The sequence below is a fragment of the Azospirillum largimobile genome (assembly GCF_977007025.2).
Genome location: NZ_CDRMUA020000001.1, coordinates 112,496 through 224,498 on the forward strand (window position 1 = coordinate 112,496; position 112,003 = coordinate 224,498).

The 112,003-nt window shown below is 68.0% G+C and carries 99 protein-coding genes and 5 tRNA genes (2 of these 104 cut by a window edge); 46 read left to right on the forward strand and 58 right to left on the reverse strand.

Annotated features, from left to right (window positions below):
• Window positions 1-428, reverse strand: the 5' end (the start) of a protein-coding gene (locus tag ACWPKK_RS00515) for a mitochondrial fission ELM1 family protein (protein ID WP_324869710.1). 550 nt of this gene lie to the left of the window's left edge; only the first 428 of its 978 coding nucleotides appear in the window; it begins with the start codon at window positions 426-428; its stop codon lies beyond the left edge, outside the window.
• A gap of 153 nt (window positions 429-581) precedes the next feature.
• Between ACWPKK_RS00515 and ACWPKK_RS00520 the strand changes: the two genes are divergently transcribed.
• Window positions 582-1,151 (forward strand): Lrp/AsnC family transcriptional regulator, encoded by a 570-nt coding sequence (locus ACWPKK_RS00520; RefSeq protein WP_324869711.1) that lies wholly within the window; start codon window positions 582-584, stop codon window positions 1,149-1,151.
• A gap of 23 nt (window positions 1,152-1,174) precedes the next feature.
• On the opposite strand, the gene chrA is transcribed toward ACWPKK_RS00520, so the two are convergent.
• Window positions 1,175-2,515, reverse strand: coding sequence for a chromate efflux transporter (gene chrA / locus ACWPKK_RS00525; RefSeq protein WP_452000366.1), 1,341 nt, complete (start codon window positions 2,513-2,515; stop codon window positions 1,175-1,177).
• Window positions 2,516-2,685: 170 nt separating this feature from the next.
• Here chrA and ACWPKK_RS00530 point away from each other — a divergent pair, with 170 nt between their 5' ends.
• Window positions 2,686-3,615: a dienelactone hydrolase family protein gene (locus ACWPKK_RS00530; protein WP_452000368.1), complete on the forward strand. Its 930-nt coding sequence runs from the start codon at window positions 2,686-2,688 to the stop codon at window positions 3,613-3,615.
• 178 nt (window positions 3,616-3,793) lie between these two features.
• Here ACWPKK_RS00530 and greA read toward each other — a convergent pair whose 3' ends face one another.
• Both greA and carB read right to left on the reverse strand, forming a co-directional pair.
• Window positions 3,794-4,267: a transcription elongation factor GreA gene (gene greA / locus ACWPKK_RS00535; RefSeq protein ID WP_063633617.1), complete on the reverse strand. Its 474-nt coding sequence runs from the start codon at window positions 4,265-4,267 to the stop codon at window positions 3,794-3,796.
• A gap of 96 nt (window positions 4,268-4,363) precedes the next feature.
• Entirely contained in the window at window positions 4,364-7,612 is a 3,249-nt protein-coding gene (gene carB, locus ACWPKK_RS00540) for a carbamoyl-phosphate synthase large subunit (protein WP_452000369.1), read from the reverse strand.
• 263 nt (window positions 7,613-7,875) lie between these two features.
• Between carB and ACWPKK_RS00545 the strand changes: the two genes are divergently transcribed.
• Together ACWPKK_RS00545 and ACWPKK_RS00550 are read left to right on the forward strand one after the other, a co-directional pair.
• Window positions 7,876-8,703, forward strand: a complete 828-nt coding sequence (locus ACWPKK_RS00545) for a hypothetical protein (RefSeq protein WP_452000371.1) — start codon at window positions 7,876-7,878, stop codon at window positions 8,701-8,703.
• An 11-nt stretch (window positions 8,704-8,714) separates the two neighbouring features.
• Window positions 8,715-9,086 (forward strand): hypothetical protein, encoded by a 372-nt coding sequence (locus ACWPKK_RS00550; RefSeq protein WP_452000373.1) that lies wholly within the window; start codon window positions 8,715-8,717, stop codon window positions 9,084-9,086.
• A 207-nt stretch (window positions 9,087-9,293) separates the two neighbouring features.
• Here the strand turns inward: ACWPKK_RS00550 and ACWPKK_RS00555 are convergent, their stop codons facing one another.
• From ACWPKK_RS00555 to ACWPKK_RS00575, 5 genes are all read right to left on the reverse strand, one after another.
• Window positions 9,294-9,911 carry a NapC/NirT family cytochrome c gene (locus tag ACWPKK_RS00555; protein ID WP_310117358.1) on the reverse strand — a complete coding sequence of 206 codons (618 nt, stop codon included), beginning with the start codon at window positions 9,909-9,911 and terminating at the stop codon, window positions 9,294-9,296.
• A complete protein-coding gene (locus tag ACWPKK_RS00560; protein WP_452000375.1) occupies window positions 9,908-10,450 on the reverse strand; it encodes a nitrate reductase cytochrome c-type subunit in 543 nt (180 codons plus the stop codon). The genes ACWPKK_RS00555 and ACWPKK_RS00560 overlap by 4 nt, the downstream gene beginning before the upstream one ends.
• Before the next feature lie 14 nt (window positions 10,451-10,464).
• The gene (gene napA / locus ACWPKK_RS00565; protein ID WP_452000377.1) at window positions 10,465-12,966 is read right to left on the reverse strand and encodes a nitrate reductase catalytic subunit NapA; all 2,502 of its coding nucleotides are present in this window, start codon (window positions 12,964-12,966) and stop codon (window positions 10,465-10,467) included.
• Window positions 12,967-13,040: 74 nt separating this feature from the next.
• Window positions 13,041-13,307, reverse strand: coding sequence for a chaperone NapD (locus ACWPKK_RS00570; protein WP_452000379.1), 267 nt, complete (start codon window positions 13,305-13,307; stop codon window positions 13,041-13,043).
• Between the two features lie 10 nt (window positions 13,308-13,317).
• A complete protein-coding gene (locus tag ACWPKK_RS00575) occupies window positions 13,318-13,512 on the reverse strand; it encodes a periplasmic nitrate reductase, NapE protein (protein ID WP_014246631.1) in 195 nt (64 codons plus the stop codon).
• A 253-nt stretch (window positions 13,513-13,765) separates the two neighbouring features.
• On the opposite strand from ACWPKK_RS00575, the gene ACWPKK_RS00580 reads away from it, so the two are divergent.
• A complete protein-coding gene (locus ACWPKK_RS00580; protein WP_452000381.1) occupies window positions 13,766-14,503 on the forward strand; it encodes an MgtC/SapB family protein in 738 nt (245 codons plus the stop codon).
• Window positions 14,504-14,582: 79 nt separating this feature from the next.
• Window positions 14,583-16,736, forward strand: coding sequence for a sensor histidine kinase (locus ACWPKK_RS00585; protein ID WP_452000383.1), 2,154 nt, complete (start codon window positions 14,583-14,585; stop codon window positions 16,734-16,736).
• A 10-nt stretch (window positions 16,737-16,746) separates the two neighbouring features.
• Here the strand turns inward: ACWPKK_RS00585 and ACWPKK_RS00590 are convergent, their stop codons facing one another.
• The 5 genes from ACWPKK_RS00590 to msrA all read right to left on the reverse strand — a co-directional run bounded on the left by ACWPKK_RS00590 (window position 16,747) and on the right by msrA (window position 21,427).
• The gene (locus ACWPKK_RS00590) at window positions 16,747-17,361 is read right to left on the reverse strand and encodes a pyridoxamine 5'-phosphate oxidase family protein (RefSeq protein WP_452000385.1); all 615 of its coding nucleotides are present in this window, start codon (window positions 17,359-17,361) and stop codon (window positions 16,747-16,749) included.
• Window positions 17,358-17,858, reverse strand: coding sequence for a DinB family protein (locus tag ACWPKK_RS00595; RefSeq protein ID WP_452000386.1), 501 nt, complete (start codon window positions 17,856-17,858; stop codon window positions 17,358-17,360). The genes ACWPKK_RS00590 and ACWPKK_RS00595 overlap by 4 nt, the downstream gene beginning before the upstream one ends.
• A 250-nt stretch (window positions 17,859-18,108) precedes the next feature.
• Window positions 18,109-20,049 (reverse strand): DNA translocase FtsK, encoded by a 1,941-nt coding sequence (locus tag ACWPKK_RS00600; protein ID WP_452000388.1) that lies wholly within the window; start codon window positions 20,047-20,049, stop codon window positions 18,109-18,111.
• Window positions 20,046-20,603: a PAS domain-containing protein gene (locus ACWPKK_RS00605; RefSeq protein WP_452000389.1), complete on the reverse strand. Its 558-nt coding sequence runs from the start codon at window positions 20,601-20,603 to the stop codon at window positions 20,046-20,048. The genes ACWPKK_RS00600 and ACWPKK_RS00605 overlap by 4 nt, the downstream gene beginning before the upstream one ends.
• A 182-nt stretch (window positions 20,604-20,785) precedes the next feature.
• Complete coding sequence (gene msrA / locus ACWPKK_RS00610) at window positions 20,786-21,427, reverse strand: peptide-methionine (S)-S-oxide reductase MsrA (protein WP_452004675.1); 642 nt, start codon at window positions 21,425-21,427, stop codon at window positions 20,786-20,788.
• 166 nt (window positions 21,428-21,593) lie between these two features.
• Here msrA and ACWPKK_RS00615 point away from each other — a divergent pair, with 166 nt between their 5' ends.
• The gene (locus ACWPKK_RS00615) at window positions 21,594-22,055 is read left to right on the forward strand and encodes a hypothetical protein (RefSeq protein ID WP_452000391.1); all 462 of its coding nucleotides are present in this window, start codon (window positions 21,594-21,596) and stop codon (window positions 22,053-22,055) included.
• A gap of 13 nt (window positions 22,056-22,068) precedes the next feature.
• On the opposite strand, the gene ACWPKK_RS00620 is transcribed toward ACWPKK_RS00615, so the two are convergent.
• The 7 genes from ACWPKK_RS00620 to ACWPKK_RS00650 form a co-directional block, all read right to left on the reverse strand.
• Window positions 22,069-22,914 (reverse strand): TrmH family RNA methyltransferase, encoded by an 846-nt coding sequence (locus ACWPKK_RS00620; protein ID WP_452000393.1) that lies wholly within the window; start codon window positions 22,912-22,914, stop codon window positions 22,069-22,071.
• 33 nt (window positions 22,915-22,947) lie between these two features.
• Complete coding sequence (locus ACWPKK_RS00625; protein ID WP_324869731.1) at window positions 22,948-23,526, reverse strand: YqaA family protein; 579 nt, start codon at window positions 23,524-23,526, stop codon at window positions 22,948-22,950.
• Window positions 23,527-23,720: 194 nt separating this feature from the next.
• Window positions 23,721-24,296, reverse strand: coding sequence for a YgjV family protein (locus ACWPKK_RS00630; RefSeq protein WP_452000395.1), 576 nt, complete (start codon window positions 24,294-24,296; stop codon window positions 23,721-23,723).
• A gap of 303 nt (window positions 24,297-24,599) precedes the next feature.
• Window positions 24,600-24,983 (reverse strand): winged helix-turn-helix domain-containing protein, encoded by a 384-nt coding sequence (locus ACWPKK_RS00635; RefSeq protein ID WP_324869733.1) that lies wholly within the window; start codon window positions 24,981-24,983, stop codon window positions 24,600-24,602.
• Window positions 24,984-25,167: 184 nt separating this feature from the next.
• The gene (locus tag ACWPKK_RS00640; RefSeq protein WP_452000397.1) at window positions 25,168-26,139 is read right to left on the reverse strand and encodes a glucokinase; all 972 of its coding nucleotides are present in this window, start codon (window positions 26,137-26,139) and stop codon (window positions 25,168-25,170) included.
• Between the two features lie 38 nt (window positions 26,140-26,177).
• On the reverse strand, window positions 26,178-27,587 hold the full coding sequence (otsA, locus tag ACWPKK_RS00645; protein WP_324869735.1) for an alpha,alpha-trehalose-phosphate synthase (UDP-forming): 1,410 nt from the start codon (window positions 27,585-27,587) through the stop codon (window positions 26,178-26,180).
• Window positions 27,588-28,143: 556 nt separating this feature from the next.
• Window positions 28,144-29,106, reverse strand: coding sequence for an N-formylglutamate amidohydrolase (locus tag ACWPKK_RS00650; protein ID WP_452000398.1), 963 nt, complete (start codon window positions 29,104-29,106; stop codon window positions 28,144-28,146).
• Window positions 29,107-29,286: 180 nt separating this feature from the next.
• Between ACWPKK_RS00650 and ACWPKK_RS00655 the strand changes: the two genes are divergently transcribed.
• Window positions 29,287-29,361: transfer RNA gene (locus ACWPKK_RS00655), tRNA-Val, on the forward strand.
• Window positions 29,362-29,551: 190 nt separating this feature from the next.
• Here the strand turns inward: ACWPKK_RS00655 and ACWPKK_RS00660 are convergent.
• Together ACWPKK_RS00660 and ACWPKK_RS00665 are read right to left on the reverse strand one after the other, a co-directional pair.
• Window positions 29,552-29,627: transfer RNA gene (locus ACWPKK_RS00660), tRNA-Ala, on the reverse strand.
• A gap of 158 nt (window positions 29,628-29,785) precedes the next feature.
• A complete protein-coding gene (locus tag ACWPKK_RS00665; protein WP_324869737.1) occupies window positions 29,786-30,175 on the reverse strand; it encodes a TIGR02300 family protein in 390 nt (129 codons plus the stop codon).
• Window positions 30,176-30,569: 394 nt separating this feature from the next.
• On the opposite strand from ACWPKK_RS00665, the gene aroA reads away from it, so the two are divergent.
• The 3 genes from aroA to rpsA all read left to right on the forward strand — a co-directional run bounded on the left by aroA (window position 30,570) and on the right by rpsA (window position 34,544).
• Window positions 30,570-31,946 (forward strand): 3-phosphoshikimate 1-carboxyvinyltransferase, encoded by a 1,377-nt coding sequence (aroA, locus tag ACWPKK_RS00670; RefSeq protein ID WP_452000400.1) that lies wholly within the window; start codon window positions 30,570-30,572, stop codon window positions 31,944-31,946.
• Window positions 31,947-31,950: 4 nt separating this feature from the next.
• On the forward strand, window positions 31,951-32,649 hold the full coding sequence (gene cmk / locus ACWPKK_RS00675; RefSeq protein ID WP_452000402.1) for a (d)CMP kinase: 699 nt from the start codon (window positions 31,951-31,953) through the stop codon (window positions 32,647-32,649).
• A 188-nt stretch (window positions 32,650-32,837) separates the two neighbouring features.
• On the forward strand, window positions 32,838-34,544 hold the full coding sequence (rpsA, locus tag ACWPKK_RS00680; RefSeq protein ID WP_149228172.1) for a 30S ribosomal protein S1: 1,707 nt from the start codon (window positions 32,838-32,840) through the stop codon (window positions 34,542-34,544).
• 120 nt (window positions 34,545-34,664) lie between these two features.
• On the opposite strand, the gene ACWPKK_RS00685 is transcribed toward rpsA, so the two are convergent.
• Window positions 34,665-35,132 carry a PRC-barrel domain-containing protein gene (locus ACWPKK_RS00685; RefSeq protein WP_452000403.1) on the reverse strand — a complete coding sequence of 156 codons (468 nt, stop codon included), beginning with the start codon at window positions 35,130-35,132 and terminating at the stop codon, window positions 34,665-34,667.
• A gap of 754 nt (window positions 35,133-35,886) precedes the next feature.
• On the opposite strand from ACWPKK_RS00685, the gene ACWPKK_RS00690 reads away from it, so the two are divergent.
• From ACWPKK_RS00690 to ACWPKK_RS00715, 6 genes are all read left to right on the forward strand, one after another.
• Complete coding sequence (locus ACWPKK_RS00690) at window positions 35,887-39,627, forward strand: vitamin B12-dependent ribonucleotide reductase (RefSeq protein ID WP_452000405.1); 3,741 nt, start codon at window positions 35,887-35,889, stop codon at window positions 39,625-39,627.
• Between the two features lie 257 nt (window positions 39,628-39,884).
• Window positions 39,885-42,146, forward strand: coding sequence for a sensor domain-containing protein (locus ACWPKK_RS00695; RefSeq protein ID WP_452000407.1), 2,262 nt, complete (start codon window positions 39,885-39,887; stop codon window positions 42,144-42,146).
• A 355-nt stretch (window positions 42,147-42,501) separates the two neighbouring features.
• Complete coding sequence (gene ppdK, locus ACWPKK_RS00700; RefSeq protein ID WP_452000409.1) at window positions 42,502-45,195, forward strand: pyruvate, phosphate dikinase; 2,694 nt, start codon at window positions 42,502-42,504, stop codon at window positions 45,193-45,195.
• Window positions 45,196-45,958: 763 nt separating this feature from the next.
• Window positions 45,959-46,999 carry a helix-turn-helix domain-containing protein gene (locus tag ACWPKK_RS00705; protein ID WP_452000411.1) on the forward strand — a complete coding sequence of 347 codons (1,041 nt, stop codon included), beginning with the start codon at window positions 45,959-45,961 and terminating at the stop codon, window positions 46,997-46,999.
• Between the two features lie 136 nt (window positions 47,000-47,135).
• On the forward strand, window positions 47,136-47,795 hold the full coding sequence (locus ACWPKK_RS00710) for a peroxiredoxin (RefSeq protein WP_452000412.1): 660 nt from the start codon (window positions 47,136-47,138) through the stop codon (window positions 47,793-47,795).
• A 2-nt stretch (window positions 47,796-47,797) separates the two neighbouring features.
• On the forward strand, window positions 47,798-48,844 hold the full coding sequence (locus ACWPKK_RS00715; protein ID WP_452000413.1) for an MBL fold metallo-hydrolase: 1,047 nt from the start codon (window positions 47,798-47,800) through the stop codon (window positions 48,842-48,844).
• 179 nt (window positions 48,845-49,023) lie between these two features.
• Here ACWPKK_RS00715 and hrpB read toward each other — a convergent pair whose 3' ends face one another.
• Window positions 49,024-51,606 (reverse strand): ATP-dependent helicase HrpB, encoded by a 2,583-nt coding sequence (hrpB, locus tag ACWPKK_RS00720; RefSeq protein ID WP_452000414.1) that lies wholly within the window; start codon window positions 51,604-51,606, stop codon window positions 49,024-49,026.
• 177 nt (window positions 51,607-51,783) lie between these two features.
• Here hrpB and ACWPKK_RS00725 point away from each other — a divergent pair, with 177 nt between their 5' ends.
• Entirely contained in the window at window positions 51,784-52,257 is a 474-nt protein-coding gene (locus tag ACWPKK_RS00725) for a ferritin-like domain-containing protein (protein WP_194911447.1), read from the forward strand.
• Between the two features lie 159 nt (window positions 52,258-52,416).
• Here ACWPKK_RS00725 and ACWPKK_RS00730 read toward each other — a convergent pair whose 3' ends face one another.
• The 4 genes from ACWPKK_RS00730 to ACWPKK_RS00745 all read right to left on the reverse strand — a co-directional run bounded on the left by ACWPKK_RS00730 (window position 52,417) and on the right by ACWPKK_RS00745 (window position 55,428).
• On the reverse strand, window positions 52,417-52,629 hold the full coding sequence (locus tag ACWPKK_RS00730; protein ID WP_324871082.1) for a hypothetical protein: 213 nt from the start codon (window positions 52,627-52,629) through the stop codon (window positions 52,417-52,419).
• 55 nt (window positions 52,630-52,684) lie between these two features.
• Entirely contained in the window at window positions 52,685-53,905 is a 1,221-nt protein-coding gene (locus ACWPKK_RS00735) for a PP2C family protein-serine/threonine phosphatase (RefSeq protein ID WP_452000415.1), read from the reverse strand.
• Between the two features lie 22 nt (window positions 53,906-53,927).
• Window positions 53,928-54,233: an STAS domain-containing protein gene (locus tag ACWPKK_RS00740; protein WP_310117389.1), complete on the reverse strand. Its 306-nt coding sequence runs from the start codon at window positions 54,231-54,233 to the stop codon at window positions 53,928-53,930.
• 187 nt (window positions 54,234-54,420) lie between these two features.
• Window positions 54,421-55,428 (reverse strand): hypothetical protein, encoded by a 1,008-nt coding sequence (locus ACWPKK_RS00745; protein ID WP_452000418.1) that lies wholly within the window; start codon window positions 55,426-55,428, stop codon window positions 54,421-54,423.
• Between the two features lie 275 nt (window positions 55,429-55,703).
• On the opposite strand from ACWPKK_RS00745, the gene ACWPKK_RS00750 reads away from it, so the two are divergent.
• Window positions 55,704-56,123, forward strand: coding sequence for an HRDC domain-containing protein (locus ACWPKK_RS00750; protein ID WP_324871079.1), 420 nt, complete (start codon window positions 55,704-55,706; stop codon window positions 56,121-56,123).
• 222 nt (window positions 56,124-56,345) lie between these two features.
• A complete protein-coding gene (locus tag ACWPKK_RS00755) occupies window positions 56,346-56,555 on the forward strand; it encodes a hypothetical protein (protein WP_452000420.1) in 210 nt (69 codons plus the stop codon).
• A gap of 159 nt (window positions 56,556-56,714) precedes the next feature.
• Here ACWPKK_RS00755 and frc read toward each other — a convergent pair whose 3' ends face one another.
• Both frc and ACWPKK_RS00765 read right to left on the reverse strand, forming a co-directional pair.
• Window positions 56,715-57,965 carry a formyl-CoA transferase gene (frc, locus tag ACWPKK_RS00760; RefSeq protein ID WP_324871077.1) on the reverse strand — a complete coding sequence of 417 codons (1,251 nt, stop codon included), beginning with the start codon at window positions 57,963-57,965 and terminating at the stop codon, window positions 56,715-56,717.
• A 211-nt stretch (window positions 57,966-58,176) separates the two neighbouring features.
• Window positions 58,177-58,665 (reverse strand): PAS domain-containing protein, encoded by a 489-nt coding sequence (locus ACWPKK_RS00765; protein ID WP_452000422.1) that lies wholly within the window; start codon window positions 58,663-58,665, stop codon window positions 58,177-58,179.
• A 323-nt stretch (window positions 58,666-58,988) separates the two neighbouring features.
• Here ACWPKK_RS00765 and ACWPKK_RS00770 point away from each other — a divergent pair, with 323 nt between their 5' ends.
• Both ACWPKK_RS00770 and ACWPKK_RS00775 read left to right on the forward strand, forming a co-directional pair.
• Window positions 58,989-59,321, forward strand: a complete 333-nt coding sequence (locus tag ACWPKK_RS00770) for a hypothetical protein (RefSeq protein WP_452000424.1) — start codon at window positions 58,989-58,991, stop codon at window positions 59,319-59,321.
• Window positions 59,322-59,660, forward strand: a complete 339-nt coding sequence (locus tag ACWPKK_RS00775) for a YopT-type cysteine protease domain-containing protein (RefSeq protein ID WP_452000425.1) — start codon at window positions 59,322-59,324, stop codon at window positions 59,658-59,660.
• A 5-nt stretch (window positions 59,661-59,665) separates the two neighbouring features.
• Here the strand turns inward: ACWPKK_RS00775 and ACWPKK_RS00780 are convergent, their stop codons facing one another.
• From ACWPKK_RS00780 to mdh, 6 genes are all read right to left on the reverse strand, one after another.
• The gene (locus tag ACWPKK_RS00780) at window positions 59,666-60,391 is read right to left on the reverse strand and encodes a hypothetical protein (RefSeq protein ID WP_452000427.1); all 726 of its coding nucleotides are present in this window, start codon (window positions 60,389-60,391) and stop codon (window positions 59,666-59,668) included.
• Window positions 60,392-60,610: 219 nt separating this feature from the next.
• Window positions 60,611-61,858: a 2-oxoglutarate dehydrogenase complex dihydrolipoyllysine-residue succinyltransferase gene (gene odhB / locus ACWPKK_RS00785; RefSeq protein ID WP_452000428.1), complete on the reverse strand. Its 1,248-nt coding sequence runs from the start codon at window positions 61,856-61,858 to the stop codon at window positions 60,611-60,613.
• Between the two features lie 40 nt (window positions 61,859-61,898).
• Window positions 61,899-64,862, reverse strand: coding sequence for a 2-oxoglutarate dehydrogenase E1 component (locus ACWPKK_RS00790; protein WP_452000429.1), 2,964 nt, complete (start codon window positions 64,860-64,862; stop codon window positions 61,899-61,901).
• Between the two features lie 293 nt (window positions 64,863-65,155).
• Window positions 65,156-66,031: a succinate--CoA ligase subunit alpha gene (sucD, locus tag ACWPKK_RS00795; RefSeq protein WP_014246680.1), complete on the reverse strand. Its 876-nt coding sequence runs from the start codon at window positions 66,029-66,031 to the stop codon at window positions 65,156-65,158.
• A gap of 1 nt (window position 66,032) precedes the next feature.
• Window positions 66,033-67,229, reverse strand: coding sequence for an ADP-forming succinate--CoA ligase subunit beta (gene sucC, locus ACWPKK_RS00800; protein ID WP_452000431.1), 1,197 nt, complete (start codon window positions 67,227-67,229; stop codon window positions 66,033-66,035).
• Window positions 67,230-67,360: 131 nt separating this feature from the next.
• Window positions 67,361-68,329, reverse strand: a complete 969-nt coding sequence (gene mdh / locus ACWPKK_RS00805; protein ID WP_149228032.1) for a malate dehydrogenase — start codon at window positions 68,327-68,329, stop codon at window positions 67,361-67,363.
• Window positions 68,330-68,599: 270 nt separating this feature from the next.
• Between mdh and ACWPKK_RS00810 the strand changes: the two genes are divergently transcribed.
• Entirely contained in the window at window positions 68,600-69,094 is a 495-nt protein-coding gene (locus tag ACWPKK_RS00810) for a hypothetical protein (RefSeq protein WP_452000433.1), read from the forward strand.
• 137 nt (window positions 69,095-69,231) lie between these two features.
• Here ACWPKK_RS00810 and ACWPKK_RS00815 read toward each other — a convergent pair whose 3' ends face one another.
• Together ACWPKK_RS00815 and ACWPKK_RS00820 are read right to left on the reverse strand one after the other, a co-directional pair.
• A complete protein-coding gene (locus ACWPKK_RS00815) occupies window positions 69,232-70,518 on the reverse strand; it encodes a DUF2336 domain-containing protein (protein ID WP_452000435.1) in 1,287 nt (428 codons plus the stop codon).
• Window positions 70,519-70,956: 438 nt separating this feature from the next.
• Complete coding sequence (locus ACWPKK_RS00820) at window positions 70,957-72,525, reverse strand: lysine--tRNA ligase (protein WP_452000437.1); 1,569 nt, start codon at window positions 72,523-72,525, stop codon at window positions 70,957-70,959.
• 181 nt (window positions 72,526-72,706) lie between these two features.
• Between ACWPKK_RS00820 and ACWPKK_RS00825 the strand changes: the two genes are divergently transcribed.
• From ACWPKK_RS00825 to ACWPKK_RS00835, 3 genes are read left to right on the forward strand one after another with little or no spacing between them, the layout of a single operon-like run.
• Window positions 72,707-73,030: a DMT family transporter gene (locus ACWPKK_RS00825; RefSeq protein ID WP_452000438.1), complete on the forward strand. Its 324-nt coding sequence runs from the start codon at window positions 72,707-72,709 to the stop codon at window positions 73,028-73,030.
• 51 nt (window positions 73,031-73,081) lie between these two features.
• Window positions 73,082-73,420 (forward strand): ArsR/SmtB family transcription factor, encoded by a 339-nt coding sequence (locus tag ACWPKK_RS00830; protein ID WP_452000440.1) that lies wholly within the window; start codon window positions 73,082-73,084, stop codon window positions 73,418-73,420.
• Window positions 73,417-73,899, forward strand: a complete 483-nt coding sequence (locus tag ACWPKK_RS00835; protein WP_452000442.1) for an SRPBCC family protein — start codon at window positions 73,417-73,419, stop codon at window positions 73,897-73,899. Before ACWPKK_RS00830 ends, ACWPKK_RS00835 begins: the two co-directional genes overlap by 4 nt.
• Before the next feature lie 13 nt (window positions 73,900-73,912).
• Here ACWPKK_RS00835 and ACWPKK_RS00840 read toward each other — a convergent pair whose 3' ends face one another.
• The 3 genes from ACWPKK_RS00840 to secA all read right to left on the reverse strand — a co-directional run bounded on the left by ACWPKK_RS00840 (window position 73,913) and on the right by secA (window position 80,284).
• Window positions 73,913-76,639: an EAL domain-containing protein gene (locus ACWPKK_RS00840; RefSeq protein ID WP_452000444.1), complete on the reverse strand. Its 2,727-nt coding sequence runs from the start codon at window positions 76,637-76,639 to the stop codon at window positions 73,913-73,915.
• 233 nt (window positions 76,640-76,872) lie between these two features.
• The gene (mscL, locus tag ACWPKK_RS00845; protein WP_452000446.1) at window positions 76,873-77,325 is read right to left on the reverse strand and encodes a large conductance mechanosensitive channel protein MscL; all 453 of its coding nucleotides are present in this window, start codon (window positions 77,323-77,325) and stop codon (window positions 76,873-76,875) included.
• A 223-nt stretch (window positions 77,326-77,548) separates the two neighbouring features.
• The gene (secA, locus tag ACWPKK_RS00850) at window positions 77,549-80,284 is read right to left on the reverse strand and encodes a preprotein translocase subunit SecA (protein ID WP_452000448.1); all 2,736 of its coding nucleotides are present in this window, start codon (window positions 80,282-80,284) and stop codon (window positions 77,549-77,551) included.
• A 447-nt stretch (window positions 80,285-80,731) separates the two neighbouring features.
• Here secA and ACWPKK_RS00855 point away from each other — a divergent pair, with 447 nt between their 5' ends.
• The 5 genes from ACWPKK_RS00855 to ACWPKK_RS00875 all read left to right on the forward strand — a co-directional run bounded on the left by ACWPKK_RS00855 (window position 80,732) and on the right by ACWPKK_RS00875 (window position 86,115).
• Window positions 80,732-81,709: a peptidylprolyl isomerase gene (locus tag ACWPKK_RS00855; RefSeq protein WP_452000450.1), complete on the forward strand. Its 978-nt coding sequence runs from the start codon at window positions 80,732-80,734 to the stop codon at window positions 81,707-81,709.
• 185 nt (window positions 81,710-81,894) lie between these two features.
• Window positions 81,895-83,133: a bifunctional glutamate N-acetyltransferase/amino-acid acetyltransferase ArgJ gene (argJ, locus tag ACWPKK_RS00860; protein ID WP_452000452.1), complete on the forward strand. Its 1,239-nt coding sequence runs from the start codon at window positions 81,895-81,897 to the stop codon at window positions 83,131-83,133.
• A gap of 19 nt (window positions 83,134-83,152) precedes the next feature.
• Entirely contained in the window at window positions 83,153-83,596 is a 444-nt protein-coding gene (locus ACWPKK_RS00865) for a (deoxy)nucleoside triphosphate pyrophosphohydrolase (protein WP_452000454.1), read from the forward strand.
• Between the two features lie 412 nt (window positions 83,597-84,008).
• Window positions 84,009-85,937: a DNA helicase RecQ gene (gene recQ / locus ACWPKK_RS00870; protein ID WP_452000456.1), complete on the forward strand. Its 1,929-nt coding sequence runs from the start codon at window positions 84,009-84,011 to the stop codon at window positions 85,935-85,937.
• A gap of 103 nt (window positions 85,938-86,040) precedes the next feature.
• Window positions 86,041-86,115 (forward strand) — tRNA-Thr (locus ACWPKK_RS00875).
• 172 nt (window positions 86,116-86,287) lie between these two features.
• Here ACWPKK_RS00875 and map read toward each other — a convergent pair.
• Together map and sfsA are read right to left on the reverse strand one after the other, a co-directional pair.
• Window positions 86,288-87,097, reverse strand: coding sequence for a type I methionyl aminopeptidase (gene map, locus ACWPKK_RS00880; protein WP_109152245.1), 810 nt, complete (start codon window positions 87,095-87,097; stop codon window positions 86,288-86,290).
• Between the two features lie 56 nt (window positions 87,098-87,153).
• Window positions 87,154-87,891: a DNA/RNA nuclease SfsA gene (gene sfsA / locus ACWPKK_RS00885; protein ID WP_452004678.1), complete on the reverse strand. Its 738-nt coding sequence runs from the start codon at window positions 87,889-87,891 to the stop codon at window positions 87,154-87,156.
• 66 nt (window positions 87,892-87,957) lie between these two features.
• On the opposite strand from sfsA, the gene ACWPKK_RS00890 reads away from it, so the two are divergent.
• Window positions 87,958-88,743, forward strand: a complete 786-nt coding sequence (locus ACWPKK_RS00890) for a competence/damage-inducible protein A (protein WP_452000459.1) — start codon at window positions 87,958-87,960, stop codon at window positions 88,741-88,743.
• A gap of 106 nt (window positions 88,744-88,849) precedes the next feature.
• Window positions 88,850-89,095 carry a hypothetical protein gene (locus ACWPKK_RS00895; RefSeq protein ID WP_324868844.1) on the forward strand — a complete coding sequence of 82 codons (246 nt, stop codon included), beginning with the start codon at window positions 88,850-88,852 and terminating at the stop codon, window positions 89,093-89,095.
• Between the two features lie 64 nt (window positions 89,096-89,159).
• Here the strand turns inward: ACWPKK_RS00895 and ACWPKK_RS00900 are convergent, their stop codons facing one another.
• Window positions 89,160-89,339 (reverse strand): hypothetical protein, encoded by a 180-nt coding sequence (locus ACWPKK_RS00900; protein ID WP_014246704.1) that lies wholly within the window; start codon window positions 89,337-89,339, stop codon window positions 89,160-89,162.
• Window positions 89,340-89,594: 255 nt separating this feature from the next.
• On the opposite strand from ACWPKK_RS00900, the gene ACWPKK_RS00905 reads away from it, so the two are divergent.
• A tRNA-Leu gene (locus ACWPKK_RS00905) sits at window positions 89,595-89,679 on the forward strand.
• Between the two features lie 36 nt (window positions 89,680-89,715).
• On the opposite strand, the gene ACWPKK_RS00910 is transcribed toward ACWPKK_RS00905, so the two are convergent.
• Window positions 89,716-90,099: a rhodanese-like domain-containing protein gene (locus tag ACWPKK_RS00910; protein ID WP_452000462.1), complete on the reverse strand. Its 384-nt coding sequence runs from the start codon at window positions 90,097-90,099 to the stop codon at window positions 89,716-89,718.
• A gap of 94 nt (window positions 90,100-90,193) precedes the next feature.
• Here ACWPKK_RS00910 and ACWPKK_RS00915 point away from each other — a divergent pair, with 94 nt between their 5' ends.
• Complete coding sequence (locus ACWPKK_RS00915; RefSeq protein WP_452000464.1) at window positions 90,194-90,610, forward strand: ArsR/SmtB family transcription factor; 417 nt, start codon at window positions 90,194-90,196, stop codon at window positions 90,608-90,610.
• Window positions 90,611-90,612: 2 nt separating this feature from the next.
• On the opposite strand, the gene ACWPKK_RS00920 is transcribed toward ACWPKK_RS00915, so the two are convergent.
• Window positions 90,613-90,697: transfer RNA gene (locus ACWPKK_RS00920), tRNA-Leu, on the reverse strand.
• Between the two features lie 233 nt (window positions 90,698-90,930).
• Here ACWPKK_RS00920 and ACWPKK_RS00925 point away from each other — a divergent pair.
• On the forward strand, window positions 90,931-91,449 hold the full coding sequence (locus ACWPKK_RS00925) for a disulfide bond formation protein B (RefSeq protein WP_324868847.1): 519 nt from the start codon (window positions 90,931-90,933) through the stop codon (window positions 91,447-91,449).
• Complete coding sequence (locus ACWPKK_RS00930; RefSeq protein WP_452000466.1) at window positions 91,446-92,018, forward strand: demethoxyubiquinone hydroxylase family protein; 573 nt, start codon at window positions 91,446-91,448, stop codon at window positions 92,016-92,018. The genes ACWPKK_RS00925 and ACWPKK_RS00930 overlap by 4 nt, the downstream gene beginning before the upstream one ends.
• Before the next feature lie 61 nt (window positions 92,019-92,079).
• Here the strand turns inward: ACWPKK_RS00930 and aceB are convergent, their stop codons facing one another.
• Both aceB and pspF read right to left on the reverse strand, forming a co-directional pair.
• Window positions 92,080-93,684: a malate synthase A gene (aceB, locus tag ACWPKK_RS00935; protein WP_452000468.1), complete on the reverse strand. Its 1,605-nt coding sequence runs from the start codon at window positions 93,682-93,684 to the stop codon at window positions 92,080-92,082.
• Between the two features lie 91 nt (window positions 93,685-93,775).
• The gene (gene pspF / locus ACWPKK_RS00940; protein ID WP_452000469.1) at window positions 93,776-94,801 is read right to left on the reverse strand and encodes a phage shock protein operon transcriptional activator; all 1,026 of its coding nucleotides are present in this window, start codon (window positions 94,799-94,801) and stop codon (window positions 93,776-93,778) included.
• 178 nt (window positions 94,802-94,979) lie between these two features.
• Between pspF and ACWPKK_RS00945 the strand changes: the two genes are divergently transcribed.
• From ACWPKK_RS00945 to pspC, 4 genes are all read left to right on the forward strand, one after another.
• Window positions 94,980-95,144, forward strand: a complete 165-nt coding sequence (locus tag ACWPKK_RS00945; RefSeq protein WP_310117418.1) for a hypothetical protein — start codon at window positions 94,980-94,982, stop codon at window positions 95,142-95,144.
• Between the two features lie 28 nt (window positions 95,145-95,172).
• Complete coding sequence (pspA, locus tag ACWPKK_RS00950) at window positions 95,173-95,844, forward strand: phage shock protein PspA (RefSeq protein ID WP_014246713.1); 672 nt, start codon at window positions 95,173-95,175, stop codon at window positions 95,842-95,844.
• A gap of 75 nt (window positions 95,845-95,919) precedes the next feature.
• Window positions 95,920-96,147 carry an envelope stress response membrane protein PspB gene (gene pspB, locus ACWPKK_RS00955; protein ID WP_324868851.1) on the forward strand — a complete coding sequence of 76 codons (228 nt, stop codon included), beginning with the start codon at window positions 95,920-95,922 and terminating at the stop codon, window positions 96,145-96,147.
• A gap of 196 nt (window positions 96,148-96,343) precedes the next feature.
• Complete coding sequence (pspC, locus tag ACWPKK_RS00960) at window positions 96,344-96,745, forward strand: envelope stress response membrane protein PspC (protein ID WP_149227975.1); 402 nt, start codon at window positions 96,344-96,346, stop codon at window positions 96,743-96,745.
• Window positions 96,746-96,822: 77 nt separating this feature from the next.
• Here the strand turns inward: pspC and ACWPKK_RS00965 are convergent, their stop codons facing one another.
• Window positions 96,823-96,951 carry a hypothetical protein gene (locus ACWPKK_RS00965; RefSeq protein WP_256379242.1) on the reverse strand — a complete coding sequence of 43 codons (129 nt, stop codon included), beginning with the start codon at window positions 96,949-96,951 and terminating at the stop codon, window positions 96,823-96,825.
• A gap of 268 nt (window positions 96,952-97,219) precedes the next feature.
• Between ACWPKK_RS00965 and ACWPKK_RS00970 the strand changes: the two genes are divergently transcribed.
• Window positions 97,220-97,786 (forward strand): MAPEG family protein, encoded by a 567-nt coding sequence (locus ACWPKK_RS00970; protein ID WP_452000472.1) that lies wholly within the window; start codon window positions 97,220-97,222, stop codon window positions 97,784-97,786.
• Here the strand turns inward: ACWPKK_RS00970 and ACWPKK_RS00975 are convergent.
• A complete protein-coding gene (locus tag ACWPKK_RS00975; RefSeq protein ID WP_452000474.1) occupies window positions 97,725-98,675 on the reverse strand; it encodes a glycosyltransferase family 2 protein in 951 nt (316 codons plus the stop codon). The two genes, ACWPKK_RS00970 and ACWPKK_RS00975, sit on opposite strands and share 62 nt — an antisense overlap.
• A complete protein-coding gene (locus tag ACWPKK_RS00980; RefSeq protein WP_452000476.1) occupies window positions 98,672-100,081 on the reverse strand; it encodes an O-antigen polymerase in 1,410 nt (469 codons plus the stop codon). Before ACWPKK_RS00980 ends, ACWPKK_RS00975 begins: the two co-directional genes overlap by 4 nt.
• A gap of 256 nt (window positions 100,082-100,337) precedes the next feature.
• Between ACWPKK_RS00980 and ACWPKK_RS00985 the strand changes: the two genes are divergently transcribed.
• Window positions 100,338-102,305: a right-handed parallel beta-helix repeat-containing protein gene (locus ACWPKK_RS00985; RefSeq protein ID WP_452000478.1), complete on the forward strand. Its 1,968-nt coding sequence runs from the start codon at window positions 100,338-100,340 to the stop codon at window positions 102,303-102,305.
• 243 nt (window positions 102,306-102,548) lie between these two features.
• Here ACWPKK_RS00985 and ACWPKK_RS00990 read toward each other — a convergent pair whose 3' ends face one another.
• From ACWPKK_RS00990 to hemC, 4 genes are all read right to left on the reverse strand, one after another.
• A complete protein-coding gene (locus tag ACWPKK_RS00990; RefSeq protein WP_452000480.1) occupies window positions 102,549-103,898 on the reverse strand; it encodes a heme biosynthesis HemY N-terminal domain-containing protein in 1,350 nt (449 codons plus the stop codon).
• Entirely contained in the window at window positions 103,895-105,700 is a 1,806-nt protein-coding gene (locus ACWPKK_RS00995; protein WP_452000482.1) for a mitofilin family membrane protein, read from the reverse strand. The genes ACWPKK_RS00990 and ACWPKK_RS00995 overlap by 4 nt, the downstream gene beginning before the upstream one ends.
• 136 nt (window positions 105,701-105,836) lie before the next feature.
• Complete coding sequence (locus ACWPKK_RS01000; protein WP_452000484.1) at window positions 105,837-106,607, reverse strand: uroporphyrinogen-III synthase; 771 nt, start codon at window positions 106,605-106,607, stop codon at window positions 105,837-105,839.
• A gap of 26 nt (window positions 106,608-106,633) precedes the next feature.
• Entirely contained in the window at window positions 106,634-107,572 is a 939-nt protein-coding gene (hemC, locus tag ACWPKK_RS01005; RefSeq protein WP_324868859.1) for a hydroxymethylbilane synthase, read from the reverse strand.
• Between the two features lie 158 nt (window positions 107,573-107,730).
• Between hemC and tsaD the strand changes: the two genes are divergently transcribed.
• Both tsaD and ACWPKK_RS01015 read left to right on the forward strand, forming a co-directional pair.
• On the forward strand, window positions 107,731-108,816 hold the full coding sequence (tsaD, locus tag ACWPKK_RS01010; RefSeq protein ID WP_452000486.1) for a tRNA (adenosine(37)-N6)-threonylcarbamoyltransferase complex transferase subunit TsaD: 1,086 nt from the start codon (window positions 107,731-107,733) through the stop codon (window positions 108,814-108,816).
• A 265-nt stretch (window positions 108,817-109,081) separates the two neighbouring features.
• Entirely contained in the window at window positions 109,082-110,101 is a 1,020-nt protein-coding gene (locus tag ACWPKK_RS01015; RefSeq protein ID WP_452000488.1) for an NAD(P)H-dependent glycerol-3-phosphate dehydrogenase, read from the forward strand.
• A gap of 6 nt (window positions 110,102-110,107) precedes the next feature.
• Here the strand turns inward: ACWPKK_RS01015 and ACWPKK_RS01020 are convergent, their stop codons facing one another.
• Window positions 110,108-110,956 (reverse strand): LytTR family DNA-binding domain-containing protein, encoded by an 849-nt coding sequence (locus ACWPKK_RS01020; protein WP_452000490.1) that lies wholly within the window; start codon window positions 110,954-110,956, stop codon window positions 110,108-110,110.
• Between the two features lie 99 nt (window positions 110,957-111,055).
• On the opposite strand from ACWPKK_RS01020, the gene ACWPKK_RS01025 reads away from it, so the two are divergent.
• Window positions 111,056-111,472, forward strand: a complete 417-nt coding sequence (locus ACWPKK_RS01025) for a DUF2141 domain-containing protein (RefSeq protein ID WP_452000492.1) — start codon at window positions 111,056-111,058, stop codon at window positions 111,470-111,472.
• Here ACWPKK_RS01025 and ACWPKK_RS01030 read toward each other — a convergent pair.
• On the reverse strand, window positions 111,456-112,003 hold the 3' portion of the coding sequence (locus tag ACWPKK_RS01030; protein WP_452000494.1) for a helix-turn-helix transcriptional regulator. Its footprint extends 172 nt past the window's final position; 548 of the gene's 720 nt are visible here — the last part of the coding sequence; its start codon lies beyond the right edge, outside the window; its stop codon occupies window positions 111,456-111,458. The genes ACWPKK_RS01025 and ACWPKK_RS01030 overlap by 17 nt on opposite strands.

Here is a 112,003-nt window from a genome sequence, read left to right on the forward strand (position 1 = left end):
GCGTCGGCCAGGATGGCGGGCGTCACCCGGTGCAGCGCGCCGCGCGTCACCAGCACGTTGTCGGCGCGCAGCTTGTCGTGGCGCGGCACGACGACCAGATCGAAATGCCGCGGGCTCATCACCGGATCCTGGATCTGGACGGTGAAGGTCCGCCCGCGCGACTGGCGGCGCACCGCCAGCGAGACGGCGATGGACTGCCGGCCGGTGCCGATCAGGATGTCGGGCCAGGGCGGCTCCACCGGATCGCCCTTGGGGCCGGCGGCGAAGCGGTTGCCGATGCGCCAGTAGGGGGTCAGCTGGCGCCAGGGGGTGCGCAGGCGGACACGCTTGATCACCGGCGTCAGGCCCAGCGCCTCGGCCAGCCCGATGCACTGGTTTTCCATGCCGGCCTTGCCGTCCGACACCACCCAGCAGGTCAAGGATTGCATGAGAACTCGGATCGTTGGGGCTGCGAAGGGGATTGCGGCGAAAAGACCGCTATCCGGGTTGCTCGCCCTTGCGGGGGTTTCGGTCTTGGCGTAGACACCATGCCCGTGTAATATCCTTTCTCCAAATCATCCCCGGAGCGACCGAGTAAAACCATGCGGCGGGTCAAACTCGACCGAATTGACCGTCGGATTCTGCGCGATCTGCAGAACGACGGCCGGATGACCAACGTGGAGCTTGCCCGACGTGCCGGCATCTCCGCTCCGCCCTGCCTGCGCCGCGTCCGCGCGCTGGAGGAGGCGGGATTCATCCGTGGCTACCACGCCGACGTCAACCCCGATGCACTGGGGTTTGGCGTCACGGTGTTCGCCCAGGTCGGCCTCAGCAGCCAGGCCGAAGCGGACCTAAAGAAATTCGAGGAGCTCGTCAACAGCTGGCCGCTCGTGCGTGAGTGCAACATGCTGGCCGGCGAATATGATTTCGTCCTGAAGATCGTGGCGGAGGACTGGGACGATTACCAGCGCTTCCTGACGACCAAGCTGACGTCGGCGCCCAACGTCGCCCATGTGAAGTCGGCCCTGTCGATCCGCACCAGCAAGCACACCCCCGGCGTTCCCATCGACGTCGATTCGCCCGACATCCCGGAAGGGACCGAGGACGACGAGGACGAGGATTTCGTCGAGGACGTGGCCGAGACGCCGCCCGCCCGCGCCACCCGGCGCTGAACGGGCAAGGCGTAAAGGCCTTTCTACAGGGAGGATGCGGCGAGCGCCTGGAGCAGGCCCGCCGCGGCTCCCCCCAGCACCACCCAATGGATCGCCATGGCCCGCCGGGTCAGGGCGTAGAGCGCGGCCAGCATGATCGCCCAGGCCCAGATCAGGCTCCCCGTGCCGTGCTGCCCGTCCGGCAGCAGAACCGCCATCCCCAGGTAGACGCCCAGGTTCAGGATCACCCCCACCACCGCCGCGGCGATGGCGGCCAGCGCCCCCGCGGCCAGACGGTTGTGGATCAGCCGCTCCACATAGGGGGCTCCGGCGAAGATGAACAGGAAGCAGGGCAGGAAGGTGACGTAGGTCGTCAGCGCCGCCCCCAGCGTTCCCGCGACCCCCGGCGACAGCGCGCCCGGCCGGTTCCAGCCGGCGAAGAAGCCGACATACTGCGTCACGAGGATCAGCGGCCCCGGCGTCGTCTCCGCCAGCGCCAGCCCGTCGACCATCTCGCGCGGGCCGAGCCAGCCATAGGCGTCCACCGCCTGCCCGGCGATATAGGGCAGCACGGCATAGGCGCCGCCGAAGGTGACGAAGGCCGCCTTGGTGAACAACGCCGCGATGCCACGCCAGGGATCGGTCCCGAAGGCCAGCAGCACCGCCCCCACCGGCACCGCCCACAGCAGGACGAACAGCGCCGCCAGGACCAGCAGCCGGCCGGGCCTGGGCGCCGGCTCCGCCGCGTCTTCCACGGCATCGCCGTCCGCCACCGGATGCGGGTGGGCGAACCAGTGGCGGCCCATCCGCGCCGCGACGCCGCCGATCACCGCCGCGGTGCCGATGACCAGCGGGAAGGGCAGGTTCAGCGCGAACAGCGCCAGGAAGGCGGCGCCGGCCATCGCCACCGCCGCCGGCCCCTTCAGCGTGCGGCGGCCCATCCGCCAGACCGCGGCGACGATGATCGCCACCACCGCCGGCTTGATGCCATCGAACAGCGCAGCCACCAGCCCGGTGTCGCCATGGGCGGCGGCGATCCAGGACAGGGCGAGCAGGACAAGGGCGCCCGGCAGCACGAACAGTCCGCCCGCCACCAACCCGCCGCGCACCCCGTGCAGCCGCCATCCGATGTAAGTGGCGAGCTGCTGCGCCTCCGGACCCGGCAGCAGCATGCAGAAGTTCAGCGCGTGCAGGAACCGCGTCTGGTCGATCCAGCGGCGGCGGTCGACCAGCTCGCTTTGCATCATCGCGATCTGCCCGGCCGGTCCGCCGAAGCTGGTCAGCCCCAGCCTCAGCCAATAGAGGCAGAAGACGCCGAAGGCGGGGATCGCCGCGGACGGCGGCGGGGCGGGTGCCGGAGCGGGCGGGGCGGGGGCGTCGGTCATGGGTCCGCACCCTAGCGCAAATGGAGCCGCAAGGCAGCGTCCACCATCGGGCAGGGCGGGTTCCGGGGACAATTGAGGGGCGGGCATGGTCTTCCGCGGCGCCGGGGTTTAATATTGCAACCGCGAGCGCCGCCGTCGTGGCCGGCGCCGGGTGTCGGGGACGCTGGAGAATGAAGGCTTCCGCCCGCGGTCGCGCGGCTGTGTTGGGTGCGGCGCTGTGTGCCGGTATCGGGTTGTTCGCCGCCGGGATGTCGACCGTGGCGGCACCGGCCCATGCCGCGGTCGGCGTGCATGCCGAAGAGATCGTCCGCTTTCCGTCCACCGATGGCGACCTGACCGGCGGGGCGCCGACGATGCTGACAGGGCGGCTGCTGCGTCCCTCGGGCGCCGGTCCGCACCCGGCGGTGGTCATGCTGCATGGCTGCGGCGGCCTTTATGCGCGCAACGGCCGGGTGTCGCCGCGCCATGTCTGGTGGGCGACCCACCTGCAGCGCCAGGGCTACGAGGTGCTGATGGTCGACAGCTTCGGCCCGCGCGATGTGGACGAGGTCTGCACCACCGCGTTGAAGGATCGCACCGTCCGCGCCACGGTGGAGCGCAAGCGCGATGCCTGGGGGGCGCTGGCCTTCCTGCGCAGGCGGCCGGAGGTGGACCATGACCGCATCGGCCTGATCGGCTGGTCGCAGGGGGCGGGCACCGTGCTGGCCGCCTATGGCGCCGGGGAAGACGGGCCGGCGGGATCGGAAGCCGGCGGATTCCGTGCCGCCGTGGCCTTCTATCCCGGTTGCCGTGCGCCGCTGAGCAATGAGGACTGGCAGCCCGACGGTCCGCTGCTGCTGCTGGTCGGCGACAAGGACGACTGGACACCGCCGGAGGCCTGCGTCGAGCTGGCCGGGCGCGAGGGCGTGAAGGACAGGATGGAACTGGTGGTCTATCCCGACGCCTACCACGGCTTCGACGCGCCCGACGCCCCGGTGCGCAAGCGCAAGGACCTCGCCACCGCACCCGATGGAACGGCCCATGTCGGCACGAACGAAGACGCCCGCTCGGACGCGATCCGGCGGGTGACGGAATTCTTCAGGGATAAGCTGCGGGGGTGAGTGGGGGCTAAGCGTCCCCTCTCCCCCCTGGGGAGAGGGTTAGGGTGAGGGGGACGCGTAGCGAGGATTACGTCAGAGGCAAAGGCGTAGCGCGCCGGGTGGCGTCACGCGGTGCATCCCCCTCACCCCGACCCTCTCCCCGGGGGGGAGAGGGGATTTGGGGGGGAGGGTTACACCCTCAGCGGAACTCGACCGAAACGATCTCGTACAGCTTGGAGCCGCCGGGGGTGGAGACTTCCACGCTGTCACCGACGGACTTGTTGATCAGGGCGCGGGCCAGCGGCGCCTGGATCGACAGCAGGCGGTTCTTGATGTCGCTCTCGTCCTGGCCGACGATCTGGTAGGTCGTCTCCTCGTCCGTGTCCTGGTCGGCCAGGGTCACGGTCGCACCGAACTTCACGGTATTGCCCGTCAGCTTGGCCGGGTCGATGACCTCGGCACGGCTGATCTTGTCCTCAAGCTCCAGCACGCGGCCTTCGATGAAGCTCTGACGTTCGCGCGCCGCGTGATACTCGGCGTTTTCCGAAAGGTCGCCGTGTTCGCGGGCTTCCGCGATGGCTTTGATGACCGCCGGGCGTTCGGTGATCTTAAGGTGCTTCAATTCCTCCTGGAGGCGGTTGAAGCCCGCCGCTGTCATCGGAACTTTTTCCATGTTCGGTCCATCACCGCTTGCAGTCGTTCGACCTGTCCAAAGCGACATCAAGGACGAAGACGGCGCGGAGGAGGTCCGCCGCGCCGTCGTCCGTCCTTAATACGATCCGCTAAGGTACGACTGCAACGGGGCGACTTCAAGGCTGCCGTTCCGGAGTGCGGCAATCGCTTCCACTGCCGCGCGTGCGCCCGCCACGGTGGTGTAATACGGAATGTTGTAGGTCAGCGCGGTGCGACGCAGGCTGAAGCTGTCGGACAGCGCCTGGGCGCCTTCCGTGGTGTTGATGACCAGATGCACGTCGCCGTTGATCATGGCGTCGACGATGTGCGGTTGCCCTTCCACCACCTTGTTGATGGTCTCCGCCGGCACGCCGGCGTCGCTCAGCACCTTGGCGGTGCCCGACGTGGCGAGGATGCGGAAACCCATGTCGTGCAGCTTCTTGGAGATCACCGCCAGCGCCGGCTTGTCGCGGTCCTTGACCGAGACGAAGACGCTGCCCTTGACCGGCAGGGTGACGCCGGCGCCGAGCTGCGCCTTGGCGAAGGCGAGCGCGAAGTTGTGGTCGAGGCCCATGACCTCGCCCGTCGACTTCATCTCCGGACCCAGAACGATGTCGACGCCGGGGAAGCGGGCGAAGGGGAAGACCGCTTCCTTGACCGCGGTGTGCGGCGGCGTCGGGCCGTTCAGGGTGAAGGCGCCCAGCTTCTCCCCCGCCATGACGCGGGCGGCGATCTTGGCGATGGCGGTGCCGGTGGCCTTGGCGACGAAGGGCACCGTGCGGCTGGCGCGCGGGTTGACCTCCAGGATGTAGACGGTGCCGTCCTTGACCGCGAACTGCACGTTCATCAGCCCGACCACCTTCAGCGCATGGGCGAGCGCGTCCGACTGGCGGTTGATCTCGGCGATGATGTCGGCCGGCAGCGTGTAGGGCGGCAGGGCGCAGGCGCTGTCGCCGGAATGGATGCCGGCCTCCTCGATGTGCTCCATCACGCCGGCGACGTACACGTCGGTGCCGTCGCAGACGACGTCGACGTCGACCTCGATGGCGTCCTGCAGATAGCTGTCGATCAGAACCGGGTTCTTGCCCGACACCTGCACGGCGGTGCCCATGTAGCGCTGGAGCCCGGCCATGTCGTGGACGATCTCCATCGCCCGGCCGCCCAGCACGTAGGACGGACGGATGACGACCGGGAAGCCGATGCGGGTGGCCACCGCCTCCGCCTCTTCCAGCGAGCGGGCGAGGCCGTTGGCCGGCTGCTTCAGGTTCAGCTCATGCAGCAGCTTCTGGAAGCGCTCGCGATCCTCGGCCAGATCGATGGCGTCGGGCGAGGTGCCCAGGATCGGGATGCCGGCGGCTTCCAGCGCGGCGGCGAGCTTCAGCGGGGTCTGGCCGCCGAACTGCACGATGCAGCCCAGCACATTGCCCTTGCGCTGCTCCACCCGCACCAGCTCCACCACGTCCTCGGCCGTCAGCGGCTCGAAATACAGGCGGTCGGCGGTGTCGTAGTCGGTGGAGACGGTCTCCGGGTTGCAGTTGACCATGATGGTCTCGATGCCGGCCTCCTGCAGGGCGTAGACGGCATGGACGCAGCAATAGTCGAACTCGATGCCCTGGCCGATGCGGTTCGGACCGCCGCCGAGGATGACGACCTTCTTCGCTTCGGTCGGGTCGGACTCGCACTCCGCCTCGCCGGTCCCGTCGGTCTCGTAGGTCGAGTACATGTAGGGGGTGGCGGAGGCGAATTCGGCGGCGCAGGTGTCGATGCGCTTGTAGACCGGGGTGACGCCGGCCATGCGGCGCGCTGCGGCGACCGCGGCCTCGGTGGTCTTGGCCAGCTCGGCCAGACGGGCGTCGGAGAAGCCCATCTGCTTCAGCTTCAGCCAGCCGGCCTTGTCGGTCGGCAGGCCGTCGGCGCGGATCGCCGCCTCGCGGTCGGTGATCGCCTTGATCTGCTCAAGGAACCACGGGTCGTACTTGGAGACGGCCTGGACCTCGTCAACGGTGAAGCCGTGGCGGAAGGCCTGGGCGATCACCAGCAGTCGGTCGGGCGTCGGGGTGGCGAGCGCGCCGCGGATGGCGGTGCGGTCCGGGTTCTCCTCCCCGCCGATCTTCAGCTCGTTGAAGCCGGTCAGGCCGGTCTCCATCGAACGCAGGGCCTTCTGCACCGACTCCTGGAAGGTGCGGCCGATCGACATCGCCTCGCCCACCGACTTCATCGAGGTGGTCAGCAGCGGCTCCGACCCCTTGAACTTCTCGAAGGTGAAGCGCGGCATCTTGGTGACGACATAGTCGATCGTCGGCTCGAAGCTCGCGGGCGTGGTGCCGGTGATGTCGTTGGTCAGCTCGTCCAGGCGGTAGCCGACGGCCAGCTTGGCGGCGATCTTGGCGATCGGGAAGCCGGTGGCCTTGGAGGCCAGCGCCGAGGAGCGCGACACGCGCGGGTTCATCTCGATCACGATCAGGCGGCCGTTGGCCGGGTTGACCGCGAACTGGACGTTCGACCCGCCGGTGTCCACACCGATCTCGCGCAGCACCGCGATCGAGGCGTTGCGCATGATCTGGTATTCTTTGTCGGTCAGCGTCAGCGCCGGGGCGACGGTGATCGAGTCGCCGGTGTGGACGCCCATCGGATCGATGTTCTCGATGGAGCAGACGATGATGCAGTTGTCGGCGCCGTCGCGCACGACCTCCATCTCGTATTCCTTCCAGCCCAGCACCGATTCCTCGATCAGCACCTCGCCGACCGGGCTGGCGCGCAGGCCGCCGCGCACGATGTCCTCGAACTCCGCCCGGTTGTAGGCGATGCCGCCGCCGGTGCCGGCCAGGGTGAAGCTGGGACGGATGATCGCCGGCAGCCCGACGAACTCCAGCGCCTCCATCGCCTCGTCCAGCGTGCGGACCATGCGCGACTTCGGCGATTCGAGGCCCAGCTTGTCCATGGCGTCGCGGAAGAGGATGCGGTCCTCGGCCTTGGCGATGACGTCGCGCTTGGCGCCGATCATCTCCACGCCGAGGCGCTCCAGCGTGCCGTCGTCGGACAGCGCCATCGCCGTGTTCAGCGCGGTCTGGCCGCCCATGGTCGGCAGCAGGGCGTCGGGACGCTCCTTCTCCAGGATCTTGGCGACGACGGCCGGGGTGATCGGCTCGATGTAGGTGGCGTCGGCCAGACCGGGGTCGGTCATGATGGTGGCCGGGTTGGAGTTGACGAGGATGACCCGGTAGCCTTCCTCGCGCAGCGCCTTGCAGGCCTGAACGCCGGAATAATCGAACTCGCATGCCTGTCCGATGACGATCGGACCCGCGCCGATGATGCAGATGGATTTGATGTCGGTGCGTTTGGGCATGGGTCCGCTTCTCTGAAGTGTGGTCAGCCGAAAACCCCCCGGCGCCGGGGGACCGGAGACGGAGAGCGGGGATGGGCATGTCGTGCAAGGCCCCCTTATAGGGGGTTCCGGGCCGGGGGGGAAGGGGTGGCATGGATGTCACCCTCGCATGACTGAATCTCGGGCGCGGCACCGTGGGGCCATGCGGGCCTTGAACCGCCGGGGAAAGGGAGGCATCAATTCCCATTCTCCCTTTTTCGGGTCCCCTTTGGAGATACGCCCCCATGAGCCACGCATTCGCCAAGGACAGCCGCGCCTGCGCCGCCTGCGTCTCGTGGGGCGGGGAGCGCGCGCTGTCGGAGGACAACACGCTGGTGTATGTGGCCCGCCACGGGGTGGAGGGCGAATGCCGCACCGCCAGCAGCCAGGACTACCGCCGCATCACCAAGGGCTATCACACCTGCAGCGCCTGGGCGCCGCTGCCGATGCTGAAGAAGCATGGCGGACGGATCGGACATACGGCCGCCGGGCAGGCGCATGCGCCCGTCACCGCCGCGGCGTCGCGGCCGATGCCGCCGGTGTCCCGGCCGGTGCCGGCCGCCGCCGCCTTCGCCGACGCGCCGGTCGCGACTCCGGTGCTCGACGTGCCGCCGCCTCCCTGCCGGGCCGACCCGATCGACGTGGAGCAGTCGCCGCAGGTCCGCGTGCTCTACACCCATTGGCTCCGGCTGAAGCGCAAGCGCCGCATGCCGCTGGCCGCCGAGATCGACACCGCGCAGGTGCGCGAGAGCGTGCCGCGCATCGCCCTGATGGAGCCGACCGCCGACGGCAGCGATTTCGTCTACAAATCCTGCGGCCGCGCGCTGCAGCGCCGGCTGGACGGGCGGCCGACGACGCGTCGGGTGACCGAATGCCACCCGGAGCAGGCGGCGCGGCGCTGGCTGTCCGACCTGCGTGCGTGCCTGGAGAGCGGCGAGCCGCGCTGCCTGCTGGTGCGCGACGACCCGATGCTGCCGGGGGCGAAGTTTGTCGAACTGCTGCTGCCGCTGGCCGACGTGGAGGGCGGCCCGGCGACGCGCGTGCTGGCCTACCGTCATGTGCCGGGCGGCTGAGGGAGGCGGCAATGAGCGACGTTCGGAAAGAGGAGCCGAAGGGGGAAGGACCCGGGCCGGAGATCGTCGGCGTCTGGCCGGCGGCGGTGTGGATCGTCGTCGGCGCCGGGCATTACCTGAACGACCCCGACCATTTCGCCGGCTGGAAGGGCGCGCTGTACTTCGTGCTGGGAACGGGGGTGGTGGCGCTGGTCGGCGGCATCGCCAGCCTGTCGGCCCGCCGCACCGTCGCCGGCATCCAGGAACGCCTGCTGAAGGAGGTCCGCCACCGCCGCGATTGGGCGAGTTGGTGGGTGGCGCTGGCTTTGCGCGGGCTGATCGGACTGGGCGAGGCTGTGCTGGTGACGCTGCTGGCGATGTGGACGGTGGCGATGCTGGGGTGAGGTGGAGGCCCCCTCAAGATATTGCCCCCTCCCTAACCCTCCCCCGCGTTCCGCGGGAGAGGGAACTCCGCCGCTCTGCGACTGACCCCCTCTCCCACCGAAGGTGGGGGAGGGTTGGGGAGGGGGCATTCGAAGCCACCACGTTTCCCGTGAAACGCAAACAGCCCCGCTCCTTCCGGAGACGGGGCTGTTGCAGCAACTAGGCGCTCACTTCTGGCTGGTCTTCATGGTCCAGCCCGGCTCCACCCCATGCATGTCCGGCAGGCGGTGGGCGATGCCCTTGTGGCAGTCGATGCAGGTGTTCTGGCCGGTGAACAGGTAGGTCTCGTGCATGTTCGCGGCGCGCGGGTTCTGCTTGGTGATGTCCATGGAGTCCGCGCTGTGGCAGTTGCGGCATTCCAGCGAGTTGTTGGACTTCAGCCGCGCCCATTCGTGCTCGGCCAGCTCGCGGCGCTTGTCCAGGAACTTCTCGCGGGTGTCGATGGTGCCGAAGATCTTGCCCCAGACCTCCTTCGACGCCTGCATCTTGCGGGCGATCTTGTCGGTCCATTCGTGCGGGACGTGGCAGTCGGGGCAACTGGCGCGCACGCCCGACCGGTTGGTGAAGTGGATGGTCTGCTTCAGCTCCTCATAGGGATTGTCCCGCATCTCGTGGCAGCTGATGCAGAAGGCCTCCTTGTTGGTCGCCTCCAGGGCGGTGTTGAAGCCGCCCCAGAAGAGGACGCCGGCGATGAAGCCGCCCAGCGTCAAGAAGCCCAGGCTGAAGTGGACGCTGGGGCGGGCGAACAGCCGCCACAGGCACGTAAGGGCGGATCGGATCGTCATTTCTGGCCGCCTTGGGCATGGCCCAGGACCGCGTCGAAGTCGCGGAAGCTGTTGGGAACGATCGGCTGCGCGTCCGTCTGCTGGACGTGGCACTGGGTGCAGAAGTAGCGGCGCGCCGCCACCGTGCCCAGCGTCTGGCCGTCACGGTCCTGGAAATGGGTGACCGACAGCATCGGCGCCTGCGAGCCGGCCGTGTTGCGGCGGTCGTGGCAGGTCAGGCACTTGTTGATGTTCAGGTCGATCTGGTAATCGCGGATGGCATGCGGGATCAGCGGCGGCTGGTCGGCGTAGTTGCGCACGCGCTTCTGGTCGTCGGTGATCTCGCGGTGGGTCGCCTCGACCGGGACATCCAGCGTGATCGGATGGTTGGCGGAGGGGACCTTGATCCCCCCCACGGTGCCGGTGGCGTTGGCGGCGGCCACAACAGGCTTGTCGGCAGCGATAGCGATGCCGGCGGTGGGGCCGGAGGTGACGCCGATGGTCAGGGCCGGGACGCCGGCCAGAAAGGCCAGCGCGGCGATCAGGAAACGGGTCTTCATGATGCCGACACTCCTCAGGCGTTCACGACGGGCGTGATCTTGACCGCGCATTTCTTGAAGTCGGTCTGTTTGCTGATGGGATCGGTGGCGTCGAGCGTCACCTTGTTGATGAGGACCGTGTGGTCGAAGAAGGGGACGAAGACCAGGCCGCGCGGCGGCTTGTTGCGTCCGCGCGTCTCGACCCGCACCCGAACCTCGCCGCGCCGCGACGTGATGCGCACCTCCTGCCCGCGCCGGACGTTCAGGTCCTTGGCGTCGTCGGGGTGCATGAACACCACGGCGTTGGGGAAGGCCTTGCGCAGCTCCGGCACGCGCAGGGTCATCGATCCACTGTGCCAGTGCTCGATCACGCGGCCGGTCGACAGCCAGAACGGGTAGTCGGCGTCGGGCGCTTCGGCTGGCGGCTCGTAGGGCAGGGCGAAGACGTTGGCCTTGCCGTCCTTGTTGCCGTAGAAGCGCATGCCCTCGCCGGCCTTCACGTAGGGATCGGAGCCCTCGCGGTAGCGCCACTTGGTCTCCTTGCCGTCCACCACCGGCCAGCGCAGGCCGCGCTCCTGGTGGTAGAGGTCGAAGGGCGCCAGATCATGGCCGTGGCCGCGGCCGAAGGCGGCATATTCCTCGAACAGGCCCTTCTGGACGTAGAAGCCGGCATCCTTGGCCTCGTGGTTCCCGTAGTTCGGGTCGAGGTCGGACAGCGGGAAGCGGTCGACCTGGCCGTTGCGGAACAGCACGTCGTAGAGGCTCTTGCCGCGGTATTCCGGCTTCTTGTTCAGGAGTTCTTCCGGCCACACCTCCTCGATGCGGAAGCGCTTGGAGAACTCCATGATCTGCCACAGGTCGGACTTGGCACCGTCCGGCGCGTCGACCAGCTGGCGCCACAGCTGGGTGCGGCGTTCGGCGTTGCCGTAGCCGCCCTCCTTCTCCACCCACATGGCGGTGGGCAGGATCAGGTCGGCGGCCAGCGCGGTCACGGTGGGGTAGGGATCGGAAACGACGACGAAGTTCTCCGGGTTGCGGTAGCCGGGGAAGGTCTCCTTCGCCGTGTTCGGGGCCGTCTGCATGTTGTTGTTGCACATGACCCAGTAGGCGTTGAGCTTGCCGTCCTTGAGCATGCGGTCCTGCAGAACGGCGTGGTAGCCGATCTTGTCGGGGATGGTCCCCTCCGGCAGCTTCCAGATCTCCTCGGCGTGTTTGCGGTGCTCGGGGTTGGTCACCACCATGTCGGCGGGCAGCCGGTGGGCGAAGGTGCCGACCTCGCGCGCGGTACCGCAGGCGGACGGCTGGCCGGTCAGCGAGAAGGGACCGTTGCCGGGCTGGGAGATTTTGCCGGTCAGCAGGTGGATGTTGTAGACGAGGTTGTTGGCCCAGACGCCCCGGACATGCTGGTTGAAGCCCATGGTCCAGAAGGACACGACCTTCACCTTCGGGTCGGCATACAGCTCGGCCAGCGCCTCCAGCCGGTTCTTCGGCACGCCCGACAGCTCATGCGCCTTGTCCAGCGTGTAGGGCTCGACGAACTTGGCGAACTCGTCGAAGCTGATCGGGTCGGAGTCGTTGGCCTTGGCGGCGTTCTTCGCCTTCTGCTCCAGCGCATGCTCGGGACGCAGGCCGTAGCCGATGTCGTCGCGGCCGCGCTTGAAGTTGCAGTGCTTCTCGATGAACTCCTTGTTCACCCGGCCGGTCTTGATGATGTGGTTGGCGATGTAGTTCAGGATCGCCAGGTCGGAACCGGGGGTGAAGACGAGGCCGATGTCGGCGAGGTCGAAGCTGCGGTGCTCGAAGGTCGACAGCACGGCGACCTTGCAGTCGGGATGGCTGAGGCGGCGGTCGGTGACGCGCGTCCACAGGATGGGGTGCATCTCCGCCATGTTGGAGCCCCACAGCACGAAGGCGTCGGCCTGCTCCATGTCGTCGTAGCAGCCCATCGGCTCGTCCATGCCGAAGGTGCGCATGAAGCCGGCCACCGCCGACGCCATGCAGTGGCGGGCGTTCGGGTCCAGGTTGTTGGAGCGCAGGCCGGCCTTCATCAGCTTGGAGGCGGCATAGCCCTCGTAGATGGTCCACTGGCCGGAACCGAACATGCCGACGGCGGTCGGACCCTTCTTCTTCAGGGTCTCCTTCCACTTCTGCGCCATGATGTCGAAGGCGGCGTCCCAGCTGACCGGCTGGAACTCGCCCTCCTTGTCGTACTTGCCGTCCTTCATGCGCAGCAGCGGCTGGTTCAGCCGGTCCTCGCCATACATGATCTTGGACAGGAAATAGCCCTTCACGCAGTTCAGGCCGCGGTTCACCTCGGCCTTCACGTCACCATGGGTGGCGACCACGCGGCCGTCCTTGACGCCGACCATCACGCCGCAGCCGGTTCCGCAGAACCGGCAGGGGGCCTTGGACCAGTTCAGCTTGGCGCCTTCGCCGGTGAGGATGTTGGCGGCCGATGCGGGCAACGAGATTCCGGCCGCCGCGGCGGCGGCAGCGGCGGCTTGCGCCTTCAGGTAATCGCGGCGGGACAGGAACATGGCAGGGAGACTCCAGTTTCGGAGGAAATTCGGTCGGGACAGGGCGGATGCGGCGCGCCTGGACGGTAGGGGCGTCAGGCTGCGTCGATCGCGTCCGCGGGTTCGTAGTGGTGGTAGACCATGGTCGTGGTGTGCACGCCGGGGACGGCGTTCAGCAGGGCGATGCGGTCCACCACCTCGGCGGCGCTGGCGGTGACCAGCGTCACGACGGCCTTGCCGTTCTCCGATGCGCACCACTCCAACCCGGCGACGGCGTTCGCCGCCTCGCGCACCGCCTCGGTGCAATCGGGGCTGTGCTGGATGACGAGGCTGGAGATGTGGACTTCGGGGGCGCGGGGCATGTCGGAAGACTCAGTGGGTGAGGAGCTGGTACATCCAGATCGAGAAGCCGTAGGCCGACACGGAGCCGATGGCGATCAGCGGCCAGACCAGGAAGGCCAGCCACAGGAACATCAGTCCCTCGGCCCGGCGGGTCGGAGCCGGATCGGACTCGGTCGCGATCCGATCGGACGGATGGGACAGGACGGGGGAACTGGTGGGCCTCATGGCTGCACTCTCGGTCGGTGCGGGAACGGATCGACCGATACCAAGGCATGGTCCTTAGGTACCGGTTTTCGGCCCTTAGTATCGATACTTTGGGGCGGTCTGGAATTGACCCAGGTCAAGCGGGGCTATTCACGCCTGTGACGGAATGGCGCGGCGGACCCTTCCGTCGCGCCGTGCAGGTGTTCCGGCCCGGACCGCGCTAGACTGGAGCCGGGTCTTGCGGGAAAGGCCCGGGGCTTCGGTTCGAGATGGGATGGCCATGGATTTGCTGCGCTCCTACTGGTCGCCGGCCGAGCTGGTGACCAACGGGCTGATTCTTCTGCATCTGTTGGGAGCGTTGGCGGTCGGGCTGCTGCTGGGCTACGAGCGCAGCTATCACGGGCGGGCGGCGGGGATGCGGACCTATGGGCTGGTCTGCTTGGCGTCGGCCGCGCTGACGGTGGTCAACGCCTATCCCGCCATGTGGTATGGCGGCATGGGAGTCCAGAGCGCCGCCGGGGCTGGCGACCCGACGCGGGTGATCCAGGGGATCGTGACCGGCATCGGCTTTCTCGGCGCCGGCGTGATCATGCGCGAGGGGCTGTCGATCCGCGGCCTGTCCACCGCCGCGTCGATCTGGGCGACCTCCGCGATCGGCATCATCATCGGGTTGGGCTTCTATGCCGTCGCCATCGCCGCCGCGCTGCTGACCATCCTAGTGATGAGCCTGCTGCGCCCGATCGAGCGGCTGCTGCCGCACCGCTCGGTGGTCCATCTGACGCTGGTCTTTCCCCGCGACAAGGCGCCGCCACCGGACGAACTGCGGGCGCAGGTGGCCCGCCATGGCTTCGAGGTGGTCGACTGGGCCTTCCACCTCGCCAACGGCAGCGGCCAGTTCGAATGCCAGCTGGTTCTGCAGGGCAAGGGCGACCTCGACCCGATGACGCTGGTCGCCGCACTCGCCTCGACAGACGCTTTGGTGGAGTTCAAGCTGTCGCCCTCGCGCATCTGACATGGTTGGGGAAAGATGGTGACGGAATGCATATGTGCTTAATCTTTTCCTAAAACTTTAGCTTTATCGAAGCCGTACGATGACCAAGGATGCGAAGAACGGCGGCGCGAGCGGCCGGTGGATGCAAAGCCGGCACGGCAGCCTGCCGGCCATCCGCATTCGCACCCCGGCGGAGCGCCGGCCCTCCAGCTTTCTGCCCGGCCATCTTCCCGATCTTTTGCGAGTCCTGCTTGGCGCGGCCCTGCTTTGGCTTTGCGCATTGAGCATTGCGTCCGCGTCCGCGCCGGTGGAGCCGCTGCGGCTGGAGTCGTCCACCGCCGGCGCCACGCTGGCCGGCCATTTCACCCGGCTGGTCGATCCAGAGCGCAAGCTGGACTTCGCCGACATCCTGAAGGCCGATGCCGCAGGAGGCATGGAGCCGCGCAGCGATTTCCGCGGGGCCGGCCAGACCCGCGACATCCATTGGTACCGTTTCGACCTGCTGCGCGCGCCCGGCGCCCCGGCCGACTGGATCCTGGAGATGGGCGAGGCCTACATCGACCATCTCGACCTGTTCGTTCCGAAACTGATGGGGCCGAAATCGATGGACCCCAAATCGATGGGGGCGGACGGCCGGCCGCAAAGTCCGGACGCCTACCGGCTGGTCCGGCTCGGGGATTTCGTGCCCTTCAGCCAGCGGCCGATGAAGACGCGGCTGCACGCCCTGCCGCTGACCCTGCCGGAAGGGCAACCGGTCTCGCTCTATCTGCGCGTCGATTCGATCAGCGCCATCCGCCTGTCCGCCCGGATGTGGACGCCGGCGGCCTATGTCGGCCACCAGACGCCCGACCTGCTGTTCCAGGGCCTGTTCCTCGGCGTGCTGGGAATCCTGACGCTGGGATACGTCGCGCTGGGGCTGCTTCTGCGCGACGGAGCGCTGCTGGCCTACACCGGCTATGTCGCCACCGTCTTCTGCTACTACCTGTTCGCCAACGGCATCGCCGCCGCCCTGCTGCCGGACATGCCGGGCTGGGCCATCAACATGATGGTGGGCAGCAGCGGCTTCCTGGGCTTCGCCGCGGCGCTGATCATGTGGGTCTATATCCTCGACCTGCGGAGCGGGGCGCCGTGGCTGCGCCGCTGTTACCAGGGGCTGGCGCTGCTGTCCGTGCTGATGCTGCCGACGACGGTGTCGCCGCTCTATGCCCTGACCAATCCGGTGGTGACGCTGTCGGCGCTGATCGTGGTGGTGATCGCGCTGGTGCTGACTGCGCGCATGGCCTGGCTGAATCCCGCCGACCCCAGCCCGCGCTTCTATCTGGCCAGCACGCTGGTCTCGCTCGCCGGCCTGCTGCTGACGCAGATGTCGCTGCGCGGCGTGCTGCCGGCCGATTTCGCCGTCGCCGATCCTTATCAGATCTCGTCCATGCTGGCGGTTCTGGTGCTGGGCGTCGGTCTGGCCCTGCGCATCGGCCGCCTGCAGTCCGAACGGCTGCGCGCCCGCGAGGAGTCGGCCTTCGCCACCAAGCGGGCGGAGGAGCAGCGCACCTTCATCGCAATGCTGTCGCACGAGTTCCGCACCCCGCTCGCCTCCATCGACAGCGCGGCGCAGATGATCGAGCTGTCGGGGGCGGTCACGGCGCCGGCGGCGCTGACCCGGCTGGAGCGCATCCGCAACACCACCCGCAAGATGGTCGAACTGGTGGAGCTGTTCCTGTCCTCCGACGCGCTGGACCAGGGGGCGCTGGCGCTGAAGCCGGAACCGGTGGCGCTGGGCCAGCTGATGGAGGAGGCGTTGGGCGGCCTGATGGGGACGGAGGCGGAGGACCGGCTGGAGGTGGCGGTGGAGACGCCGGACCACCCGCTGCTGGTCGACGCGCCGTTCCTGGGGGTGGCGATCGGCAACCTCGTGCAGAACGCCCTGCGCTATTCGCCCCCGGAGGCGCCGGTGCGGGTGACGGCCGGCTATGATGCGGCCGGGGATGGAGGGGAAATCGTCATCCGCGTCGCCGACCGCGGGCGCGGCATGGCGCCTGAGGAGGTGGAGCGGATCGGCTCCATCTATTTCCGCGCCTCCTCCTCGCGCGGGACGAAGGGCACCGGGCTGGGGCTCTATATGACGAAGAAGATCGTTGCCGCCCATGGCGGCACCCTGACGGTGGAGAGCACGCGCGAGGAAGGCTCCGTCTTCACCATCCGGTTGCCGGATGACGGCGGGCAGCCATCGGCCGTCGGCCGTCTCGCGGCCCAGTGAAGGCGGGAGCCTAGTAGAGCGTCTTCGGGATCCGCTCCGTCAGAGAGCGGTCATAGGCGTCGCCGCCCTCGCGGCCGGCGCTGGCCTCGGCCAGCAGCGACCCCACCGACGGCAGGCTGGCGCGCGGCACCTGCGCCGCAGGGTCCCACAGGTGGGAACGCAGCAGGGCGCGGGAGCACTGGAAGAACACCGTCTCGATGGTCACCACCAGCACCGATTTCGGCGCCTTGCCGTCGACGGCGAAGCTTTCGCACAGATCCTGGTCGGTATCGATCACCGCGCGGCCGTTGACGCGCAGGGTCTCGTTCAGCCCCGGCACCAGGAACAGCAGCCCGACGCGAGGATCGGCCAGGATGTTGCGCAGGCTGTCGATGCGGTTGTTGCCGCGGCGGTCGGGGATCAGCAGGGTGCGGTCGTCCGCCACCCGGACGAAGCCCGGTTCGTCGCCGCGCGGCGAGGCGTCCAGCCCGCCCGGCCCGCTGGTGGCGAGAACGAAGAAGGGCGACGCCTCGATCAGCGCGCGGTAGCCGGGGGTCAGCGACGGCACCTCCTTGGCGATGGAGGCGGGAACCGGTTCGCCATAGAGGGCTTCCAGCGCGGCGGGGTCGGTGAGGGGGCGGCTCATTTCGACTCCAGCAGGAAATAAACGAAGTCGATGGACGGGGTTTCCAGCCCGAACTGGCTCAGCAGGCCGTGGGCCTGCCCGCGATGATGGGTCTGGTGGTTGAACACGTGGGTCAGCACCTGGGCGAAGGGAAGCTCGTGGGCCGTGCCCGCCATGCTGCGGTAGGAGAGGACCGACTCGAACCTCTCCGCCGGGGTCGCGGCCAGCACGCGCAGGATGCGCTCGTCCTCCGCCTCGCGGGCGGCACGGAGGCCGGCAAAGTCGTCGAACAGGATCTCGTCCAACGCCGAGGGCTTCGGCCCGGCGCCCTCGATCCGCTCCAGCCAAACCCGGTCGGCGACCAGGATGTGGTTCAGCGTGCCGCGCACCGACCGGAAGAAGGCGTCGCGGTCCTCGCGGAACTGCGCGTCGGACAGTTGCGACGCGACTTCGTAAAGGCGGCGATTGGCCCAGCGGTTGTAGCGGGCGAGCGTCTCGAAATGCGGTTTGGGGTCCATGGGGAGCCTTTGGCATTGAGTATGTGCCCTCTCCCGTCCCGGGAGAGGGAGGGGACCCGCGCCGAAGGCGTGGGGAGGGTGAGGGATAGGGCAAGAATCCCGAAGCGCATGGCTTCGTGCCTCACCCCTCACCCTTCCCATGCTCCGCATGGGCCCCTTCCCTCTCCCGGGGCTCTCAGCGGATCTCCGATCCGCCTGACGCCGTCAGCACAAACGAAGTTTGTGCGAGAGGCGGGAGAGGGAGGATCAATCACACGCCTGCGCGCTTCGCCGACAGGCCGGCGTGGGACAGCAGGACCTCGCGCTTGCCCTGGTGGTTGGCCGGGCCGACGACGCGCTCGGTCTCCATCCGCTCCACCAGACGGGCGGCGCGGTTGTAGCCGATCTGCAGCTGACGCTGGATGAAGCTGACCGACACCTTGCCCTCGCGCACCACGAGGTTGACGGCCTGCATGTACAGGTCGTCGCCGGTGGCAGCCGAACCGCCGTCCTCGTCCTCCACCGCGGCGGCTTCCTCCTCCTCCTCGGTGATGGCGGTGACGTAGTTGGGGGCGCCCTGCGCCTTGACGTACTGGACGATCTCCTCGACCTCCGAATCGGAGACGAAGGGGCCGTGGACACGGGTGATGCGGCCGCCGCCCTGCATGTACAGCATGTCGCCCTGGCCCAGCAGCTGCTCCGCCCCGGCTTCGCCCAGGATGGTGCGGCTGTCGATCTTGCTGGTGACCTGGAAGCTGATGCGGGTCGGGAAGTTGGCCTTGATGGTGCCGGTGATGACGTCGACCGACGGGCGCTGCGTCGCCATGATCAGGTGGATGCCGGCGGCGCGCGCCATCTGGGCCAGACGCTGGATCGCCGCTTCAATCTCCTTGCCGGCGACCAGCATCAGGTCGGCCATCTCGTCGACGATGACCACGATGTAAGGCAGCGGCGTCGGCTCCGACGGCGTCAGGTCGAAGACGTTCTCCGGCTCGCCCGGCGCCGGGGTCCGACGGGGCATCTTCTCGCCATTGGCGATCATCTCCGCCATGCGGGCGTTGTAGCCCTCGATGTTGCGCACGCCGAGCTTGGACATCGCCTCGTAGCGGCTTTCCATCTCGCGCACGGCCCAGCGCAGTGCCACCACCGCCTTTTTCGGATCGGTGACGACGGGGGTCAGCAGATGCGGGATGCCGTCATAGACCGACAGCTCCAGCATCTTGGGATCGACCATGATGAAGCGGCAGCGCTCCGGCGGCAGCCGATAGAGCAGCGACAGGATCATCGTGTTGATCGCCACCGACTTGCCCGAGCCGGTGGTGCCGGCGACCAGCAGGTGCGGCATGCGGGCGAGGTCGGCCACCACCGGTTCGCCGCTGATATCCTTGCCGAGCGCGATGGCGAGCTGCGCCGTGGTGTTGCGGAAGGCGTCGTGGTCGAAGCTCTCGCGCAGATAGACCATCTCGCGCACCGGGTTCGGCAGCTCGACGCCGATGACGCTGCGGCCGGGGACGATGGCGATGCGGGCGGTCACCACGCTCATGGAGCGGGCGATGTCGTCGGTCAGGTTGATGACGGTCGCCGACTTGGTGCCGGGCGCCGGCTCGAACTCGTAGAGGGTGACGACCGGGCCGGGGCGAACGTCCATGATCTCGCCGCGGACGCGGAAGTTCTTCAGGACGGTTTCCAGCATCCGCGCATTGCGGGCCAGCACCGATTCGTCATGCTGCTGGACCGGGCGCGGCGGCGGGTTCTGCAGCAGCGCGACGGCGGGCAGCGAATAGACGGCGGGATAGTCCACCGGCTCCGCCGGAGCGGCAGGTGCGGCAGCGGGGGCAGCTTGCGGCGCGTCCGGGGCGGGCGCGCAGGGGCTTGCCGCTTCCGGTGCCGGCGCAGCTTCGCACGGGGTGGCGGCAGGGGGCTCCGCCTCGGCCGGGTCGCGGGCCTCATAGGCCCATTCGACGCCCGACAGGAAGGCGAAGCCGGCGACCACCGCCAGCGCCTCGTCCGACAGGTTGGTGGAATAGACGGTGCCGGCGCGCGGGGTGCCGGGCAGAACCTCCACATCCCACATCACGCGGCCATCGGGGCGCGGGTTGGGGACGAGGTTGAAGGGGCGGCCGTTCAGCGCGCACCACAGATTGAATTCGTCGGCGGTCACCACGCCCGCCTGGGTGGGCGGGGCGGCGAGATGCGGCATACGCGGGGTCATGCCGAGGCTCCCGGCTTCTGAACGGTGAGGGGGACTGGACCGGAGGAGGAGCCGCCCGGCCCCGAGGCATGCCCAGGGGAGTATACCTGGGGGCGGGCAGCCAGCTCGCGCGGCGTCATCTCGTAGGCGGCGACCAGCAGCTTGTCGATGCCGACCCCGTCGCTGGACATCGGCAGGACCAGCCGTTCGAAGCTGCGGCTGCGGCCGCCGAAGACGGCGGTGTGGACACGGGCGACGGGCAGCCGTTCGCGGCGCACCGTCTCGTATTCCGGCTGCAGCACGGCGCGCTGTTCCGGCGGCAGATCGTCCAGCGTTGCGCCCAGGCGCGACTGACCGAAGGCCGCGACCAGCGCCTTGCCGTAATAGGAATAGACGAAGGTGCCGGCTTCCTCCCCGATCACCTCGAACACGACGATGTTGTCCTTCCACGGCCGCAGGTCGGCCGGGGAGATGCTGCTGGGGACCGGCGGCCGGCCGGCGACGGATTTGGTGAGCCAGAATTCGAGCAGGCCGCTGAGGGACGGCGTCGCCAGCTCGGTTCTTTCCTTGGTCATGACAATCGCAGCTGGACGGGCGGCGCTCCCGCGGGGGTAACGCCGCCGGAGCTTTCAAGAGCCGCCGGAACCATACCCGCAAGGGCCGGTGCGGCGCAACCGCAAGGGCCAAGCCCGGCGGGTGTGCCGCAATCCCGCTTTTACCGCTGCTTCATCCCGCAGCGCCCATCACGCCGCGCCCATCACGCCGCGCAGGAGACGCCGGTGCCGCCAAGGCCGCAGTAGCCGTTGGGATTCTTGGCAAGATACTGCTGGTGGTAGGCTTCCGCGAAGTAGAAGGGCGGGGCCTCGCGGATCTCGGTGGTGATCGGGCCGTATCCGGCCTGGGCCAGCCGATCCTGGTAGGCCGCCAGCGTCGCCTCCGCCGCCGCCTTCTGGGCGGGGCTGTGGGTGTAGACGGCGGAGCGGTACTGGGTGCCGACGTCGTTGCCCTGGCGCATGCCCTGGGTCGGGTCGTGCGATTCCCAGAAGACGCGCAGCAGATCCTCGGCCTTCACCATGGCCGGGTCGTAGACGACGCGCACCGCCTCGGTGTGGCCGGTGCGGCCGGAACAGACCTCTTCATAGGTCGGGTTCGGGGTGTGGCCGCCCTGGTAGCCGACGGCGGTCACCCAGACGCCGGGAACCTGCCAGAACTTGCGCTCCGCCCCCCAGAAGCAGCCGAGCCCGAGGTCGATGACCTCCAATCCGGGCGGGTAGGGCGGGGCGAGGCGGTGGCCGTTGACGTGATGCTGGTCGGGCACCGGAACGGCTTGGCTGCGGCCGGGCAGCGCCTCCTCCGGCGTCGGCAGCGTCGGCGGCTTGCGCATGAAATGCCCCAGCATGGTCGGGTCTCCCATCAGTAGCGATCCGTTGGAGGGACCCCTTATGTCGGGTCGCGGCCCGGCCGCGGCAAGATGGCGCAGGGCTGGCTGTCCATGCCGGGACCTTCGGGCGGCTCCGTGTGTTTGACCCTGTGACCCAGGGGGAACTTGAGAAAGGAGAGTCACTATGGCGAGCACCACCGACGACCGCCTGGTCGAATCGCTGATCGACCATGGCCGCCGCAACGGCAACCGCCTGAGCGCCGAGGCGCTGGGCGGCATCCTGCCCGTGGACACTATGACGCCGGAGGAAACCGCCGCGGTGATCGAGCGGGTCGAGGCGGCCGGTGTCGAGGTCGAACTGGACGATTCGCGCCTGATGCAGGGCCGTCCCAACCCGGCGCTGGCCCGGCAGACCGGCGATTACCGCCGCGGCGACGGCGTGGTCGACATGGCGAGCCCGGCGGCGCCGGCGGTCTCGGCCCCCGGTGCCGTGCCGTCGCGCCATGGCTGGGCCGACGACATCGGGACCGGACATGCGGGCCATCACCATGGCGCCGCGCCGACCTGGACGCGCAACGGGGTGGAACTGCTGCCGCTGGCGTCGGTCGCCGTGGTCGCGCTCTTGTTGATCCTGATGCTCGGGTAGCGCTGGAGCGCGTTCAGCCCGTCGCCAGTGCGTGGATGAGGATGGCGGCGGTGGCGGCGACGTTCAGCGACTGGACGCGCCCGCTGCCGGGGATGGTCAGCACCGCCTCGCAGGCCGCGAGCGTGGCCGGCGGGATGCCATCCTCCTCGTTGCCCAGGATGACGGCGGGCGGTTTTGTGTTCTGCTTGCCGCGCCAGCCGGTCAGCGCGCCGGCATCCACCGTCGGGCGCGTCTGGTCCAGTGCCGTGCCGAAGACCCGGTGGCTGGTGCGCAGCCGCTTCAGCAGCGCGGGCAATGCTGGGGCGCGCTCCAGCGTCACCCACTCGAACCCGCCCTCCGCCACGCGGTAGGCGGCCTCCGACGGCAAGGCCTGGCCGGGATGGTCGGAGACCAGCACGCGCGGCAGTCCGAAGAAGGCAGCGGTCCGCAGGATGGCGCCCAGATTGTGCGGGTTGCCGACGCCGTCCAGGATCAGCAGCGGCTCGCCCGCGCGGCGCGCGACCTCCGGATCGAACAGCGGCACGCTGCGCGGCGCCATCAGTGCCACCACTCCGCCATGCAGGACGGTGCCGGCGACCTTCGCCAGCTCCTCTCCCTCCACCATGCGGTAGGGCCTGCGGGCGGCCGCCATCGCCTTGCAGAAGGCCCCGACCGCCGGTTTCAGCCGCTCGTCGAAGAACAGGCGCTCCACCCGCTCCGGTTCATGGGCGAAGAGGGCAGAGACGGCAGCCAGCCCGGCGACGCGGAACAGCTTGCGCGATTCCGTGGGCTCCGGGGTGGACGGAGCTGTCGGGGCGGCGGGCCTGGGGTGGTGGGGGCGGGAGCGGCTGGGATGGGGCGGGCGCCCGCGCGGAGGCATGGAGGTCCTGTCTGTCTGAAATAGGGCGGCGGGTTACAGCAGCTTCACCACCAGGAAGCCGCCGATCAGCGCCACCGCGAACACGCTGGTGACGAGCGTCAGCCGCTTTTCGATGAAGGCGCGGATCGGCGGGCCGAAGAAATACAGCAGCGCCGCGACCAGATAGAAGCGCATCGACCGCGAGATGATCGAGGCGCCGATGAACACCCACAGCGGCAGGTGCGCCACGCCGGCGGTGATGGTCAGCAGCTTGTAGGGGATGGGCGTCATGCCCTTGATGATCAGGATCTCCGCGCCGTAATCGACGAAGGTCTGGCGCAGCTGCTCGAACTTGTCGGTCAGGTGGTAGAATTCGATCACCCAGCGGCCGATGGTCTCGTACAGGAAATAGCCGATCATGTAGCCGGCGATGCCGCCGACCACCGACGCCAGCGTGCAGATCGTCGCCAGCTTCCAGGCCGCCTTGCGGTTGGCGATGACCATCGGCACCAGCAGCAGGTCCGGCGGCAGCGGGAAGAAGGAGCTTTCGGCGAAGGACACCCCGGCCAGCCACTTGGTCGAATCCTTCGACGCGGCCTTGGCCATGGTCCAGTCGTAAAGACGCTTCAGCATGAATGGGCCGTCCTTCGTCGCTGCCGTTGCGGTGCGCCGTAAGGCGCTTGTTGCACTGCGCCGTAAGGCGCATCTGGCTCCTTTTAGGCGGGAGCGTGCCGGTGCGCCAGTGCCCAATTCGATCGCCCCCGGACAGGCAGGACCCATCCGGAGGCGTTAGCCCGGTCATGCGAGGCGGCTTTGAGCCGGTGTCGTCAGGCGACGGCAAGACCCTTCTGCGTCGCATTGGCGTTCGCCGTGGCGGCTTCCGCCGGAGCGGCCTTGCGGCGCTCGCCGCGCAGGCGCAGCAGGTTGGCGGCGGCGCTGAAGGCGTCCGAGGCCATGGCGAAAGGCGACATCACCAGCGCGTTGTGGCTGATCCAGAAGGCACCGGCCACCAGCAGCAGCAGGCGCATGCGCACCGCATCCGACTGCCAGCGCGCCAGCGTGGAGAAGGTGATGCCCAGGCTGGACAGCGCCGAGGGCAGGCCCGACCAGGTGAAGACGGCGATCGTCGCGATGGCCGGCACAGTGGCGGCGAAGGTCGCTGTCTGCCAGCGGTTGCGCCCCTCCGGCATCGCCACCAGGGCCTGCGTCACCACCAGCAGGCACAGCGCCGCCGCGGTGTGGGCACCCAGCAGCACATAGTGGATGATGAACATCAGGTTGGTCGCCGCCTGCCCGGCCAGCAGGGCGGGGCGCTTCTTCATCAGCGGCCACAGGCACGAACCGGCGAAGGCGGCCGCACCGAAGGCATCGGCGGCGGTGATGGTCAGCGGGAGGGACAGCATGGCGCGGGTGGCTCGGGAGGGGGCTGAAGGGCGCAAGGGACCCCTTGCGGTGCCGCGGAGGCGGCCCGTTCGGGTGGTGTGGCGGATGGCATGCCGGGAAAACGTCTGTTGCCGATCGGTCACGCTGGGACCAAGCTGCAACGGAGCCATATGTACGGCGCAGCGCCCCGCCGCACCACCGGGCTTCCCGGTGCCCAGGGCTGCACCGCGCGCATGGAAGAAAAAGCGCACCGCAGTGCTTGGCGGAGCCTTGGCGATAACTTGAAGCGGCCAAGCCGATGACTTGGCTGGCAAATCAAGCGGTCAGCCGGCCGGCGGCGTCTCGGACCCGTTCTCGTCTCCGGGCTGCTCGTCCTTCAGCATCTCGTCCAGCCAGCGCAGGTGCGGTTCGGCGGCCTTGCGGGCCTCCTCCTGCATGCGGCGGTAGCGGGCGACCACCTCCTGCCCCAGCGGGGTCAGGCCGGCGCCGCCGCCCTCGCGGCCGCCGACGCTGGTGCGGATCACCGGCTCGCGGAAGGCGGTGTTCATCGTCTCCACCAGGAACCAGGCGCGCCGGAAGGTCATGTCCAGCGACCGCGCCGCGGCGGAGATGGAGCCGGTGCGGTCGATGGCCTCCAGCAACGCGATCTTGCCGGGGCCGATGGCGCCCGACGGGTGCATGAAGCGGACGCGAAGGTCGGTGGACATGGCGTTTGTCGGGGGCTTTCCGGTGGGATGGCGTTCCGATGGGATCCGAACGGATCGGAACAACCATGTGGGGGCGGTCCCACCGGTTCAAGCGACAAGTGGCGCAATAGGGGCAACCACCGATGGAGGCGCGATACGTCGCACCCCCCGGTGCTCGCGTGGCGTGGCGCCCCCGGCGCGGCGCTCAGTCCGCCCCGGCGGCCTCGGCGAGGCCCAGGAAGGCGGGCAGTTCGTGGGTGACGACATAGGTGGGGATCGGGGCCAGGAAGTCGCGCATGCGGCCCTTCTCGGCGAAGCGCTTGCGGAAGCGGGAATGGGCGAACAGCGTCCCCAGCCTCGGCACGATGCCGCCGGCGATGTAGACGCCGCCCCGCGCGCCCAGCGTCAAAGCGAGGTTGCCGGCGACGGTGCCCAGCATCGCGCAGAACATCTCCACCGCCTCCACGCAGTGGGGCTCGGTCCCGGCCAGGGCGTTGTCGGTGATCTGGGCGGGGGTGGGGGCGGCGGGTTCGCGCCCGTCGAGGATCGACAGGGCGTTGTATAGGTTGACGAGGCCCGGCCCCGACAGCACCCGCTCGGCCGAGACATGGTCGAAGCCCTTGCGCAGCTGGCCCAGCACGGCGCTCTCACGGTCGCTGATCGGCGCCATGGTGACGTGGCCGCCCTCGCCCGACAGCGCCGTCCAGCGGCCGTTCGCCCCCGGCACCAGCCCCGACACGCCCAGCCCGCTGCCCGGCCCCAGCACGGCGACGACGGCACCCGGATGCGGAGACCCTTCGCCGACCTGCCGCCGGTCCTCCTCGGCCAGACGCGGCACCGACAGGGCGACGGCGGTGAAGTCGTTGATGACGACCAGTCCCTCCAGCGCCAGGGCGTCGCGCACCCGGCCGACGGAGAATTGCCAGACCAGATTGGTCATGGCGATGTGGTCGCCGGTGACCGGCCCGGCCACCGCGAAGGCGCCGTGCCGCGGCCGGCCCGGCGTGCCCGGCGCAGCCAGCCCGATCGCCGACAGGTAGGCGGTGGCCGCGTCTTCGATCGAACCATAATCAGCACAGCGCAGCACCCGCGCCTCGCGCACCATCCGGCCGTCGATCAGGCCGAAGCGCGCGTTGGTGGCACCGATGTCTGCGACGAGGATGGGAGAGGCGGCCATGGGTCCGGACCTGCGCTGCTGGTGGGCCGAGCGGATGCTCAGGTGACCGGAAAGTCATACGGCGCGCGTGTCAGCGCGTCCACATAGCTTTCACGCCACCAGCTGATGTCGTGGCGCCGCAGCGTCCGCATCAGGGCGGTGTGGCGCTCCTTGCGCTCGCCCAGCGGCATGGTCAGCGCCCGCTGCAGCGCGTCGCCGACGCCCTCGATGTCGAAAGGGTTGACGATCAGCGCCTCTCCCATCTCATGGGCGGCGCCGGCGAACTGCGACAGCACCAGGACGCCCGGATTGTCGCCGTCCTGGCAAGCGACATACTCCTTCGCGACCAGATTCATGCCGTCTCGCAGCGGCGTGACCAGCCCCACATTCGCCAGCCGGTAGAAGCCCGCCAGCACGCGCTGGCCGAAGCTTCGGTTCAGGTAGCGGATCGGCTGCCAGTCGAACTCGGCGAAGCGGCCGTTGATGCGGCCGGCCATCTCCGACAGCTCGCGGCGGATGGCGATGTATTCCGGCACGTCCTCGCGGCTTGGCGGGGCGACCTGCAGGAAGGACACGCGGTTGCAATGCTCCGGATAGCTTTCCAGAAGCTGTTCGAAGGCGGCGAAGCGCTGCGGCAGGCCCTTGGAATAGTCGAGCCGGTCGACGCCGATGATCAGCCGGCGGCCGACCAGGCTTTCGCGCAGCCGTTCGGCCTGACGCGAGCGGCCGGCGGTGCGGGCGAGGCTTTCCAGCGCCTCGGTGTCGATGCTGATGGGGAAGACCTTCGCCATCAGGGTGCGGCCGAAGGCGCGGATCATGGCGCTGCCATAGGCGCCGCGCTGTTCCACCGTGCCGTCGGTCTCGGTGCGGATGTAGTCGCAGAAGCCGCGCATGTCGGTGGCGGTGTGGAAGCCGACCAGATCATAGGCGCACAGCTCGCGGATCAGGTCGCGGTGGTTGGGCAGGGCGGTCAGCAGTTCCGGCGGCGGGAAGGGCGTGTGCAGGAAGAAGCCCATGCGCTGCGAACAGCCGCGGCGGCGCAGTTCGTCGCCGAAGGGGATCAGGTGATAGTCGTGGACCCAGATCATGTCGTCCGGGCGCAGCAGCGGCTCCAGCTTGTCGGCGAAATAGGCGTTGACCCGCTCATACCCCTCGCGCGTGCGACGGTTCACCGAGATCAGGCCCAGCCGGTAATGGAACAGCGGCCATAAGGTCTGATTGGCGAAACCGTTGTAGTATTCCTCATGGTCGCGGCGGCCGAGATCGAGCGTGGCGTAGGTCAGCTTCCCGACGTCGGTCCGGGTCGGTTCGGCCTGGGACTCGCCGTCGACGACATTTCCGCTCCAGCCGAACCAGATGCCTCCGGTCTTCTTCAGGGCCGCCAGGATGGCGACGGCGAGACCGCCAGCCGCCTGCTTGCCCTCTTCCATCAGGGCCACCCGGTTGGATACGACGACGAGCCTGCTCACGATCTTCTTCTCCTTATTGGCCGCCGGCAGGGCGTTCCGCAGCCCGCAAACCGGATCGCCTTTGGCGGATACCCGGCATTGGACCACTCTGAAACGACCGTCGGCGGTCTTGGTTCCGGACGCCGGCCGTCAAGCTCAAGACACCGGTCCGAAGGTGCGGCCCTTTCCTGTCCCTTCGGTCATGCCCTTGCACCAAGAGTCATGCTGCATTGCAGCGAACGGCCCTGTGCGCTATCCGCTTCGCGATACCTCTGTCGCAGGTTAACGCGATGTAATGCATGAGAAATTCTTTTTGCCCTTGAAGCCGGCCGGGGCCGCGTTCATATTGTGCAGTGCGGCAACGGTCGCGCCTCGGCGTGGACGTTGGCGTAACGCACTTCTTGGGCGTTTCCTCCCTAGACTGAAGGCCGCGGGTTCGCCCGCGGCCCTTTTTTTGCGCAAAGCCAGGGCTGCGGAGTGGTTCCAAGCGGAAGCTTGGCCCTTGGGGTGATAGCGGGTAACTGTGGCATGGACGGGGCAACGGCCCCAAAACCGCGGATGCTGAACGCCCGCGGCGTCAGCGCGGTCCCAGGCCGTGGGGCGGCAGCAGGCCCAGCGTGTCGACCAGTTCGGTCATGTGGCGGGACAGAATGTCCAGGTAAGGCAGGCGGGTCAAGGCTGCCTCATCCATGTAGAGGTCACGGGCGATCTCGATCTGCAGGGCGTGGATGCCCTGGCGCGGCCGTCCGTAATGGCGGGTGGTGTAGCCGCCGGCGTAGGGATTGTTGCGGCTGACGGCATAGCCGAGCCCGCGCAGGAACTCCTCAGCCGCATCGATCACCGCAGGAGCGCAGGCGTTGCCGTAACAGTCGCCCAGCACGATTTCGGGATGGTTGCCGCCCCTCCCGCCGCCTTTCCCGCTGGTGGCGGTGCTGGCCGACGGCATCGAATGGCAATCGATCAGCAGGGCATGGTCGAAGGCGTCGCGGGTGTCGTCCACCAGTTGGCGCAGGGCATTGTGGTAGGGAGTGTAGCAGCGGCTGACGCGGTCCAGCGCCTCGGCGAAGCGCAGCTTGCCGCGGTAGATGTCCTCGCCGTTGGCAACCACGCGGGCGATGGTGCCCAGCCCCGCGGCCACACGGGGCGAGCGGGTGTTGACGTAGGCCGGCAGCGGATCGGCGAACATCTCCGGATCCAGTTCATAGGCTTCGCGGTTGACGTCCAGATAGGCGCGCGGGAACAGGGCGCGGATCAGCGGCACGCCGAAGCCGGGGGCGAAGGCGAAGATCTCGTCGACGAAACAGTCCTCGGACTTGCGCAATGCCCGGGCATCCAGCCGGGACGAGGCGAGGAAGGCGGCGGAATAGGCGTTCCCGCTATGCGGCGAGGCCAGGACGAGCGGCAGCCTCTGGCTCTGCGGGGCCAGAATCTCGAATGCCGGGACGGCCGGGGCCGCGTCCGCCGCCGGAATGGCGGCCTGATCGGGGGCCGGACCGGCGCCGGCACTGGCGTCGCGTTGCGCGTCGAAGGAGGCGTCCATGGTTCAATGATGTAATGGACAGCGGGGCCTTTTGTCACGGGAACGCCCGCCGCCCTGCCGCGTCCGACAAAAAAAGCGCAAGGGCTCATGAAAGGGCTTGCGCGTCCGCGCCGAGGTCGGTATACACCCGCCCACGCCGGACGGAACGACGCCACGCGCTCCTCCGCCGGTCGATACAGTGGGCGGTTAGCTCAGCGGGAGAGCACTACGTTGACATCGTAGGGGTCACTGGTTCAATCCCAGTACCGCCCACCATTCTGAAGGCCGCGAACCGGAACGGGTTCGCGGCCTTCGCCGTTTTGGGCGACGCTTTGGGCGCCGGGTGTCCGCCGGTCGCTACACGGCCACCGTCATGGCGGATATTTCCCTCGTCGAGGTCACTTGAAGGCGAGGGGACTGAACAAGAAAAAGCCGGCAGCCCTTTCAGGCAGCCGGCTTTTCTAATTGGTGGAGCCAAGGAGGATCGAACTCCTGACCTCTACAATGCCATTGTAGCGCTCTCCCAGCTGAGCTATGGCCCCTTAACTCTGGGGGCCGGTCGTTTCCGTCCGGCCTTGGTGGAGCGGGATAATAGTCAGGCGGCGGAGTGATGCAAGCGGAAAATCGATCGCTTCGCGCTTTTTTTACCGGCACCCCGCCGCTCCCGACAACGCTCCCGTCCCACCGGGAAGCGCGCCGGTCAGCGCTCCTCCTCGTCCTCGCCTTCGACGTCGACGACCTCGTCCATGTCGTCCTCGCCCAGCTCCGACGTGTCCTCGATCAGGACATCGTCCTCATCGTCGGCGGTTTCGTCGGTCTCCTCGATGTCCTCGACGGACATGTCGTCCTCGACATCCTCCAGCTCCGGAGTCTCGGCCTCGGTCTCGGTCTCCTCCTCGTCCTCGGCCACCACCGCCACCTTCTTGGTGTCGTCGGCCGGGGCCGGGCGGGCCTTGCGGGACTTCAGCAGGGCCTCGGGATCGAATTGCGCACCGCAGCTCGGGCAGACCGGCGGGTCCTTGCGCATGTCGTAATAGCGAGCGCCACAGCTCGGGCAGATGCGCTTGACGCCCCATTCGGGTTTGGCCACGCCAGTGTCCTCCGTCACAAAAATCAGGGGGGTTCTCAAGAGGCGCCCTTTGCCACGGCCAGAGGCGCTTGTCAAAAAAAAGATGCCGGATCGACGACGCGGCCGGATGCCGCCGGTGCGCAGGCGTCGCGGGAAAGAGGTATCCCGGCCGGACAGGGGTTGCCTTTACAGGGCGTTAACCATAACTGGCTAGAACGGACCTGCACATCGTGCAACTCCTCCATTTGGTTTCCTCCTTGAACTCGGGGCCGCCTTCGGGCGGCCTCTTTTCGTTTGTGCCCGGCCGGCATCAGGAGGGGAGGAGGATGGAGTCCGGCCCTCTCGCATCACGACGGGGGCTGTGATAGGAACGCGACCACAACCGCTTCACGTTCCGATCCGAAGGACCCGTCCCATGACGCAGGCCCCCGTCACGCAGACCCCCGTCACGCAGGTGAAGCCGCTGCGCTCCGCCGCCACCGGCGCGATCCAGGGCAGCATCCGCGTGCCCGGCGACAAGTCGATCTCGCACCGGTCGCTGATGCTGGGCGCCATCGCCGTGGGCGAGACGGTGATCCATGGCCTGCTGGAGGGAGAGGACGTCCTGCACACCGCGGCGGCCATGCGCCTGCTCGGCGCCCAGGCGGAGCGCGATGCCTCGGGCGTCTGGCGCGTGCGCGGCGTCGGGCTGGGCGCGCTGCAGGAGCCGGCGCAGGTGCTGGACATGGGCAACAGCGGCACCGCCGCCCGCCTGCTGATGGGGCTGGTCGCCGGCCACCCGATCACCTGCGTCTTCACCGGCGACGCCTCGCTGAACAAGCGCCCGATGGCCCGCGTCACCAAGCCGCTGGAGGAGATGGGCGCCCGCTTCGTCGGCCGCTCCGGCGGGCGGCTGCCGCTGACCGTGGTCGGCAGCGGCGATCTGGTCCCGATCACCTACCGCCTGCCGGTGGCCTCGGCCCAGGTGAAATCAGCGATCCTCCTGGCCGGGCTCAACACCGCCGGCGCCACCACGGTGATCGAGGCGGAGCCGACGCGCGACCACACCGAACTGATGCTGCGCCATTTCGGCGCCACCGTGACGACCGAGCGGCTGGAGGACGGCGCGCTGGCCGTCACCGTCATCGGCCAGCCGGAACTGAGCGGCCGGACCATCCATGTGCCGGCCGATCCCAGCAGCGCCGCCTTCCCGGCGGTCGCCGCCCTGCTGCGGCCTGGTTCGGAGCTGCTGCTGAACGATGTCGGCATGAACCCGCGCCGCACCGGCCTCTACGACACGCTGGTGGAGATGGGCGCGGATATCGCCTTCGAGAACCGCCGCGACCAGGCGGGCGAGCCGGTGGCCGACCTGCGGGTGAAGTACAGCGCGCTCAAGGGCGTGGTGGTGCCGGCCGACCGCGCGCCCAGCATGATCGACGAATACCCGGTCCTGGCAGCCGCCGCCGCCTGCGCCGAGGGCACCACGGTGATGCTCGGCCTGAAGGAACTGCGGGTGAAGGAGAGCGACCGCCTCGCTATGGTGGCGGAAGGCCTGACCCGCTGCGGCGTGTCGGTGGAGGTCGGCGCCGACGACAGCCTGACCGTTCACGGGACCGGGGGAACGGGGAAGGGGCCGAAGGGCGGCGCCACCGTCGCCACCGCCATGGACCACCGCATCGCCATGAGCTTCCTGGTGCTGGGCATGGCGTCGGAACAGCCGATCTCGGTCGACGACGGCGCCTTCATCGACACCAGCTTCCCCGGCTTCGTCGGTCTGATGAACGGGCTGGGCGCGAAGATCGGTGAGGCGTGAGGCGATGACGCAGCCGCTTTCCAACCAGTCGGCGCCCGCCAGGGCGGTCGTCGTCGCCATCGATGGCCCGGCCGCCAGCGGCAAGGGCACCCTGTCGCAGCGCATCGCCGACGCCTTCGGCTTTGCCCATCTCGACACCGGGGTGCTGTACCGCGCGGTCGGCGTGTCGGTCCTGCGGGCCGGCGGCGATCCGGCCGACAACACGGCGGCGGCACGGGCCGCCTATGAGCTGCACCCCGAACACCCGATCCTGCAGGAGGTGGCCCTGCGCACCGACGAGGCGGCGCAGGCGGCCAGCAAGGTGGCGGCGGTGCCGGAGGTGCGGGCGGCGCTTCTCGACTTCCAGCGGCGGTTCGCGGCCCATCCGCCGGGCGGCGCGCCGGGGGCGGTTCTGGACGGGCGGGACATCGGAACGGTGGTCTGTCCCGATGCCCAGGCCAAACTGTTCGTTACCGCTTCGGTGGAGGTCCGGGCCGAACGGCGACTCAAGGAGTTGCAGAGACGGGGGATTCCGGCTATATCCTCCGATGTCCTGGAGGACATGAAGGCTCGTGATGCGCGCGACAGCCAGAGAGCGGTGGCCCCGCTCCGTCCGGCTGCCGACGCTTTTGTGCTTGATACGTCCGCTCTCGATGCCGATCAGGTGTTCTCGATGGCGGTCGCTCACATCGGTTCGAAGACCGGTCTGAAACCCAAGGCGTGATGCCGGGGTTTGGGTCGTCGCGATCGGACCGGTCGGGCGGCGCGGGCGGGTCCGACGCCCTCCATGGAAAACCATCAACCAAGTCGCCGGGCGTGGTGCCCGGCGCGGCGGTTCGGTCGAGGTCCCACCCGTTTTGCCGCGGGAGGGACCGGAACGGGGCTGCTTTCGCGCCACCTTTAGGAGTTTCAATGGCACAGTCACTGGCCCGCACGGTCGAAAAGGAAAGCTTCGCGTCTCTGCTTGAAGAGTCGCTGGGCGCGGCCGAGTCGCTCGAAGGTACGGTCGTCAAGGGACGCGTCGTCGCCGTCGAGAACGACATGGTCACCATCGACGTCGGTCTGAAGTCGGAAGGCCGCGTCGCGCTGAAGGAATTCGCCGTTGCCGGCCAGCCGCCCGAGCTGAAGGCGGGCGACACCGTCGAGGTCTACCTCGAGCGGATGGAAGACAAGAACGGCGAAGCGATGCTGAGCCGTGAGAAGGCGAAGCGCGAAGAGGCCTGGGCCCTGCTGGAGAAGTCGTTCAACGACCAGACCCGCGTCACCGGCGTCATCTTCGGCCGCGTCAAGGGCGGCTTCACTGTCGACCTGTCGGGCGCCGTTGCCTTCCTGCCGGGCAGCCAGGTCGACATCCGTCCGGTCCGCGACATCTCCCCGCTGCTGGGCACCCCGCAGCCGTTCCAGATCCTGAAGATGGACCGCTCGCGCGGCAACATCGTCGTGTCGCGTCGCGCCGTGCTCGAAGAGAGCCGCGCCGAGGCCCGTTCGGAGCTGGTGGCCAACCTCAAGGAAGGCCAGATTCTCCAGGGCGTCGTCAAGAACATCACCGACTACGGTGCGTTCGTCGACCTGGGCGGCGTCGATGGCCTGCTGCACGTCACCGACATCGCGTGGCGCCGCATCAACCATCCGTCGGAAGCCCTGCAGATCGGCCAGACCGTCACGGTCCAGGTCATCCGCTTCAACCCGGAAACCCAGCGCATCAGCCTGGGCATGAAGCAGCTCGAGGCCGACCCGTGGGAAGGCGTCGAGGCGAAGTATCCGGTCGGCGCGAAGTTCAAGGGCCGCGTCACCAACATCACCGACTACGGCGCCTTCGTGGAGCTGGAGCCGGGGATCGAGGGCTTGGTCCACGTTTCGGAAATGTCCTGGACCAAGAAGAACGTCCATCCGGGCAAGATCGTGTCGACTTCGCAGGAAGTCGAGGTCATGGTCCTGGACGTCGATCCGCAGAAGCGCCGCATCAGCCTCGGCCTGAAGCAGTGCCTGGACAACCCGTGGGAGACCTTCACCGACAAGTTCGGTCCTGGCACCGAGCTGGAAGGCGAAGTCAAGAACATCACCGAGTTCGGTCTGTTCGTCGGCCTGCCGGGCGACATCGACGGCATGGTCCACATGTCCGATCTCGACTGGAACAAGTCGGGTGAAGAGGCGATCGCCGAGTACAAGAAGGGCGACCGCGTCAAGGTCAAGGTTCTCGACGTCGACGTCGAGAAGGAGCGCATCAGCCTGGGCATCAAGCAGCTGGCGAACGACCCGTTCGAGGCTGCCACTGCCGGTCTGAAGAAGAACGAGGTCGTGACCTGCACCGTGACGCAGGTGACGGACGGCGGCATCGAAGTGGCCGTCGGCGAGGGCTACACCGGCTTCATCCGCAAGTCGGACCTGTCCCGCGAGCGTTCCGAACAGCGCCCGGACCGTTTCGCCGTCGGCGAGAAGGTCGACGCCAAGGTCACCCAGATCGACCGCGCTTCCCGCCGCATCTCGCTGTCCATCAAGGCCCGCGAGATGGAGGAAGAGAAGCAGGCGATGGCCGAGTTCGGTTCGTCCGACTCGGGCGCCTCGCTGGGCGACATCCTGGGCGCCGCTCTGAAGCGCAAGCAGCAGAACGACGAGTGATCGCCTGACGCCGTTTTCCCTCGCGGTACCGTGGGGGAAGAGGCTCGCGATCTCCCGGAAGGGTAAGAGAAAGGCCGCGTCCCATTGGGGCGCGGCCTTTTTCGTTGGTCGTTCTGTTGGCTACCGCCGCGGCTCAGGGCTGCGGGTCAGCGAGGTGATGCTGTCGTCGTAGCGGAATTCGGGCATGTCGCGGACGCTGGCGGCGGTCACGTCGCGCAGCTGGATCGCTTCGGTGCCGGTGCGGATGTCGGCCAGGGTCAGGTCGGCCGCGATGTCCTTGCCGCCGAAGCCCAGGATGCCGCCGGAATGGATGACGATGTATTGGGCCTCGCCCTTGTCGTCGAGGATCACATCGGTGACGGTGCCGATCTTCGACCCGTCCGCGCCGACGACGTAGCGGTTCATCAACTGGTCGACGCTGGGACCGGTCTTGCGCTCCACCGCGGCACCGACGACCGGAGTCGAGCCGTTGATGATCATGGTCTGGGCGGCGGCCTGCGGCGGAGTCGCCATCCCGGCCAGCAGTGTCAGCGCAGATAGCGTCAGCGTGGTCCGCCCCAACCACATCTTGTGCGTGATCTTCCGCATGGGTGCCTCTCCTCCCCCAGACCCACGATGGAGTCACCTTGGCTCCAGGGCCTTCAACCGGGCGTGCAGGAAATAGTTGCGGGGTGGCTGCCTCTGCCTCTCTTCCGTGTCTTGGTTCCGGACCGACGGTGGCGACTCGGTGCCGGGAATGGCCGGCTTTTCGAGTCGTCCCAGGGATTCCGCCGGTTTCCCTCGAGTCGAGACACAGCGAATCGGTGGTGGGTGCAATGGGCCACAGGCAACAATATGTTGATTTTCGCCGCAACGAAGCACTGGCGAACGGATGTGTTTTGCGCTCTAATCGGGGCGTGGCGCCGTCCGGTCCAACATGGGCGGTGATTCGAGTGCCTACAGTTTGTGCCTCGCGGTCGCGATGCGGCCCACCACCGCCCCCGAAAAAATTGCTTGGCAGGCGGGAACAGGATCCCCGGTCACGGGTTGAACACCACAAGATCAAGGTTTTGAGGGGTTCGGTGATGTCAACCACAATATCTAGCAGAGTGGGGCTTGCTTGCCCCGGTCGCGCTGGCTAGGATGCCGCCCACGTGACCCGGCCGGCTTCTAGCGGCGGCCCCGGTCCCGGCAACACAGCGGCGACGGCGGACAGTCGGGCATCGGGCCCCTGTTTGTACGGCGCCATCTGCATTGCCGGGCCGGACGGCGGACAGAACCGCCGGCCGCTTTTCGGGACGGGTCGCACCATATTTCCATTCGAGCCCGTCGCGGCGGGCTCCAAGCAGGGGACAGTCTCATCATGCGGATCGAGCGTCGTTTCACGCACGAAGGTCAGGACGCCTACGCCAGCCTCGGCTTCCGCCAGGCGACCAGCGAGATCCGCAACCCGGATGGCACGATCGTCTTCCAGCAGACCGGCATCGAGGTGCCGGACAACTTCTCGCAGGTCGCCAGCGACATCCTGGCCCAGAAGTATTTCCGCAAGGCCGGCGTTCCCGCCGCGCTCCGCGCCGTGGAAGAGAACACCGTCCCGTCCTGGCTGTGGCGCAAGGAAGCGGACCAGGAAAAGCTGGCCGCCCTGCCGAAGGAGAAGCGCTTCGTCGGTGAAAGCTCCGCCCGCCAAGTCTTCGACCGTCTGGCCGGCACCTGGACCTATTGGGGCTGGAAGGGCGGCTATTTCGACACCGAAGCCGACGCCCGCACCTTCTTCGACGAGATGCGCTTCATGCTGGCCGCCCAGATGGCGGCCCCGAACAGCCCGCAGTGGTTCAACACCGGCCTGCACTGGGCCTACGGCATCGACGGCCCGAGCCAGGGCCACTTCTACGTCGATTTCAAGACCGGCCTGCTGACCTCGTCCGCCTCGGCCTACGAGCATCCGCAGCCGCATGCCTGCTTCATCCAGTCCGTCGCCGACGACCTGGTGAACGAGGGCGGCATCATGGACCTGTGGGTGCGTGAGGCCCGCCTGTTCAAGTACGGCTCCGGCACCGGCTCCAACTTCTCCAAGCTGCGCGGCGAGGGCGAGAAGCTGGCCGGCGGCGGCAAGTCGTCGGGTCTGATGAGCTTCCTGAAGATCGGCGACCGCGCGGCGGGCGCCATCAAGTCGGGCGGCACCACGCGGCGTGCGGCCAAGATGGTCACGGTGGACATGGACCACCCGGACATCGAGGGCTACATCGACTGGAAGGTGAACGAGGAGCAGAAGGTCGCGGCGCTCGTGACCGGTTCCAAGATCTGCCAGAAGCACCTGACGGCGGTGATGGCCGCCGCCCAGTCGGGCCTGGACCCGAAGGAGAACAAGGAGCTGAAGAAGGCGATCCTCGCCGCCCGCAAGGATCAGGTGTCGGAGAACTACATCCAGCGCGTGATCCAGTTCGCCGGCCAGGGCTTCACCTCCATCGAGTTCAAGACCTACAACACCGACTGGGATTCGGAAGCCTACCTGACGGTTTCGGGCCAGAACTCCAACAACTCCGTGCGCATCTCCAACGAGTTCGTGCAGGCGGTGCTGGACGATGCCGACTGGAACCTGATCGGCCGCACCAACGGCAAGGTGGTGAAGACCGTCCGTGCCCGCGACCTGTGGGACAAGGTCGGCTACGCCGCCTGGGCCTGTGCCGATCCGGGCGTGCAGTTCGACAGCACCATCAACGAGTGGCACACCTGCCCGGCCTCGGGGCGCATCAACGCCTCGAACCCGTGCTCGGAGTACATGTTCCTCGACGACACCGCCTGCAATCTGGCGTCGCTGAACCTGATGTCGTTCCGTCTGAAGGACGGTTCCTTCGACGTCGAGGCGTTCGAGCATGCCTGCCGGCTGTGGACTATCGTGCTGGAAATCTCCGTGCTGATGGCGCAGTTCCCGTCGAAGGAAATCGCCCAGCTCTCCTACGAGTTCCGCACGCTGGGCCTGGGCTTCGCCAACCTCGGCGGCCTGCTGATGGCGTCGGGCCTGTCTTACGACTCGGACGAGGGCCGCGCCTATTGCGCCGGCATCTCCGCCGTCATGACCGGCGTCGCCTATGCCACCTCGGCCGAGATGGCGCAGGAACTGGGCACCTTCCCGGGCTTCGAGGCCAACCGCGACCACATGCTGCGGGTCATCCGCAACCATCGCCGCGCCGCCAACGGCGAGATGAACGGCTATGAAGGTCTGGCGGTCGAGCCGGTGCCCTTCGTCGCCGACCTCTGCCCGGACCAGGAACTGGCTCTGGCCGCCGTCCGTGTCTGGGACGAGGCGCTGGAACTGGGCGAGGCCCACGGCTACCGCAACGCCCAGGCCACCGTGGTCGCCCCGACCGGCACCATCGGCCTGGTGATGGACTGCGACACCACCGGCATCGAGCCCGACTTCGCCCTGGTGAAGTTCAAGAAGCTGGCCGGCGGCGGCTACTTCAAGATCGTCAACCGGCTGGTGCCGGAGGCGCTGAAGACGCTCGGCTACACCCCGGACCAGATCGAGGAGATCGCGCTCTACGCCGTCGGCCACGGCACGCTGAAGAACGCCCCGGGCGTGAACCACGAGTCGCTGAAGGCCAAGGGCTTCACCGACGAGCTGCTGGAGCGGCTGGAGGGCAACCTCGCCACCGCCTTCGACATCAAGTTCGTCTTCAACCGCTGGACCATCGGCGCCGACTTCTGCACCCAGACTCTGGGCATTCCGGTGGAGACGCTGGACGCCCCCGGCTTCGACCTGCTGACCCACATCGGCTTCACCAAGGCGCAGATCGAGCAGGCCAACACCTTCTGCTGCGGCGCCATGACGCTGGAAGGCGCGCCCTTCCTCAAGGACGAGCACCTGTCGGTGTTCGACTGCGCCAACCCCTGCGGCCGCATCGGCAAGCGCTTCCTGTCGTGGGAATCGCACATCACGATGATGGCGGCGGCGCAGCCCTTCATCTCCGGCGCCATCTCCAAGACCATCAACATGCCGAACACGGCGACGGTCGACGAGTGCAAGGACGCCTACCTGATGTCCTGGCGCCTGGGCCTGAAGGCGAACGCGCTGTACCGCGACGGCTCCAAGCTGAGCCAGCCGCTGCAGGCCGCCCTGCTCGACGACGAGGAGGATGGCGAGGCGGTCGAGGCGATGATCGAGGCGCCGGCCGCGGTCCGCGCCCAGATGGTCACCGAGCGCATCGTCGAGAAGGTGATCGAGCGGGTGGTGGAGCGGAAGAGCAGCTCGCGCGAGCGTCTGCCGCACCGCCGCAAGGGCTACACCCAGAAGGCCAATGTCGGCGGCCACAAGGTGTATCTGCGCACCGGCGAGTATGAGGACGGCCGCCTGGGCGAGATCTTCATCGACATGCACAAGGAAGGCGCCGCCTTCCGGTCGCTGATGAACAACTTCGCCATCGCGGTGTCGATCGGCCTGCAATATGGCGTGCCGCTGGAAGAGTTCGTGGAGGCCTTCACCTTCACGCGCTTCGAGCCGTCGGGCATGGTGACCGGCAACGACACCATCAAGATGGCGACCTCGGTCATCGACTACATCTTCCGCGAGATCGCGATCTCCTACCTGAACCGCACCGATCTGGCGCACGCCACGCCGGAGGATCTGGTGCCCTTCACGGTGGGCAGCGGCGACAAGCAGGGCGACCTGCCGGACACCCAGGTGCAGCCGTCGGACATCGTCCGCCGCATCGCGTCCACCGGCTATGTCCGCAACAACCTGCGCGTCCTGCATGGCGGGCAGACCCAGCGGGCCAGCGCCGCGGCGGCCTTCGCCGCCACCGGCACCGACACCGCTGCCGTCAGCGCCACCGCATCGGCCGGCACCCAGGCTTCGGCCCAGGCCGCCATGGCGGCCAGCCCGGCGGTTGCCGCCGCCACCGCCCAGGGCCATGTCGCCGCCACCGCGGCCACCGGCACGGCCTATGGCGGCAGCACCAGCGACCAGCGCTTCGACCGTATCCGCGAGGCCCGCGCCCGTGGCTATGAGGGCGATCCCTGCGGCGAGTGCGGCAACATGACCCTGGTCCGCAACGGCACCTGCCTGAAGTGCGACAGCTGCGGGTCGACCACCGGCTGCAGCTGAGCCTTCCCCGCAGGGCGTCCGGCCAGGGCGCTTTGGGATGACGAAAGAAGAGGGAGGGAGCGGGAGACCGCTTCCTCCCTTTTGCTTGCGCACCAACGGACCCGAGGTTTGCTGTTTGGAACCGGTCTCTTGCGGTTGTGCCAGCAGGGTCCGAATGCGACGAGCGCTTGACCGCGCAACGTGTGTTCATGTTAGCTGATTCTCCCGGGAGCGCCGGCGCGGCGTTCCCCGAAGGATGTCCGGGGGGATCAGGGGTCATGGATTCGGCCGGGGCCGCGCTGGACGACCGTCTGCCGTCCGATCGCCTTTTGCGGGTGACCGCTGCGCAATGGAGTGCGGCGCTGGTCTGGACCGCGCCCGACGGAACCATCGTCGGCGCCAATCCGGCTTTCGCCCGCCTTGCCGGCTGTCCGCTCGACGACATGATCGGTCGGTCGCTGCCCGCCTTGCTCGACATCGGCGGACGCGATTGGCGGACGGTGTGGGACGGGGCGCAGGGCGACCGTCCACCCCCCGGCAGCGGCGCGCTCTGCGTACCGCGCCGCGATCCGGTTCCGGTCGATCTGCACTGGCAGCATTTGGCCGATGGTGCGGACGCCCTGCTTTTGTGCGAGATGCGCTGTTTCGACGAGCGCGAGCGGGCGGAAGCGGTGGCGCGCCTGCAGCAGGACGTGCTGGAACTGGTGGCCGCCGGCCGGTCGCTGAAGCAGGTTCTGGATTTCCTGTGCCGGCAGGTGGAGGCCTGCGCACCGGAGGTCACCTGTTCGGTGATGCTGCGCGACGACGAGAACCGCATGCGGGTGGCCGCCGCCCCGTCGCTGCCCGGCGCCTATGCCGCCGCCATCGACGGGCTGGCCATCGGCCCGGACGTCGGCTGCTGCGGCAGTGCGATGAGCCGGGGCGAGGCGGTGATGTCCACCGACATTGCCGTCGATCCGCGCTGGGCGCCTTACCGCCATGTCCCGCTGTCGCACGGGCTGGCTGCCTGCTGGTCCAACCCGATCAAGGGGCGCAATGCCCGGATGCTGGGCAGCTTCGCGCTCTATTACCGCGAGCCGCGTCCCGCCGCCCCCTTCCACCGCCGGCTGGTGGAGGCCTGTGTCCATCTGTGCGCGCTGGCCATCGAACATGACCGGGCGCGGGCGGAGATCAACCGGCTGGCCTATTTCGACACGCTGACCGGGCTCCCCAACCGCCAGCTTCTGGCCGACCGCGCCACCGCGGCGCTGGCGCTGGCGGGGCGCACGCGCCAGCCGGTGACGCTGATGTTCCTGGACGTCGACCGCTTCAAGACCATCAACGATTCGCTGGGCCATGCGGTCGGCGACCAGTTGCTGGTGGAGGTGGCGAACCGCCTGCGGCGCCTGTTCATCGAAGGCGACACGCTGGCCCGGCTGGGCGGGGACGAGTTCGTGGCATTGCTGCCGGGCTGCGACGCGGCCCATGCCGCGCTGCTGGCGGAGCGGGTGCTCGCCAGCCTGTCGGTGCCGCTGACGGTGGCCGACCTGACGCTGACCCCCACCGCCAGCATCGGCATCGCCGTGCATCCCGACGACGGCATGGATTTCGACACGCTGCTGCGCCAGGCCGACGCGGCGATGTACCGGGCCAAGCAGGCCGGCCGCAACCGCTGCCATTTCTTCCGCCGCGACATGAACGAACAGGCGGTGCGCCGGCTGGAGATGGAGGCCGCGCTACGCGAGGCGTTGGACCGGCAGGAGAATGGCTCACGGGAGGATGTGGCAGGAGACGCGCCGTTCGAGCTGCATTACCAACCGCAGGTCCGGTTGAAGCCGCACTGCCTGCACCGGGTGGAGGCGCTGATCCGCTGGACCCACCCGCGCTGGGGAGCGGTGTCGCCGATGGAGTTCGTGCCGCTGGCCGAGGAATGCGGGCTGATCGACCGGCTGGACAGCTGGGTACTGGAGACCTCGGTCGCGCAGCTCGGCCGCTGGCGCGCCGCCGGGGTGCCGGTGCCGGGGCTGGCGGTCAATGTCTCGGCGGTCCGCTTCGCCCGCGGCGATTTGCCGGACCAGGTCCGCTCCGTGCTCGCCGCCAACGGCATCCCGGCGACCGACCTGACCCTGGAGATCACCGAACGGCTGATGATGACGGAGGAGGTCGGGGCCCATGACGCTCTGGATGCCCTGCATGCGCTGGGCGTCACCCTGTCGATCGACGATTTCGGCACCGGCTATTCGTCCTTGAGCTACCTGAAGCGCTTCCCCGTCGGCGAACTGAAGATCGACCGCAGCTTCGTCAAGGAACTGGACATCGATGCCGCCAACCGGCCGCTGGTCCGCGCCATCATCCAGATCGGCGAGGCGCTGGGCCTGACCGTCGTGGCGGAGGGGGTGGAGCGCGAGGCCCAGCACCGCATGCTGGAGGCGGAGGGCTGCGCCATCGGCCAGGGATACCGCTTCGCCCGGCCGATGCCGGCCGACGCGCTGGCGCGCTGGCTGGCGGGGGAGGGCAAGCACTGGGTGGAGTGTCCGGCCAACGCCTGCTTCAGCATCTGAAACATTTGCGGAGGAAATGATCCCGTTTTTCTTTGGATTAACGGGGTACTTCGGCCGCAATTCACCATCCGAATCGGTGCTTATGCGGATCCGCCGGAGTAATGGGGATCCGGCCAATACGATATAGTCGCAACGCTCCTTTGCCGGCGAAGCGCAGGTCATCACGTTCTAGACCACGCGACTGTCTTGTGTCCCAACGTTTGGGGCGATAGAAGGTCCACTCAGCGGCATGTGCGGTCAAGCAAACTGACCACGGTGTCCCGTTGAGCGGATCAGACCCGCCCGGTGGGCCGCCTGTGGAGCACAAGGGGAGCACCCGCACGCCGGACGACCATGGGGCGAGAGGAAATCCGCAATGGCGAGCCAGGGTGAATCCAAGTGGGTCTACAGCTTCGGGGCCGGTGCCACCGAAGGACGGGCCGATATGAAGAACCTGCTGGGCGGCAAGGGCGCCAATCTGGCCGAGATGGCCAATCTTGGCCTGCCCGTTCCGCCGGGCTTCACGATCACCACGGAGCTGTGCACCTATTTCTACGCCAACGGCCGCTCCTATCCGCCGGAGCTGACGGCGCAGGTGAATGCCGCCATCGCGCGGCTGGAAACGGCGATGGACGCCAAGTTCGGCGACCCGGCCAACCCGCTGCTGGTGTCGGTCCGCTCCGGCGCCCGCGCGTCGATGCCCGGCATGATGGACACGGTGCTGAACCTGGGTCTGAACGACGCGACCGCCGCCGGCCTCGCCAAGCGGTCGGGCGACTCCCGCTTCGCCTACGACAGCTATCGCCGCTTCATCCAGATGTATTCCAACGTCGTTCTCGACGTTGAGCATCACCATTTCGAGGACATCCTCGACGGCCACAAGCGCGACAAGTCCTACAACCTCGACACCGACCTGTCGGCCGAGGATTGGCAGGCGGTGATCGAGGACTACAAGAAGGCGGTCGAGCGCGAGCTGGGCCGGCCCTTCCCGCAGGATGTGCAGGAGCAGCTGTGGGGCGCCATCGGCGCCGTCTTCGGTTCCTGGATGAACGCCCGCGCCATCACCTACCGCAAGCTGCACGACATCCCGGCCGATTGGGGCACCGCGGTCAACGTGCAGTGCATGGTCTTCGGCAACATGGGCAACGACTGCGCCACCGGCGTGGCCTTCACCCGCAACCCGTCGACCGGCGAGAACGCCTTCTACGGCGAGTATCTGGTCAACGCCCAGGGCGAGGACGTCGTCGCCGGCATCCGCACGCCGCAGCACCTGACCGTCGCCGGCAAGATCGCCAACAAGTCCGACCTCCCCGCCATGGAAGAGGTGATGCCGGAGGTGTTCAACCAGCTGAACGAGGTCCGCCTCAAGCTGGAAAAGCACTACCGCGACATGCAGGACATCGAGTTCACGGTCCAGCAGAACACGCTGTACATGCTGCAGACCCGCAACGGCAAGCGCACCGCCCCGGCCGCGCTGAAGATCGCCGTCGATCTGGCGAACGAGGGCGTCATCGACCAGAACGAGGCGGTGCGCCGCATCGATCCGGCCTCGCTCGACCAGCTGCTGCACCCGACGCTGGACCCCAAGGCCGACCGCAAGGTGATCGCCAAGGGCCTGCCGGCCTCCCCCGGCGCCGCGTCGGGCAAGGTGGTGTTCACCGCCGACGAGGCCGAGCAGATGGCTGGCAAGGGCGAGTCGGTGATCCTCTGCCGCATCGAGACCTCGCCTGAGGACATCCACGGCATGCACGCCGCCCGCGGCATCCTGACCAGCCGCGGCGGCATGACCAGCCACGCGGCGGTGGTTGCCCGCGGCATGGGCCGTGCCTGCGTGTCGGGCGCCGGCGACCTGCGCATCGACTACAAGACCAAGCAGATGTCGGTCCGCGGCGTCACCGTGAAGGAAGGCGACGTCCTGACCATCGACGGCTCCACCGGCGAGGTGATGCTGGGCGAGGTGCCGACGATCCAGCCGGAACTGTCGGGCGACTTCGCCACCCTGATGGGCTGGGCCGACGGCATCCGCCGGATGAAGGTCCGCGCCAACGCCGAAACCCCGCTGGACGCCCGCACCGCGCGGAAGTTCGGCGCCGAGGGCATCGGCCTGTCGCGCACAGAGCACATGTTCTTCGACCCGGAGCGCATCCTGGCCGTCCGCGAGATGATCCTGGCGGAGGACGAGGCCGGCCGCCGCAAGGCGCTCGCCAAGCTGGAGCCCTTCCAGAAGAAGGACTTCGTCGAGCTGTTCACGATCATGGCCGGCCTGCCGGTGACGATCCGCCTGCTCGACCCGCCGCTGCACGAGTTCCTGCCGAACACCGAAGAGGACATGGCGGAGGTCGCCCAGGCCACCGGCACCGATCCGCTGCGGGTGCGCCACCGCACCATCCAGCTGCATGAAGCGAACCCGATGCTGGGCCATCGCGGCTGCCGTCTGGGCATCTCGTACCCCGAGATCTACGAGATGCAGGCCCGCGCCATCTTCGCCGCCGCCGCCGAGGTCGCCAAGACCACCGGCGAGGCCGTCATTCCCGAAGTGATGATCCCGCTGATTATCACCCGCAAGGAGTTCGACATCCTCAAGGGGGTGATCGACCGCGCCGCCGAGCAGGTGAAGGCCGAGACCGGCGTGACGGTGGAGTATCTGACCGGCACGATGATCGAGATCCCGCGCGCGGCCCTGAAGGCCGGCGAGATCGCCGAATCGGCCGAGTTCTTCAGCTACGGCACCAACGACCTGACCCAGACCACGCTGGGCCTGTCGCGCGACGACGCCGGCAGCTTCCTGCCGGAGTACCAGCGCCAGGGCATCCTGGAGCAGGACCCGTTCCAGTCGCTGGACGTCACCGGCGTCGGCGAACTGGTGGAGATCGCCACCGAGCGTGGCCGCAAGGTCCGTCCGGACATCAAGCTGGGCATCTGCGGCGAGCATGGCGGCGACCCGGCCTCGATCTCCTTCTGCGAGAAGGTCGGGCTGACCTATGTCTCCTGCTCGCCCTACCGCGTGCCGATCGCCCGCCTCGCCGCCGCCCAGGCCGCGCTGAACAGCGACACGGTCAAGCGCGACTGATCCGCTTCGGGTAGCTGAAACGATTTCGGCCCTCTTCCCGCAAGGGAAGGGGGCCGTTTCGTTTTGGGGGCGGAGTTGGGCGGGTGGGGCGGTTAGATGGAACGTTTGGAACGCTGTGGAGCGGTTTTCCGGGGGCTGTTCAATGTTCCATCCGGCGGGCCGGGCGCATGGGGGAACGGCATCAAGCGGCGCTGGGAGCCGCGGGGCAGCTTTGGCTGAGTGTGCGGAGGTGGCGGATCGCCACTGTCGGGGCATGCGGTGCCCTCCGCAGGTAGGGAAGGGTGGAGCATAACATGGATGGGAGAAGGGGATAAGGATCTGGTGGAAAAGCGACGCTGGCATGTAGGCCATTGAGGAGACGGGGCCGGTCGTTCGTCGGGGGGCCACTCATCCCGAGCCGGTTCGCGACATCACGCATGGGGATCGTCAAGTCGGCCATAGACCATGAACGAGCCTCGGCAACGACGCAATAAAGCGCAAAATAGCTGCGCTGCCGTCCCTTGCCTTTCACTCGGAGTGCGCGCTGAACGATAATATGGCCGGGAAGCGCTAGGAGCTTTCGTGCCCGTTTCCCGCCGGAGTGGTACTTCCGTGCGATAGCTAGGCAGACCCCGCCGATCACCGTACGCTCCGCGGAGAACTCTTCAAAAGCTGAAGGTTCCATCGGGCGCGCGCCTCCTCTCCCGCCTCGATGGCGCGCATTGCCAAGTGTTCAGGATCGCCATCGGTGATACGGGGAGGGCCTTGCAATGCCAGTGCTGTCATGAAGCCGGATCCGGAGACCGCTTCCTCGCCTCCCAGAAGCTATTTCGGCACTTTCTCCGACCCGGTTGCAATGGCGCAGGCCGTGGGTGCCATCGACCCCGGCACCGCCGGCCCCTATCCCATCAGGACGGTTCGCAAAACCTTCCATGGTTCGTTCGCGCGCGCGACGCTCGACCGGATCAGCGTCGGCATCGGTTGTTTCGGCCAGGGAATTCCGCAGACCGCCGGGATTGCGAACGTTCACACCTTCATGTTTGCCACCGAGCCTGAGATTGTCCGCCGCGTCTCAGGCTGGACGCTCGGTTGGCAGCAGATCTTCCATTTCCGTCCCAACGAGCAGACTGCCACCTCCTCTCCATCAGGAATGCCTTGGGCGTTCGGGATCATCGCAGCCCCCTTCGACGTACTGGCCACGCAGAGCCGGCAGGTGACCGGAATTGACCCCAGTGTGCCTTTGAATGACGACCGGATGTTCCAGGTGCCTGAGATGGCGATGGCCCGGCTCATCGCCCTGATGAACGACACGGCACGCCTTGCAAGGGATACTCCCTGGGTTCTCGAAACACCGAAACCCTCGATCGCATTGGCCGGAACGATCATGGAGACCCTGCTGTCCTGCCTGACCCAGGGTAAGCTCAGGCAGGACAGGGGCGCTCTCGGGCGTCACCGCCAGATCGTCGCGCGCTTCGAGCAGGCCTTGAGGGAGTGTCCGGAGGAGATGCTGTCGCTGTCCGCCATCTGCGCCGTAACCGGCGTGGCTCAGAGAACGCTCAACCTTGCCTGCCAGGAGTTTCTCGGGCAGAGCGCCATGCATTATGCGCGCGGGCGCCGCCTTGATCTTGTTCGCCAGACATTGCTGAGGTCCGACCCTGTGGCAACGAACGTCACCGGTGTCGCAATGCATTACGGTTTCTGGGAGCTGGGCCGCTTTGCGCAGGCATATCGGATTCGCTTTGGGGAACGCCCGTCCGAAACCCTGCGGCGCGATGCAGGGCAGGCAGGAAGGACGAGGCGCTCAATTCATGCCGGAATCGCATAGTCAGTCACCGGAACCGTTCCTAGGATGACGGCATGCGCCCGCCCGCCCACCATCGTGTCGCGCCGGCGCGATCCGGCCGGGTGATGCCCAATGACGACATCCGGTCCGGCTCAAGCACAATGAAAGGAATGGGGGAATGACACTGCGCATCAACGCCGAGGCGCCGAACTTCACGGCCGAGACCACCGAGGGAACGATCAACTTCCACGACTGGATCGGCAATGGCTGGGCGATCCTGTTTTCCCACCCCAAGGACTTCACGCCGGTCTGCACAACGGAACTCGGCTATATGGCTAAGCTGAAGCCGGAATTCGATAAGCGCAACACCAAGATCATCGGCCTCAGCGTCGACCCGGTCGCCAACCATGCCAAATGGGCGCAGGACATCGCCGAGACGCAAGGGACCGCCCCCAATTATCCGATGATCGGTGATACCGGCCTCGCCGTGGCCAAGCTCTACAACATGCTTCCGGCCGAGATCGAAGGCGGTTCCGACGGTCGCACGGCGGCGGACAACGCGACAGTCCGCACGGTCTTCATCATCGGGCCTGACAAGCGTATCAAGCTGATGATCAGCTATCCGATGACTACGGGCCGCAATTTCGACGAGATCCTGCGAGTGCTGGATTCGCTGCAACTGACCGCAAAGCACCGTGTGGCGACCCCGGTGAACTGGCAGCGTGGGGACAAGGTCATCATCGCCGGCTCCGTCTCGGACGAGGAAGCCAAGACCATCTATCCGGACGGCTGGGAAGCGCCGCGCCCCTATCTGCGGCTCGTGCCGCAGCCGCAATAGCCATGTTGTTCGAGACCTTTGCGGCGGGCGGATGCCGCTCCTACCTCATCGGCTGCGAAATCTCTTGCGCCGCTGTGCTGATCGACCCGGAACTCAGCCTCATTCAGCATTATCGAGGGTATCTGTCGAAGCATGGGCTGACGCTTCGCTATCTGGTCGACACGCACACCCACGCGGACCATTTCTCGGCCACCCGTCAACTCGGCGAGGCGCTCGACGTGCCAGTGGTGATGCACCGGCTTAGCCCCGCGCCTCATGCCGGTCTGCGCCTCGATGACGGTGACATGCTGATCGCCGGCCGTCTCAAGATCAAGGCGATGCATACGCCTGGGCATACACGCGATTCCATGTGTCTGGTCATGGAGGACCGGATCTTCACCGGCGATACGCTGCTGATCGGCGGGACGGGGCGGACGGATCTGCCAACAGGCGATCCGCACGACCTCCATGAAAGCCTGTTTGGCAAGGTGCTTAAACTGCCGGGTGAGACCCTGGTCTATCCGGCACACGACTACAAGGGGCGCGATCATTCGACCATCGCCGACGAGACCGCATCGAACCCGCGCCTGCAGAAGACCGAGCGGACGGCCTTCGTGGCGATGATGCGTGCTCTCGATCTGGCGGCGCCCACCCATCTGACCGAAGCGTTGCGCACCAACATGAGCGGCGGCAAGACCGTGGCCCAACTCCTGTCCGAGGCGGCATCCGGCGTGCCTTTCATGTCGATGGACGAGCTGGACAGCCGTTTGGGCGGCAACAGCTGCGACTTCGTGGTGATCGACCTTCGCGAAAAGGACGCCTACGAGGCAGGGCACATCAGCAGCGCGAAGCACCTGCCGCGGGGACAGCTGGAGCTTCGCGTGAATACCGAACTGCCCGACCCGACGGTGCGGATCATCACCTGCTGCGAATTCGGCAAGATATCGATCCTCGCCGCCGCCACCCTGCGCGAACTCGGCTATATGCGGGCAACGGCACTCGACGGCGGCATCGCAGCGTGGCGGGAGGCCGGGCACGCTCTGGAGGCGAGTGTGGCTGACCCGGGGTAGGCGCCTTGCTTTCTCCCGGGGCGGGAGAGGGTGGTCGGGCGCGCTGTCGCGCGCCGCCAAGGGGCATGCTGCCCCTTCGCAATCCCCTGGCAAAGGCTGGCGCCTTTGCTGCCCCCTCACCCTGACCCTCTCCCCAGGGGGGAGAGGGGATGAAGACCGGTGGGGCGGGAGATGGGCTGTTACCGCCCCCTCGGCTTCGCCCTGGCGGTCGGCTCGGCTTCCAGCGGGTTGTCGGGCCAGTAGTGTTTCGGGTACTGGCCCTTCAAATCCGCCTTCACCGCCTTGTAGGCGTTGGCCCAGAAGCTCGCGAGGTCGCGGGTGACCTGCACCGGGCGGCGGGCGGGGGACAGCAGGTGCAGCAGCAAGGGAACCCGGCCACCGGCGATGCGCGGGGTCTCGGCCAAGCCGAACATCTCCTGCAGGCGCACCGCCAGAACCGGCTCCTCGCCGTCATAGTCGATGGGGATGCGGGAGCCGCTCGGCACCTCGACATGGGTCGGGGCCTCGGCGTCCAGGCGGGTCCGCAACTCCCAGGGCAGAAGGGCGCGCAAGGCGCTCGACAGGTCGATGCGCTCCAGATGGGCGCGGCGCGACACGCCGTCGAGGAAGGGGGCCAGCCACTCCTCCAGACCGTCCATTAGCGCCGGGTCGGACAGGTCGGGCCAGACGTCGCCTTCCTTCATGCGCAGGAACATCACGCGGGTGCGCCATTTGCGCAGCTCGTCGGTCCAGGGCAGGCAGGCGGGGCCGAGCGCGCGGATGCCCTCGATCATCGCGGCGATCATCGCCTCGGCCGGCGGCTTGGCCAGCTTCTCGTCCTTCAGGATCAGGGCGAACAGCATGCGGCGGCGCCGCGCCAGCACCATCTGCTCGCGCGCGTCCCAGGCGACGATGGTCTCGGTGCGGATGTCGTCGGCGAAGCTCTCCTCCAGATCGGCCAGCGTGACCGGGGCGGCCAGGAAGATGCGCGACTCGCGGGCGGCGCCGTCGAGGTCGGCGATGGCGAGCCACTCCTCGGCCGACAGCGGCTCGGCCTCCTGGAAATAGGCGCCACGCCCGCCCGACAGGCGATACTGCGCAGCAACCCCGCCGGGCTGGCCTCCGGGGCGGCGCTGGCCGATGCGGTCGGGATAGGCGAGCGCCACCAGAATGCCGACGGCGTTCGAGTCCATCGCGTCGTCGTCGCGCACGCCGAGCTGGCGGCGCCACTGCCGGGCCTGCTTCACCGCCTGCTGCGCGCCGCCGCGGTCGACGCTAAGGCCGCGCGCGGCACCCTGCCCGCCGCGCTCCTCGCCGCGCAGCAGGTCGACGCGCAGGCGCAGGTCGGCGTCGCGGAAGCCGGGTTGCGAGCGAACGATGTCGCGCTCTCCCAGCAGTGCGGCGACCAGACAGGCGAGCGCGCCCTGGCCCATCGCCTTGCCGGCCAGCATCATGTGGGCCAGACGCGGATGCACGCCGAAGCCGGCCATGCGGCGGCCGTGCGGGGTGATGGCGCCCGCCTTGTCGTCTTTCTGATCGACCTTGCGGTCGAGCGCGCCGAGGCCGGTCAGCAGCTCGCGCGCCTGGGCCATCGCCGCGGCCGGCGGCTGGTCGAGCCAGGACAGGCTGGCGGGGTCGGACACTCCCCACACCGCAAGCTCCAGCGCCAGCGGGGCGAGGTCGGCGTCCTCGATCTCCGGCGTGGTGAAGGGGGCCAGCGCCTTGTGCGTCGCCTCCGGCCACAGGCGGTAACAGACGCCGGGCTCCAGACGGCCGGCGCGGCCGCGGCGCTGCTCGGCCGAGGCCTGGCTGACCTTCACCGTCGCCAGACGGGTCATACCGCCGCGCGGGTCGAAGCGCGGAACCCGCATCAGCCCGCTGTCCACCACGATGCGGATGCCCTCGATGGTCAGGCTGGTCTCGGCGATGGAGGTCGCCAGCACGATCTTGCGCTGGCCGGGCGGGGTGGGGGCGATGGCGCGGTCCTGCGCCTCGGCCGACAGGTCGCCATAGAGCGGGGCGATGATGGTGTTCGGGCCGAGGTCGGACTGGTCGAGCAGGGACTGGACGCGGCGGATCTCGCCGACGCCGGGCAGGAAGACCAGGGCGTTGCCGGGCTCTTCGCGCAGGGCGCGGCGGACGGCGGCGGCGGCGGCGTCCTCGATGCGGGTGCCTTGGGTCGGGGCGTCGAGATGGCGGGTCTCGACGGGGTAGGCGCGGCCTTCGCTGGTCACCATCGCGGCGGGGCCTTGCGCGTCGGCCAGCAGGGTGGCAACCGGGGCGGCGTCCAGCGTCGCCGACATGACGACAAGGCGCAGGTCGTCGCGCAGCGCCCCGCGCGCCTCCTGCACCAGGGCAAGGGCGAGGTCGCTGTCGATGCCGCGCTCGTGGAATTCGTCGAACAGGACGGCGCCGACGGCGGGAAGCTCCGGGTCCTCCTGCAGTTGGCGCAGGAACAGGCCGTCGGTCACCACCTCGATCCGGGTCTTCGGGCCGACCTTGGTGTCCAGGCGGACGCGGTAGCCGACGGTCTCGCCCACCGCCTCCCCCAGCATCGACGCCATCCGGCGGGCGGCGGCGCGGGCGGCGAGGCGCCGCGGCTCCAGCACCAGGATCTTGCGGCCCTTCAGCCAAGCGGCCTCCAGGAGGGCCAGCGGCACCCGTGTGGTCTTGCCGGCGCCGGGCGGGGCCTGCAGCACGGCGGTGCCGCGACGGTCCAGCGCCTCCAAGAGGGCGGGAAGGACAGGATCGATTGGCAGGGCGGGGAAGGCGGGCTTGCTCATGAGGGGGAGTCTGCTGCCGCGAACCGGCGGGAAAGGCAATGGTTTTTGGAGGAGGGGCGGGACGGCACGCGCCAAAAGGTCGCAAGGGGCGGGGAGGGGGCGAGGGGCCGCGACCGATGGCCGCAAAAACTGTATGGTTTTAGCGTCGTCGGGTTCATTCGCTCATCAAAGGGATCCATGACCGATATCCACGATGCCGCCCTGTTCCTCGCCCACGCCTGCGCGCTGGAGGAGGACGCCGCCAACCGCTTCGCCGACCTGTCGGAGACGATGAAGACCTATGGCAACCAGGAGGTCGCGGCCTTCTTCGGCCAGATGGCGAAATTCTCGCGCATGCATCTGGCCGAGGCGCGGGAACGGTCGGGCTTCCGCCAAATTCCGGACCTGAAGCCGGAAGACTTCCAATGGCCGGACGGCGACAGCCCGGAAGCGGCCTCCATGGAAGGCTCGCACTATCTGATGACGGTGGAATACGCGCTGGAACTGGCGCTGGAGAGCGAAAAGCGCGGGCAGGCCTTCTACGCCGAGGTGGCGAAGACCACCACCGATTCGGAAGTCCGCATGATGGCCGAGGAGTTCGCCGCCGAAGAGGCCGAGCATGTCGCCCAGTTGGAGGTGTGGGCCAAGCGCTATCCGGCGCTGCAGGCGTAGGGGGCTTGGCTCCCTGAGCGGCCTCCCCCTCTCCCCCCGGGGAGAGGGTCGGGGTGAGGGGGATGCAAAGCGGGGATTCTTGGTGAAGGGTCGCCGCGCGTCCCCCTCACCCTAACCCTCTCCCCGGGGGGAGAGGGGATCTTCAGGCGGGGCAGTCGCTCACTTCGACAGGGCGGACCAGTCGATCTCATACACCTTGTCGGCCGGCTTGTAGGTCTTGAAGGCGGCGATCACATCGTCGACGCCGACGTCCCCCGGCACGTTCTGGATTTCATAGACGACCGAGCTGCCGCTGGTCGGGCCGACGTCGGCGTTGCGGTGGGCCTGCGAGACCAGCCCTTCGCCGGCCTTCTTGATCATGATGGAAGCCATGCATCCGTCTCCTGTTGCGACTCGCCCGACCGGAAAACCATAAACAAAAAGTGGTTTAATCGGAAGGCGGAAAGAGGCGGTCCGGCGTATCCTGCCGGGCGATCCACAGGGCGGTCAAATCGTCGCACAGCCGGGTGCCGAACCGCTCGGTGAAGCGGGTCATCACCCACAGAAGCGGCCAGGCCGGTGCTTCCGCCAGCGCCTGCGCCACCAGATCGGCGAGCCCGTCGTCGCCCAGCATGGTGTCGTCGGCGTCCTGAGCCTCCGTCATGGCGTCGGAATAGAGGAACAGCGCATCGCCGTCGCGGAAGGGAGCGGAGCGGGTAACGTAGCCGGCCTCCTCCAGGATCCCGAGGGGCAGGCCGGACGAATCGAGCACGCTCAGCCCGCCCGCCCTCGCCAGCAGCGGCGGCGGCGAGCCGGCACCCGCATAGTGCAGGCGGTCGCTGCCGCGGTCGATCACGCCGTAGAAGGCGGCGGCGAACTGACCGCGCGCGAGGATGGCGGACAGGCGCTGGTTCAGGCTGGTCAGAAGGCGTGCCGGCTCCATCAACTCCTCCATCGGCTGGCGCGCCAGCAGGGTGTGGAGCCGGAAGGCATTGATGGCCGCGGCGATACCGTGCCCCGACAGGTCGGCGATGAAGACGCCGATCCGTTCGGCATCGATTTCGAACGCGGTCCAGAAATCGCCGCCGACCTCGTCGGAGGTTTCGAACACTGGGGCGATACTCAAGTGATGGCGGTCCGCCAGCGCTTCCAGCCACAGCGGCTCTGGCGCCAGCGAAAGCTGCATCGCCCGCGCCTGGCCCAAATCCTGGCCGACCCGCTCGCGGAAGGCGCGCAGCTCCTGCACCATCGACCGGCGTTCCAGATGATAGCGGACCCGGGCGATGCATTCGCCGGGATTGACCGGCTTGCCCAGCAGGTCGGTCGCGCCGGCCTGAAAGCACAGGGTCCGCATCTGGTCGGTCATTTGGGCGCCCTGCACCAGGATGGGCAGGTCGTGCCAGCGCTGGTTGCTCCGCAACTCCCGGCACAGGGCGAGCAGGTCGGCACAGGCAAGGTCGGCGTCCACCACCAGCAGGTCGGGGTCGAAGGCGCCGATGCAGGACAGCAGCTCCGGCCCGTTGGAGACGCAGGCGATCCGCGTGATGCCGGCCCAATGCAGGAACCGGCTCAGGATGCGCTGGTCATACAGGCTGTCGTCGGCGATCAGCACCTTCCGATCGCCCAGCGGCTGGCCGAGATCCAGCGCGTAGAGCTGTCCCGAGGCCATCGGATCCGCCCCGCCGTGCCGGTCAGGCCGAAACCGGGATGATCCCGTGCAGGTTGGCTGCGCGGAAGACGCGGTGGACCTGATCGCGCGCACCTTGCATCGCCAGCCGCAAATCCTTGCGGCGGGCCGTGTCGTGCGCAATGAAGAAGACGCCCAGCCCGGTGGAATCGACGAACTCAAGGTCCGACAGGTCGAAGACCACCCGGTGTCCGGCCGGCCGGTCCATCGCCGCGATCACCGACCGGAAGGCATTGTGGTCGGTGAAGGTCATGCGGCCGCTCAGACGGATCTCGGTAAGGTCGTGGACATCGCTGACGGTGAAATCCATCACTGTTTTCCCCTTTGCTCCTGTTCCGCAGCGGAGTTGCGGTTTTCACCTGCACTTGCTGCGCTGCGGAATGTTAGGCGGAGGGGATGTCACTTTGATGATGGAGCGACCAAAAAGCTGCACTGGCCGCGGAATTGCTCAACTTATTTGTGTTCCATACGATGAGTTTTCTGAGGAAAAACTTCCGTCAGGGTAGGGAGGCGGATTCGCTTGCGGCCTTCCCGTGGGACGCTGTCCGCTCCAAGTCCGAGGCGGGGATCACCCGGCCGGGCACGCGGTCGGGCTGGGCGCCGGCGACCGCCCCGGCGATGCCGCCGGTCAGCCAGGCCGAAAAGGCGCTGCGGCCATCGACGCCGGCCTCGCGGTTGGCGCAGGCGGGGGTGAGGGTGGCGGCAGTGGGCTCCGCGGCCGACGCGGCGGCGATCAGGCCGTTGGAGCGCGGAGCGGGGCGGCTGTGCACCTCGATCAGGGCGACGCGGATGCCGGCGGCCCAGGCACGGTCGATGAAGGCGCGCACCTGCTGGGCCGTGGCGGAGCTGCCGGTGACGGCGTCGGGCGTGCCGCCGGTCAGCCACGCCGACGGGGTGGGGCCGCAGCCGCGCCGGTACTGCAGCGCCACTTGGTCCTGCACATGGGTCTGGCCGCGATAGAGGCGCATCAGGCCGTGGCCGTAGCGTTCCAGCTCGTCCATCGGGCCGCGGCTGGCGGTCAGCAGGCTGCGGTCGATCAGGATCAGCGTCGGCTTCACGGCGATCAGCCGGTCGAGCAGCGGCTCGAAATCGGCGAATTGGGCCTGCCGGTGGACGATGCGCAGGAATTCCAGGTTCGGCACGCCGCGCTTGGCGGCAAGCTCCGCCATGCCGCGCTCGTCCAGGGTGGCGTCGCGCAGCGTGGTGTCGCCCAGCGCCACCACCGATACCGAATCGGAGTTCCGCGCCGCCCGGTCGGCCAGCGCATTGATGCGGTTCAGGTTGTACCAGGCGAAGGGCTGGTCGTAGAGCAGGGTGCCGGTCCACAGAACCGCCAGCACCGCCAATCCACCCAAGGCCAGCGGCGCCAGCAGCAGCCCGAAGCCCAGCGTCCGCCAGCGGCTCCGGCCGCGGGGCGGTTCCGTGACGGCCTGTTCGGCGGCGACCTGCTCAGCAGCGGGCTTATCGGCAGCGGCTTGGGCGGCTTGCGGTTCCGGATCGGTCATCGGTGGACTCCACGGCGGTCATGACACGGTGTTCGGGGCACAGCGATCATGCGGCGGGCGCTCGCATCGGGGGGCTGGGCGCGTCGGGTGAGCGCCCGGCTCCTCCCACAACGCGCGGGGGAGGAGAATCGGCATGTGGAAATTGGGGGTATCCCCAAGGGGACGGAACACCCCTGCGGCAGGGTCGCAGTTTGCCGAACGCACCAATCCTGTGTAGGATCCGAGCCCAATAGGACGGCCTCACAGCAGGATTGGCCCTCACAGCAGGATTGGCGATGAGCACCGAAATCCGCACCTTCACCATTCCCGACGCCACCGCAGAGGAGGCGCAGACGCAGCTTTCCGCCTTCCTGCGGACGGTGGAGGTCCAGCGCATCGAGACCGCCTACGCCGACGGCGCGTGGCGCGTGCTGGTGCTGTTCACCGATCTCCGCCGCAAGGAGGAGTCGCAGCAGATCGAGGCGGCCATCGCCGCCGCCCTGAACGGCTGGCGCGACAAGGCCGCGGTCCAGGCCGGGGTGACGCGCGACGTCGTGCTGTCGGACGATCTGGTGTCGGAGATCGCCCGCTTCGCCCCGACGACGGAGCACGAGCTGTCGATCATCATGAATGCCCGCGGCCTGGGCGCCGCCCCCCATGGCGGCGAGATCGTGCAGGTGGTGCGCTCCACGCTGGACCTGCTGATCGACGACTGATCGGCGACTGGTCGGCGGGGCAGGCCACCGGCGGCGGCCTATCCGCTTCGGTCGGGCGTGACACACCCAAAGGCTGTGCCTGCCCTGCCGTAAGCGTCAGTTGGACCCCGCCCCTTGCCGTGTCAGGATCGCACAATCGCGATGCAATCAGCGGGTGAGGCGGTTGTGGCTTCGAAGGTTCCTCCGAAGGCTCGTGCCGTAGCGGATTTGGCGTGGGGCGAGGTGCCCGACGATCGGAAGTCCGAATACCGGAAGCCTGATTACAGGAAGCCCGATTATAGGAAGATCGCGCATGAGCTGGCGCAGCTGGGTGCGGAAGCTGCCAACCGTGCCCGTGTGACCGGCAACGGCCATTACGCCCGCTTGGCCCGTACCCTGACCAACCGCGCCGGCGAGATCCTGGATGATCTGGACCGCGCCGGGAAGGCGTGAGGGGCTGAAGGTTTGGAAAAAGAAAAACGGCGCCCGGGTGGGGCGCCGTTTTCGTTTGTGGGGAGTGGTTGCCGATTGCCCCCGCCCCAACCCTCCCCCGCTCCCGGCCGACCGTAGGTCGGTCCGATCGCAGGGGAGGGAGAGCTTGCGGGACGTGCCTCAGACCACCTTGGCCTGGTGCATGGCGGCGATCTGGTCCTTGTTGTAGCCGAGCTGGGCCAGCACCTCGTCGGTGTGCTCGCCGAGCAGCGGGGAGCCGGTAACCTCGACCGTCATGTCGGAGAACTTGATCGGGCTGCCGACCGTCAGGTACTTGCCACGCTGCTTGTGGTCGACCTCAACCACCGTGCCGCTGGCGCGCAGCGACGGGTCGTTGGCGATCTCCTTCATCGACAGCACCGGCGCGCAGGGGATGTCGTACTTGCGCAGGATGTCGACGGCTTCGAACTTGGTCTTGTCCTTCAGCCAGTCCTCGATGATCGCGAAGATGTCGAAGATCTTGTCCTGACGGGCCAGCGCCGTGTTGTAGGCCGGATCGTCGATCCACTCCTCGCGGCCCAGAGCCTTGCAGATCGGCGCCCAGGCATGGCCCTGGATGGTGAAGTAGATGTAGGCGTTCGGATCGGTCTCCCAGCCCTTGCACTTCAGCACCCAGCCCGGCTGGCCGCCGCCGCCGGCATTGCCGCCGCGCGGAACCACGTCGGTGAACTTGCCGTGCGGGTACTGCGGGTATTCCTCGAGGTAGCCGACGCGGTCCAGGCGCTGCTGGTCGCGCAGCTTGACGCGGCAGAGGTTCAGCACGCTGTCCTGCATCGACACGGCGACCTTCTGGCCCTTGCCGGTCTTGGTGCGGGCCATCAGCGCGGTCAGGATGCCGATGGCGAGGTGCATGCCGGTGTTGCTGTCGCCGAGAGCGGCGGCGGACACGGTCGGCGGGCCGTCCCAGAAACCGGTGGTGGAGGCCGCACCGCCGGCGCACTGGGCGACGTTCTCATAGACCTTCAGGTCCTGGTAATGGTGGCCGTCGCTGAAGCCCTTGACCGAGGCGACGATCATGCCGGGGTTCAGTTCCTTGATGCGGTCCCAGCTGAAGCCCATGCGGTCGAGCGCGCCGGGGCCGAAATTCTCCACCAGGACGTCGGATTCCTTGATCAGACGTTCCAGGACTTCCTTGCCCTCGGCGGTCTTGGTGTCCAGGGTGAGGGAGCGCTTGTTGCTGTTCAGCATGGTGAAATAGAGCGCATCGGCATCGGGGATGTCGCGCAGCTGGCTGCGGGTGACGTCGCCGGCGCCCGGACGTTCGACCTTGATCACGTCCGCGCCGTACCAGGCCAGAAGCTGCGTGCAGGCGGGGCCGGCCTGCACATGGGTGAAGTCGATGATCTTGATGCCTTCGAGCGGCTTGGTCATGACTGCAACACTCCCTTTATTCGCGTTGTTTACGTTTGTCCCGTGGACGTGTTTCTGCTTGCTCTGCTGTCCGGCCGGCCGACGCCCTCAGAATGGAGGCGCCAAGGCCGGTGGCCGGCCGGTGTTCGATGTCCGCCGAAATCGGATGGCCGAATTCCGATTGGCCGAAATTCGGCGGTTATGGTTCAGGGGGCTGGAACGGAGGACTGGATCAGCCGGCCGCGGTTGCGACCGCCTCGAGTTCGGCGAGGCGGCGGCGCAGCTTCCGCTCTTCGGTCCAGCGATCGGTTTCGTCCCGCACCACGGCGACGATGCCGGTCACCGAACCGTCGGTCCCGCGCAACAGCGCGACGGTGAAGGCGATCGACAGGCTGTGCCCGTCCTTGTGGACCGCCGGGACCCGCAGAAGATCGTGCCCGTAGCGGGTTTCGCCCGTGGCCATGGTCTTCTCGTAGCCGTCCCAATGGCGCTGCCGCTGGCGTTCCGGAATGATGATGTCGAGCGACCTGCCCATCGCCTCGGCGGGCGTGAAGCCGAACATCCGCTCCGCCGCCGCATTCCACAGGGTGATGGCGCCAGCCGGATCGGACACGATGACCGCATCCCCGATCACCGACACCAGCTGCTCGCAATCAACAACCGCGGGAGAACCCGCTGCTGCAACAACCGCGGGCGACCCCGCTGCTGCCGTCTGTTCCATGTCGATCTCCTTGGCGCTCGCCCCCTCTTGGATTGGGCGCCGGGGGAGCCGGTGCGTCATGGCCGGAAAGCCGTGCCGCACTGACATTATCGATACGGTATACCAGATGCCACCGACCATGCAAGAGGATTTGAGCGCGATGCAAACTGTCCTTATGGCGAACAGACAGCCGGTCGGCGCGAAAAGGGACGGCACCGAAATCGACAGGGCTCCGCCTGGGGCACAATCGATTGTGTACCCATGGTTATCCGCATAGGATCCAGGCGACGGCGCCTGCAGAACGGGAAAAATCCGCCCTTCCGCCGCAACGAAAAGGAATGGGAATGGCCGCTTTCGACAGCTATTGCGTGGCGCCCTTCAAGCAGCGTCTGCCGATCCAGCGACTGTTCCCGGACGATCACGAGGTGAATGGCGGGATTTGCTTCGGCCTTACTCTGGAATGGATCAGACGCCACCGTGCCAACAAGGGGGAAACGCCGCAGAAGCGTATCGCCTTCATCGACCAAGACAGCACGATCCTGCATGCCAGCATCAAGCAGCGCCTCTATGGCGCGGAACTGTTCTTCGATCTCGACCTGTCATCGGGCCAGTTGGGCGCCCGCAATCAGGCGATGAGCCATGCCGGGTTGAAGATCGGATCGACCAGAACGGAGTAGATGGACGCGACCGACTCCGACAGCATCAAGGAGGTGATGAAGGCGATCTCGATCGCCACCGCCAGCCCCCACACCTATCACATCGTCAGCATGAATTTCGAACAGCGGGGGGCGGCGCACGCGACCTGCTGCTACAAGTCCGGTGGCAAGGCCTTCGGGTTGGGATCGCACCTGTATTTCTTCGATCCCAATTTCGGCGAGTTCAGGGCGTCGAGCGGCAGCGTCGCCAACCTGTTCACCGGGCTGGTCGACCGGTACCGCAACTTCGTGAAGCGGGACGGGTCGACCATTGACTACCGGGTTCAGGAATTCGTGGTGCAGAGCATTTCCTTCGCCTGACGGGATCACCCGACCAGATCGAAGAAGGGCATCGAGGCGTATTTGCTGGTCTTGATGTTGGCGACCACCTTGTCCTGCGAATGGCCGCCGCCGGCCAGGGTCGCCGGCAGCTTGATCACCCTGCCCACCGCCTTGGACGATTTGCTGATCGGATCCCATTGCAGGTTGAAGTTGACGATCTGCTTCTCGACGGCCGGCAGATTATCCTGGTGCACGCGGACATAGGGGCCGTGGATGATCCCGCCGCGCACCATCTTCGAAACGGTCGGCGCATTGAAGGCGCAGCAGGGCAGCCCTTCCTCCACCGCGACGATGGTGGCGATGGCGCCGCCCAGCGAATGGCCGCAAAGAATGGGGCTCGCCTTCTTGATGAGGATCTTCGCCTGTTCCAGCAGAAGCTTGGCGGCGCGAATGCCGGCTGGCAGGCTTTCGATGGTGTAGAGGGCGATGTCGGTCTTCAGGTTCTTGCCGCCGGCCATCTGGCCGGAGGTGCTGCTGCCGACCGCCGTGCCGCGATAGGCGATGATGTACTGGTCGGAGTGCTTTTCCTGATAGACGGCGCCGAAGAATCCGACATCCGTGTCCTCATGGGTGAAGATCACCTGGAATCCGGGCGGGGAGCGCCGCGCCCCTTCCGCCTTGTTGAAGGCAGCCGCGTCGTTGCCCCGGCCCTTCTGGAAGTTATAGACGGTGTTCGAGGCAACGGCCAGATCGAGGATATTGACCGGCATGGCGGCGCTCTTAAGTGGTAATTGGGTTTTTGAGACAATACTGGCACGCAAGGACTGTCAACAGATCGGAACGATTGTTATTGGTGAAAGATCTTTCAGTCCGGTTGTATCGCCGAAAAAGAAAAGGGCGCCTCGCGGCGCCCCTTCAGGGTTCCAAGGGCCGTCGCCCTTGGCGGGTGGGTCAAGGGAGGACCGAAGCCCTCCCTTGCCTCTTTCAGATCAGACGTCCAGCAGCAGGCGGCGCGGATCCTCGATCAGCTCCTTGATGCGGACGAGGAAGGTGACCGCTTCCTTGCCGTCGATGATGCGGTGGTCGTAGGACAGCGCCAGATACATCATCGGGCGGACCTCGATCTTGCCGCCGATGACGACCGCGCGGTCCATCGTCTTGTGCATGCCGAGGATGGCGGACTGCGGCGGGTTGATGATCGGGGTCGACATCAGCGAGCCGTAGACACCACCGTTGGAGATGGTGAAGGTGCCGCCCGTGAGCTCGTCCATCGACAGCTTGCCGTCGCGGCCCTTCTTGCCGAGAGCGGCGATGGTGCCCTCGACGCCGGCGAAGTCCAGCTTGTCGGCGTCGCGGACGACCGGAACCACCAGACCCTGCGGCGTGCCGACGGCGACGCCGATGTCATAGTAGTTCTTGTAGACGATGTCGGTGCCGTCGATCTCGGCGTTGACGGCCGGGATCTCCTTCAGGGCCTGGACGGCGGCCTTGACGAAGAAGGACATGAAGCCGAGCCGCACCTTGTGGCGCTTTTCGAAATAGTCCTTGTACTCGGCGCGCAGAGCGATCGCCGCGGACATGTCCACCTCGTTGAAGGTGGTCAGCATGGCGGCGGAGTTCTGGGCCTCCTTCAGACGCTCGGCGATGCGCTGGCGCAGGCGGGTCATGCGGACGCGCTCTTCCTGAGCCGCGCGCGGACGGTCGCCCTGGGTGCCGGCAGCCCACACCATCTTCGGCGCCGGAGCCGGGGCCGGAGCGGCCGGCTTGGTGGCCGGGGCGGCCAGCACGTCGCCCTTGGTCACGCGCCCATCCTTGCCCGAACCGGCGATGGACGAGCCGTCGATGCCCTTCTCGTCCGCCAGCTTGCGGGCGGCCGGGCCGGAAGCGGCCAGGTTGCCCGGAGCGGAAGCGGCGGCCGGAGCCGGGGCCGGCGCGGCGGCCGGAGCCGGAGCAGCGGCCGGGGCGGCAGCGGCAGCCGCCGGGGCGGCGCTGGCGCTGGCGCCCTCGTTGATGACGCCCAGCAGGGCGCCGACCTCGACGTTCGCACCTTCCGCGGCGACGATTTCCGCCAGCACGCCGGCGGTCGACGCGTTCACCTCAAGCGTGACCTTGTCGGTCTCCAGCTCGACCAGCGCCTCGTCCATGGCGACGCTGTCGCCGGCCTTCTTCAGCCAGCGGGCGACCGTCGCCTCGGAGACGGACTCACCCAGCGTGGGGACCTTGATGTCGGTAGCCATTTCTTTTCCTCGTTCGTCTTCTTGTTCGCTTGGGTGATGGTCAGCGGACCGTCAGGGCTTCGTCCAGGAGCTTGGCCTGCTCCTGGTTGTGACGCTTCAGCAGGCCGGTCGCCGGCGACGCGGTGGCCGGGCGGCCGACATAGGAGGGGCGGGCGGCCTTGTGGCCGACATCCTTCAGCACGGCTTCCAGACGGCGGTCGGCGAAGAACCAGGCGCCCTGGTTCTCCGGCTCTTCCTGGCACCAGACCAGCTCGGCGTTCGGATACTTGGCGAACTCGGCCGCCAGCGCATCCTTCGGGAACGGGTAGAGCTGCTCCAGGCGCAGGATGACCACGTCCTTGATGCCGCGGCTCATGCGCTCCTGCAGCAGGTCGTAATAGACCTTGCCGGAGCAGACGACGATGCGGCGGATCTTGTCGTTGGCGGCCAGATCGTTCGCGGTCTCGCCCAGCACGCGGTGGAAGCTGCTGCCCGGACCCATCTCCGACAGGTCGGAGATGCACAGCTTGTGGCGCAGCAGCGACTTCGGCGTGAACAGGACCAGCGGCTTGCGGAAGCTGCGGCGGATCTGGCGGCGGAAGACGTGGAACAGGTTGGCCGGCGTCGTCACGTTGCAGATCTGCCAGTTGTCTTCGGCACACATCTGCAGGAAGCGTTCCGGACGGGCCGACGAGTGTTCCGGACCCTGGCCCTCGTAGCCGTGCGGCAGCAGCAGCACCAGGCCGGACATGCGCAGCCACTTCGACTCGCCCGACGAGATGAACTGGTCGATGATGGTCTGCGCGGTGTTGGCGAAGTCGCCGAACTGCGCTTCCCACAGGACCAGATTGTGCGGCTCGGCCAGCGAATAGCCGTACTCGTAGCCGACGACCGCGGCTTCCGACAGCGGGCTGTCATGGACCTCGAAGGTCGCCTGATCCGGGCTGACGTGGCAGAGCGGGATGTACTTCTCTTCGGTGTTCTGGTCGTACATCACCGCATGGCGGTGCGAGAAGGTGCCGCGGCCGGAATCCTGGCCCGACAGGCGCACACCGGTGCCCTCGGCCACCAGCGTGGCGTAGGCCAGCGCCTCGGCGGTCGCCCAGTCGATGCCTTCGCCCGATTCGAGCGTCTTCTTCTTGGCTTCCAGCTGGCGCGCGATCTTGGAGTTGATCGCGAAGTCCTTCGGGTACTCGCAGAGCTTGAAGCCGATCTGCTTCAGCGTGTCGATGTCCACGCCGGTCTCGCCGCGGTGAGGCGAATCGGCGCCCTGCGCCTGCAGGCCAGCCCACTTGCCTTCCAGCCAGTCGGCCTTGTTCGGCTTGTAGGTGCTGGACGCCTCGAACTCACCCTCGAGCTTCTTCATGAAGTCCTGGGTGATCTGGTCACCCTCGGCCTGGGTGATGACGTTCTCGCTCACCAGCTGCTTGGCATACAGCTCGCGCGTGGTCGCGTGGGCGCGGATGTTCTTGTACATGATCGGCTGGGTGAAGCCCGGCTCGTCGCCCTCGTTGTGGCCGTGGCGGCGGTAGCAGACCATGTCGATCACGACGTCCCGCTTGAACTTCTGGCGGAACTCGATGGCGATGCGGCTGACATGCACGACGGCTTCGGGATCGTCGCCGTTCACGTGGAAGATCGGCGCCTGCACCATCTTGGCCATGTCGGAGCAGTACACGCCCGACCGCGAATAGGTCGGGTTGGTGGTGAAGCCGATCTGGTTGTTGATGATGAAGTGCATGGTGCCGCCGGTGCGGTAGCCGCGCAGCTCCGACAGGCCCAGCGTCTCGGCCACGATGCCCTGGCCGGCGAAGGCGGCGTCGCCGTGGATCAGCACGCCCATCACCTGCTCGCGCTCCAGGTCGCGGCGCTGCTGCTGCTTGGCGCGCACCTTGCCCAGCACGACCGGGTTGACCCATTCCAGGTGGGACGGGTTGGCGGTCAGCGACAGGTGGACGATGTTGCCGTTGAAGTCGCGGTCCGACGAGGTGCCGAGATGGTACTTCACGTCGCCGGAGCCCTGCACGTCCTGCGGACTCGACGGGTTGCCCTGGAACTCCGAGAAGACGGCGGAGAAGGGCTTGCCCATGAAGTTGGTCAGCACGTTCAGACGGCCGCGGTGGGCCATGCCGACGACAACCTCCTTCAGGCCGAGCTGGCCGCCGCGCTTCAGGATCTGCTCCAGCGCGGGGATCATCGACTCGCCGCCCTCAAGGCCGAAGCGCTTGGTGCCGGTGTATTTCAGCTGCAGGAACTTCTCGAAGCCCTCGGCCGCGGTCAGCCGCTCCAGGATGGCGCGCTTGCCGTTCACCGTGAAGTCGGTGTGGTTGCGGCCGCCCTCGATGCGCTCCTGGATCCAGGCCTTCTCTTCCGGGTCCTGGATGTGCATGAACTCGACGCCGATCGTCCCGCAATAGGTCTTGTGCAAGATTTCGAGGATCTGGCGCAGGGTCGCCGTTTCCAGGCCCAGCGAGTAGTTCAGGAAGATCGGACGGTCGAGGTCGCCCGGGCCGAAGCCGTAGGTCGCCGGGTCCAGTTCCGGGTGCGGCTCGCGCTTTTCCAGGCCCAGCGGGTCGAAATGCGCGTTCATGTGGCCGCGGACGCGGAAGACGCGGATCAGCATCAGGGCGCGGATGCTGTCCAGCGTGGCGGCGCGCAGCTGCTGCGGGCTGATGCCGCCATAGACCTGCTGGGCGTGGGCCAGCATGGCGCCGTTGCCCGGACCGTTCATCGCGGCGGCGGCGCCATTGCCAACGCCATTGGGAGCACCGTTGGGGGCGGAGACGATGAAGCTCTCGGCGACCGGGTCGCGCTTGGCCTTGGGGTCTTCCAGATCGGACACGGTCCAGGACGCGCCGCGCAGCTCGTCCAGGACGGCGCGCGAATCCTCGTCCAGATCCTGGAAGAAGCTGTTCCAGCTGGGATCGACGGCGGCCGGGTTGGACAGATAGCTGGCGTAGAGCTCGGCGACGTAACCGGCGTTCGAGCCGAAGAGGAACGAGGTCTGTTCCAGATTTGCCGACATGGTTTCACCTCGGGCGTGGACCCGGGTCCCTGTGGGAGAATTTCGTGTGGATGAAGGGGACGGGGTTCGGATCCCCATGTGCAAACGCCGACGGGTGAGCGCCGACGACGAAGGCCGGCGGCGCGAAAACGCACCGTCGACGCTTGCATATGGGTCCCCAGGACCGTCCGTCCAAGAGGGCCGCCCGGAGGGGTGAGGGGCGGCGGGCGGGGCACCGCGGCGTCCCGCCCGTCATCCTCTCCTCAATGGCGCGAAGCCGCGGACGTCGCGGGTGAGGCGACGTCCGCAGGCGATCAGCCCTTGAACACCTTCAGCATGGTGGAGCCCAGGCTGGCGGGGCTGTCGGCGACGGCGATGCCGACCGACTTCATGAAGTCGATCTTGAAGTCGGCGGTGTCGTTGCCGCCGGAGATCACCGCGCCGGCATGGCCCATGCGGCGGCCCGGAGGAGCCGTGCGGCCGGCGATGAAGCCGACGACCGGCTTCTTGGTGCCCGACGCCTTGATGAACTCGGCGCCGCGGACTTCGGCGTCGCCGCCGATCTCGCCGATCATGATGATGCCCTCGGTCTCCGGGTCCTTCACGAACAGCTCCAGGCTGTCGACGAAGTTGGTGCCGTTGACCGGGTCGCCGCCGATGCCGATGCAGGTGGTCTGGCCGAGGCCCGCCGCCGTGGTCTGCGCGACCGCTTCATAGGTCAGCGTGCCGGAGCGCGAGACGATGCCGATCTTGCCGCGCTTGTGGATGTGCCCCGGCATGATGCCGATCTTGCACTCGTCCGGCGTGATGATGCCGGGGCAGTTCGGGCCGATCAGGCGCGTTTTGGAACCGTCGAGCGCGCGCTTAACGCGGACCATGTCCAGCACCGGGATGCCTTCGGTGATGCAGACCACCAGCGGGATCTCGGCGTCGATCGCTTCCAGGATCGCGTCGGCCGCAAACGGCGGCGGCACGTAGATCACGGAGGCGTTGGCGCCGGTCTTCTCCACCGCTTCGGACACGGTGTCGAAGATCGGCAGGTCGAGGTGCTTGGCGCCGCCCTTACCCGGGGTCACGCCGCCGACCATCTTGGTGCCGTAGGCGATGGCCTGCTCGGAGTGGAAGGTGCCCTGGGCTCCGGTGAAGCCCTGGCAGATCACCTTCGTGTTCTTATCGACGAGAACAGCCATGTTACGCGGCCTCCTTCACGGCCTTGACCACCTTTTCGGCGGCATCGGCGAGGTTGTCGGCCGAGAGGATCGGCAGGCCGGATTCGGCCAGGATCTTCTTGCCCAGATCGACGTTGGTGCCTTCCAGGCGCACCACCAGCGGAACGTGCAGGTGCACTTCGCGCGCCGCGGCGACCACGCCCTCGGCGATCACGTCGCAGCGCATGATGCCGCCGAAGATGTTGACCAGGATGCCTTCGACGTTGCTGTCGGACAGGATCAGCTTGAAGGCAGCGGTGACGCGCTCCTTCGTGGCGCCGCCGCCGACGTCGAGGAAGTTGGCCGGCTCGCCGCCATACAGCTTGATGATGTCCATGGTGGCCATCGCCAGGCCGGCGCCGTTCACCATGCAGCCGATGTTGCCGTCGAGCTTGACGTAGTTGAGGCTGTGCTTGGCCGCCTCGATCTCCGCCGGATCCTCTTCGGCCTCGTCGCGCAGCTCTTCCACGTCCTTGTGGCGGAACAGCGCGTTGTCGTCGAAGTTCATCTTGGCGTCGAGCGCCAGGATGTCGCCCGACCCGGTGACGATCAGCGGGTTGATTTCGACGATGGCGCAGTCCAGGTCCACGAAGGCCTGATAGGCGGCCTGGATGAACTTGGCGGCGGCACCGACCTGCTTGCCTTCCAGGCCCAGCGCGAAGGCGACCTTGCGGGTGTGGTAGCCCTGGATGCCGGTGGCCGGGTCGACGGCGACCTTGACGATCTTCTCCGGCGTGTTGTGGGCGACCTCTTCGATCTCCATGCCGCCTTCGGTCGAGGCCATGATCGTCACGCGGCCGGTGGCGCGGTCGATCAGCATGCCGAGATACAGCTCGCGCTTGATGTCGGCGCCTTCCTCGATATAGAGGCGCTTGACCTCACGGCCTTCCGCGCCGGTCTGCTTGGTCACGAGGACGTGGTTCAGCATCTCGGCGGCGTTCTTGCCGACATCCTCGATCGACTTGACGACGCGGACGCCGCCCTTGCCCTCGGGGTTGTCCTTGAAGCGCCCGGCGCCGCGGCCGCCGGCATGGATCTGGGACTTCACCACCCAGACCGGACCGCCGAGCTCGCGGGCGACCGTCTCGGCCTCCTGCGGGGTGTAGGCAACGCCGCCGCGGGGGACCGCGACGCCGTACTTCTTCAGCAGGCTTTTCGCCTGGTACTCATGGATGTTCATCGGGCGTCCATCTGTTTTTTGGTTCGGCTGACGAGAACGGGTCGACTGAAGGACAAGACGGGCGCACCACCGGCGCCGTCCCGACCCGGAATATGGGCCGGGAGGGCGCCGGAGAACGCGCAGTCCGTTCTTTAGGAAGCGGACTTCTCGGCGTCCAGCTTCTTCACGACGTCGACCAGCGTCTTCACCGCGTCGACGGAGTTCTGGAACATCGCCTTCTCTTCGTCGTTCAGCTCGATCTCGATGATCTTCTCGACGCCGCCGGCGCCGATGATCGTCGGGACGCCGACGTAGAGGTCGTCCTGGCCGTACTGGCCGCTGAGGTGGGCGGCGACCGGCAGGACGCGCTTCTGGTCCTTCAGGTAGGACTCGGCCATCTGGATGGCGGAAGCGGCCGGGGCGTAGAAGGCCGAGCCGGTCTTCAGCAGCTTGACGATCTCGGCGCCGCCGTCACGGGTGCGCTGAACGATGGCGTCCAGCTTCTCCTGCGTGGTCCAGCCCATCTTGACCAGATCGGGCAGCGGAATGCCGGCGACGGTGGAGTAGCGCACCAGCGGGACCATGGTGTCGCCGTGGCCGCCCAGCACGAAGGCGGTGACGTCCTCGACCGACACGTTGAACTCTTCGGCCAGGAAGTAGCGGAAGCGGGCCGAGTCGAGCACGCCGGCCATGCCGACCACGCGCTCCGGCGGCAGGCCGGAGGCCTGCTGCAGCACCCACACCATCACGTCGAGCGGGTTGGTGATGACGATGACGAAGGCGTTCGGGGCGTACTTGCCGATGGCCTCGCCGACGGTCTTGCAGACGCCGCTGTTGATGCCGATTAGATCGTCGCGGCTCATGCCCGGCTTGCGCGGGATGCCGGCGGTGACGATCACGACGTCGGCGCCCTCGATGATCGAGTAGTCGTTGCCGCCGGTCAGGCTGGCGTTGAAGCCCTCGACCGGGGAGGTTTCGGCGAGATCCAGCGCCTTGCCGGCCGGCATGCCTTCGGCGATGTCGAACAGGACGACGTCGCCCAGTTCCTTCTGAGCAGCGAGCAGAGCCAGCGTGCCGCCAATCTGGCCGGCACCGACGAGCGCAATCTTCTTGCGAGCCATGGAGCGTTCCCTAAAACGTTTGAGCGTCCCCCATTCAGCGGGAGACTAGAACCGTTGGTCATTCTAACGTCTTAGGGATCCAGCGCCCCGAGATTTCGGAAGCGTAGGTAGCGCGTTTTGTCGCGGAGGGCAAGCATCACCGCAAGCGGGGCATTGCAGCTTTGCGTCGCACCCCCGATGATCCTTTCCAACGGCCGGAGCGTTCGGCTTTATACGTATGGTTCGCGTCCGGTCCTTACCTTGTTCGAATATGGTCGAAGGAGAGCGCTTATGGCCAAGCTCGTGGCCCGTTTCATTCCCGGTCCGGCCCTGTCGCTGGCGCTCGCCGCCGGCATCTCCGCTGTCTCGGCCGCCGGCGGTGCCCAGGCGCAGACGGTCGGCGATTATGGCGCCGCCATCGCCGCCGCCCCGATCACCGACGCGGCGGCGGAAACCAGCGTCGCCTATTGCCAGCCGCTGACCAACTACGTCTACACCTCGATCCCCGCCGACCAGCGGTCCAACTGGGTGCTGCCGCTGGTGGCGCTCGACGGCTCGCAGTCGGCCGAGATGGCTGCCAAGCGCGAAGCCTGCCTGAAAGTCCGCCAGCAGGCGCTGATCGCCTTCGACGCCGGCACCGGCGAGCAGATCGTCACCCCGGCCGAGGCGATGGAAGGACCGACCGACCGCGGCCCCTATTACAAGGAGGTCTCGCCCGACACCCCGGTCCCGCAGACCGGCCGTGCCACGCCGCGCCAGCCGATGCCGCGCGGGGGCGTGCAGTAAGGGATTGGGGAGTGTTGGGGGTGCTCGGCGATGCCCCCTCCCTCCCCCGCCTTCGGCGGTAGAGGGGGAGTTTGCAATGCTGCGGCAGTCCCCTCTCCCTCGAAGAGGGGGAGGGGTAGGGAGGGGGCATAACGCCCCTACGGCCCGATGCCGTAGCGTTCCAGGTGTCGGGCCATCTCGGCGGGGGACAGCGGGAAGCCGCTGCCCTGCCGGGCGTTCAGCATGGCGCGCGGGTGGATGCCGGCGGCGCGGGCCTGGATCTGCATGGCGCAGCGCATCGACAGGCCGGCACGCCAGACCAGCGCCGTCACCGCCTGCGGATCGTGGGAGTCCAGGATCAGCTCCACGACCTCCGGCGCCACGCGGGCGCGGAGAGTCAGTGCCGCCCGGACGAATCCGGCCTCGTTCCACGACATCGCGTCACCCAGGGCGGTTTCGTCCAGCTTGCCCAGCCGGTGCAGGCGGACGGCGCGGCGTTCCGGCGGCTCGGAGGCTTCCGGGGATTCGGCCCAGTCGATGCGGCGGCGGGTGGCGGCGGCGATCTCCGCCACCGTGGCGTCGTCGAAATCGGGACGCCGCCGCAAATGCTCCACCACCGCCAAATCGACGAAATCGGCCAGCCGAAGCGCCAGCCGGCGGGGCAGGGCGGGGCGGCGGGCCAGCTTCTCCCGCCAGTCGGGATGGTGCGCGGATTGCTCCACCAGCGATTCCAGCGTCGGTTCGGCGATCACCGCCCCGCTGTTGTCCAGCAGGATGCCGGTCGCCTCGGCATGGCCGCTGCCGGCGATCGCGTCGGACAGGGCGGTACCGATGCTGTGGCGCCGCGCAATGGCGGACAATGCCCAACCGGCGGGGGCCGCGGCGACGATGTCCAGCAGATCCTCGTCGCTGAGCGCGGCGCAGCAGCGCAGAACCGGCTCGGCCACCGATTGCTCGACGTCGCGTGCCAGCGTCGCCACCACCGACGGGGGCGCGCAGGCGATGTCCTTGATCGCTGTCGCCAGCGCCTCGCGCACGCGGACGATGTGGTCGCGGGCCAGCTGTTCCAGTGCACGCACGGCGACGGTGCTGACGGTATCGGCCCCGCCCGGCGGCAGGTCGGGCAACAGGCGGCACAGCTTGCGCGCCAGCGTGGAGCGAACGTCGGCATCGCCCATGCCCGCCAGCCGCGACTCGACCAGCACGTCGCCGACCTGACGGGCGACGCCACGGCCGGGCTGTGCGGGAAGGGGGGCGGAAGAGGACGTGCCGTCCTGCGACTCGGCGAACAGATAGTCCATCAGCTCGGGCGCGACTCCGCCATCCGTCTCCGGCGGGAGATCGGGGGAGGAGCGGGATGGGGAGCGCCGGGCTGTCACCGGACCATGGACCTTCGGGTTGCGCCGCCGCTCAGGGGAGGCGAGGGCGGTGGTGGGAGCATCCACCCTATCGAAGCGCCGCCCTGGTTAACGGGTCCCTAATACGGCTACGGCCGAGCCCGTGACATCCTGCGCGCCGGGAGACGGGCGTTTGCGAAAGGCCAAAAAAAGGGCCGCAGCCCATGCGGGCGCGGCCTTTAGTCTAGGGAGGAAACGCACTGCAAAATGCAGTAACGGGGCGGAGTGTACGGCCACGGCCGTGTTAGCGGTACCACGGTTTTCGAATTGGTGCGGTGCGACATCCGCATAGCGCGGTATGGAATAAGGCTTGGTTTGCCCAGCGGATGGGCAAGAATGCAGCGTTCTGCCCATTTCATCGGCATATCGGGAGTCGCAGGTCAGACGAACGATCAAATTCGAAAACGATAACATTCGCAATGGTTCGTAAACGAAAAGGGGGGCGCCTTTCGACACCCCCCTTTTCATCCGAATGGAAGGATGGGATCAGGCCGCCAGCTTCTCGCGGATCAGCGCCTTGGTCTCGTCGATGCCGTAGAGTTGGATGAAGGAGCCCATGCGCGGACCGGTGGTCTGGCCCAGCAGCACTTCGTACAGGGCCTGGAACCACGCCCGCAGTTCGGTGAAGCCGTGGGTCTTGCCGACCTCGAACACCTCGTTCTGGATGGTGTCTGCGCGGGCGTCGGCCGGCAGGCTGTCCAGCTTGGCCAGCAGGTCCTGCAGGGCGGCGCGCTCCGCGTCGGTGGGCGCGCGGAACCGCTTGGTCGGCTTCACCTGATCCTGGTAGTAGCGCACGGCGTAGCCGACCATGCTGTCTAGGAAGGGGCTGTTCTCGGGCGTGGCGTCCGGCGCGTAGCGGCGGATGAAGCCCCACATGGTGTCCTTGGTCTCGGCATTCGCCGCACCCGCCAGATTGAGCAGCAGGTTGAAGGACACGTCGGAGCGCACCGCCGGCGGCTTGCCGTTGTGGATGTGCCAGGCCGGGTTCTCCAGCTTCTTCGCCGGCTCCTCGCCATGCACCTTGTCGACGAAGGTCAGGTACTCGTCGACGGCGCGCGGGATGACGTCGAAATACAGGCGCTTGGCCGATTTCGGCTTCTGGAACATGTAGAGGGCGAGGCTTTCCTGCGGCGCATAGGCCAGCCATTCCTCCATCGTCAGGCCGTTGCCCTTCGACTTGGAGATCTTCTGGCCCTTGTCATCCAGGAACAGCTCGTAATTGAAGCCTTCCGGTGGGGTGCCGCCGAGGATTTTGCAGATCTTGCCGGCGAGATCGGCCGACGGGATCAGGTCCTTGCCGTACATCTCGTAATCGACGCCCAGGCCGAACCAGCGCATGCCCCAGTCGGGCTTCCATTGCAGCTTCACATGGCCGCCGGTGACGGGGAGTTCGACCTTCTTGCCGTCCTCGTCCTCGAAGACGATGGTGCCGGCATCGACGTTGCGCTCCAGCATCGGGACCTGCAGGACCCGGCCGGTGGAGGGGGAGACGGGCAGGAAGGGGCTGTAGGTCGCCTGACGCTCGGCGCCGAGGGTGGGCAGCATCACCGCCATCACCTCGTCGTAATGGCGCAGGATGCCGAGCAGCGCCTCGTCGAAGCGGCCGGACTTGTACCAGTCGGTGGAGGACTGGAACTCGTACTCGAAGCCGAAGCTGTCGAGGAAGGCGCGCAGCCGGGCGTTGTTGTGGGCGCCGAAGCTGTCATGGGTGCCGAAGGGATCGGGCACCTGGGTCAGTGGCTTGCCCAAGTTGGCCGCCACCATCTCCTTGTTGGGGATGTTGTCGGGGACCTTGCGCAGGCCGTCCATGTCGTCCGAGAAGCAGAACAGCTTGGTCGGAATGTCGCTCATGGTCTGGAAGGCATGGCGCACCATGCTGGTGCGCGCCACCTCGCCGAAGGTGCCGAGATGCGGCAGGCCCGACGGACCATAGCCGGTCTCGAACAGGACATAGCCTTTGGCGGGCGGCGCTTTCGCGAAGCGCGCGACCAGTTTGCGCGCCTCCTCGAACGGCCATGCCTTCGCCTGCAACGCCAGATCCCGTTCGCCGGTCATCGTCGGACCCTTTCGAAACCAGATAGATAAAGTCAAGGAATGAGGGCAAAGACCCTAGGGCCCGCCGGGCGTGGCGTCAACCGTGGGGCTTGTTCGGCCGCACTTGCGGCGTTTCCTCGCCCGGTCCATCCTGCGCGGCCCGCGGGATCGGCTTCGCGGGGCTGGTCGGGATTTGACGGCGATGAGTTGGCTGTATCTGGGGGTGGCGATCCTGTTCGAGATCGTCGGCACCTCTGCGATGAAGATGTCGGACGGGATGACGAGGCTCGGCCCCGCCGCGGTGGTGGTGCTGTGCTATGGCGTCGCCTTCGTGCTGCTGGCCAAGGCGCTGCGCACCATCGAGGTCGGCATCGCCTATGCCATCTGGTCGGCGGCGGGAACCGCGGCCATCGCCGCCATCGGCGTGTTCGTGTTCGGGGAATCGCTGACGGTGATGAAGGTGGTGGGCATCGCGCTGATCGTTGCCGGGGTGATCAGCCTGCATGTGGCGAGTGGGGCGGCCTGATCACAATAGTTAGGCGTTGACCTAAGTATTTGTTGCCGGTAGGGTGCCGTCATGGATGTGGCACTCGACATGACTTTTCGCGCGCTGGCGGACCCCACGCGCAGGGCGGTGATTCAGGCGCTTGGACGCGGTCCGGCGTCGGTCAGCGATCTTGCGAGACCTTTCGAGATGGCTCTGCCGAGCTTTCTTCAGCATCTGAAGATGCTGGAGGACAGCGGACTCGTCGAAACGCGGAAGGTCAGTCGGGTGCGCACCTGCACGCTGAAGCCGGAGGCGCTGGCGGCGGCGGAAAGCTGGCTTGAAGCCCAGCGGAACCTCTGGACCAAGCGGCTCGACCAATTGGACAGCCTGGTGCTGGACCTGAACGAACGGGAGGAAGAGACCCCATGACCGCTTACACCGCAGCGTCTTTCAATCCGCAGCTCGACCTTGAACTGAAGCGTGAGGTCGCGGTTCCGCCGAAGCTCGTCTGGCGGGCCTGGACCGATCCGGAGCTTCTGATGAAGTGGTTCACGCCGGCCCCCTGGCGGACCACCGCCTGTGAGATCGACCTGCGGCCCGGCGGCAAGTTCCGCACGGTGATGGAGGGGCCGAACGGCGAAAGGAACGACAGCACCGGTTGCTTCCTGGCGGTGGAGCCGGAGAGGCTTCTTGTCTTCACCGACGCGCTCGGGCCGGGGTTCCGTCCCACCGGCGGCGGATTCATGACCGCATCGGTCAGCATAGAGCCGACGGCCGGCGGCACGCTCTATACCGCCATCGCCTTCCACAAGGACGAAGCGGCAAAGACGCAGCATGAGGAGATGGGCTTCCACCAGGGGTGGGGGACCGCGCTCGACCAGCTTGTCGCGCTGGTGAAGGGACAGTAAGGGGACTGCCGGTTCAGACCCCGACCTTGAACGGGTTCACCTGCCGGGCGGCGCGTTCCACCGCGTCGGCCGGACCGGGGCGGCCGAGGAAATAGCCCTGGGCGACGTCGCAGTCCATCTGACGCAGGGCCTCCAGCGTTTCGGCATCCTCCACCCCCTCCGCCACGGCGGTCAGGTTCAGGCCGTGGGCCATCTGGATGACGGCGGCGGTGATCTTGGCGCTGTCGTGGCTGCGGGTGAGGTCGGCGACGAAACTGCGGTCGATCTTCAGCTTGTCCACCGCCAAGCGGCCGATATAGGACAGGTTGGAATAGCCGGTGCCGAAATCGTCGATCGACACCTGCACGCCCATCGCCTTGATCCGGCGCAGATTGTCCATCACCAAATCGGTGTTCTGGATCAGCATCGATTCGGTCAGCTCCAGTTCCAGCAGCAGCGGGTCCAGCCCGCTGTCGGCCAGCGCCCCGGTGACGGTGCGGACGAGGTCGCTGCGCTGGAGCTGCAGGGCCGACAGGTTGACCGCGACCGACAGCGACAGGCCGCGGGCCTGCCATGCCGCCGCCTGACGGCAGGCCTCCGCCAGGACCCAGGCGCCGATGGGGACGATCAGGCCGCTGTCCTCGGCGATCGGGATGAAGGCGCCGGGCGGGATCATGCCCTTGTCGGGATGGTTCCAGCGCACGAGCGCCTCGGCGCCGATGACGGCGCCGGTCTCCAGGCTGACCTGGGGCTGGTAGTGGACCAGGAACTCCCCCCGTTCCAGCGCGCGGCGCAGGCCGCTGCGGGTGGACAGGTGGGCGACCGCCTCGGCGTTCATCGCCTCGGCATAGAAGCGGTGGGTGTCGCGGCCGGCGGCCTTGGCGTGGTGCAGGGCGGTGTCGGCGTTCTTCAGCAGGGTAGCGAAGTCCTTGCCGTCGGCCGGCGCCAGCGCCACGCCGGAGGACAGGGTGACGGTCAACTCGTGCCCGTCGATCTGGAAGGGAGCCGCCATCGCCTCGTGCAGGGAGGCGACCGTTTCGACCACCGCGTCGCCGTCGGGCAGGCCGGACAGCAGCAGGATGAACTCGTCGCCGCCGCTGCGGCTGACGGTGTCGGTATCGCGCACCGCGGCCTTCAGCCGTTCCGCCGTCGCGCGCAGCAGGGCGTCGCCCACGGCGTGGCCGAGGCTGTCGTTCACCGTCTTGAAGCGGTCGAGCCCGCAGGCGACCAGCGCCACCAGCCGGCCGCTGCGTTCCGCCCGCGCCAGCGCCTGTTCGGTGCGGTCCTGCAGCAGCAGCCGGTTCGGCAGCAGGGTCAACACGTCGTGGCGCGCCAGATACTCCACCCGCTCCTGCGCCGCCTTGCGCTCGGTGATGTCGCGCACGACGACCAGCAGGCGGCGGTCGTTGCCGTCCACGGTGGCGCGCCGCATGCTGACCTCCACCCAGAACAGGGTGCCGTCCAGCCGACGGGCATGCCATTCGAAAAGCTGCGGCTCGCCGCCGGACGTTTTGCGGATCCAGGCCGCCGCCTCGTCCCGCGTGTAGGGCGGCACGCCGGAGCTGAGCATCCCGACATGGATGTCCGTCAGCGGCGTGTCGCCGATGCGGTACATCTCCGCCATCCGGCGGTTGACCTCCAGGATGGCGCCGCTGTCGAGGTCGTGGATGAAGATGGCGTCGGTGACGCTGTCGAAGATGGTGCGGACGCGCTCCTCGCTGGCGGTCAGGGCGGCGACCGCGGTACGCAGGCTCTCCGTCTTGTTTTCCACCTGCCGGCGCAGCAGCAGCACCCAGACCAGCGCGCCGATGCCCAGCACCGCGACCCCAGCCAGCAGCTTGAGCAGCAGGTCGATCAGTCCGGGGCTCACCCCGCCCAGGCTGCGGCCGATCCAGCGCTGTTCGATCGCCTTGCGCTCCTCCGGTGTGATGCGGGCGAAGCCGTCGGAGATCAGGCGGTGGAGCGCCGCCTCGCCCTTGCGGACCGCCCAGTGCAGTTCGCCGGTGTAGAGCGGGTCGGTGTAGCGGAAGCGTCCCTGCACCCCGCGCTTGGTCAAGTAGTAGGTGGCCGACGGGTCGTCCATGCAGAAGACCCGCGTCTCCTGCCGGGCGGCGGCGTCAACCATCTTCTCGAAGCCGGGGAAACGCTGGAACGCGGTGATGCCCTGGTCGGTCAGCCATTCGGCGCAGAAATCGCCGTCCTTGACCCCGACGGTGAAGGCGCGCAGCGAGTCCACCCCGATGATCCCGCTGAGGTCGCTGCTGAACCAGATCGGCACGTCGACGCGGGCGTAGGGGGTGGAGAAGTCGTAGCGCGCATCGCGCGCGCCGTTGCGGAATATGGTCTCGATCACGTCGGCGGCACCGGTGTCGACCGCGTGGCGTGCCAGAATCCAGTCGCTCGGCATCATCCGCACCGCGACGCCGGTCCGTTGCGACCACAGCGCCCACAGGTCCTTCACGATCCCGACATGGGTGCCGTCGGCATTGCGAAAACTGTAGGGCGGGTAATTGTCATCCAGCGCCACCCGGACCTCGGCCGGCCGCGGTGCCGCCTCGGGCGCCGGCACGGCAGGCGGTGGCGAGTTGATCGCCACGGCCGGGCCGCCGACCAGCATCGGCAGCAGCAGGAGGATAAGCAGGCGCAGGGCGACCAGCCCGCCGGCAAGACACCGGCCCCCCAGGCGCCCCCCCGGGTGCCGGCTCCCGAAGGGCCGGCCCGCAGATCGTCCATGACGGGCGGTCCGCGGATCGAGGCTCATCCTCTGGTTCCGGTGCGGATGGCGGGCGGGACGCGGTGGACGGACATTGACATCGCTCTGGCCGGGGGCTCTTGCCGGGGGGCGCATGGCGATGGCGGGACCGGGCGCCGTCATCCGGTGGCCACCGCCCCGCCCTCGCCATCTCGCCGGAGAGGGTAGCCCGTTCGCCCAGCCTCGGCAACGGGGGGTTCTCCTTACCCCGTGACAAATACCCGTTTCGAGCGAAGGTGCCGTCAGGAGGAGCGGTCGGACGTCGAAGCTGCGGTGGAGACACCTTGGGACTGGGCGCGCAGGGCGTCGCGTATTTCCTCCAGCAGTTGTTCCTGCCGCGGCGGCGTCTTCGGCACTTCCTTGTGCAGGATGTGCAGCCGGTTGACCTGCCGGACGATCATGAAGAGGGCGCCCGACACGATCAGGAAATTGATGCAGGCGTTGATGAAACGGCCGTAGTTGATGGTGGCGACGCCAGCCGCCTCGGCCGCCTGCAGGGAGTCGTAATGGCCGCCCGACAGGCTGAAGAAGTAATTCGAGAAATCGATCCCGCCCATGATCCAGCCGATCGGCGGCATCAGGATGTCCTTGACCAGGGAATTGACGATCCCGGTGAAGGCCGCACCGATGATGATGCCGACCGCCAGCTCCACGACATTGCCGCGGCTGATGAATTTCTTGAACTCTTCCAACATGGCGTTCCGTTTCCCCGTGGTGACGCAGGGGAAACGGGGTGGGGAGGGGTTGGTTGCAGCGGGGGAGTTTTGCTTTTGGGGAGCTAGCCCCCCACCCTAACCCTCCCCCGCTGGGCGGGGGAGGGGATAACTCCCTCCCTTGCGAAGCGGGGGAGGGAAGGGGCCCGCGGCGAAGCCGTGGGAGGGGTGGGGGCAACGCACAGGCACCCCCACCCATCACCCCTTACGCCATCCGTCCGTGGCAGTGCTTGAACTTCTTGCCGGAGCCGCAGGGGCAGGCGGCGTTGCGCGGGGTGTTTTCCATCACGTCCGCCGGCAGCGGCTGATCCTCCGGCGTGCCGGCGAGCGACGAGGCGCGGACCATGCCGTCGGGCAGGACGTCGCCGTCACCCGCCCCCATGGCGGCCATCGCCAGCGCCGGATCGGTGCGGCCCTCGTGCATCTCCTGCATCTGGCGGGCGAACAGCTCCTCCTGCGAGGGGGCCATGCGGATTTCGACATGCATCAGGATGGTGGTGACCTGCTCGCGTAGTGCCATCAGCATGGTGTCGAACAGCTCGAAGGCCTCGCGCTTGTATTCGTTCAGCGGATCCTTCTGGGCGTAGGCGCGCAGGTTGATGCCCTGGCGCAGGTGGTCGAGCTGGAGGAGATGGTCCTTCCATTCCTGGTCCAGGATCTGGAGCAGGATGCTCTTTTCCACATGCCGCATCGTCTCGGCGCCGTAGGTCTCCTCCTTCTCCGCATATTTGCGGTCGGCGGCCTCGCGCACGCGCTCCTCGATCTCCGGCTCGGCGATGCCCTCTTCCTTGGCCCACTCCTGGACCGGCAGGTCCATGCCCAGCACGCGGTTGACCGCCTCGTGCAGGCCGTCGATGTCCCACTGCTCGGAGTAGCTGTTGGCCGGAATGGCGGTCGACACCATGTTGGCGATGATCTGGTGGCGCATCTCGCGGATTTCCTCCGCGATGTCCTCGCTCTCCATCACCTCGTGGCGCTGTTCATAGACGACCTTGCGCTGGTCGTTCATGACGTTGTCGAACTTCAGCAGGTTCTTGCGGACCTCGAAGTGATGCGCCTCGACCTTCTGCTGCGCCTTTTCCAGGGCCTTGTTGATCCAGGGATGGATGATCGCCTCGCCTTCCTTCAGGCCGAGACGCTGCAGCATGCTGTCCATCCGCTCCGACCCGAAGATCCGCATCAGGTCGTCTTCCAGCGACAGGAAGAACTTCGAGGTGCCGGGGTCGCCCTGGCGGCCGGAACGGCCGCGCAGCTGGTTGTCGATGCGGCGGCTTTCGTGGCGCTCGGTGCCGACGACATAGAGGCCGCCGGCCTGCTTCACCGTCTCGCGCGCCTCGGCGATCTCGGCCTCGATCTGCTTGATGCGGGCCTCGCGCTCCGGACCCTCGGGCACATCGGCCAGCTCGACCTCGATCCGCATCTGGAGGTTGCCGCCCAGCTGGATGTCGGTGCCGCGGCCGGCCATGTTGGTGGCGACGGTCACCGCCCCGGCGCGGCCGGCCTGGGCCACGATGTAGGCTTCCTGCTCGTGGTGGCGGGCGTTCAGGACGTTGTGCGGGATGCCGCGCTTGGTCAGCAGCTCCGCCAGCAGCTCCGACTTCTCGATCGAGGTGGTGCCGACCAGCACCGGCTGGCCGCGCTTGCGAGCGTCCTCGATCAGGTCGATCATCGCGTGGTACTTCTCGGTCGCGGTGCGATAGACCTCGTCGTCGTGGTCGATGCGCTTGACCGGGACGTTGGTCGGGATGTCGACCACTTCGAGCCCGTAGATCTCGCCGAACTCCGCCGCCTCGGTCAGCGCGGTGCCGGTCATGCCGGCCAGCTTCGGGTAGATGCGGAAATAGTTCTGGAAGGTGATGGAGGCCAGCGTCTGGTTCTCGCGCTGGATCGTCACCTTCTCCTTGGCTTCCAGCGCCTGGTGCAGGCCTTCGGAGAAGCGGCGGCCTTCCATCATGCGGCCGGTGAACTCGTCGATGATGACGACCTTGTCATCCTTGACGATGTAGTCCTTGTCACGCTGGAACAGCATGTGGGCGCGCAGCGCCTGCTGCGAATGGTGGACCAGCGCCACGTTCTGGATGTCGTAGAGCCCGCCCGACTTCAGCAGCCCGGCCTGGCCCAGCAACTGCTCCATATGCTCCTGGCCGGCTTCGGTGAAGCTGACGGTGCGGTGCTTCTCGTCCTTCTCGTAATCCTCAGGGACCAGCATCGGGATCAGCCGGTCGACCTGGACATACATCTCCGACGAGTCGGTGGACGGGCCGGAGATGATCAGCGGGGTGCGCGCCTCGTCGATCAGGATCGAGTCGACCTCGTCGACGATGGCGTAGTTGAAGGGCCGCTGGACCAGTTCCTCCAGCCGGAACTTCATGTTGTCGCGCAGATAGTCGAAGCCGAACTCGTTGTTCGTGCCGTAGGTGATGTCGGCGGCATAGGCGGCGCGGCGCTCGTCGTCGTCCAGGCCGTGGACGATGCAGCCGGTCGTCAGGCCGAGGAAGCCGTAGACCCGCGCCATCCAGCCGCTGTCGCGCGAGGCGAGATAGTCGTTCACGGTGACGACGTGGACGCCCTTGCCTTCCAGCGCGTTCAGGTAGACGGCCAGCGTGGCGACCAGCGTCTTGCCTTCACCGGTGCGCATCTCCGCGATCTTGCCGCTGTGGAGCACCATGCCGCCCATCAGCTGGACGTCGAAATGGCGCTGGCCCAGCACGCGCTTGGCCGCCTCGCGCACGGTGGCGAAGGCGTCGGGCAGGATGTCGTCCAGCGTCTCGCCCTTGGCCAGCCGGTCGCGCAGCCAGTCGGTGCGTCCCTTCAGCTGGTCGTCGGTCAGCGCCGCGACCGACGGCTCCAGCGCGTTGATCTGAGCCACGGTCTTGTGCAGCGCCTTGACCGCGCGCGTGTTGGCGGTGCCGAAAATCTTGCGGGCGAGAGCGCCGAACATGAAAACCTCGGGAGTAAAGCGGAATGCGGGCCAGTCTATCGACGGGTCTCACATAGGACTATGGCAAGGCCCTGTCAACGAGACCGGGCAGGTGGAGCCCCCCTGCGGCATCATCAACGGCGCCGCCCGCCCCGTTGCGGGCATGACGGAACCATGAAATCGCGTCCAGAAAGCGGGAAGGCGGCTGACGGGACGGTTCGGGGCTGGTATTGCCGGACGCGAGGCACAGGTCGTTGGGGAGGCTCATGGGCTCCGGATCCGCAACGGCATCCCGGACGGAACCCAAGCGCACCCCTTGCCCCGCGCGGGCTAGCCATGCTTAATCCCCTGCGGAATCGGGCGCGGAGCGGCGGATGGCTCCGATGCCGCAGGCCATGCGAACCGGGGCTCCGACCCATCGGCCGCCCTCTTGTTGCGAAGCATCCGCCGGAAGGAAACAGACACGCCATGGTTCAACGAGTGTTCCGCACCGCGCTCCTGTCGGTTGCCGCCTGTGGCATCGCGCTGGCCGCCAATGCCCAGACGCCGGCTCCCGCCACCCCCGCGCCGGCTGCCCCGGCCCCGGCCGCCTCCGCTCCGGCCACCCCGGCTGCTCCGGCCGATCCGGTGGTCGCCCGCGTCAACGGCGAGGAGCTGCGCAAGTCGGACGTCTCCCGCATGGTCTCGCAGCTGCCGCCGCAGGTGCAGCAGATGCCGATCGAGATGATCTATCCGGCGGTGATCGACCAGCTGGTCAGCGGCAAGCTGGTCTCCTCGGCCGGCTACAAGGCCGGTCTGGCCGATTCGTCCGAGGTCAAGGACGAGATCAAGCGCGCCGAGGAGCGCGCGGTGCAGCGCGCCTACATCCAGAAGGAGATCAAGGCCCGCATCACCCCCGAGGCGACGCAGAAGGCCTATCAGGACTTCCTGAAGGAGAACCCGGCGCAGGAGGAGGTCAAGGCCGCCCACATCCTGGTCGAGAAGGAAGACGAAGCCAAGGCCATCATCGCCCAGCTGAAGAAGGGCGGCGATTTCGCCAAGCTGGCCAAGGAGAAGTCCAAGGACGCCGCCGCCGCGGCCCAGGGCGGCGACCTCGGCTACTTCACCAAGGACGCGATGGTCGAGCCCTTCGCCAACGCCGCCTTCGCCATGAAGCCGGGCGAGATCAGCAAGGAGCCGGTCAAGACCCAGTTCGGCTATCACATCATCAAGGTCGAGGATAAGCGCACCCAGCCGCAGCCGACGCTCGACGAAGTGAAGCCGCAGCTGGAGCAGACGCTGTCGAAGGACATCGTCACCGCGCTGGTCGAGGAACTGCGCGGCAAGGCGACGATCGAGACCTTCCAGCTCGACGGCTCGCCGATGCCGAAGGAAGAGCCGGCCGCCGCCCCGGCGACCCCGGCCCCGGCGACGCCCGCCGCTCCGGCGGAGCCGGCGAAGAAGTAAGGGGTGGGGGCATACTATGCCCCCACCCCAACCCTCCCCCGCTGGGCGGGGGAGGGAGTAAGTGCTTGTGCGGGAGAGTGGCGGCAGTCCCTCCCCCGCCCAGCGGGGGAGGTTAGGTGGGGGCAAGCGTCTCCACTCCTACCCCTCTCCACATGCCACCACTCCCCACCACGGGAACTCCCTCCATGGCCACGACCCTCTCCCCCTTGGCTCCCGCCAGCTTCCCGACGCTGCCGCCCATCGCGGGCGTGCGCATCGCCACGGCGAACAGCGGCATCCGATACAAGGGCCGCGACGATCTGCTGCTGGCCGTGCTGGATCCCGGCACCAGCGTGGCGGGCGTGCTGACCCGGTCGCTGACCTGCTCGGCCCCGGTGATCTGGTGCCGCGACAGCCTGCCCAAGGGCTCGGCCCGCGCCGTGGTGGTGAATGCCGGCAATGCCAACGCCTTCACCGGCAAGGCGGGCGACGCCACCGTGCAGGCGACCGTCACCGCCGCCGCCGAACTGGCCGGCTGCGCCCCGGATGAGGTCTACATCGCCTCGACCGGCGTGATCGGCATCCCGCTGGCCGCCGACGCCATCGGCAAGTGCCTGGCGCCGATGGCCCCGGCCCTCGCCGCCGACTCGGCCGCGTGGGAGAAGGCCGCCCGCGCCATCATGACCACCGACACCTTCCCGAAAGGCGCCGTTCGCACCGCGACCATCGGTGGGACGACGGTGACCATCGCCGGCTTCGCCAAGGGCTCCGGCATGATCGCGCCGGACATGGCGACGATGCTGGGCTTCGTCTTCACCGACGCCGCCATCGCCGCCACCGCGCTGCAGGACATGCTGTCGGAGTTCACCGAGCGCACCTTCAACGCCATCACGGTCGACGGCGATACCTCGACCAGCGACACGCTGCTGCTGTTCGCGACGGGCAAGGCCGGCAACGCACCGGTGTCGAGCGCCGATGCCGCCGAGCTGGCGGAGTTCCGCGCCGCGCTGGAGGATCTGCTGCTCGATCTGGCGCTGCAGGTGGTGCGTGACGGCGAAGGGGCGACCAAGTTCATCGCCATCACCGTGCGCGGTGCCGACAGCGACGCCGTCGCCAAGCGGATCGGCATGACGGTGGCGAACTCGCCGCTGGTCAAGACCGCGGTGGCCGGCGAGGACGCCAACTGGGGCCGCATCGTCGCCGCCATCGGCCGCGCCGGCGAGCGCGCCGACCGCGACCTGATCAGGATCACCGTCGGCGGCACCCTGATCTGCGCCGACGGGATGGAGGTCCCCGGTTACGACGAGACGCCGGTCGCCAATCACATGAAGGGCAAGGAGATCGACATCGACATCGATCTTGGCCTGGGCAAGGGTACGGCGAAGGTGTGGACCTGCGACCTGACGCACGGCTACATCGACATCAACGGCAGCTATCGGAGCTGACCGCCACTGGAGCCGCGTGATGACCGCCTGTTTCGATCCCAACTCCACCCCTGCACCCGGTTCGCTGCCGGTGCTGCTGGTCGTCGCGGTGGCGCTCGTCGACGCCGATGGGCGCGTGCTGCTGGCCCAACGCCCGCCCGGCAAGTCGCTAGCCGGCCTGTGGGAGTTTCCCGGCGGCAAGGTGCATGCCGACGAGACGCCGGAAGCGGCGCTGGTGCGCGAGTTGAAGGAGGAGCTGGGCATCGACACGGCGGCAAGCTGCCTCGCGCCCTTCACCTTCGCCTCGCACAGCTACGAGAGCTTCCACCTGCTGATGCCGCTCTATGTCTGCCGGGTGTGGGAGGGCGACGTGATGGCGCAGGAGGGGCAGAAACTCGCCTGGGTCTATCCGAACCGGATGGGCGATTACCCGATGCCGCCGGCCGACGTGCCGCTGGTGGCGATGCTGCGCGATTTGCTGTAGGGGCCGATACCGCGCGTTGAAAATCGGGCCGCGCGGCTGTATATTTTTCGGAGGTGGCCGGCGGGTGTTGCAGCACCCGCCGGCACGCTCCCGATGCTTAGCGGTGGATCAAGCGGATTTCGATCCGCCATCTCCGCCACCGGAGCACCAGGAAGAACGGCATTTTGTTCATGCCACCTTCCTCCTTCTGAAACGGCGGATGGCCCATTCCATCCGCCGTTTTCAGTTTACACGCGGACGATGAGCGGACGCTACCTTTTCACACCAATGTGTGGTGGCGCCAGGGAAGGTCCGACCTTTGTTCCCGGGCGTGTCCCTTTGCGGCTTTGCCCCGCGGGCGATCTGTGCCACATGATGGGGCGTTGAGACGACAAGCCGGATCTCCGGCACCACTTTCCTGAACCGCATCGGCGTGGATTCGTTGTTTTCCTACAGCAACCCGGGTGCGTCGGACGATGCCCTCGGTCAACGGCCGGCCACGGCGCTCGACGCGCTGCGGACGGTGTTCGGCTACGACTCCTTCCGCGGCCAGCAGGCCGACATCATCGACCATGTGGTGCGCGGCGGCGACGCGCTCGTGCTGATGCCGACCGGCGGCGGCAAGTCGCTGTGCTACCAGATCCCGGCGCTGGTGCGCGACGGGGTGACGGTGGTCGTCTCGCCGTTGATCGCCCTGATGCGCGACCAGGTGACGGCATTGCGGGAGCTTGGCGTGCGCGCCGCCTTCCTCAACTCCTCCCTCGGCCCGGCGGAGGCGCGGGAGGTGGAGCGGGCGATGGTGCAGGGCGAGATCGACCTCGTCTATGTCGCGCCCGAACGGCTGGTGACCCCGCGCTTCCTCGACCTGCTCGACCGCACCCGGCTGGCGCTTTTCGCGCTGGACGAGGCGCATTGCGTGTCGCAGTGGGGGCATGACTTCCGCCCCGAATACCTGCAACTGTCGATCCTGCACGAACGCCACCCGATGGTGCCGCGCATCGCGCTGACCGCCACCGCCGACGTGCAGACCCGCGCCGAGATCAAGGACAAGCTGGGGCTGACCGACGCCCGTGTCTTCCTGTCCAGCTTCGACCGGCCCAACATCACCTACCGCGTGGTGCCGAAGAAGAGCGAGCGCCAGCAGATGCTGGCCTTCCTGCGCGAGAACCACCCGGAAGACGCCGGCATCGTCTATTGCATGTCGCGCAACAAGGTGGAGGATGTCGCCGCCTGGCTGAACAGCCAAGGCCGCGAGGCTCTGCCCTATCATGCCGGGCTGCCGGCCGAGACGCGCGAGGCCAACCAGGACCGCTTCATCAAGAGCGAGGGTCTGGTGATGGTCGCCACGGTGGCCTTCGGCATGGGCATCGACAAGCCGAACGTCCGCTTCGTCTGCCACCTCGATCCGCCCAAGAGCCTGGAAGCCTATTACCAGGAGACCGGCCGCGCCGGTCGCGACGGCCTGCCCGCCAACGCCTGGATGGCCTACGGCATGGCCGACGTGGTGATGCTGCGCCAGATGCTGGAGCAGTCGGAGGCCGGCGACAGCCACCGCCGGGTGGAGCGCGGCAAGCTGGAGGCCCTGCTCGGCTTCTGCGAGACGCCGGACTGCCGCCGTCAGGTGCTGCTGAACTATTTCAACGAGACGCTGCCGGAGCCCTGCGGCAACTGCGACACCTGCATCGACCCGGTCGAGACCTGGGACGGCACCATCGCCGCGCAGAAGGCGCTGTCGGCGGTCTACCGCACAGGGCAGCGCTATGGCGCCGGCCATCTGATCGACATTCTGGTCGGCAACGCCACCGAGAAGGTAGTGCAGCAGCAGCATGACCGGCTGAAGACCTTCGGCGTCGGCACCGACCTGTCCAAGGTCGAATGGCAGTCGGTCTATCGCCAGCTGGTGGCGACCGGGCTGCTGACCGTCGACCTGGAGGGCTATGGCGGCTTCCGCCTGACCGATGCCGGGGTTGCCGTCATCAAGGGCCAGCGGGTGGTGAAGCTGCGCAAGGACCCGGTGCTGGAGCGCCGCCGCGGCGTCCACGACGCGTTGCGCCGCCACACCGCTCGCGGCGGCAGTGTCGGCGGCGGATCGAGCGGGGAGGGCGTGTCGCGCTCCGGCGCCCGCGGCGCGCTGTCTGCGGCCGACGACGCGCTGTGGCACGCGCTGAAGGACTGCCGGACGGCGCTGGCGAAGGCGCAGAGCGTGCCGCCCTATGTGATCTTCCACGACAGCACGCTGCTGGAGATGGTGGCCCAGCGCCCGCAAGACCATGCCGCCTTCGCCCATCTGCCGGGGGTCGGCGGCCGCAAGCTGGAGCGCTACGCCGACGCCTTCCTGGAGGTGATCCGGCAGCACGGGTGAGGCGTTTGGGCGCATGGCAGGCTTGAGGAGGAGCGGTCGATTTTTCCGAAATTCACCGCTTGCATCCCGCGAAGCACCTCGCTATGTTCCGCGCCACAACGACGCCGCAGTAGCTCAGGGGTAGAGCAACTGATTCGTAATCAGTAGGTCCGGGGTTCAAATCCCTGTTGCGGCACCAGTTTTTTCAAGGGCTCGGCAAGCAATTGCCGGGCCCTTGATCGTTTCAGGGCTGCTGCGATGTTGTCCGTTGTGGCGCTGGTCAATCGAGTGCTTGGCCGCTGCCAAAAACAACTCGGGCGCCGCATCCCCCGACACGGCGCCCGCCACTCACCCCATAATGCCCCTCAGCCTCACTCCACCGCGTAAGGCGGCTTCGTGTACCCCGCCGGCGACAGGGTGAAGATCTCCGCCCCGTCGGCGGTCACACCGATGGAGTGCTCGAACTGGGCGGACAGCGACTTGTCCTTGGTCACGGCGGTCCAGCCGTCGCCCAAGATCTTCACGTCGGGGCGGCCGGTGTTGATCATCGGCTCGATGGTGAAGATCATGCCTTCCTTCAGGACCAGACCCTCGCCCGGCTTGCCGTAATGCAGGACAGACGGCGGCTCGTGGAAGACGCGGCCGACGCCGTGGCCGCAGAAATCGCGGACCACCGAGAAACGGTGGGACTCGGCGAAGGTCTGGATGGCGTGGCCGATGTCGCCCAGCGTGGCGCCCGGCTTCACCGCGGCGATGCCGATCATCAGCGCGTCATAGGTGACGTCCACCAGCTTGCGCGCCTTCACGCCTACGTCGCCGCAGAGATACATGCGGCTGCTGTCGCCGTACCAGCCGTCGACGATCGGCGTGACGTCGATGTTCAGGATGTCGCCGTCGACCAGCCGCTTGTCGCCCGGGATGCCGTGGCAGACGACATGGTTGACCGAAATGCAGTTGGCGCGCGGGAAGCCGCGATAGCCCAGCGGGGCGGGGATGCCGCCATGGTCGCGGATGAACTGCTCCAGCAGGCGGTCGAGTTCGCCCGTGGTGACGCCCGGCTGCACATAGGGGACGATGTAGTCCAGAGCCAGCGCGGCCAGCCGGCCGGCCTTGCGCATGCCTTCGAATCCCTCCGGACCATGAAGACGGACGCGGTTGGATTCGACGTGATCCTGTTCCAAGACGAAAGCCCCTATGCCAAGTAACCGAAAGCCCGATGCCGAAACCCGCCGCGGCCCTAAAGCCGGATCGGCAGCGGCCGGTCCAATTCAATCGATTCGGGCGTGATCGCGCAAGACCAACACAGCGCCTCCACTCCCGAATCCAGCGCGCGGCGCAGACCGTCATGATACGTCGGATCGAGATCGCCCGCCGTGCGGAAATGGGAACAATCGCCGCGCTGGACAAGGTAGAGCATGACCGCGCGGCAGCCCTGGGCCACCATCGCCGCCATCTCCTCCAGATGCTTGGCGCCGCGGGCGGTGACGCAGTCCGGGAATTCGGCGGCGTCAGCATGGGGCCCGTCGGGGCGGCGGAGGTGGACGTTCTTGACCTCGACATAGGCCGGAGGCCGGGCGCCGGGCTTGGCCGGATCGTCTTCCAGCAGCACGTCGATGCGGCTGTTGCGGCCGTATTTCACCTCGCGCCGCAGCCGGTCGTAGCCGGCCAGTTCCGGGATCATGCCGGCGGATATCGCGGCGGCGACCAGCGCGTTGGGATGGCCGGTGTTGACGCCGACCAGCCCCTCGCCCCAGGGAGCGGCGGCCTCCACCAGCTCCAGCGTGTAGGCCAGCTTGCGTTTCGGGTTGGCGGAGCGTGACAGCCAGACGGCGGAGCCGGGGATGTCCAGCCCGATCATGCTGCCGGAATTGGGGACATGCGCCGTCACCTCCGCCCCGTCCAGCAGGACATCGGCAAGGAACCGCTTGTAGCGGCGGATCAGGCGGCCTTGAAGAAGGGGGGTGGGAAAGCGCATCTTGGCGGCGACGCTACCCTTGGCCTTCCCGCTCGACAAGAGCGTTCCACGGAGACCCCCGCCGCCATGACGTCCGAGACCGCCGCAACCCCGACCGGAGCAAATCCGACCGCCGCCGTCCTGGTGATCGGCAACGAGATCCTGTCGGGCCGCACCAAGGACGCCAATTTGGGCCACATCGCCGAGAAGCTGACGGAGATCGGCGTGCGGCTGCGCGAGGCCCGCGTGGTGCCGGATGTGGAGGAGGAGGTCGTTGCCGCGGTCAACGCCCTGCGCGCCCGCTACACCTATGTCTTCACCACCGGCGGCATCGGCCCGACCCACGACGACATCACCGCCGCCTGCGTCGCCAAGGCCTTCGGCGTGGCGCTGGAGCGCAATCCGGAAGCGGTATCCCGGCTTGAACGCCATTACGCCGCCGACCAACTCAACGAGGCGCGGCTGCGCATGGCCAATGTCCCCGCCGGCGGCATCCTGATCGACAACCCGATCAGCCAGGCGCCCGGCTTCCAGATCGGCAACGTCTTCGTCATGGCCGGCGTGCCCAACATCATGCGGGCGATGCTGGACGGCATTCTGCCGCGGCTGGCCGGCGGACCGGCGCTGCATGCCCGCACGGTGGCGTGCGAGTTGGGGGAGGGAGTGATCGCCGCCGATCTGTCGGACTTGCAGGATCGCCATCCAAATCTCGAGATCGGCAGCTATCCTTACTTCCGCAACGGCTTCTTCGGCGTCAGCCTGGTTCTGCGCGGCACCGACGAGGCTGAGGTGATGGCGGCGGCCGATGAATTGGCTGCCACCATTCGCCGTCTGGGCGGTACGCCGACCGTCACGGTTGGTACGAAAGGGTAATGCGGCGCTATGACCGCAGCTATGTCGGCGGATCGATTGTCCCGGACCGATTCGGTCCTATATTAGCCTCCCATCATCCAAACCGCGTCTGCCGGGAGGCTCCGCCATGAAGAGCTTTGAGAAAGCGGCGTTGCTGTTCCTTCTGCGCCATCTGGCAGCGGGCGTCGCCGGTGCGGTGGTGCTGGCGACCGGTCTCTTGTGGTTCGACGTCGCCAAGCTGGCGACGCTGATCGGCAGCAGCGAGTACGGGATCACCGCGACGATCATGCTCTATGCCGGCCTGATGCTGACCTTCGGCAGCGTGTCGATGGGAATCGGCATCATGACGATGAACGAGGACACCCGTCCCTGAAGCGCTCTGGCCCCTGGGGGCCTTAGCAGGCAACTTGCGGGCTGGCTGTTCGGAAAAGCTGCGCTCAGAAGTTGGCGCCGAACGGTCCGAAGCGGTCATAAATCCACACGAGCGCCACGATCGCCGCCAGCCAGAGTGCCGCGTTGCGAAGCACGACCCCACGGTTCCGGCGAAGGGCGGCCGGCACCACCAGAACGGCCACCATCAGAAGTGCCACCAGCGACAGCCAGTTCGTCTCGCTCACGCCGCGTCCTCCCTTTGCCCGGCCCTATTTCAGGGCCTGTCCCGCAGTTGCGCTTCCTTCGATATGGGAATGCCTGCGGTTTTGCGAAGGCCCCTTGACCCGCAGCCCCGCGATTGTCTAAGTCATGACCACGGAACGGTGCGTTGCATATCGCAGTATGCAATCTGCGCGGGCAGCGCGGGGCCGCTCCGTCGACATGAGCTTTGCCGTCATGATCCGGTCGCCTGACCGGCCTGTGATGGCGGAGTCTGGGGCGCGGGCGTGGCGAAACCGGTAGACGCAAGGGACTTAAAATCCCTCACCCTTAGGTATGCGGGTTCGAGTCCCGCCGCCCGCACCATCTTCATTGCAGTCCGTCCTCCTTCCATACCGATACTCAGCGTTCCACCGGACCCCCGGCATTGACCCAGGCGGCGAAGCCGCCGCGCAGGCGGTTGATGGTTCCGGTGTGGCCGGCGGCCACCATGCGTTCGGCGGCGGGGCCGCAACGCATGCCGCCTTGGCAATGGAAAACCAGATGCTTGGCCGGGTCGGTCGGTACCCGCGACGGGTCGAAAGAGGACAGCGGGTTCAGAATGGCGCCGGGAATATGGCCGGCGGCATGTTCATGGGCTTCTCGGACATCGATGATCACCGCTTGGCTGCTGGCCTGCCACTCGATGGCGGTCGCTGGGTCGATCTGGCGGATGGGACCGGCGCCGCTGCGGTCGGCCGATGGGGCGGTGGGGATCAGGCGGCGGAACAGCGTGCACAGGGACATGGTCGGTTTGCCTTGAATCGAGACGGTTGGTCGGGCAGGGCGGACGCCGGGAAAACCCTTGACCATAAAATTAGTAGTTTCTAATTTAATGTCAATGAGTGCGTCCATCCTGACCCCGGGGCTGCGGCCCGCCGCCAAGCTGATGAAGGCGCTGTCCAACGAGGCGCGCCTGCTGATCCTGTGCGAACTGGGGCAGGGGGAGCGCAGCGTCGGCCAGTTGGGCGAGATCGTCGGGCTCAGCCAGTCGGCCCTGTCGCAGCATCTGGCGCGCTTGCGCGCCGACGGGCTGGTCCGCACGCGGCGACGGTCGCAGACGATCTTCTACTCGATCGCAAGCCGGGAGGTGACGGCTGTTATAGAGGTGTTGGCCGACTTGTTCTGCCAACCGCCGCACTCGTCCGGCGAGCGCCCACCGTCCTGCGGTGCCGCTGTGGCGGATGCCGTGACCGATTCGGTAATGGAAGAGGGGACGGCGGAATGCCGGTCACGACCGGGAGGCCGGTCGGAATAAGGTGGTGCGGGCGGTCGGACTCGAACCGACACTCCTTGCGGAACCGGATTTTGAGTCCGGCGCGTCTACCAATTTCACCACGCCCGCAGCGACGCCTCTTCTAACTCAACAGTCCGGAAACGGAAAGTGCAAAAGAACGCCGTTTGTCGCCAGCCCGATCCCCCGCCTGCCTGCTTCGGGGACGCTGCCATGGCCGTGCTTATTCCCCGGCGGCGGTGCCGCCCCTGCCATGCCGTCGCAGGGGCGGTGCGCGCGTCGCGGACGGCTGGTCGAACGGTCGCGCACGCGCTACCTTGTCGGCCATGACGACCAAGCCCCTCATGTCCCGCATCTTCGACGATCCCCGCATTGCCGCGCTGCTGCTGGCCCTGGCCAGTGCGGGCGTGCTGCTGTCGGCCCTGTTCTTCCAGTTCGTGCTGGATTACCAGCCCTGCATCCTCTGCATCATGCAGCGCTGGCCCTATGTGGCGGTGATGGTGTTCGGGCTGGTGACCTGGCTGTTCCGCCGTTGGAAAGGGCTGGGCGACGCGCTGCTGGTGGCGAGCGGGCTTGCCCTGCTGGCCGGCGCGGGCATCGCCGCCTACCATGTCGGGGTGGAGCAGCATTGGTGGGCCGGCACCTCGTCCTGCGGCGGCTCGGCCCCGGCGAATTCGCTGGAGGCGTTGCGGGCGCAGGTGATGGCGGCGCCGGTCACCCGCTGTGACGAAGTGGCCTGGTCGCTGTTCGGCATTTCCATGGCGGGCTACAACGTGGCGATCTCGCTGGCGCTGGCGGCCTACGCCTTCGTCGCGGCACGCACCGCCTACATCCGCACCCCGGTGTCGAGGACTGCACTGTGAGCGAAACGACTTCTCCGACCGCCATCTCGCGACATGGCGCGCTGCCCGGCGACCTGCCGCGGCGCGACCGGCTGGCCCGCATCGTCCGCGTCGACCATGCCGGCGAATATGGCGCCAAACGCATCTACGAGGGCCAGATCGCCGTCATCGGCAAGGGCCGCCACGGCAAGACCCTGCGCCACATGGCGGAGCAGGAGCTGGTCCATCTGCAGTATTTCGAAAAGCAGCTGAACCGCCGCCGCGTGCGGCCGACCCTGTTGCAGCCGCTGTGGCACGTCACCGGCTTCCTGCTGGGGGCCGGCACCGCGATCCTCGGCGAACGCGCGGCGATGGCCTGCACCGTCGCCGTCGAAGAGGTGATCGAGGAGCATTACGAGGCGCAGCTGAAGCACCTCGGCCCCGAGGATCAGGAGCTTGCCGACAGCATCCGCAAGTTCCAGGCGGAGGAGGTCGAGCACCGCGACATCGGCATCGTCAACGAGGCGGAACTCGCGGCCGGCTATCCGGTGCTTTCGGCGGCGATCAAGGCCGGCACGCGTGCGGTGATCTGGGTGGCCGAGAGGATTTGACGGTCGGGTCTGGGTTGGCGGGTCCGAGGGGGCCGGCCGCCCCCTCTCCCCGAAAAGGACCTTACGCCCCTTCCGCCACCACGCGCTGGTAGGCCGGCAGGGTCAGGAACTCCGTGAAGTCCTCGCGCGCGACCAGATCACGGAACAACGACGCGGCGTCGGCGTAGCGGCCCTTGGCATAGGCATCGGCGCCGACACGCTCCTTCCAGGCAGACAGCTCCTCCGCAATGACGCGGTCGACGAGGTCCAGGGTGACGGCCTGTCCGTCGTCCAGCGCCGTGCCGGTGTGGACCCACTGCCAGACCTGGGTGCGGCTGATCTCCGCGGTTGCGGCGTCCTCCATCAGGTTGAACAGCGGGACGCAGCCCTGTCCGCGCAGCCATGCCTCGATATAGCCGATGCCGACCGCCACGTTGTTGTGCAGACCGGCCTCCGTCTTCGGCCCGGCGGGCACCGCCAGCAGGTCGGCGGCGGTGACGGTCACGTCGGTGCGCTTGCGGGCGATCTGGTTGGGCGTGGTCATGTAGGCGTCGAACACCTCGCGCGCCACCGGCACCAGACCGGGATGGGCGACCCAGGTGCCGTCATGGCCGTTGGACGCCTCGCGCTCCTTGTCGGCCCGCACGCGGGAGAAGGCGACCTCGTTCGCTTCCGGATCTCCCTTGACCGGGATGAAGGCGGCCATGCCGCCGATGGCCGGCGCGCCGCGGCGGTGGCAGGTCTTGATCGCCAGCTGGCTGTAGGCCGACAGGAAGGGGGTGGCCATCGTCACCTCGGCCCGGTCGGGCATGACGGCGGCGGGGTCCTTCCGGAACTTCTTGATGAAGCTGAAGATGTAGTCCCAGCGCCCGCAGTTCAGGCCGGCGGAATGCTCGCGCAGCTCATAGAGGATCTCGTCCATCTCGAAGGCGGCGAGGATGGTCTCGATCAGCACCGTCGCCTTGATCGAGCCGTGGGGCAGGTGCAGGTATTCCTCCGCCACCAGGAAGACCTCGCGCCACAACCGCGCCTCGAAATGGCTTTCCAGCTTGGGCAGGTAGAAATAGGGGCCGCTGCCGCGGGCCAGAAGCTCCTTGGCATTGTGGAAGACATGCAGGCCGAAGTCGAACAGCGCGCCCGACATCGGCTCGCCTTCCATCAGCACATGGCTCTCGTCCAGATGCCAGCCGCGCGGGCGGACCTTCAGAACTGCGGTCTTGTCGCTGAGGCGGTATTTCTTCCCGCTGGCCGGATCCTCGTGGGAAATGGTCCGGCGCACGGCGTCGCGGATGTTGATCTGCCCCTCGACCAGATTGGTCCAGGTCGGGCAGGTGGCATCCTCGTAATCGGCCATGAAGACCTTGGCGCCGCTGTTCAGCGCGTTGATGACCATCTTGCGGTCGACCGGCCCGGTGATCTCCACCCGGCGGTCGAGCAGGTCGACGGGCAGCGGGGTGATGGTCCAGTCGGCTTCGCGGATGGCGCGGGTTTCCGGCAGGAAATCCGGCTTGTGGCCCTTGTCGAGCAGCGCCTGGCGCTTGGTCCGTACGTCCAGCAGCCGCAGCCGCTCAGGCCCGAAGCGACCCTCCAGCTCCGCCAGGAAGGCCATCGCCTCCGGCGTCAGGATCTCCTCGAAACCGGGCTTCATCGGACCGCGGATCTCAAGGCTGGGCATGCTGGTGGCCATCGTGCTGCTCCCCTTCCCGTATCGTGACGAACCGCTCTCTCGACGGTTGAGCGACCGGTATAGCACGGTACAGGCGCAACCTGGGGACGGCCTATGGTCGCAGAGGGGGTGTTGGGATCAGCCCGTGCTTCTTCAGCATGCCGCGAAGCTGGTGGTAGCCGAGCCCCAGCGCCTCGGCGGTCTGGCGCTGGTTGAAACGGTTCCGCTCCAGGGCCTCGCGCAGCTTGGCGGCCTCGAAGGCGCGGACCTGATCGAGGATGCCGCCGTCGAAGGCGGGGACTGCCGGCGGAGGGGTGTCCGTGACCGGCTCCGGAGTTGGGCGGGCGGTCGGCGCCGAAGTCGGGCGCCAGGGCGAATCGAAGGGGTCGAGGATGATGCGGTCCAGCGGCTCGTCGCTCTCGGCGGCGGCGACCGAGCGCTCCACCGCGTTGCGCAGTTCGCGCACATTGCCGGGCCAGTCATGGGCGCGCAGCCGGTCGAGCGCGGCGGCGGTGAAGCCGGAAAACAGCGGGCGCTGCAACTCGCGCACCATCCCCAGGGCAAAATGCTCGGCCAGCGGCGGGATGTCGTCGGGCCGGGCGCGCAGCGGCGGCAGCGTCACCACGTCGAAGGCCAGCCGGTCCAGCAGGTCGGCGCGGAAGCGCCCCGCCGCGGCCAGCGCCGGCAGGTCGGCATTGGTGGCACCCACCACACGGACATCGACGGTGGCGGTCCGTCCGCCGACCCGCTCGATCTCGCCATACTCCACGGCGCGCAGAAGCTTTTCCTGAACGGCTGGGGAGGCGGTGGCGATCTCGTCCAGGAACAGGGTGCCGCCGTCGGCCTGTTCGATCCGACCGATCTGCCGGCGGGTGGCGCCGGTGAAGGCCCCGGCCTCATGCCCGAACAGCTCCGAATCGAGCAGCGATTCGGGCAGCGCGGCGCAGTTCACCTTGACGAAGGGGCGGTCCCACCGCTGCGACAGATAGTGCAGGCGGGCGGCGATCAACTCCTTGCCGGTCCCGCGCTCCCCGATCACCAGCACCGGCCGCTCCAGCGGCGCCACCCGCGAGACATGGGACAGCGTCGCCAGGAAGACCGGCGATTCGCCAAGAAGGGAGGGAGGAGCGGCTTGCATCGAGAATTTCGTCACTTAATCGCCGATTAAGCGATGGTATCGTTGAAACGACGATGCGGCAAGCGGGGCGGCATCCCCGAACTCAAGGGAAAAATCGTTTAATAACAATGCATTAATGGGCGTCTGGCCGGTTTGGCACGCCGGTTGCGATAGTAGCGGCATGGCAAGGAGGTCAAGCATGAGCGACTTCAGCGATTTCCGCCGCCGCTATGGCGGTGACCGCTTCAACACCGCGCAGAGCCGCCCGACGATGCGGCGCGTGCGCAACTATCTCGCCACCCGGCCGGTCGAAAGCTGGCTGTTCTTCTTCGCCGGCATCGTCGCCGGCGCCATCCTCGGCTGATACGCTGCTGATAAACGGGACACCGACCATGAGCATCTTTTCGCGCCTGACCGACATCGTGCAGTCGAACCTGAACTCCCTGCTCGACCGCGCCGAGGAGCCGGAGAAGCTGATCCGCCTGATCATCCAGGAAATGGAAGACACGCTGGTCGAGGTGCGCTCCTCCACCGTCAAGATCATCGCGGAGAAGAAGGAGATCGAACGCCGCGTCGCCGACCTCCACCGCGAGCGCGACGAGTGGGACCGCAAGGCCGAGGTGGCGCTGACCCGCGACCGCGAGGATCTGGCCAAGGGCGCCCTGATGGCCAAGTCCAAGGTCGCCGAACAGGCGGACGCGCTGGCCGAACAGCTGGTGCAGGTCGAAGCCGCGCTGTCCAAGGCCAACGAGGACATCGGCCGTCTTCAGGCCAAGCTGACCGACGCCAAGACCCGCGAGAAGGCGCTGGTCGCCCGCACCCAGACGGCCAGCAACCGGGTCAAGGTCCGCACCGTCCTGCATGACGAGCGCATCAACGACGCCCTGTCGCGCTTCGAGCAGGTCGAACGCAACCTGGACGAGATGGAGGGCCGGGTCGAGGCCTACGACGTCGGCCGGACCAAGAGCCTGACCGAAGAGATCGCGGAACTCGAGGCCTCCCACAAGGTCGAAGAGGATCTGGCCGCGCTGAAGGCCCGCATCGCGGCCCGCCGCAACGGCTGACCCTTGCCTTGGTGCCGGGGTGGGGCGGTGACGCCCCGCCCACTCCCCTCACGACAATAAGAAGGCCCGACGACCATGGGGTTCCTGGGTTTCGTCCTCGCGGTGCTGTTCATGGTGGTGGTGGCGCCGGTCTGGATCGTCTTCCACTACATCACCAAATGGCGGTCGCAGCGCGGGCTCTCCGCGCAGGACGAACGGCTGCTGGCCGAGCTGTGGGAGATCTCCAACCGGCTGGAGGCCCGCGTCCATACGCTGGAACGCGTGCTGGATGCCGAGGCGCCGAACTGGCGCAACAAGGTGTGATGGTTGCGGGAGTGTGAGGTGTCGGCTTCGAATGCCCCCACCCCAACCCTCCCCCGCTGGGCGGGGGAGGGGGACAGGAGCTTTGTCGGCGTTCAGCGGCAGTCCCTCCCCCGCCCAGCGGGGGAGGTTAGGTGGGGGCAACCGCCGCAGCACCTCATCACCCAAACCGAAACTCAACGAAAGGAACGAGGCCGCCATGGACCGCACGTCCTTCTACGACTCGCCGAATCCGCATCGGCTCTATCGCGATCCGCAGCGCGGAGTGCTGGGCGGGGTGTGCACGGGCGTCGCCGATTATTTCGGCGTGCAGCCGATGGTTGTCCGGCTGGCGATGCTATTCGCCCTGTTCTTCTTTTCGGTCCCGCTGGTGATCGCCTATGTGATCGCTCTGCTGGTGCTGCCGGTGCGTCCGGCGCAGCTGTATCGCGATGCCGAGGAAGAGGCGTTCTGGCGGACGGTGTCGACCAAGCCCGACCGGACGCTCGCCGGCCTGACCCAGCGCTTCCGCGACATGGACAAGCGCATCGTCGGGATGGAGGCCTACGTCGCCTCCAAGGAGTTCGAGCTGAACCGCGCGATCCGCGACCTGGACCGCTGAGTTGCAGTGCTGTCGTCCCGACGGGAAACACCCCATCGGGAAACGCCCAATCGGAATACGTCGTGAAGCCGGTGACGTCAGCGACGCTGACGGCGCCGGTCGCGGACGCGGATCGGGATCGGTTTGGGGGTGGGCATCGTGGCGATCAGACCGGCCAACGCCGCAGCCGTCGCCACCGCACCACCGAGCAGAACGAGATCCATCATAGGCCCTCCACCATCGAGATCGCCGCGTTCACCCACATGGTGAAGCAGATGGTTACAACATGGTAGCGAAAAGAGAGGCTGACAACATCTGTCCCATCGGGGCAGCCCCCACTAGACTTCGTCATCGAACACCTGCCGCCCCTCCCGGACCTTGATCCAAATCACGGGCTGGGCCGTTATTGGTCAAAGGAACAGGGAGCGGTCTTTTCCAAATGGGAAGGACCGGCGCCTTTGTCGAATCCCCGCCCTTTGACGGAGCCCCGCCCCAATGTCCGACAGCAGCCTTCACCAAGGCGCCCCCCGCAGGCGCAAGTCCCTGATCCGCGGCGCCCTTATGCTGAACGGGGCGTCGATGGTGGTGACGGCGCTGCTGTTCGTCCTTCTGCTGTCGCTGGTGGCGCCGCCGATGGGCGTCAACGCGCCGGGCGCACGGATGGCGCTGTGGGCGCGGCTGGCGGTCTGGCCGGCGCTGGTGCTGTTCGGCATGGTCGTCGGGGTGATGGCGATGCGCGGCCGCACCCAGGCCTTCAACCCGGTCGAGGACCCCGAATCGCGCGGCCAGCGCGTCGCCCAGCGGGTGCTGGCGAACAGCGTGGAGCAGTCCGCCATCTTCGTGCCGGCGCTGGCCGCCCTGGTCGCCACCCTGCCGCAGCCCTCGCTGGGGGCGGCGGTCGTGGCGACAGGGCTGTTCGTGCTGGGGCGGCTGCTGTTCTGGGCGGGCTATCTGGTGCATCCCTTCGCGCGGGCGCCGGGCATGGCGATGACGCTGACCGTCAATCTGATCGTGCTGGGCTGGGCCGTTCTGCTGCAACTGGGCGGGATGCAGCCCGGCTGACGGGCTTTTCCGCAGGAGGAGCGCTCGCCGGGGCCGCGGTCTTCGCCAGATGCAGCCAGCGGCGGTAAGCCTCGACACCTACCGGCGCCCGGTGCTTAAGCCCGATGCGGACGATCTGCGGCAAGGCCAGCAGCACCTTCAGGTCGGTCATCCGCGGTCCGTGGCGCAGGTTCTTCCAGCTGTTGCCGGCCCAACTGCGCGCCAGCCGCCATGCCATCAGCGAGGACGGGCAGCGCGCCACCTCGCGGATCAAGTCGTTGCGGTGGTTGTAGAAGCGCTCCATCCCCGGTTTGCGGCCCTTCTCGCTCTTGTCGTGGTAGACCATGACGTCGGGCAGGGCGACGACGCGGTAACCGGCGCCGACCAGCCGCAGGCAGCGATCCTTCTCCTCCCCCTGCCGATACAGTTCCGGCATGTAGAGGCCGACCCGCTCGACCGCGCTGCGCCGCAGCAGATGGCCGCAGCCGACATACCAGGGCACATCGAAGGGGGCGGCGCCCTTGGGGAAATAGACCAGCCCGTCGCGCGTCTCGATGTTGCAGGCGACGGCGGCGACCTCCGGATTCTCTTCCAGATAGGCGACGCAGCGGGCCAGCCCGTCGGGATCCTCGAACCAGCTGTCGTCGTCCACCGACAGGATGCAGTCGCCGGTGGTGTTCACGAAGCCGAAGTTGCGGGCCAGGATCAGCCCGCCGTTGTGTGGCTGGCGGACGTAGCGGACGGTGGGAAACTCCGCCCGCATCATCGCGCCCGTGCCGTCGGTGGAGCCGTCGTCGATGACGATGATCTCCATCGGCGGGGTGGTCTGGTTCATCAGCCGGGTCAGCGCGATGCGCAGCTCCGGCCCGCGGTTGTAGGTGGCGATGACGGCGCTGACGGTCAGCGTCATGACGGCTCCCTTCGGACAAGATTGGGCGGCGCCACCACCGGACGCAGCGGGTCGTCCTCCAGGATCCCCCAGGCCCGCAGGGCGCGGGTCAGCCCGATCCACAGCAGGATCGGCAGCAGCGAGAAGAAGCCGAACTTCACGATGGTGATGTTGCCGTCGCGGAACCATTGCAGGCACAGCGGCAGGAAGGCGCAATAGAACAGCACGGCGTAGCGGTTGCGGAACCCGTCGGTCCAGAACCAGCGGTGCAGCCGCCCCAGGATCAGGCCGACCACCACCATGGTGACGATCATGCCGATCCAGCCGGCGCTCATCCAGCCGTCGCCGGGCAGCGAGGTGGTCAGGTTGTAGAAGACGCCGTAGTCGTTCAGGTCCACCCACTTCACCGGCGCGCCGACCGGCTTGTCCGGCCACAGCAGGCGCGGGATCGGTTCGGTGAACAGCTGCAGGTACTGGGTGAACCAGGTGTAGGTGGCCGACTGTTTCGGCACCACCCACAGGATGTAGGCGAGGAAGTCGAAGTTCGCGAGATCCTGGCCGGCCAGCGCGTCGATCGCCCGGCCGCCGCCGCTGCCGCCGTTGAACCTCAGCAGGACCGAGGGCGGCGCATCGCCGGCCAGCACGTCGCGGAAGGCATCGCGGTTGTTGCCTAGCAGCGTGAACAGCCCCAGCACCGGCACCGCGGCCAAGGCATGCCACAGCCGGAACCATTTGGTGCGCGTGCGGTACAGCATCAGCAGCACCAGACCCAGGATGCCCATGATGATCGCCCAGCGGCCCCAGCCCAGATAGGCGCGGTAGGCGACGAAGGCGCCGAAGGGGATGAAGGACAGCGGGTGGAACCGGCAGATCCAGATCAGCCCCAGCGTCAGCGGCAGGCCCATCGAATGGGCTTCGGCGATGTAGCCGGTGGTGTTGGTGTAGATCGGCTGTCCGGTCAGCGGATCGCGTTCCATCTGCACGTCGCCGGTGCCATCGAAGCTGGCGCCGCCCTGGCGCTGGATCGCCGAATAGATGGCGAGCGGCCCCAGCAGCGCCGCGGTCGTCAGGAAGGCCACCACGTCGACGCGGTCGAAACTGAAGGACGGCGCGGGCTCCCCGTTCGGGGTCCAGTCGGGACGGACCATCCCGGCCCAGGCGCAGGCGGCGGCGAAGGCGACCAGCCCGACCGAACTGACCACCAGCGTCATGACGAACTGCTGCTCGCTGGGCCAGAAGCCCATGAACAGCCACACGTCGTTGAAATTCTGCGTGTGGACCAGGATCGGCCGCATGACGAAGACCAGAGCATGGAAGATCAGGTACAGCGTCAGCGGATGGAACATCGATGCGCTGCCGGTGCTGAGGAACACCACGGTCACCAGCACCAGCACCAGGACCTGCGCGATCAGCGCCATTTCGATCATCGGCAAACCGTCCCTGGTTGTAGGCTTCGCTTCCGGCCCCCGCCTGATCGGAACGATCCGCGGGCAAGCGGGTACGACCGGCCGGTCAGGCTAGGATGAAAAGCCAGCCTATACGTCCCGTCCCGGCCGGGCAGGGGTGCAGAGGGCGTGGCCCCTTCGCACCCGCACACCCCCTTCGCGCTTTTGCCGGTGCGGCTGGCCTGGGTCAGTCTCCCCCCTTCGGCGGAAGGTCTGTCGCAACGGAGGAGCTTTCTTCATGCCCCGTTCCCACCCTGAGTCCTGGAGCCGCGCAGCCCGCATCCTGGCGATGTGCGCGGTCCTGCTGCCTGCCGGATGGGCGATGGCGGCCGCGGCGGAGACGACGTTTTTCGTGTCGCCCACCGGGAACGACCGCTGGTCGGGCCGCCTGTCCCAGCCCTCGGCGGACGGGCGCGACGGTCCCTTCGCCACCCCGGCCCGTGCGCTGGCCGCCGCCAAGGGGGGCGGACCGGCGACGGTGCGGCTGCATGGTGGCACCTACCGATTGGCGGCGCCGCTGGTGGTGGACAGCTCGCTGCCGGGGCTGCGACTGACCGCGGTGGAGGGGGAGCAGCCGGTTCTGTCGGGCGGCGAGGCGGTGGGCGGTGCGGAACTGGCGAACGGCGTGCTGTCGGCGCCGCTGGCACGCGATCCGGGGCTGGACGTCTCCATTGGCGGTTCTGGCGGCGGTTCTGGCGGCGGCCCTGGCAACGGACAGCGGCTGGACGCCGCGCGCAGCGGCGACTTCGACCCCGGCGACCCGCGCAGCGGCTGGTTTCCGGCCAAGGCGGTGCAGTCCAACGCCAAAAGCCCCGATTCCAAAAGTCCGGGATCCAAGCGGCAGATGCAGGTGCCTCCGGGCGTGCTGAAGGCCGGCTGGGCCGGGCCGGGGGTGCGGGCGCAGGCGCTGGACCGCGAACGGCTGTCCGACGATCTGCTGGGGGTGGCGTCCGCCGATCCGAACGGGCTGCTGAGCTTCGGCGGCGACGGGCAGTATCCGTACCGCGACGGTTCCACCGTGCGGCTGCTCGGCCATCCCGATTTCCTGACGCGGCCGGGTGAGTTCGCCTGGGACGCCAAAGCCAAGCGGCTGCTGGTGAAGCCGCCGACCGGGCTCGACAGCGGGCGGGCGGAACTGATGGTGGCGAGGACCGCCAATCTTCTCCGACTGGAGAACGCCCGCAACGTTACGGTGGAGGGGCTGACCTTCACCGACGTGCCGTGGGACGGCAGCGCCGTGCTGGCGAAGGGCGGCAGCGGCCTGCGCATCGCCGGCAACCGCTTCGCCTTGGTCGGCACCGCGGTCACGCTGGACGGCGCCACGCGCAGCGAGGTGTCGGGCAACCGGATGGAGCATCTCGGCCGCTCCGGCATCTTCCTGGCGCCGGGAAGCAGCGACAACCGCGTCCTTGCCAACCGCATCAGCGACGTGGGCGAGGTGCGGTTCTTCGGCGGCGGGGTGATGGCGGCGGGCATCCGCAACACGCTGATCGCCCACAACGACATCCGGCGGGCGGCGCGCTACGGCATTTCGGTGAAGAACTGGAACCCGCAGACGGTGAACAGCGACAACGTCATCGAATTCAACCGCATCCGCGACACCGCGCGCCAGACCGCCGATGCCGGCGCCATCGAGATGCTGGGCCGCAGCGGCAACGACACCCGCAGCATCGTCCGCTTCAACGACATCCGCGACACCGGCGGTCTCGCCACCGACGCGCAGGGGCGCTGGCTGGTCCGCTACAAGGGGTTCGGCATCTATCTGGACGACATGACCAGCGGCGTGACCGTGCAGGGCAATCTGCTGGAGAACACCGGCGCCGCGGCGATCTTCCTGCATGGCGGCGACAACAACCGGGTGTCGGACAACATCACCCTGATGACCGACTCCAAGGACCGCTTCCTGCGGCTGGAATGGGTGCCCAGCGCCGGCAGGAACGGCCTGATGCACGGCAACGTCGCCAACGACAACGTGGTGGCCGCTCCATCGCCGAAGGAGCAGGTCGTCGTCAGCCTGACCGGCGGCGAATACAAGGTCGAGAACACGCAGCTCGAGGCGTCGGTGCCCGGCGCCGGAACGGCCGGTCTCGCCAGGGCCGCCGCCCCACCGGCCCCGGACTCCTCCACTGGGGCGCGCCTGCTGGACCGGTTGCTGGCGAAAAAGGAACTGCCGCTGGACCGCGTCGGGCCGGAGGGGATGCGGTAGTAAAAACCCTCTCCCGTCGCGGAATCCCCCTCTCCCCCCGCTTTCGCGCAAACGATGTTTGCGCTGTCGCGGCAGGCGGACCGTAGGTCCGCTGAGAGCGGGGAGAGGGTCGGGGTGAGGGGGATGCATAGGGTGGATTGGATAGGAGTGCGGGGAGTGCGCGGCTCTTGAAAATCCTCGCAGCGCAACCCCCTCACCCTAACCCTCTCCCGGTGGGGAGAGGGGACTTTCGGCGTGCCTTCTTCAGGCCGTCGCCGGACGGGCCAGCGCCGGGGGAACGTCGGTCGGCTCCATCACCGGGACCGCGACCGTCGGGGTCTTCCAGGTCAGGCTGTCGAAGGCGCCGCAATGGCCGCACAGCCCGCCCCAGTTGTGGCTGACCGCCCCGCAGGAGTTGCAGGTCCACACCGGGTCTTCCGGCGCGTCGGCGGCCTTGGCCAGCCAGTCCTTCGCCGCGTCCTCGTCATGGCGTTCGCTGCGGTCCAGCTCGGCCATCAGGCGATAGGCGCGGCGGGTCGGGCCGATCTCCATGGCGCGGTTCAGGTGCTGGCGCGCCTCGCCCCACAGCTGCGCCTCGATGGCGGCCTGGGCGACGGCGAGGTGCGATTCGGCCGAATCCGGGGCCTGACGCACCAGCTTCTGGAACAGGCGGACGCGGGCCAGCGGGTCGTAGCTGGACACCAGGCTGCGGTAGATCTCGGCCAGTTCCGGATGCGGCGACTGGCGCCACGCCCGCTCCACCACCTTGGCGGCCGGCTTCGGCCGGTCGGCGGCGATCTGCAGGCGGGCCAGACGCACCGCGGCGGGGACGAAGCCCGGCATCATGTCGTGCGCCGCCTGGGCGTGCGACAGGGCGGAGTCGGCACGGCCGCGACGCTCCGCCTCGAAGCTGCGCTCCAGCAGCAGGACGGCGCGGTGGCGGCGGCCCTCCTCGGTCGGGATGGCCCCGGCCTGGATCGCCTGCTGCAGCGTGCCTTCGGCGGCGGCCCAGTCCCCGGCCTGCGCCTCCAGGTCATAGAGCGTGCCGAGCAGCCAGGGCGTGTTGGGCTGAAGCCCGCGCGCCTTGCGGGCGAGGGTCAGCGCCTCCACCCGGTCGCCCGACTTGATCGCCTGGGTCAACAGCCCGCGCATGCCGAGGAAGGCCGTCTCCGGCCGCTCCAGCATCGCTTCGAAATACTGCTTGGCGGCGCGCTCGTCGCCCTGCAGCTGGGCCGCTTGGGCCGACAGCAGCATGGTCAGCGGCGGCTCGTTCAGCAGCCCGTCGGCCTTGCGCGCCATCTTGCGCGCGGTCGGCGCGTCGCCGGCGGCGATCGCCACCATGCCCTGGGTCAGGGCGCGGTAGCCGCGTTCGCGGCGGCGGGCACGGCTATGGCGGCGGAGGCGCTGCGGCGTGCGGATCAGGCCGCGGATCAGGCGGTAGCCGAGCGCCGCGATGCCCAGCGCCGCCAGCGTGACCAGCAGGGCGACCCAGAAGGGCGCCTCGACGGCATAGCCAAGCCAGTGGACGCTGACGGTGCCGGGACGGTCGGCGAGCCAGATCGCGGCGGCGATGACGACCGCGACCTTCAGAAGGAACCAGAGGGCGCGGATCATTGGGCCGTCCCCTTCCCGCCGGCGGCGGTGGTCATCAGGGCGATGGCGCGGTCGTTCAACTGGCGGGCGGCCTGATCGGCGGCCAGACGCGCCTTGGCGTCGGCCAGCCACGGGCCGGCGGTCTGCGCGGCCGGACCATGCAGGGTCGACAGCTCCTCCACCGCCTTGGCCAGATTGCCCTCGCTCAGCGCGGCCTCGGCACGGGCGACGACGGCATCGCTGGTGGTGCCGACGACCCCGCCGCCTTCACGGCGCACGGTGACCAGGGTGGACAGCTTGCCCACCGCGGAGTCGATCCAGCCGTTGCCCTCGCCGCGGATGTCGGCGCGGACGATCTCGCCGGCCAGCGGCTCGAACCGGTCGGTCAGCTGGGCGCGGGTCGGAATGCCCTTGGCGGCATAGGGCGCCACGGCGTCGAGCGGCTGCGTCACGCCGGCATCGGCGATGTTGAGCGCGCGGACCGCCTGCAGATCCTGCTGGAACGGCTGGCCGCCCGACAGGGAGGCGCGCAGCTGCCCGGCGGCGAGCACCAACGCCTGGGCGGCGGTGGCGGCATCCTGGCGCTGCGTCACCGCTTGGTTGACGCTGGTGACCTGCTGCTTCAGCGAGTCGACCTCGCCGCGCAGCTCCTGCGCCGCCTGGGCGTTGCCGGCGGCGGCGGAGACCTTCTGCTCCAGCGCGGCCAGCCGGTCGGCCAGCGCCTTCTGGGCGTCGGCGACGCCGGTATCGGGCGCGGCGGCGGCCGGGCGCTGTTCCAGCGCGTCGATCCGCTGGGTCAGCGCCGCGAGGCCGGCGGCGGCTTCGCCGTTGCCGCCATTGCCGGGCGTGGCGGCCGGGCGCTGCTCCAGCTTGCCCACGCGGTCGACGATCTGCTGGATCTGGGCGCGGAGCGCCGGGTCGGCCGGAGCGGCGGCGGAAGACTGGGCCGGGGCAGGGGCGGCCGGCGACGGCCAGCCGGGAAGGGCCGGACCCCACCAGGGCGCCGACAGGGCGGCGGCACCGACCAGCAGGGCGACCACCGACAGAGCGGTGGCGAAGCCGCTGCCGGAGCGCGGCTCGTCGATGTAGGACGGCGTCGGGGCGATGGTCGGGCGGGCCGGCTCGGAATCGGCACGGTTGTAACCGGCGCTGCCGGTGGTGCCGGACGGCGTCCAGCTGGAGGCCGTCGTCTTCGGCTCGTCGGCTGCGGTGTCCGGCTTGGCGGCGTCCGACTTGAACGGATCGGCCTTCGCGTCTTCCGCCTTCTCCGTTTCGGACTTCGGCGTGTCGGACAGGCTATCCGTGGCGCCGATCGGCGTGGCCGGCGGAATCAGGGCGTCGGAGGACTGCAGTTCGGTCACCGGGCCGGCGGTCGTTCCAAATCCGGATGCCCCAGGGCCAGATGCCGGGGCCGGCGTGTCGGTGCCGGGGATGGTGTCGGCGGGGGAGGCGGTCGGCACCGGCTCTACCGCCGGATCCACCACCGGAATCGCGTCGGCCGGGATGGCGGCGGGGGTGATCACCGCGGCCGCTGCAGCGTCGGCCGGCCGGTCTTCGCTGGGGGTGGCGGCGTCCAGGTCGGCGTCGTCCAGCTTGATGCGGTGCTTGGCGGCAGCGGTGCGCAGGTCGGCATGGCGGGCCAGCGGGATCGCGCCGCGCTTCTTCCAGCCCTGCACCGTCGTCACCGGGGTGTCCAGCTTGTGGGCCATGGGGCGGATGCCGCCGAAACGTTCGACGATGCGGTCGACCGCCGCATTGCCGGTGCTGGCGCCGTCGCCGTCACGGTCGGTGCCGGGGCGTTCGGAGCCTGGACGAGAGGTCATGGGCTGTACCTTCGGTTCGCTGTTGTTCGTCTTAACGTCACAGCCCCCTGACCGGTCCCCCTCGTCCCCCGTACGGCTGACGTACCCACCCGGAAGGACCCCGGGGTGTAAGCCGTACGGCCGGACCGCGCCGGATTTACCCGGCGACCGGCAACAGATCGAGCAGGGCGTCCTGCTCCGGTCTGGCCGCCACCCGTACGCTTCGCCACGGCGTCACTCCCTCGTCGCCGTACGCACGAGCAGCCTCCGCGACCGCGGGGCTGAGGCAGAACGCATCGACCGTACGACAACAGTCGACCAGCCCCGCCTCGGCCAGCAGCCTAACAAAGGAAACCGCGGTACGGGGAGAGAAAAACAACACGCCGTCGAGTGCCGACGTACGCAAAAATGTCGCGGTATCGTCCGACAGGGTTAGCGCGGGTACGGCATCGTACATCACGCTGCGGCGCAGCGTGAAGCCGGAGCCTCCGAGAAGCCCGGCAAGGTCGCCCGCCACCTTGCTTCCCGCCACATGAAGAAGCGTACCGGCGGACGGATCGCGCAAGGACCGCACCCGGTCGGCCAGCGCGTACACGTCGCCCGAGGCGCTGTCGACCTCTGCGAAGCCGGCCGCCTTCGCCGCCCGTGCCGTGGCGTCGCCGACGGCGTGCACCGGACGGTCGCGCCGGCTCGTACGTTTGGAGTAGGCGCGTACGCCGTTTGCGCTGGTGAACAGCAGGGCCTGTACGTCGGACAGGTCGGGTTCCGGACCGTCGAGCCAGACCATCGACAGCATGGGTTCCACCGCGGCGTCGAAGCCGAGCGCCTCCAGCCGGCGCACCAGCGGCTCCGCATCCTCCGCCGGACGCGTCACGAGAAGGCGCGTACGGCGGGGCGGGGAAGAGGTGTCGGGCTGTTTTCCCGTCATGCGGAAAACTCGGCCGGGAGGAGGGATCAGTGCGGCGCGGCGGCGAAGAAATCGGGCGGCAGCTGCACCCGGATCTCGGCCCCGGCGTCGGCACCCAGCGACTCGGCGTCGGCCGCCTTGCCGCGGCGCTCGGCCCGGAAGATGGTCCGGCCGTCATGGGACAGCACCTTGGCGCGCAGATGCAGGTCGCCGCCGTCCAGCACCGCCAGCGCGGCGATGGGGGTGCGGCAGGAGCCGTCCAGCGCGGCCAGCAGCGCGCGTTCCGCCGTGACGCGCACCATGGTCTCCGCGCAGTTCAGCGGGGCCAGCAGGGCGCGGGTGGCGTCGTCGTCGCTGCGGATTTCGATGCCGATGGCGCCCTGGGCGACCGCGGGCAGCATCGTTTCCGGCTCCAGCACCGCGGTGATGCGGTCGGTCAGGCCGAGGCGGCGCAGGCCGGCCAGCGCCAGCAGGGTGGCGTCGACCTCGCCGGCGTCCAGCTTGGACAGGCGGGTCTGCACGTTGCCGCGCAGGGGGAAGATCTTCAGGTCGGGACGCAGTTCCAGCACCTGGGCCTGACGGCGCAGGCCGGCGGTGCCGACCACCGATCCGGCGGGCAGGTCGGCCAGACCGCTGCCGGAGCGGGCGAAGAAGGCGTCGCGCGGATCCTCGCGCGGCAGCAGGGTGGCGATCTCCAGCCCGTCGGGAAGCTGGGTCGGCACGTCCTTCATCGAATGGACGGCGAGGTCGGCGCGGCCGTCGAACAGCGCCTCCTCCAACTCCTTGGTGAACAGGCCCTTGCCGCCCGCTTCCGCCAGGGTGCGGTCGAGGATGCGGTCGCCGGTGGTCTTGAAGACGACGATCTCGATGGCGCCGGGGGCGGCCAGATGCGGATGGGCGGCGATCAGGCGGTCGCGGGTTTCGTGGGCCTGCGCCAGCGCCAGCGGGCTGCCGCGCGTCCCGATACGGAGCGGGTGGGTCGTCATAGGGCGTGTTCTAGGGGATCCGCGCAGCTTTGCAAGGATTCGTCTGCCCCTCATACATAAGATTGAGGCTGATCAAATTTCACGGGCCCGGCTTCTCGCACCCGCGTGCGCGCAACTCCATCCTGTACCCGGACGGCCAAGGCGGCTAGTTTGGCGCCATGATCGTTCTTGGAATTGAAACGAGCTGCGACGAGACGGCCGCCGCAATCGTCACCGACGCGCGCGAGATCCGCGCCGACGTCGTGCTGTCGCAGTTGGACGACCACACGCCCTATGGCGGCGTCGTCCCGGAAATCGCCGCCCGCGCCCATCTGGAACATCTCGACGGGCTGATCCGCCGCGCAATGGCTGAGGCCGGGATCGGTTTCGGCGACCTGGATGCGGTGGCGGCGACCGGCGGGCCGGGGCTGATCGGCGGCGTCATCGTCGGCGTGATGACCGCCAAGGCCATCGCCGCGGCGCGCGGGCTGCCCTTCGTCGCCGTCAACCATCTGGAAGGCCACGCGCTGACCGCGCGGCTGACCGACGACGTCGCCTTTCCCTATCTGCTGCTGCTGGTGTCCGGCGGCCATTGCCAGCTTCTGGCGGTGGAGGGGGTCGGGCGGTACCGCCGGCTCGGCACCACCATCGACGACGCGGTGGGCGAGGCGTTCGACAAGACCGCCAAGCTCTTGGGGCTGGGCTATCCCGGCGGACCGCTGGTGGAGAAGGCTGCGGCGCGCGCCACGAACCCGGCGCGCTTCGAACTGCCGCGGCCGATGCTGGGCCGTCCGGGCTGCGATTTCTCCTTCTCCGGGCTGAAGACCGCGGTGCGGCGGCATGTGGAGGAGTTGGGCGGCCCAACGGGTGGGGTGCTGTCGGACACGGATCGCGACGACCTCGCCGCCGCCTTCCAGGCGACGGTGGCGGAGGTGCTGGCCGACCGCTGCGCCCGCGCCATCCGCCGCTTCAAGGAGGATCATCCGCAGGGCGGCGCCCTGGTGGTCGCCGGCGGCGTCGCCGCCAACAAGGCGATCCGCAGCCGTCTGTCGACCCTGGCGGAGAAGCAGCGCATGCAGTTCGTCGCCCCGCCGCTGCGGCTGTGCACCGACAACGCGGCGATGATCGCCTGGGCCGGGATCGAGCGCTTCCGCCTGGGCGAGAGCGACCCGCTGAACTTCGCCCCCCGCCCGCGCTGGCCACTGGACCCCACCGCCGCGCCGGTGATCGGGCGCGCAGGCGTCGGGGCGGGGGTGAAGGCGTGATGGGCGTGCGGGGCGGCCTCATATCCCCTCTCCCCCCCGGGGAGAGGGTTAGGGTGAGGGGGAAGCACAGCGTGACTCTGCAAGGAGTGCGGCGCTTCTCATTTTCCCATCGATCCACCCCATGCATCCCCCTCACCCCGACCCTCTCCCCGCTCTCAGCGGACCTTTGGTCCGCCTGCCGCGACAGCGCAAACTTCGTTTGCGCGAAAGCGGGGGGGAGAGGGGGTAAAGGGCGTGATCGTTTTGTCAGCGTGAGTGAACTCCCATGAGTGCCGTGCCCTCCTCCCCCCTCAACCGCATCGGCGTCGTCGGCGGCGGCGCCTGGGGAACGGCGCTGGCGCTGGCGGCGTTGCGGGCCGGGCGCGAGACGCTGCTGTGGGCGCGCGAGCCGGCGGTGGTGGAGGCGATGAGCATCCGCCGCGAGAACCGCGACTATCTGCCCGGCGTGCCGCTGCCCGACGCGCTGCGGGTCACCGGTGATCTCGCCGATCTCGGCGATTGCGACGCGGTGCTGCTGGTGTCGCCGGCGCAGCATGCGCGCAGCGTCACCGCGCGGATGGCGCCGCTGCTGAAGCCGGGCGCGCCGGTGGTCGTCTGCGCCAAGGGGATCGAACTGGACAGCCACGCGCTGATGAGCGAGGCGGTCGCGGCCTCCCTGCCGGGCGGCAATCCGGTGGCGATCCTGTCCGGCCCGACCTTCGCGGCCGAGGTGGCGCGCGGGTTGCCGACGGCGGTGACGCTGGCCTGCGCCGACGAGGCGCTGGGCACGGCGCTGGTCGCCGCGCTGGGCAGCCGCACCTTCCGGCCCTACCGGTCGGACGACGTCGTCGGCTCGCAGATCGGCGGGGCGGTGAAGAATGTGCTGGCCATCGCCTGCGGCGTGGTCGAGGGGCGGCGGCTGGGCGACAATGCGCGGGCCGCGCTGATCACCCGCGGGCTGGCGGAGATCACCCGGCTGGCGCTGGCGCTCGGCGGCCGGGCGGAGACGCTGATGGGGCTGTCGGGGCTGGGCGACCTGACGCTGACCTGCTCCAGCCTGCAGTCGCGCAATATGTCGCTGGGGGCGGCGCTGGGCGAGGGCAAGGCGCTGGCCGAGATCCTGGCGGTGCGCCGGTCGGTGGCGGAAGGCGTCTACACCGCCGCCGCGGTGGTCGGGCTGGCGGCGAAGCTGGGCGTCGACATGCCGATCTGCGGCGCGGTCGACGCCATCCTGAACCACGGCGCGGGACTGGACGAGACCATCGACGGACTGTTGTCGCGGCCCTTCCGCGGAGAGGGTGTTTAGAGGCGTTTAGGAGACGGCCTTCTCCACCCAACCGGCGGCGCGCACCGACGGGGCATGGGTGCGGCTGACCGGCACCAGCAGGCCGTTGGTCAGCCGCAGCGACAGCTTGCCGTCCGGCTTGCGTTCCACTGCCGTCACCGCCGAGGCGGCGACCCAATAGGAGCGGTGGACCTGCCGGCCGTCGATGCCCGCCAGTTCCGCCACCGCATCGCGCATGCGCATCAGGATCAGGTCGCTGCCCAGCGCGGTGTGGACGCGGACGTAATGGTCCTCCATCTCCAGCGCCAGCAGGTCGCGGCCCAGCTTCGCCGGGATGCGATCGAGGAAGGGGGCGGGACGGGGCGGGGTCGGGCCGCCGGAAACGGGGGGCTCGGGCAGGGCGGACGGCCGGTGGCCGACGATGCCCTGCTCCCGCAACTCCAGCCAGACCGGCAGGGCCGACACCAGGGAAGTGATGACCAGCACATAGCCGAACAGCTCGGCCAGTCCGGCGGGGGTGAGGAAATCCTGGCAGCGCAGCCGGTTTTCCAGCAGGGCGACCACCAGGGTCTGCAGGACGCCCACGGTCAGGAAGGCCGCGGCCAGCATCAGCGGCCATGTGCGCTCCAGATTCGGCAGGATCCGGCGGGCGACCAGCACCACGATCTCGAACATCGACCAGCCGGTGGTGATCAGTCCGCCCCAATAGGCAAGCCGCGAGAGAAACCCCATTTCGCGAAATGTGCCGAACGGTCCCAGCAGAGCCAATGCTAGGATGGAGCCCGCCAGCAGCGGCAGGTGCCGGCGCAGCATGCGCCGCCCATAAGGGACGGGCGGGGTGGAGGCGGCGCCGTCCGGCATGGTCGCGTCACGCATCGCGCGGTGTCCGGCCGGCCGGAAACCGCCAGGAAGGATCGGGGAATGAAGGCACGCCGTTGGTTCGCGCGTTGGTTTGCAAGCCGTAGGTTCGCAAGGATGATCGCCCCGGTGACGCTGCTGGTGCTGGCAACCGCGGGTACGGCCGCCGCCGGGGAGCTTCGCGCAACCGTCCGCAACGTCAAGCCCAATCAGGGCAAGGTGATGATCGCGCTGTTCGACAGCGCCGAGGCCCAGGCGGCGAAGGCGCCGCGCGCCGGCTATTTCGCCGCGGCGGTGGGGACGGATCTGGTCGCGGTCTTCCCCGACCTGCCGGCCGGGCGCTATGGGCTGATCGCCTTCCAGGACCTGGACAACAACGGGGAACTCGCCACCGGCCTGTTCGGCATCCCCGCCGAACCGCACGGATTCAGCCGCTCCGCCCGCGGCAGCTTCGGCCCGCCGAGCTTCGACGACTATGCGGTGCCGGTCGGCGCGTCGGGCGTGGCGACGACGGAGATCAAGCTGGTGGAGTGAGAGGGCTCACCCCCGCGCATGAGCCCTCCTCGCGCCAGCGGGCGAGATAGTCCTCCAGGCCGCGGCCGGGGATTTCGTCGAATCGGCGCTCCAGGGCCATCAGGGTCTCCATGCGGTCGATGCGGAAGCTGCGGAACTCCTCGCGCAGTTCGCACCAGGCGCCCAGCGTCCAGACCCGGCCCCAGAAGAACAGGCCCAGCGGCTGGACCGCGCGGGCGGAATGGGTGCCGTCCTCGCGCCGGTAGTCGAACAGCACGACGCGCCTGGCGTTGATGGCGCAACGCAGCACGTCCATCCGCTCGCGCAAGGGGGCGGGGAAGGAGAAGTCGGGAACGAAGACGCGGCTGTCGGCCAACTCGCGCCGCCTCGCCTCCGGCACCACCGCCTCCACCTTGTCCAGCGCGCGGGCGGCGGCATCGGCCAGCGCGCCGCCGACCCAGGCGCGGGCAAGGCGGGCGCCGACCACCAGCGCCTCCACCTCGTCCCGGGTGAACATCAGCGGCGGCAGGTCATAGCCGTCGCGCAGCAGAT

Bases quoted from the DNA above. Each gene is read 5' to 3' on its own strand.
- ACWPKK_RS00520 (WP_324869711.1), top strand. From the start codon at position 582: ATGCGGCGGGTCAAACTCGACCGAATTGACCGTCGGATTCTGCGCGAT.
- chrA (WP_452000366.1), bottom strand. From the start codon at position 2,515: ATGACCGACGCCCCCGCCCCGCCCGCTCCGGCACCCGCCCCGCCGCCG.
- ACWPKK_RS00530 (WP_452000368.1), top strand. From the start codon at position 2,686: ATGAAGGCTTCCGCCCGCGGTCGCGCGGCTGTGTTGGGTGCGGCGCTG.
- greA (WP_063633617.1), bottom strand. From the start codon at position 4,267: ATGGAAAAAGTTCCGATGACAGCGGCGGGCTTCAACCGCCTCCAGGAG.
- carB (WP_452000369.1), bottom strand. From the start codon at position 7,612: ATGCCCAAACGCACCGACATCAAATCCATCTGCATCATCGGCGCGGGT.
- ACWPKK_RS00545 (WP_452000371.1), top strand. From the start codon at position 7,876: ATGAGCCACGCATTCGCCAAGGACAGCCGCGCCTGCGCCGCCTGCGTC.
- ACWPKK_RS00550 (WP_452000373.1), top strand. From the start codon at position 8,715: ATGAGCGACGTTCGGAAAGAGGAGCCGAAGGGGGAAGGACCCGGGCCG.
- ACWPKK_RS00555 (WP_310117358.1), bottom strand. From the start codon at position 9,911: ATGACGATCCGATCCGCCCTTACGTGCCTGTGGCGGCTGTTCGCCCGC.
- ACWPKK_RS00560 (WP_452000375.1), bottom strand. From the start codon at position 10,450: ATGAAGACCCGTTTCCTGATCGCCGCGCTGGCCTTTCTGGCCGGCGTC.
- napA (WP_452000377.1), bottom strand. From the start codon at position 12,966: ATGTTCCTGTCCCGCCGCGATTACCTGAAGGCGCAAGCCGCCGCTGCC.
- ACWPKK_RS00570 (WP_452000379.1), bottom strand. From the start codon at position 13,307: ATGCCCCGCGCCCCCGAAGTCCACATCTCCAGCCTCGTCATCCAGCAC.
- ACWPKK_RS00575 (WP_014246631.1), bottom strand. From the start codon at position 13,512: ATGAGGCCCACCAGTTCCCCCGTCCTGTCCCATCCGTCCGATCGGATC.
- ACWPKK_RS00580 (WP_452000381.1), top strand. From the start codon at position 13,766: ATGGCCATGGATTTGCTGCGCTCCTACTGGTCGCCGGCCGAGCTGGTG.
- ACWPKK_RS00585 (WP_452000383.1), top strand. From the start codon at position 14,583: ATGACCAAGGATGCGAAGAACGGCGGCGCGAGCGGCCGGTGGATGCAA.
- ACWPKK_RS00590 (WP_452000385.1), bottom strand. From the start codon at position 17,361: ATGAGCCGCCCCCTCACCGACCCCGCCGCGCTGGAAGCCCTCTATGGC.
- ACWPKK_RS00595 (WP_452000386.1), bottom strand. From the start codon at position 17,858: ATGGACCCCAAACCGCATTTCGAGACGCTCGCCCGCTACAACCGCTGG.
- ACWPKK_RS00600 (WP_452000388.1), bottom strand. From the start codon at position 20,049: ATGACCCCGCGTATGCCGCATCTCGCCGCCCCGCCCACCCAGGCGGGC.
- ACWPKK_RS00605 (WP_452000389.1), bottom strand. From the start codon at position 20,603: ATGACCAAGGAAAGAACCGAGCTGGCGACGCCGTCCCTCAGCGGCCTG.
- msrA (WP_452004675.1), bottom strand. From the start codon at position 21,427: ATGCTGGGGCATTTCATGCGCAAGCCGCCGACGCTGCCGACGCCGGAG.
- ACWPKK_RS00615 (WP_452000391.1), top strand. From the start codon at position 21,594: ATGGCGAGCACCACCGACGACCGCCTGGTCGAATCGCTGATCGACCAT.
- ACWPKK_RS00620 (WP_452000393.1), bottom strand. From the start codon at position 22,914: ATGCCTCCGCGCGGGCGCCCGCCCCATCCCAGCCGCTCCCGCCCCCAC.
- ACWPKK_RS00625 (WP_324869731.1), bottom strand. From the start codon at position 23,526: ATGCTGAAGCGTCTTTACGACTGGACCATGGCCAAGGCCGCGTCGAAG.
- ACWPKK_RS00630 (WP_452000395.1), bottom strand. From the start codon at position 24,296: ATGCTGTCCCTCCCGCTGACCATCACCGCCGCCGATGCCTTCGGTGCG.
- ACWPKK_RS00635 (WP_324869733.1), bottom strand. From the start codon at position 24,983: ATGTCCACCGACCTTCGCGTCCGCTTCATGCACCCGTCGGGCGCCATC.
- ACWPKK_RS00640 (WP_452000397.1), bottom strand. From the start codon at position 26,139: ATGGCCGCCTCTCCCATCCTCGTCGCAGACATCGGTGCCACCAACGCG.
- ACWPKK_RS00650 (WP_452000398.1), bottom strand. From the start codon at position 29,106: ATGGACGCCTCCTTCGACGCGCAACGCGACGCCAGTGCCGGCGCCGGT.
- aroA (WP_452000400.1), top strand. From the start codon at position 30,570: ATGACGCAGGCCCCCGTCACGCAGACCCCCGTCACGCAGGTGAAGCCG.
- cmk (WP_452000402.1), top strand. From the start codon at position 31,951: ATGACGCAGCCGCTTTCCAACCAGTCGGCGCCCGCCAGGGCGGTCGTC.
- rpsA (WP_149228172.1), top strand. From the start codon at position 32,838: ATGGCACAGTCACTGGCCCGCACGGTCGAAAAGGAAAGCTTCGCGTCT.
- ACWPKK_RS00685 (WP_452000403.1), bottom strand. From the start codon at position 35,132: ATGCGGAAGATCACGCACAAGATGTGGTTGGGGCGGACCACGCTGACG.
- ACWPKK_RS00690 (WP_452000405.1), top strand. From the start codon at position 35,887: ATGCGGATCGAGCGTCGTTTCACGCACGAAGGTCAGGACGCCTACGCC.
- ACWPKK_RS00695 (WP_452000407.1), top strand. From the start codon at position 39,885: ATGGATTCGGCCGGGGCCGCGCTGGACGACCGTCTGCCGTCCGATCGC.
- ppdK (WP_452000409.1), top strand. From the start codon at position 42,502: ATGGCGAGCCAGGGTGAATCCAAGTGGGTCTACAGCTTCGGGGCCGGT.
- ACWPKK_RS00705 (WP_452000411.1), top strand. From the start codon at position 45,959: ATGAAGCCGGATCCGGAGACCGCTTCCTCGCCTCCCAGAAGCTATTTC.
- ACWPKK_RS00710 (WP_452000412.1), top strand. From the start codon at position 47,136: ATGACACTGCGCATCAACGCCGAGGCGCCGAACTTCACGGCCGAGACC.
- ACWPKK_RS00715 (WP_452000413.1), top strand. From the start codon at position 47,798: ATGTTGTTCGAGACCTTTGCGGCGGGCGGATGCCGCTCCTACCTCATC.
- hrpB (WP_452000414.1), bottom strand. From the start codon at position 51,606: ATGAGCAAGCCCGCCTTCCCCGCCCTGCCAATCGATCCTGTCCTTCCC.
- ACWPKK_RS00725 (WP_194911447.1), top strand. From the start codon at position 51,784: ATGACCGATATCCACGATGCCGCCCTGTTCCTCGCCCACGCCTGCGCG.
- ACWPKK_RS00730 (WP_324871082.1), bottom strand. From the start codon at position 52,629: ATGGCTTCCATCATGATCAAGAAGGCCGGCGAAGGGCTGGTCTCGCAG.
- ACWPKK_RS00735 (WP_452000415.1), bottom strand. From the start codon at position 53,905: ATGGCCTCGGGACAGCTCTACGCGCTGGATCTCGGCCAGCCGCTGGGC.
- ACWPKK_RS00740 (WP_310117389.1), bottom strand. From the start codon at position 54,233: ATGGATTTCACCGTCAGCGATGTCCACGACCTTACCGAGATCCGTCTG.
- ACWPKK_RS00745 (WP_452000418.1), bottom strand. From the start codon at position 55,428: ATGACCGATCCGGAACCGCAAGCCGCCCAAGCCGCTGCCGATAAGCCC.
- ACWPKK_RS00750 (WP_324871079.1), top strand. From the start codon at position 55,704: ATGAGCACCGAAATCCGCACCTTCACCATTCCCGACGCCACCGCAGAG.
- frc (WP_324871077.1), bottom strand. From the start codon at position 57,965: ATGACCAAGCCGCTCGAAGGCATCAAGATCATCGACTTCACCCATGTG.
- ACWPKK_RS00765 (WP_452000422.1), bottom strand. From the start codon at position 58,665: ATGGAACAGACGGCAGCAGCGGGGTCGCCCGCGGTTGTTGCAGCAGCG.
- ACWPKK_RS00770 (WP_452000424.1), top strand. From the start codon at position 58,989: ATGGCCGCTTTCGACAGCTATTGCGTGGCGCCCTTCAAGCAGCGTCTG.
- ACWPKK_RS00775 (WP_452000425.1), top strand. From the start codon at position 59,322: ATGGACGCGACCGACTCCGACAGCATCAAGGAGGTGATGAAGGCGATC.
- ACWPKK_RS00780 (WP_452000427.1), bottom strand. From the start codon at position 60,391: ATGCCGGTCAATATCCTCGATCTGGCCGTTGCCTCGAACACCGTCTAT.
- odhB (WP_452000428.1), bottom strand. From the start codon at position 61,858: ATGGCTACCGACATCAAGGTCCCCACGCTGGGTGAGTCCGTCTCCGAG.
- ACWPKK_RS00790 (WP_452000429.1), bottom strand. From the start codon at position 64,862: ATGTCGGCAAATCTGGAACAGACCTCGTTCCTCTTCGGCTCGAACGCC.
- sucD (WP_014246680.1), bottom strand. From the start codon at position 66,031: ATGGCTGTTCTCGTCGATAAGAACACGAAGGTGATCTGCCAGGGCTTC.
- sucC (WP_452000431.1), bottom strand. From the start codon at position 67,229: ATGAACATCCATGAGTACCAGGCGAAAAGCCTGCTGAAGAAGTACGGC.
- mdh (WP_149228032.1), bottom strand. From the start codon at position 68,329: ATGGCTCGCAAGAAGATTGCGCTCGTCGGTGCCGGCCAGATTGGCGGC.
- ACWPKK_RS00810 (WP_452000433.1), top strand. From the start codon at position 68,600: ATGGCCAAGCTCGTGGCCCGTTTCATTCCCGGTCCGGCCCTGTCGCTG.
- ACWPKK_RS00820 (WP_452000437.1), bottom strand. From the start codon at position 72,525: ATGACCGGCGAACGGGATCTGGCGTTGCAGGCGAAGGCATGGCCGTTC.
- ACWPKK_RS00825 (WP_452000438.1), top strand. From the start codon at position 72,707: ATGAGTTGGCTGTATCTGGGGGTGGCGATCCTGTTCGAGATCGTCGGC.
- ACWPKK_RS00830 (WP_452000440.1), top strand. From the start codon at position 73,082: ATGGATGTGGCACTCGACATGACTTTTCGCGCGCTGGCGGACCCCACG.
- ACWPKK_RS00835 (WP_452000442.1), top strand. From the start codon at position 73,417: ATGACCGCTTACACCGCAGCGTCTTTCAATCCGCAGCTCGACCTTGAA.
- ACWPKK_RS00840 (WP_452000444.1), bottom strand. From the start codon at position 76,639: ATGAGCCTCGATCCGCGGACCGCCCGTCATGGACGATCTGCGGGCCGG.
- mscL (WP_452000446.1), bottom strand. From the start codon at position 77,325: ATGTTGGAAGAGTTCAAGAAATTCATCAGCCGCGGCAATGTCGTGGAG.
- secA (WP_452000448.1), bottom strand. From the start codon at position 80,284: ATGTTCGGCGCTCTCGCCCGCAAGATTTTCGGCACCGCCAACACGCGC.
- ACWPKK_RS00855 (WP_452000450.1), top strand. From the start codon at position 80,732: ATGGTTCAACGAGTGTTCCGCACCGCGCTCCTGTCGGTTGCCGCCTGT.
- argJ (WP_452000452.1), top strand. From the start codon at position 81,895: ATGGCCACGACCCTCTCCCCCTTGGCTCCCGCCAGCTTCCCGACGCTG.
- ACWPKK_RS00865 (WP_452000454.1), top strand. From the start codon at position 83,153: ATGACCGCCTGTTTCGATCCCAACTCCACCCCTGCACCCGGTTCGCTG.
- sfsA (WP_452004678.1), bottom strand. From the start codon at position 87,891: ATGCGCTTTCCCACCCCCCTTCTTCAAGGCCGCCTGATCCGCCGCTAC.
- ACWPKK_RS00890 (WP_452000459.1), top strand. From the start codon at position 87,958: ATGACGTCCGAGACCGCCGCAACCCCGACCGGAGCAAATCCGACCGCC.
- ACWPKK_RS00895 (WP_324868844.1), top strand. From the start codon at position 88,850: ATGAAGAGCTTTGAGAAAGCGGCGTTGCTGTTCCTTCTGCGCCATCTG.
- ACWPKK_RS00910 (WP_452000462.1), bottom strand. From the start codon at position 90,099: ATGTCCCTGTGCACGCTGTTCCGCCGCCTGATCCCCACCGCCCCATCG.
- ACWPKK_RS00915 (WP_452000464.1), top strand. From the start codon at position 90,194: ATGAGTGCGTCCATCCTGACCCCGGGGCTGCGGCCCGCCGCCAAGCTG.
- ACWPKK_RS00925 (WP_324868847.1), top strand. From the start codon at position 90,931: ATGTCCCGCATCTTCGACGATCCCCGCATTGCCGCGCTGCTGCTGGCC.
- aceB (WP_452000468.1), bottom strand. From the start codon at position 93,684: ATGGCCACCAGCATGCCCAGCCTTGAGATCCGCGGTCCGATGAAGCCC.
- pspF (WP_452000469.1), bottom strand. From the start codon at position 94,801: ATGCAAGCCGCTCCTCCCTCCCTTCTTGGCGAATCGCCGGTCTTCCTG.
- ACWPKK_RS00945 (WP_310117418.1), top strand. From the start codon at position 94,980: ATGAGCGACTTCAGCGATTTCCGCCGCCGCTATGGCGGTGACCGCTTC.
- pspA (WP_014246713.1), top strand. From the start codon at position 95,173: ATGAGCATCTTTTCGCGCCTGACCGACATCGTGCAGTCGAACCTGAAC.
- pspB (WP_324868851.1), top strand. From the start codon at position 95,920: ATGGGGTTCCTGGGTTTCGTCCTCGCGGTGCTGTTCATGGTGGTGGTG.
- pspC (WP_149227975.1), top strand. From the start codon at position 96,344: ATGGACCGCACGTCCTTCTACGACTCGCCGAATCCGCATCGGCTCTAT.
- ACWPKK_RS00965 (WP_256379242.1), bottom strand. From the start codon at position 96,951: ATGATGGATCTCGTTCTGCTCGGTGGTGCGGTGGCGACGGCTGCGGCG.
- ACWPKK_RS00970 (WP_452000472.1), top strand. From the start codon at position 97,220: ATGTCCGACAGCAGCCTTCACCAAGGCGCCCCCCGCAGGCGCAAGTCC.
- ACWPKK_RS00975 (WP_452000474.1), bottom strand. From the start codon at position 98,675: ATGACGCTGACCGTCAGCGCCGTCATCGCCACCTACAACCGCGGGCCG.
- ACWPKK_RS00980 (WP_452000476.1), bottom strand. From the start codon at position 100,081: ATGATCGAAATGGCGCTGATCGCGCAGGTCCTGGTGCTGGTGCTGGTG.
- ACWPKK_RS00985 (WP_452000478.1), top strand. From the start codon at position 100,338: ATGCCCCGTTCCCACCCTGAGTCCTGGAGCCGCGCAGCCCGCATCCTG.
- ACWPKK_RS00990 (WP_452000480.1), bottom strand. From the start codon at position 103,898: ATGATCCGCGCCCTCTGGTTCCTTCTGAAGGTCGCGGTCGTCATCGCC.
- ACWPKK_RS00995 (WP_452000482.1), bottom strand. From the start codon at position 105,700: ATGACCTCTCGTCCAGGCTCCGAACGCCCCGGCACCGACCGTGACGGC.
- ACWPKK_RS01000 (WP_452000484.1), bottom strand. From the start codon at position 106,607: ATGACGGGAAAACAGCCCGACACCTCTTCCCCGCCCCGCCGTACGCGC.
- hemC (WP_324868859.1), bottom strand. From the start codon at position 107,572: ATGACGACCCACCCGCTCCGTATCGGGACGCGCGGCAGCCCGCTGGCG.
- tsaD (WP_452000486.1), top strand. From the start codon at position 107,731: ATGATCGTTCTTGGAATTGAAACGAGCTGCGACGAGACGGCCGCCGCA.
- ACWPKK_RS01015 (WP_452000488.1), top strand. From the start codon at position 109,082: ATGAGTGCCGTGCCCTCCTCCCCCCTCAACCGCATCGGCGTCGTCGGC.
- ACWPKK_RS01020 (WP_452000490.1), bottom strand. From the start codon at position 110,956: ATGCGTGACGCGACCATGCCGGACGGCGCCGCCTCCACCCCGCCCGTC.
- ACWPKK_RS01025 (WP_452000492.1), top strand. From the start codon at position 111,056: ATGATCGCCCCGGTGACGCTGCTGGTGCTGGCAACCGCGGGTACGGCC.